Genomic DNA, 115,343 nt, shown 5'->3' with positions numbered 1-115,343 from the left:
CGTGCTCCCAGGCGTCGAAGACCAGGATCGGGATGCTTCCCTGGCCGATGTTGCCCTGGTGGTCATAGACCTGCTCCACGATGAGACGGCCGCTCAGCGGCTCGTACGCGAGGACGCCCCAGCCGGAACCCTGCGTGGTGGCGGACGCCTTGGAGAGCTGGGCCTTGAAGCGGTCGAAGGAGCCGAAGTTCTCGGTGACGGCCTCGGCGAACTCGCCCACGCCGTCCTTGTCCAGCGGCTCGCCGCCGCCGTCACCGCTCATGTTCTGCCAGTAGATGCTGTGCAGGATGTGGCCGGACAGATGGAAGGCGAGGTTCTTCTCGAGCCCGTTGATCGACCCCCACTGGTCCTTGGTGCGGGCCTCTTCGAGCTGCTCCAGCGTGTCATTGGCGCCCTTGACGTACGCGGCATGGTGCTTGTCGTGGTGCAGCTCGATGATCTCGCCGCTGATGATCGGTGCCAGCGCCGAGTAGTCGTACGGCAGCTCGGGAAGTGTGTACGTGGCCATGCCCAACGCCCTTCGAACGCTTATTGCGACATCCTTGCAACTGCACAATATCAACAGCAAGGGCGGAGAGGTCGTAAGCCCCGGACGCAGAAGGTCCCCGCAACGCTCGGCGTGCGGGGACCTCTTCTGCGGCAAGGCGCGGGACGGCTCAGGAGCGACGTTCCGCCGACGACCGCTGGCGCACATAGCCGACGACCGCCAGCACCGCGGCCAGGGCGCTGGTGAAGTAGAGCTGCGTCCGTGTGTCGGGCTCGCGCAGCATCAGCAGCAGCACGGCCACGACGCCCGCCAGCGCCAGCCATGTCAGATACGGGTAGGCCCACATGCGGACCGTCAGCTTCTCCGGCGACTCGCGCTCCAGGCGGCGACGCATGCGCAGTTGCGCGACCGCGATGAAGCCCCAGACCACCAGGACCGCGGCACCGACCATGTTGAGCAGCCACTTGAAGACGGTGTCGGGCCACCAGTAGCTCAGCAGCACCGCGAAGAAGCCGAAGACGGAGGAGGCGAGCACCGCGCGGCGGGGGACGCCGCCGCTGACCTTGCCGAGGGCGCGCGGGCCCTCGCCGCGGGAGACGAGGGAGTACGCCATGCGGGAGGCGCCGTAGATGTTGGCGTTCATCGCGGACAGCAGGGCGACGAGGACGACCACGTTCATGATCTGCCCGGCGGCCGGGATGTCCAGGAAGTCCAGGACGGCGACGTACGGACCCTCCTCCACCACGGACTTGTCGTCCCAGGGGATCAGCGTGACGATCACCAGCATCGAGCCCACGTAGAAGAGCGCGATCCGCCACATCGCCGTGCGCACGGCCTTGGCCACGCCCTCGCGCGGGTGCTCGGACTCGGCGGCGGCGATGGTGACCGTCTCCAGGCCGCCGTAGGCGAAGACGGAGGCGAGGAGGCCGACGACGAGGCCGTTCACGCCGTTGGGCAGGAAGCCGCCGTCACCGGTGAGGTTGGAGGTGCCGGGTGCGTCGCTGCCGGGCAGCACGCCGAGGATGGCCAGCGTGCCGAGTATGAGGAAGGTGGCGATCGCCGCGATCTTCAGGGCGGCGAACCAGAACTCGAACTCGCCGAAGTTGCTCACCGCGGCCAGGTTCGTACCGCAGAACATGGCCATGAAGAGGGCGACCCACATCCACGACTCGGTGCCGGGCAGCCAGCTCGTCATGATCTGCGCGGCGCCGATCGCCTCGGCCGCGATGCCGACGCACAGCAGGACCCAGAACATCCAGCCCGCGGTGAAGCCCGCCCAGGGCCCGATCGCACGCTCGGCGTGGACGGAGAAGGAGCCGGAGGCCGGGTTGGCCGCCGACATCTCGCCGAGCATCCGCATCACGAGCAGCACCAGCAGCCCGGACGCGGCGTAGGCGAGAACGATGGCGGGGCCGGCGGCGGCGATGCCGGCGCCCGAGCCGATGAAGAGGCCCGCGCCGATGACTCCGCCGAGGGCGATCATGGAAAGGTGTCGCTGCTTGAGGCCGTGCGAGAGCGGGGTGCCGCTCCGGGGGGACTCGCCGGTCGTGCCCTGTGGGGGTGTGGGCCCGACGGACGTGGGGGTCCGTTCCATTGGCGTGCCGTCCATTGGTTGAGGCGACAGAGAACCGCAACAGTTTGGTGGCCTGCACCGCTCAGTGACAAAAGGATCTCCGGATTCGACCGCTATCCGGACACCTTCCTGACCATCCGCACCGGCTCCGCAGCGGTGCGCCATGATGCTGCAACCGCCCGGTACGCAGGGCCCTTTGGTGGGACCCCACAGCGGAGCGCCGCCGACCGCGCCGCCTCGCCAATGCCGTTCCGCTCGTCGCCCCCTCGCGAGGAGCACGTGAGCAGCATCACGTGACCTGCCCGAACAGTCCCTACGAGGGCGGCCGTTCGGTATCCGTCCGTTCGCCGGAACCCGCCAAACCCGTGATCGCGCGTTTGTCGGCTGCTCACGGTGATCGAGCCCCGGCCTCTGGGTTAACGTCGCGGGTGCAACGGTCCCGTCCCTACTCACCCGCGGAGCCCACGAGATGAGCACTGCCGCCGCCACCAGCCGTACCGGTACGGTCCTCGCCGACCTGCTGCCGGCGACCACCGCCACCCGCGCCCGCGTCCGCGACGCGGCACTGGTCGTCGGCGGTGCCGCGCTCACCGGTCTCGCCGCCCAGATAGCCGTCCCCGTGCCCGGTTCCCCGGTGCCCGTCACGGGTCAGACGTTCGCCGCGCTGCTGGCGGGCGCCTCGCTCGGCGCGAGCCGCGGCTTCCTGTCCCTCGCGCTCTACACGCTCGCAGGAATGGCCGGAATGCCGTGGTTCGCGGGCGGTGCGGGCTCGGCCTCCTTCGGCTACGTCCTCGGGATGCTGCTGGCCGCCACCGTCGTGGGCGCGCTCGCCCGGCGCGGGGGCGACCGCGGCGTCCTGCGCACCGCGGGGACGATGGTGCTCGGCTCGGCGATCATCTACGCGGTGGGTGTGCCGTATCTGGCGCTCTCCGCCCACATGTCCCTCACCGAGGCGCTCTCCGCCGGCCTTGTCCCCTTCCTCATCGGGGACGCCGTCAAGGCCGCGCTCGCGATGGGCGCGCTGCCCGCCGCCTGGAAGCTCGCCGGCCGCGACTGAGCCCCCCGGGGCACGGCTCCCCGCAGACCTACGGGCCGGGGCCCGCATCCGACCGATCGGATGCGGGCCCCGGCCCGTTGCGGTGTCCGCGGCTTCTGCCGCCGAGCGGGGCGGCAGGCTGCGGCGTTGGGCGGACTAGGAGCGGGTGAGCGCCTCCGTGTCCGCGTCCTTGTCCTTCGCCTTCGCGCCGCCGCCGACGCGCTCGCGCACCAGGGCGATGCCCACGACGATCGCCGCGACCAGCAGGGAGAGCAGGACCTGCTCGCGCCCGGCGTCGTCCGTGAGCATGTAGACCAGCACGAACGAGATCATCGCGATCGTCGCCCAGGTCAGGTACGGGAAGAGCCACATCCGTACGGTCAGCTTCTCCGGCGTCTCGCGCTGGATGATTCCGCGCATCCTGAGCTGGGTGAAGCAGATGACCAGCCAGACGAAGAGGGCGACCGCACCGGAGGAGTTGAGCAGGAACTCGAAGACGGTGTCGGGCCACTTGTAGTTGAAGAAGACCGCGACGAAGCCGAAGATCACCGAGCCGATGATCGCGGCCTGCGGCACGCCCCTGGAGTTCGTCCGTGCGAAGGCCTTCGGCGCGTCACGGCGCTTCCCGAGCGAGAACGCCATGCGGGAGGCGGTGTAGAGGCCGGAGTTCAGGCAGGACAGCACGGCGGTCAGCACGATGACGTTCATGACCTGGCCGGCGTGCGGGATGCCGATCGATTCGAGCGCGGCGACGTACGAACCGTGGTCGGCGATGGCCTTGGAGTCCCAGGGCAGCAGCGTGACGACGACGAAGATCGAGCCCAGGTAGAAGACGGCGATCCGCCAGATCACGCTGTTGGTGGCCTTGGTGACGGCGCGCTGCGGGTCCTCGGACTCGCCCGCGGCGAGGGTGACGATCTCGCTGCCCATGAAGGAGAAGACGACCAGCAGGACACCGGTGAGGATCGCGCCGGGGCCGTTCGGCAGGAAGCCGTCGTGCGAGGTCAGATTGGAGAGCCCGGCCGAGTCGTTGTCCGAGCCGGGCAGGACGCCGAAGACCGCGAGGCCGCCGATGAGGATGAACGCGGCGATCGCGACGACCTTGATGCCCGCGAACCAGAACTCGAACTCGCCGTACGAGCTGACGGAGGCGAGGTTCGTCGCGGTGAGCACCACCATCACGATGAGCGCCCAGGCCCACTGCGGAACCGACGGCACCCACCCCTCCAGGATCACCGCACCGGCGGTGGCCTCGACCGCCAGCACCACGACCCAGAAGAACCAGTAGAGCCAGCCGATCGAGAAACCGGCCCAGCGGCCGAGCGCGCGGTCCGCGTACTCGGAGAAGGAGCCGGAGGTCGGGTGGGCCGCGGCCATCTCGCCCAGCATGCGCATGACGAAGACGACCATCACGCCGACGAGGGCGTACGACAGGAGGATGCCGGGGCCCGCGGCGGCGATACCGGACGCCGAGCCGACGAACAGGCCGGCGCCGATGACGCCGCCGATGGCGATCATGGAGAGGTGGCGGTTCTTGAGACCGGGCTTCAGACCGTCGGGGGAATTGCCGCCCTCGGGGGTACCCGAGGCGGCCGACGTCTTCGTGGCCGTGGGTTGCGCGCTCATGTGCAACGATCCTTTGGCTCTGGGGTTACGAGCTCCGCCAGTGAAACGCAGGGGAAGCTGGGGGAAAACCTTTGAATCCAGAACGTTATCTTTGAGCTTCCCTTGAGATTCCTAGATTTGTGACGCGGAACACCGGCGAGGCACCCGAGCGCGTCTGCCCAGTTCCTCTCGTGCCACACTCGGATCATGCGCGTCTATCTCGGCTCCGATCACGCCGGTTACGAACTCAAGAACCACCTCGTCGAGTGGCTGAAGGCCCAGGGTCACGACCCCGTCGACTGCGGCCCCCACATCTACGACGCCCAGGACGATTACCCGCCGTTCTGCCTCCGTGCCGCGGCGAAGACCGCCGCGGACCCCGGCAGCCTGGGCATCGTGATCGGCGGCTCCGGGAACGGCGAGCAGATCGCCGCCAACAAGGTCAAGGGCGTACGCGCCGTGCTGGCCTGGAGCGAGCAGACCGCGGCGCTCGGCCGCGAGCACAACGACGCCAATGTGATCAGCGTCGGCGGCCGCATGCACACCCAGGACGAGGCGACCAGGTTCGTCGAGATCTTCCTGACCACCCCGTACTCCGGCGAGGAGCGCCACACGCGCCGTATCGCCATGCTCACGGAGTACGAGAACACCGGCGAGCTGCCTCCCATCCCCGCTCACCACCCGCAGGAGGGCTAGCACCGGATGCCGGAGGGGCACACGATCCACCGGCTGGCCGCCGACCACCTCGGGAGGTTCGGCGGCCGGTCCGTGCGGGCCGGCAGTCCGCAGGGCAAGTTCGCGGACGGCGCCGCGCTCGTCGACGGCATGGAGCTGGCGGACACCGACGCCCACGGAAAGCATCTGTTCCTGGGGTTCGGGGCGGTCGGCTGGATCCACATCCACCTCGGCCTCTACGGCACCTTCCGCTTCGGCGACGGACCGGCTCCCGCGCCCGTGGGCGCCGTACGGCTGCGGCTCGCCACCACCGAGGCCTACGCCGATCTGCGCGGCCCCACGGCCTGCGAGCTGATCACGGACGGCGAGAAGCAGGCGATCCACGACCGGCTCGGCGACGACCCGCTGCGCGCGGCGGACGACGGGGCGCGCGCTTGGGCACGGATCGGGCGGAGCCGTACGTCGATCGCCGCGCTGCTCATGGACCAGAAGGCGGTCGCGGGCGTCGGCAACGTCTACCGCGCCGAGGTCCTCTTCCGGCATGGAATCGACCCGTACACGGCGGGCCGTGATCTGTCCGCGTCGGAGTGGGGTGCGATCTGGTCGGACCTGGTCGCCCTCATGCGGGACGGCGTACGGAACAACCGGATCGACACCGTCCGTCCCGAGCACATGCCCGAGGCGATGGGCCGCCCGCCGCGCGTCGACGACCACGGCGGTGAGGTGTACGTCTACCGGCGTGCCCACCAGCCCTGCCACATCTGTGGCGGCGAGGTCCGCACCGCCGACCTCGCCGCCCGCAATCTCTTCTGGTGCCCGGCGTGCCAGCCGCCCCGGCCGCCCCGGCCGCCCGGCACCGGGTGACGCCGCGGCGCGCGGGCCTGAACCCCGCGCGCCGCGCGAACACCGCTCGCCGCCCGTCCGTGCCCGTGCGTCCCGCGCGCAAAAAACCGCCCGCCCGTGCGTGAAGCCGTCCGTGGCCGCGCGCCAAGAACCGCCCGCCCGTGCGTGAAGGCGCCCGTACCTGCGTGAAGGCCGTGCTCAGAATCCGTGCGGCAGCCAGGGCGCGATGTCGCTCGCGAACGCCACCGACGCCTCCCGCAGCGCGCCCTGCCGCAGTTCCAACACCCGCCCGGCCGCCGCCAGTTCGGAGAGTGTGGTCCCGCCGAGATATGCGGCGCCCAACTCCCGTACGGACAGGGCCAGATCGGCCGGTTCCTCCGTACGCCGGCAGACGGATCCGTCCTTCGCGTCGGCGGTGAGCCGCCACCGCCCCTCGTTCCAGGGGCAGAACGGGTCCGTCACTTCCAGGACGACATCGGCCCGCGTCGCGTACGCCCGTGCCTCCAGCGCCGCGCCGACCTCCACCAGGCGTACATGCAGCGAGTCGCGGATCCCGATCCGGCAGCGGCGGATGTCGGACACCAGATGCAGCAGCGGGTCGTCGACGGGGCGGTTGCCGACCTTCACGGTCGACGTCAGATCGAGCCCGAACAGGAACTGCCACAGCGCGGCGTAGGCGGCCGGGTCCGGGGCACAGATGTCGCGCAGCACGACAACTCCCTTGGGGCCGGCCGCGTCCCAGTCCGGCTTGATCGCGTACCGCGCGTACCCCACGATCTCGCCGTCGTCCTCGGCCACCACGCACTGCAGCGCGGAAGCGCCCTGGCGGTCGGACTCCGGGTCCAGCAAGGGCCCCCGCTCCCAGCCGGGCAGCCGCGCCACCATGCCGGGACGCAGCGGCACCGAGGCCGCGTACACCGCCTCGCACGCCTCCGACACCGCGGCGGGTTCCGCCAGCCGCAGCCGCAGGGCGTCCGTCCCGGGCGGGACCGACAGCCGGATCCGGTCGGTGTCCACCTCGGCGGACATCTGCCGGGTCGCGATCCCGTAGCCGAAGCGGCCGTAGATCTCCGGTTCCGAGGCGGTCAGCACGGCGAGCGGCTCTCCCCAGGCCCGTACGTCGTCCAACTGCCGCCGCATCATGGAGCGCAGCACACCGCGGCGCCGGTGCGTCGGGGCCACGCTGACCATGGTGACGCCGGCCGCCGGGACGATCGCCCCGCCGGGCACCGTCAGACGGAAGCTGAACGAGCCGGCCGTGCCCACGCACGTCCCGCCGTCCCAGGCACCGACCGAGCGCTCGAGCTCGGTCAGCTCGCGCCACAGGGCCTTTTCCTCGGAGGCTTCACCGACCCAGCCGAAGGCGCGGGTGAGATTCCCGTACCACTCGTCCCACTCGGTGGATTGCAGCACGCGCAGCTCAGGCGCCACCTCTTTCGTCATAGGCCATCACTATCAGCGCATTCCTGGACGTGCGAACGCATTTTCCGTACGAATGTGCGTCACCCTGCGGCCGACAGTGCACAGCAGGGGCGCAGGTGGATAAGGTCCCGGTGCAATGGCACGCGTCGCGGGAGCAGAGACCCTGACGGCCCGGATGCGCATGAGGTGGCACCGGGTCCGGATCGGCGTGCGCCGCGCGGGCGTCGACTACTTCCGCGGCGACGGATCCGACTGGATGGCGCTCGCCGCGCTCGCGCTCACGATCCCGGGGATCGTTGCCGCGACCATCGCCGTACCCGACTGGTGCCCGCCCGCGGCGCTCGTTCTCCCCGTCGTCCTCGGCGGACTGCTGCTGCGGCCGGCGAGCCTGCTGCTGCTCTACAGCGGCTCGGCTGTGGGGCTGATCATCGAGGCGGCGATCCTCGGCCCGTACAGCGAAGGTTCCTCGCGCGTCACCCCTGGCACCATCCTGCTGGTCGGGGCGGTCGGTTTCGTCGGGCTGATCATCGCCCAGTTCCGCAGCAGGGTCGGCGTGCCGTGGAGGCGCGGCGGCACGATGCTCTTCGACCTGCGCGAGCGCATCCGTGTACAGAGCAAGCTGCCGAAGCTACCCAGCGGCTGGCACCGCGAGATGGCGCTGCGGCCCGCCGGCGGACAGTCCTTCTCCGGTGACTTCGTCGTCGCGGCCCGTACGAACGGCGGACGGACGCTCGAGGTCGTCCTCACCGACGTCTCCGGCAAGGGCATGGACGCGGCCTCGCGCGCCCTGCTGCTCTCCGGGGCCTTCGGCGGCCTGCTGGGCTCGCTGCCGCCGCACCAGTTCCTGCGCGCCGCCAACGGCTATCTGCTGCGCCAGGACTGGCAGGAGGGCTTCGCCACCTCCATCCACCTCGTCCTGGACCTGGACAGCGGCGACTACGAACTCCTCTCCGCCGGGCACCTGCCCGCCCTCCAGCGCAGCGCCGGTACGGGCACCTGGGAGGAGAAGGCCGCCGAGGGGCCGCTGCTCGGGGTGTACGACGGAGCGCAGTTCGACCCCATCAAGGGGAAGCTGCGCCCCGGTGATGTGCTCATGCTCTTCACCGACGGCCTCGTCGAGTCCCCGGACCGCGACCTGACGGAGGGCATGGACCGTCTCACGGGCGCCGCGGACCGCTACATCACGGCGGGCTTCCAGGGCGCCGCGTGGCACCTGATAGAGGCGGTGGCGAGGGACGTCAACGACGACCGGGCGCTGCTGCTGCTCTGCCGGGCGTAGAGGCCCGATCCCACGCAGCGGGACCCGGCCCCGCCCCTTCTCCGGCCACGGACGCCTCAGCGCCGCTCGGCCCGGGGGGTTCGGAGCACGGACACGGCCCCGGAGCCGGGCTCCGGGGCCGTGTCTGCGAGCGGTGTCCGTGCGGATCGCCGTGTCAGGCCGCCTTGGCCGTCTTCGTGCGGTCGCGCGCCAGCTCGGCGGCGTCCTTCTTGAAGGCCCACTCCATCCGGGGTTCCATCGCGAAACGGAACATCCGCTGTACGGGCCTGGTGCAGAGCACGGTGACCACCGCCGCGGCGATGAAGGTGACGGCGATGGCGCCGAGCGGCGTCTGCAGCCAGTCGTAGGTGTCGAACCAGCCCCAGAAGCGCGAGCCCTTGGCGAGGAAGCCGTGCAGCAGGTAGCCGTACAGCGTCCCGGCACCCAGCGCGGTGAACCACATGGTCCGCCGCGGGACCCAGGCGAAGAAGCAGGCGACGAGCACCATCGAGCACCCGAAGAGCGCGAGCGTCATCACCAGACCGCTCCACCACGGCGCGGCCAGCTCCTGGGCGCTGTCGCGGTGGTAGAACCAGGCCGAGGACATGCGCGGAGCCGCCCAGTACGCGACGAGGGTCGCGAAGGCCATGATCGGCAGGGAGAGGATCCTGACCTCGCGGCGCCGCATCATCTGGAAGTGCTCGGGCTTCATGACGAGGCCGACCACGAAGAACGGCAGGAACTGCAGCACCCGTTGGAGGTCGAGGTCGTCACCGATGTCCGGGGAGACCGAGGCCAGACCGGCGATGGCCAGCGCGAGCGCCACCGGCCAGCGCACCAGCTTCCACAGCGGGGTGGTCAGCCGCCACACGAACAGGGCCGCCAGGAACCAGGTCAGATACCAGGGGTCCAGCAGGCTGATCGGCTGCGTCGGGTCGTCGTCCGCCCAGCGCTTGAAGAAGGTGTACGCGATCTCGAAGAGGATGTACGGCACGACGATGCCGGTCACCAGCCGCTTGAGCCGGTCCGACCGCATGTCGAAACTGCGGGAGAAATAGCCGGAGATGATGATGAAGGCCGGCATGTGGAACCCGTAGACGACCATGTAGAGCGCCTCGGCGGCGCGGCTGCCGTCGGTGAGCGGCTCCCAGGCGTGACCGCAGGCCACCAGAACAATGGCCAGATACTTGGCGTTGTCGAAGAACGCGTCGCGCTGCTTCGCGGTACCGGGGCGTTGCGAGGTGTCCGGCTTGTCGCGTGCGGGTGGTGATGGGGCGGTTTCCTGCTTGATATCCGCCGGTTCCCTGGCCGGGGGGAGGGGCGTCCGCCGATAGCCGTGCGGGCTCAGTGAGTTGGTCACAGGCCCTCCCACCAGGAACTGGGGGAGACGATTCGCGACCTCACTGCACATGCGGGGGTCAGAGCAGCGTGGAACATCTGAGGCACGATAGCGCCGGGTGCGGAATCCGTAAAACCTTCCCGACTATGCCCGTCAAGTGCCCGTTCTATCAGGGATAGTCCTACTTAAAACGGTCAAATCACTCGACGGGCGGTCGGCGTCACGAGGCTGGAACAGTTGGCCGACGAAGTGTCACCGGGGAGCATTACTGGCCGTGTTGGTGGCACGATGGTGCAAGCGGGGGGTGGCCGGGCATGCTCCCCGGGCCGGTATGAGGATCCGGCCAAGCCGGTGTGGCGTTCCGACCGAGGGTGTGATCCGTTGTGGCCATTTCGCTGTCCGTGGTGGTTCTGTTGGCGATCGTCCTGGTGGTCATGGTCCGCTCAGGTTCGATCAAGGCTGGGCCCGCCATCGTGGCGGCACTGTTCGGGTTCTTCCTGGCGTCGACGGACATGGCTCCGTCGATCAACCGCTTCCTGAACTCCATATCGGAGACGATCAGCCAGATCAGTTTCTGACCGCGCGACGCCGCGTACGCAAGGATCCGCAGCCCCCGGTGCGCGGCAGATGTGTACGCGGCGTCACGCGGTGCCAGGACGCGTACATGACGGACGCCCGCCGCCGTGACGGACACGCAAAAGACCTCCGGCCCGGTCCGGCGCACTCCCCTCGGGAAGTGGACGCCGGGCCGGGCCGGAGGTCACTGAGCGGGCGACGGGAATCGAACCCGCGTAGCCAGTTTGGAAGACTGGGGCTCTACCATTGAGCTACGCCCGCGCGCGCCGGACGATCACATGGAGTCGGCGGCACGGACTGCATGTTAGCGGGTCCTGAGGGTCCCGCGCACACTTCGTCCCGCCCCTCGTAATGCGGCGGCCTCACCCTGGCTGGGCATGTACCCTACGTGTCGCACCAGCGGGGTGTGGCGCAGCTTGGTAGCGCGTCCGCTTTGGGAGCGGAAGGTCGTCGGTTCGAATCCGGCCACCCCGACCATCAAGATCACCTTGTGGGGCGCGTCCTGCTTGCGGTTACTATGCAAGCTACGTGCCCGTGTGTCTCTCTCCGGGTGCGATCCGCCGAACTCGGCAGTGCTGAGACGGCAGAACCCCAGAAATCAGCCCCCAAGGAGACCCAACCGTGAAGAGCGCCGTGGAGACCCTGAACCCGACCCGGGTTCGGCTCACTGTCGAGGTGCCCTTCGAGGAGCTCAAGCCCAGCCTCGACGCGGCTTACAAGAAGATCAACCAGCAGGTCACGGTGCCCGGTTTCCGCAAGGGCAAGGTGCCCGCGCGCGTCATCGACCAGCGCTTCGGTCGCGGTGCGGTCCTGGAAGAGGCCGTCAACGACGCGCTGCCGAAGTTCTACACCGAGGCGGTCAACGAGGGTGAGCTGAACCCGCTCGGCCAGCCCGAGGTCGACATCACCGAGCTCAAGGACAACGAGGTCCTCGCGTTCACCGCCGAGGTCGACATCCGCCCGGCCATCGAGATCCCGGACTACTCCGGTATCGCGGTCGAGGTGGACGCCGTCGAGGTCTCCGACGAGGACATCGAGAAGTCCGTCGAGCAGCTCCGCGAGCGCTTCGCCTCCACCAGCCCGGTCGAGCGCGCCGCCGCCGACGGCGACGTCGTGACGATCGACCTCGAGGCAAAGGTCGACGGCGAGGTCCTGGAGGACGGCGTCGCGCAGGGCGTCACCTACACCATCGGCTCCGGCGAGCTCCTCGACGGCATCGACGAGGCCCTCACCGGCGTCGAAGCCGGCGGCTCCACCACCTTCACCTCCGAGCTGAAGGGCGGCTCCGCCGCCGGCAAGGAGGCCGAGATCAAGGTCGACGTCACCACCGTCGCCGCCCGCGAGCTGCCCGAGCTGGACGACGAGTTCGCCCAGATGGCGAGCGAGTTCGACACCCTCGAGGAGCTGCGCGCGGACAGCCGCAAGCGCCTTGAGCAGATGAAGAAGTACGACCAGGCCACCCAGGCCCAGGAGAAGGTCCTGGACGCACTCATCGAGCTCGTCGAGGTGCCGATCCCCGAGAAGCTCCTCGAGGACGAGATCCGCACCCGCAAGCACAACCTCGAGAACCACCAGCTCGGTCAGATGGGCCTGGACCTCGAGGCGTACCTCAAGATCCAGGAGAAGACCGCCGAGGAGTTCGACGCCGAGCTGAAGGAGCAGGCGGAGAAGGGCATCAAGACCCAGTTCGTCCTCGACGAGCTGGTGAACAAGGAGCAGCTCAACGTCGGCCAGGAGGAGCTCACCGAGCACCTCATGCGCCGTGCCCAGTCCTCCGGCATGAGCCCCGACCAGTTCGCCCAGGCCGTGGTCGAGGGCGGCCAGGTACCGATGCTCGTGGGTGAGGTCGCCCGCGGCAAGGCCCTCGCGGTCGTCGTCGAAGCCGCCACCGTCAAGGACACCAACGGCGAGGTCGTGGACCTGGACGACGAGGACGAGACCGGCGAGACCGTCCAGGCCGGCGCCGAGGGCGAGAGCGGTGCCTCCGAGGAGGCCGCCGAGCCCGCCAAGGCTGCTGAGGCCGAGGAGGGCAAGACCGAGGCCTGAGCCTCGGTCGCCTGACCCCGTCGACGGGCCCGGACGCGTAGCCGCGTACCGGGCCCGTCGTACCTCCCCGCCCCACGCCTCACCGCCGCGCGGTCCGGCCGCCGGGACCCGCCCCGTACGGGGGGGCCTGCGCTCACAGCGAACAGTTCCCCATGCGGGATGGCCGCCGCCGACCAGCGCGTTAGGGTCCGTAGATATGAGGGCAGGGGAGTCCCCGCCCCCAGTAGAAGACGCTGACGGCGCGCTGCCGTCAAACAATCGAGCAGGTGGATACGTGACGAATCTGATGCCTTCCGCCGCCGGCGAGCCGACCATCGGTGGCCTCGGCGACCAGGTCTACAACCGACTGCTCAACGAGCGGATCATCTTCCTCGGCCAGCCGGTGGACGACGAGATCGCCAACAAGATCACGGCGCAGCTTCTCCTCCTTGCGGCGGACCCGGACAAGGACATTTTCCTCTACATCAACTCCCCGGGCGGCTCGATCACGGCCGGCATGGCGATCTACGACACGATGCAGTACATCAAGAACGACGTGGTCACCATCGCCATGGGCCTGGCCGCCTCCATGGGCCAGTTCCTGCTGAGTGCCGGGACGCGCGGCAAGCGCTTCGCGCTGCCGAACGCGGAGATCCTCATCCACCAGCCGTCCGCGGGCCTGGCGGGATCCGCCTCGGACATCAAGATCCACGCCGAGCAGCTTCTCCGTACCAAGAAGAAGATGGCGGAGCTCACGGCGTTCCACACCGGTCAGACCGTCGAGCAGGTCACCCACGACTCCGACCGTGACCGCTGGTTCTCCGCCGAGGACGCCAAGGAGTACGGCCTGGTCGACGCGGTCATGGCCACGGCGACCGGCGTTCCGGGCGGGGGCGGCACCGGCGCATGAGCGCCTGCTTCGCAACCGCAGCCGACCCCAGCCCACTGATCGCCTCCAGGATGTGAACACCCAGATGAACAACTTCCCCGGTAGTGGCCTGTTCCAGGGCCCGGTCGCCGAGTCCCGCTACGTCGTTCCGCGCTTCGTCGAGCGGACCTCCCAGGGTGTGCGCGAGTACGACCCGTACGCGAAGCTCTTCGAGGAGCGCGTGATCTTCCTGGGCGTCCAGATCGACGACGCCTCCGCCAACGACGTCATGGCCCAGCTTCTGTGCCTGGAGTCGATGGATCCCGACCGGGACATCTCCGTCTACATCAACTCGCCCGGCGGCTCCTTCACCGCGCTCACGGCCATCTACGACACGATGCAGTTCGTGAAGCCCGACATCCAGACGGTCTGCATGGGCCAGGCGGCGTCCGCCGCGGCCGTGCTGCTCGCCGCCGGTACACCCGGCAAGCGGATGGCGCTGCCCAACGCCCGCATCCTGATCCACCAGCCGTACAGCGAGACCGGGCGCGGCCAGGTGTCCGACCTGGAGATCGCGGCGAACGAGATCCTGCGGATGCGTTCGCAGCTCGAGGAGATGCTGGCGAAGCACTCGACGACGCCGATCGAGAAGATCCGCGACGACATCGAGCGCGACAAGATCCTCACGGCCGAGGAGTCGCTCGCGTACGGTCTGGTCGACCAGATCGTCTCCACCCGCAAGAGCTCGGTCGGACTCGGCGGCTGACGCCGCACTGTCGACAAATCCCCTTGGGTCCGGTCACGGTCAAGTGAACCGGCCCAAGGGGGGCCCGCACGGGGGGTTCGGCAAGGTACCGTCGATAGGCAAGCACCCGGGTCTGCGCAAGCGATGCAGATCCCAGGCGAAGGGGAAGCACCTCGTGGCACGCATCGGTGATGGCGGCGACCTGCTCAAGTGCTCGTTCTGCGGGAAGAGCCAGAAGCAGGTGAAGAAGCTCATCGCAGGGCCCGGTGTGTACATCTGCGACGAGTGCATCGACCTCTGCAACGAGATCATCGAGGAGGAGCTCGCCGAGACCTCCGAAGTGCGGTGGGAGGAACTCCCCAAGCCGCGCGAGATCTCCGAGTTCCTCGAGGGGTACGTCGTCGGCCAGGAGGCCGCCAAGAAGGCGCTTTCGGTGGCTGTCTACAACCACTACAAGCGCGTACAGGCGGGCGAGAACGGCCAGAACGGCCGGGACGACGGCATCGAGCTGGCGAAGTCCAACATCCTGCTGCTCGGCCCCACGGGCTCCGGCAAGACCCTGCTCGCCCAGACGCTCGCCCGGATGCTCAACGTCCCGTTCGCGATTGCCGATGCGACGGCCCTGACGGAAGCGGGCTACGTCGGCGAGGATGTCGAGAACATCCTTCTCAAACTCATCCAGGCCGCCGACTATGATGTCAAAAAGGCCGAAACGGGCATCATCTACATCGACGAGATCGACAAGGTCGCCCGGAAGAGTGAGAATCCGTCGATCACACGCGATGTCTCCGGCGAAGGCGTCCAGCAGGCCCTCCTCAAGATCCTTGAGGGCACGACCGCTTCGGTCCCCCCGCAGGGCGGCCGCAAGCATCCGCACCAGGAGTTCATCCAGATCGACACGACGAACGTGCTGTTCATCGTCGGCGGTGCCTTCGCCGGTCTGGAGAAGATCATCGAGTCGCGAGCCGGCGCCAAGGGCATCGGCTTCGGCGCAACCATCCGCTCCAAGCGCGAAGTCGACTCCTCGGACCACTTCCGCGAGGTCATGCCGGAGGACCTGGTGAAGTTCGGGATGATCCCGGAGTTCATCGGCCGCCTCCCGGTCATCACCTCCGTCCACAATCTCGACCGCGAGGCGCTCCTCCAGATCCTGGTCGAGCCGCGCAACGCGCTCGTCAAGCAGTACCAGCGCCTCTTCGAACTCGACGGCGTGGAGCTGGACTTCGACCGCCCCGCGCTGGAGGCCATCGCCGACCAGGCGATCCTGCGCGGCACGGGCGCGCGCGGCCTGCGCGCCATCATGGAAGAGGTCCTCATGTCGGTGATGTACGAGGTGCCGTCCCGCAACGACGTCGCCCGCGTCGTCGTCACCGAGGACGTCGTCCACTCCAACGTCAACCCGACGCTGGTCCCGCGCGAGCCCCGCGCGATCGGCAAGGGCGAGCGCCACGAGAAGAGCGCGTAGCGCGCACCGCAGACGCAACGTAAGGGGCGCCCGGCAACTGCCGGGCGCCCCTTACACGTTGTGGACTCGGCGTACTACTTCTTGACGCGCACGTCGTTGCGGAACTTCGCCGTGGTCTCCGCCCACTCCTCGACGGAGGGCGGATTCAGGGAGCTCGGGTCGGTGGTTCCCGGCTTCGGGCCCCAGAGCACGATCGCGGCAGTGCTGTCGTCGCCCCAGGCACAGGCCGGCAGCTTGACGATGCCGAAGCTGATCTCGCTGCACTTCATGACGTCACCGTCGAAGCCGGAAGGCTTCTGCTCCTTCGGAGAGGCGCCCCGGGAGGCGCCCTGAAGGATTGCGTCCACGGCCTCTTCGGGGTCGGTGACATTGCCGTATCCGCCGGCGAAGGAAATCACGGAGTCGTCGCCGGCATACCCGGCATTGGCGGTCTTGCCGTCCTCGATGCCGCTGCCGCTGCCGGTCTGGGGGGTGACACCCTGCTTCTGCGTCAGAGCGTCGTTCTCCTTGTACTCGCCCCCGAGCACCGTGGCCGGGGTGTCCAGCTTGTAGTCGCCTCCACCGCCGCCCAGCATCGCGATGGCGCCGACGACTATGACCGCGAGAGCGACCACACCCGCGACGATGCCGATGATCTTGCCCTTGTTGCTGGCCGGCGGCGGGGGCGGGGGAGTGCCCCAACCCATCTGCGGCTGCTGGCCGTACGGGCCCGGCTGCTGCGGCTGGCCCTGCGGGTAGCCGTAGGCGGGCTGCTGCGGAGGCACCGCGCCGCCCTGCTGCGGGTAGCCGTAGCCGGGCTGGCCCGGGGGCTGCTGCGGCGGCTGTCCGTACGGGCCCGGCTGCTGGGGCGGCTGACCGGGCTGACCGCCGTACGGTCCGGGCTGCTGAGGCGGCTGACCGCCGTACGGGCCCGGCTGGTTGTGGCTCATGGAGTTCCTCTCGGGTGCGTGGGTGTCGCTAGTTCTTGAGCGGGACGCGGGCGTCGCTACGGACCTTGGCGGTGGTCTCCGCGGCCTCGCCGATGTCGGCCTTGCCTGCGATCGCGGCCAGCGGGTCCATCAGCATGACGCCGCCCACGGTGCTGGAGTCGCCCCAGATGCACATGGGGAGCGTTGCCGACTTCACGGGAGCGCTGGAGTCGTTGTTGGTGAACCGGAAGTTCTGGCACTTCATCACGGCGCCGTCGATGCCCTCGGGCTCGACCTCCTCCGGGCTGCCCACGGGCTCGGCCTCGCCGTCCTCGTCCGCGGACTTGGTCAGCACGACGAACATCGCGTCGACGACCTGCTCGGGGTCCTCGATCTTGCCCCAGAGACCGGTCAGCAGCATCTGCTTCTTCGATGCCGTGGCGTACTCGGCCTGGACGGGGTGCGCGTCGGTGACGCCCGGGATCTCCTTGAGGTCGTCCGCGTCGCCGGAGCCGATGCTGGAGTCGTCCCTGCCATTGCCCTGGCGGTCGAAGTCCGTCGCCACGGTGGCGGGCGTCGTCAGCTTGTGCGGCCCGTCCTCCGCGGAGGCCCCGCCCGCGAGGAAGAAGATCCCGAGCCCCACGGCGCCGATGGCCGCGGCCGCGCCGATGATGATGCCGACCTTCTTGCCGCTGCCGCCGCCCGGCGGAGGCACGGGCGGCATCGGGTAGGGCTGCTGCCCGTAGGGTCCCGGCTGCTGCCCGTACGGGCCTTGCTGCTGTCCGTACGGGCCCGGCTGCGGGGGCTGTCCGTAGGGGCCGGGCTGCTGAGGCGGGCCGCCGTACGGGCCCGGTTGGCCCTGCCCGGGGTAGCCGTAGCCCTGCTGGGGCGGGACCTGGCCCGGGCCCGGCTGGGGCGGGTATCCGTAGCCGGGCTGCCCTGCCGCACCGCCCTGACCGTAGGGGTGGGGTGCGCCGCCCCCATAGGGCCCTGGCTGTGGTGGCGGCTGGTGGTGACTCATTGCATCCCCTCGTTGACAAGACAGTTGGGCCACATCCTCCCGGACGCCTTATGCGGGCTTTACCTCGGGGCCGCAACAGGTTCGAAACTGTTGCGGACACCTGCGGCCCGATGGTTCATGCCGGGCCCCCGGCTCGGGCGGCGGTTCGTACGGGCTCGGGAAGCGGTACGTGCGGGCCCGGGAAGCGGTTCGTAACCGCCCCGACGCGGCCCTTACACTGGCCGTCGTGACCGACAACACCCAGCGCCCCGACGACGGGGCCAACAGCGCACGCCCAGCAGATCTGCCGACTCAGTACGCACCGGCCGAGGTAGAGGGGCAGCTGTACGACCGCTGGGTAGAGCGCGGGTATTTCGAGGCGGACGCCAAGAGCGACAAAGAGCCGTACACGATCGTCATCCCGCCGCCCAACGTCACCGGCTCTCTCCACCTCGGCCACGCCTTCGAGCACACGCTGATCGACGCCCTCACCCGCCGCAAGCGGATGCAGGGTTACGAGACGCTGTGGCAGCCCGGCATGGACCACGCCGGCATCGCGACGCAGAACGTCGTGGAGCGCGAGCTCGCCAAGGAGAGCAAGTCCCGGCACGACCTGGGCCGTGAGGCGTTCGTCGAGCGGGTGTGGAAGTGGAAGGCCGAGTCCGGCGGCCAGATCTCCGGCCAGATGAAGCGCCTCGGCGACGGCGTCGCCTGGTCCCGCGAGCGCTTCACCATGGACGAGGGTCTCTCCCAGGCCGTCCAGACCATCTTCAAGCGGCTCTACGACGACGAGTTGATCTACCGCGCCGAGCGCATCATCAACTGGTGCCCGCGCTGCCTGACCGCCATCTCCGACATCGAGGTGGAGTACCAGGACGACGACGGCGAGCTGGTCTCGATCCGCTACGGCGAGGGCGACTCCTCGATCGTCGTGGCGACCACCCGCGCCGAGACGATGCTCGGCGACACGGCCGTCGCGGTCCACCCCGACGACGAGCGCTACCGGCACCTCGTCGGCACCGAGATCGAACTCCCGCTCACCGGACGCCGTATCCCGGTCGTCGCCGACGAGCATGTCGACCCGGAGTTCGGCACCGGCGCCGTGAAGGTGACGCCGGCCCACGACCCGAACGACTTCGAGATCGGCCGCCGCCACGACCTGCCGAACCTCGCGGTCATGGACGAGCACGCGGTCATCACCGTGCACGGCCCGTTCCAGGGGCTCGACCGCCTGGAGGCTCGGTCCACCATCGTGGCCGCGCTGCGCGCGGAGGGCCGCATCGTCGCGGAGAAGCGCCCGTACACGCACTCGGTCGGGCACTGCTCGCGCTGCAAGACCACCATCGAGCCGCGGCTGTCGATGCAGTGGTGGGTCAAGGTCGGCCCGCTCGCGAAGGCCGCGGGCGACGCGGTCCGCGACGGCCGGGTGGACATCCACCCCAAGGAGATGGAGTCCCGCTACTTCGGCTGGGTCGACAACCTCCACGACTGGTGCATCTCGCGCCAGCTCTGGTGGGGCCACCGCATCCCGGTCTGGTACGGGCCCGAGGGCGAGGTCGTCTGCGTCGGCCCGGACGAGGAGCCGCCGAGCGGCGAGGGCTGGCACCAGGACAGTGATGTCCTCGACACCTGGTTCTCCTCCGGCCTGTGGCCCTTCTCCACGCTCGGCTGGCCGGCGCGGACCGAGAGCCTCGAGAAGTTCTATCCGAACGCGGTCCTGGTGACCGGCTACGACATCCTCTTCTTCTGGGTCGCCAGGATGATGATGTTCGGGCTGTACGCGATGGACGGCACCCCGCCGTTCCGCACCATCGCCCTGCACGGCATGGTCCGCGACCAGTTCGGCAAGAAGATGTCCAAGTCCTTTGGCAACGCGGTCAATCCGCTGGACTGGATGGACACGTACGGCTCCGACGCCGTCCGTTTCACCCTCGCCCGCGGTGCCAACCCGGGTGTCGACGTGCCGATCGGCGAGGACTGGGTCCAGGCGTCCCGCAACTTCGCCAACAAGATCTGGAACGCGACCCGCTTCGCGCTCATGAACGGTGCGACGATCGAGGGCGGCCTCCCCGCCCCCGATGAACTGCGCGCCGAGGACCGCTGGATCCTGTCCCGGCTGAACAGCGTCGTTGCCGAAGTCGACGCGTACTACGACGACTACCAGTTCTCCAAGCTCAGCGAGGCGCTGTTCCACTTCGCCTGGGACGAGGTCTTCGACTGGTACGTCGAGCTGTCCAAGACCACGTTCGCCAAGGGCGGTCCGGAGGCGGATGCCTCCCGGCGCGTGCTGGGCGAGGTCCTGGACGTCACGCTGCGACTGCTGCACCCCGTGGTGCCGTTCGTCACCGAGGCGCTGTGGACCACGCTCACCGGCCAGGAGTCGGTCGTCATCGCCGACTGGCCGAAGGACAGCGGATTCCGCGACCGTGCGGCCGAGCAGGAGATCGAGACGGTCCAGCAGGTCGTCACCGAGGTCCGCCGGTTCCGCGCCGACCAGGGCCTCCAGCCCGGCCAGAAGGTCCCGGCCCGCCTGGACCTGGCCGCGAGCCCGGCGCTCGCCGCACACGAGGACGCGATCCGCCAGCTCCTGCGCCTCCAGCCGGAGGGCGAGGGCTTCACGCCCACCGCCACCCTGCCGGTGGGCGGGGCCACCGTCGCCCTCGACCTCTCCGGCGCCATCGACGTCGAGGCCGAGCGGAAGCGGCTCGCCAAGGATCTCGCGGCGGCGGAGAAGGAACTGGCGCAGACCACGGCGAAGCTGGGCAACGAGGCGTTCCTTGCGAAGGCCCCCGACAACGTCGTGGAGAAGATCCGCGGACGGCAGGCGACCGCCACCGCCGACATCGAGCGGATCTCCGCCCAGATCGCCGGCCTGCCGCAAGCCTGACCCGAGCCTCGCACTCCCCGTCCGCCCTCCATGGGGGCGGGCGGGGCGATACGCCCGGTGGGCGGGCGCCGCCGGAATCGGGGCGGCGGAATCCCCCGCGGTCCGCGGACGTCGTGCCGCGGGAACGGGCCCCCGGTCCCGGGGCCGCCCCTGCTGCCCGGAGCCCCCGGACCCGCTCCGTAGACTGGGGCGCGTGAGCGACTTCCCTCCGCACGACGACCCCGACGGCACCTCCGACCCCCTCGATCGCTTCGACGAGATCGTGGAGGAGGAGACCGGCCGCGACCCCGACCTCGCGGTGATCGAAGCCGGCAGCCGGACCCTGCGGACACAGGCCGGACTGCCCCAGGGCGACGCCGTTCCCGCCCGCCCCTCCGACCCCGAGGTGGACCGGGAGCTGCGCGAGGTCGAGACGGAACTCGCGACCCGCTGGGGGGAGACCAAACTCGACCCGTCGGTGACGCGGATCGAGGCCCTGATGGACGTCCTCGGGGAGCCGCAGCGCGCCTACCCGTCCATCCACATCACCGGCACCAACGGCAAGACCAGCACGGCCCGCATGATCGAGGCCCTGCTCGCATCCTTCGAACTCCGCACCGGCCGCTACACCAGCCCGCACGTCCAGTCCGTCACCGAACGGATCAGCCTGGACGGCGCGCCGGTCTCCGCGGAGCGGTTCATCGAGACCTACCGCGACGTCCAGCCGTACGTGGAGATGGTCGACTCCGCCCAGGAGTACCGGCTCTCCTTCTTCGAGGTGCTGACCGGCATGGCGTACGCGGCCTTCGCCGATGCGCCGGTCGACGTGGCGGTCGTCGAGGTCGGCATGGGCGGCACCTGGGACGCCACGAACGTGATCGACGCCCAGGTGGCCGTGGTGACCCCCATCTCGCTGGACCACACCGACCGGCTCGGCGCAACACCCGGCGACATCGCCGGGGAGAAGGCGGGCATCGTCAAGGACGGCTCGACCGTGATCCTCGCCCAGCAGCCGGTCGACGCGGCACAGGTGATGCTCAAGCGCGCGGCCGAGAAGGACGCCACCATCGCCCGCGAGGGCATGGAGTTCGGCGTCACCTCCCGCGAGGTCGCCGTCGGCGGCCAGTTGCTGACGCTGCGCGGACTGGGCGGCGAGTACCCGGACCTCTTCCTGCCGCTGCACGGTGCGCACATGGCGCACAACGCGGTGGTGGCGCTGGCCGCGGTCGAGGCGTTCTTCGGCATCGGCGCGGAGCACGACCGGACGCTCGACATCGACACCGTCCGCACCGCCTTCGCGTCCGTCGCGTCACCGGGTCGCCTCGAGGTCGTACGGAAGAGCCCGCCGGTCCTCCTCGACGCCGCGCACAACCCGGGAGGGGCGCAGGCGGCGGTCGCGGCGATCGGCGAGGCGTTCGGCTTCAGCCGGCTCGTCGGTGTGGTCGGCATGAGCGGCGACAAGGACGTGAAGGGTTTCCTGGAGGCCTTCGAGCCGCTGTTCGCCGAGGTCGTGGTGACGCGGAACTCCAGCCACCGGGCGATGGACGTGGACGAGCTGGCCGCGCTCGCTGTCGAGGTCTTCGGCGAGGAGCGGGTGCAGGTCGAGCCGCGGCTGGACGACGCCCTGGAAGTAGCGGTCACGCTCGCCGAGGAGGAGGGCGAGTTCTCCGGCGGAGGCGTTCTGGTGACCGGTTCGGTGATCACGGTCGGCGAGGCCCGGCTGCTGCTCGGGAGGGCCTGAGATGCGAACCCTGTGCGCGTCCACCCTGATCGGTGAATTCTTCGTCATCGGTTTCGCGGGCCTGGTGGCCATGCAGACCACGGAACTGTCGCCGGCCGCGGTCTGGGGCGTCAGCGGCACCGCGATGCTGGTCAGCCTGCTGCTGTGCGGCATGCTGTCCCGCCCCGGCGCCGTGCCGATCGGCTGGACGCTGCAGATCGGGCTGATCGCGGCCGGATTCGTCGTACCTGTGATGTTCTTCCTCGGTGTGCTTTTCGGGGGCCTGTGGTGGGCCTCGGTCCATTTCGGCCGGAAGGTCGACGAGGCGAAGGCCCGGTTCGCGATTCAGGCCGAAGGTGGGGCGGGACCGGGAGCGGACACTGCGTGACGGTGCGTCCGTTCACCCATGTAGCCTCTTCGCACCCGCACATTGCCGTAACTCATCGGCGTACCCAGAAGGAGCTCGCACCGTGAGCCAGCGCACGCTCGTCCTGCTCAAGCCCGACGCCGTACGACGCGGTCTGATCGGTGAGATCATCGGCCGTATCGAGAAGAAGGCCGACTGGCGGATCAGTGCCCTGGAGATGCGCCGGCTGGACCGCTCCCTGCTGGAGCAGCATTACGGCGAGCACGTCGGCAAGCCGTTCTACGAGCCGCTGGTGGAGTTCATGTCCTCCGGTCCGGTCGTCGCGCTGGTCGTCGAGGGCGAGCGGGTGATCGAGGGCCTGCGGACGCTGACCGGGCCGACGGACCCGATCGCAGCAGCTCCCGGAAGCATTCGCGGCGATTTCGGCACCATCGTGCGGGAGAACCTCATCCACGCGTCCGACTCGGCCGAGTCGGCCGAGCGCGAGCTGAAGCTGTTTTTTCCCACGGTTGGCTGAAGCCAGTATTTTCCCGACTTTCCCCTGACGGGACGTCAGGCGTTTCCACCTTGTGACCTGGGGCGACCGAATTTCTGCGGTCGCCCCTTGGCATATGCTGGGCATATCGGGGAACCTGTCACTCCGACACGACGTCACCAATACGGGGGTAGGCGCGTGTTCCGCCGACAATGGCGGAGTAGCCCTCGCAGCGCGTTCGATCCCGGCGTGACTACGATGGACTCACGCCACTTTCAAGCGTTCACCTCGCCGACCTACACACACTCGCTCCAGCTGGGAAGGCCAGACGTATCCTCATGGGGAACAATATGTCGTTCATCGGCCGTGACATGGCTGTCGACCTCGGCACCGCCAACACGCTGGTGTACGTCAGGGGTCGCGGGATCGTCCTCAACGAGCCGTCCGTCGTCGCCATCAACACGAACACCGGCGGCATCCTGGCGGTCGGCGCGGAAGCGAAGAAGATGATCGGCCGCACCCCCGGCAACATCGTCGCGGTCCGACCTCTCAAGGACGGCGTCATCGCCGACTTCGAGATCACCGAGCGGATGCTCCGGTATTTCATTCTGAAGATCCATAAACGGCGTTATCTCGCCCGCCCCAGGGTCGTCGTGTGTGTTCCCTCCGGGATCACAGGTGTCGAGCGCCGCGCCGTCATCGAGGCGTCGACGCAGGCCGGTGCGCGCCAGGTGCACATCATCGAGGAGCCGATGGCCGCCGCGATCGGCTCCGGCCTCCCGGTCCACGAAGCGACCGGAAACATGGTGGTGGACATCGGCGGCGGTACCACCGAGGTCGCCGTGATCTCGCTGGGCGGCATCGTTACCGCGCAGTCGATCCGCGTCGCGGGCGACGAGCTGGACAACGCGATCATCCAGCACATCAAGAAGGAGTACAGCCTCCTCCTCGGTGAGCGGAGCGCGGAGAACATCAAGATCACGATCGGCTCGGCCTTCGACAGCGACGAGGACGAGCACACCGAGATCCGCGGCCGCGACCTGGTCAGCGGCCTCCCGAAGACCGTGGTCATCTCCAGCGGCGAGATCCGCAAGGCCATGGAAGAGCCGCTCAACGCCATTGTCGACGCGGTGAAGACCACGCTCGACAAATGCCCGCCCGAGCTCTCCGGCGACGTGATGGACCGCGGCATCGTGCTCACCGGCGGCGGTGCGCTGCTGCGCGGGCTCGACGAGCGGCTGCGCCGCGAGACCGGCATGCCCATCCACATCGCCGAGGACCCGCTGGACTCCGTCGCCCTCGGTTCCGGCAAGTGCGTGGAGGAGTTCGAGGCGCTTCAGCAGGTGCTGGACGCCCAGCCCCGTAGATGACGGAGCGACGGCGTTTTCTTCCCACCTTCGAGTGAGGAAGTCCCATGCGCGGGTGACGCCTTCCGCGGTGCACCGTTCGCAGAGCAGAAGAATGCAGCGTCCATATCGCAGACATGTGCTGTTGATTCCCGGACAATGCAGGACACCCGCAACACCCGCATTCGACGAGGAAGGCACGGCCGCCGCACGTGAGGGACACACGAGAGAGCCGGTTGCTCCTGGTGCTGCTGATCGTCATCGCGTTCGCCCTGATCACGGTGGACATCCGCGGCGGCGAGAACTCCCCGCTCGACAGCGCGCGGCGTGCCGCGGCCTCGGCCTTCGGGCCCGTGGAGAACGGCGTGGCCTCAGCGGTGAACCCGGTCGGCAACGCCATCGGCGCGGTACGCGACTCCGGTGGGCGGCACAGCAGGATCGCCGAACTGGAGCGTGAGAACGCCGCTCTGAAGGCGAAGCTGGGCAGCGACGACCGGACCAAGGGCCGCGCCGGCGAGCTGGACAAGATGCTGAAGACCGCCGGCGCCGGCCGTTACGGCATCAAGGGCGCCGAGGTCATCGCCATAGGAGCCGCGCAGGGCTTCTCGTGGACCGTCACCATCGACGCGGGCACCGACGACGGCATCGCGCGCGACATGACCGTGCTCAACGGTGACGGCTTGGTCGGGCGGGTCACCACCGTCTCCGCGTCCACCGCGACCGTCCTGCTCGCCAACGACCCCGACTTCACCGTCGGCACGCGTATGGAGAAGTCCGCCGAACTGGGCTTCGCCACCGGCCAGGGCGACCGCCCGCTGCGCGTCCAACTCCTCAACGGCAAGGCCAAGGTGAAGAAGGGCGACCGTATGGTCACCTTCGGATCCCGCGCCGACAGACCGTTCGTACCCGGCGTGCCGGTGGGCGAGGTCGTCCGTGTCGACCCGTCGAACGGCGACCTCACCCGCACCCTGCAGGTCCGCCCGTTCGTCGGCTTCACCAAGCTCGACATCGTCGGGATCGTCGTGCAGCCGCCGCGCAAGGACCCGCGTGACGCCGTGCTGCCGCCCCCGCCCAAGGCCAAGCCGACGCCAACCGTGACTGTCACCGCCAGTCCGTCGGCCGGAGGATCCGCCGACCCCTCGGGCGCGGCGAGCCCCTCGGTGGACGCCGGCGGAGCCACACCCGCGGGACGCGGAGACGCGCCCGAGCCGAGCCCGACCAGGAGCTGATCATGCGTCTCAACAGGATCCTGCTCTCCACCTCGCTCGTGGTCGTCGCGCTCGTCGTCCAGGTGTCGGTCCTGGCGCGGCTGCACCTCCCGGGCGCCGTGCCCGACCTCATGCTGCTCGTCGTCCTCGCCCTGGCCCTGGTCTACGGGCACACCGCCGGCTGCGTCATCGGCTTCGGCGCCGGACTGCTCTGCGACCTCGCGCCGCCCGCCGACCACGCGGTGGGCCGGTACGCGCTCGTGCTCTGCGTCATCGGCTATCTCGCCGGCCTCGCCAAGTCCGATACCGGACGGGTCCGTTCGGCCACCGGCCCGCTGCTGGTCGTCGTCGGCGCCGCCATCGGCACCACGCTGATGTACGCGGGCGTCGGCGCTCTCGTCGGCGACACCGCCGCCCGCCAGGTGGGCGTCACCAATCTCATCCTGACCGCCTCGCTCTACGACCTGCTGCTGGCCCCCTTCGTGGTGCCCGGAGTCATGTGGCTGGCGAGGAGAGCCGAGAACGACCCCATGAACGAGACCACGAGCGGTCCCACCGGAGGCAGCGACCACGCCCTGCGGAGCTTCGCGACCGCCGACAGCCTGCTGGGAACCCGTTCGGGCCGCGGCGGCATGCTCGGGCTCGGCAAGCCCTACCGGTCGCGCCAGCGGACCGGACGCATCAAGCCGGCGCGCCTCAAGGGGGTCAAGCGACTGTGAGCGAGGCAGTCACGACGGGGACGCCGGGCCGGGCGGCGCCGCTGCCGGCTGTATCCCGCGCAGAGCAGCCGGAGGGGGCAAGGTGAGCAACATCCCGGAGACCGGACGGACCTCGCGGGTCACGATCCGGCTGATCGCCATCCAGATCCTGGTCTTCTCCCTGCTGTTCACCCTCGGCGGCCGCCTCTGGTACCTCCAGGTCCGCAATGGCGACGAGTACGCGCAGGAGGCACGGAGCAACCACGTCCAGCAGGTCGTCCAGCCCGCGGTCCGCGGCTCCATCCTCGACGCCCGCGGCGTGCCGCTCGCCGACAACGAGACCCGCCTGGTCGTCTCCGCGAACCGCACCGACCTGCTGAAGATGAAGGACGACGGCGATGCCGTCCTCGGCAAGCTCGCCGACGTCCTCGACATGTCGCCGAAGGACGTGGCCCAGAAGGTCAGGCTCTGCGACTCCAAGACCCCGCAGCCCTGCTGGAACGGCTCGCCGTACCAGCCGATCCCCATCACCGACGAGGCCACCACCCAGCAGGCCCTGCAGATCCGGGAGCGCGCCGAGGACTTCCCCGGCATCAGCGCGGAGCCCATGGCCGTACGCCGCTACCCCTCGCCGGTGAAGGCCAACACCGCCCAGGTGCTCGGCTATCTCTCGCCCGTCACCGACGAGGAGATCGAGAAGGCCAAGGACACCGACTCCCCGTTCCTGCGCTCCGACCAGATCGGCCGCTCCGGACTCGAGCGGGCCTACGACAAGTACCTCCGCGGCAACGCCGGCGTCACCCGCTACGAGGTGGACAACCTCGGGCGCGTCATCGGCACCACCAAGAGCGACAAGGGCCAGCCCGGTTCGTCCGTCGTCACCAGCATCGACTCCCGCGTCCAGTCGCTGGCGGAGAAGGAGCTGGACAAGGCGATGAAGGAGGCGCGCAAGCAGGTCGACCGCAACACCGGCCGCCCGTACGAGGCGGACGCCGGCGCGGTCGTCGTCATGGAGGCGAAGACCGGGCGCGTCGTGGGCATGGCCTCCAACCCCGACTACGACCCCAACGCCTGGGTCGGCGGCATCGACGCCAAGGACTACAAGCGGCTCACCAGCAAGGCGTCCAACTACCCGCTGCTCAACCGCGCCATCCAGGGCCAGGCCGCCCCCGGCTCGATCTTCAAGGTCGTCTCCACCGCGGCCTCGCTCAACGCGGGCTACGAGTTCAACGGCGGCTACCCCTGCACCAGCGCGTACAGCATCGGCGGCCAGGTCTTCAAGAACTTCGAGTCGCAGAGCCACGGCGCGATCAGCCTCGGCCGGGCACTCGAGGTCTCCTGCGACACCGTCTTCTACCGGCTGGCGCACGAGCAGTGGCAGAAGGACGGCGGGCTCAAGCCGAAGCAGAGCGCCAAGGACTGGTTCTACAAGACCGCCCACAAGTTCGGCCTCGGCGCCGAGACCGGCATCGACCTCCCCAACGAGGTCAAGGGCCGCGTCCCGGACCGCCAGTGGAAGAAGGACTTCTGGAAGGCCAACAAGGACGCCTGGTGCGAGCAGGCCAAGAAGGGCAAGGACAAGAAGGACTTCGAGACCGTCTTCGCCCGGGAGAGCTGCCTCGAAGGCTTCAAGCTCCACGCGTACGACTCGATCAACTACTCCATCGGCCAGGGTGACACCCTCGTCACCCCGATCCAGATGGCGACCATCTACTCCGCCATCGCCAACGGCGGCACGCTCTACGACCCGACCGTCGGCAAGGCCGTCATCAGTCCCGACGGCAAGGACGTCCAGCACATCAAGCCGAAGTCGCACGGCAAGCTGCCGGTCTCGAAGACGAACCTGGCGCAGATGGACAACGCGCTGGCGGGCGTCGCCACCCGCGGCACCGCGGCCTGGCGGTTCGGCGGCTGGCCCCAGGACAAGATCGAGATGCATGCCAAGACCGGTACGGCCGAGGTCTACGGCAAGCAGACCACGTCCTGGTTCGCCACCTACACCAAGGACTACGCGATCGTGATGACGATCTCCCAGGGCGGCACCGGCTCCGGCGCCTCCGGTCCCGCGGTGCGCAACATCTACAACGGCCTCTACGGAGTCGACGAGAAGGGCGGCATCGACAAGAAGCGCGCCCTGCTCTCCAAGCCCCAGGCCGACCTGCCGAAGATCGAGAAGGACGGCACGATCGAGGCCAAGCCCGCCAAGCCGTACGAGCCTCCGAAGCCCTCGGAGTCGGCGTCCACGGTCGAGCTGGCGGCGGCCCTGACCAGGCGGAGGGGCTAGTGGACGGTGCGAACGGCGGCTTCTGGATCAGCCGTTACCGGCCCGAACTCGGCCTGTGGGGCAAGATCACCGCACGCGATTCCATGGTCCGCCGCATGGACTGGGCGATGCTCGGCTCCGCATTGACGCTCTCCGCCCTCGGCTGCCTGCTGGTCTGGTCGGCGACGCGCAACCGCACCGAGCTCAACCAGGGCGACCCGTACTACTTCCTCTTCAGGAATGTGCTGAACACCGGCATCGGGATCGCCCTCATGATCGGCACGATCTGGCTCGGACACCGCACGCTGCGCGGCGCCGTACCCGTGCTGTACGGCATTTCCGTCCTGCTCACCGCCGCGGTCCTGACCCCGCTCGGCTCGACCATCAACGGCTCGCACGCCTGGATCCAGATCGGTGGCGGCTTCTCCCTCCAGCCCTCCGAATTCGCCAAGATCACGATCATCCTCGGGATGGCGATGCTGCTGGCGGCCAGGGTGGACGCGGGAGACCGGGCGCATCCCGATCACCGTACGGTCGTCCAGGCGCTCGCCCTGGCCGCGCTGCCCATCGGGATCATCATGCTGATGCCGGACCTCGGCTCGGTGATGGTCATCGTGGTGATCGTGCTCGGCATCCTGCTGGCCTCGGGCGCCTCCAACCGCTGGGTCATCGGACTGGTGGCCATCGGCGCCAGCGGTGCCATCGCGGTCTGGCAGTTCGGACTGCTCGACGACTACCAGCTCAACCGCTTCGCCGCCTTCGCCAACCCCGAGCTCGACCCGGCGGGCGTCGGCTACAACACCAACCAGGCGCGGATCGCGATCGGTTCGGGCGGTCTGACCGGCACGGGCCTCTTCAACGGCCACCAGACCACCGGCCAGTTCGTGCCCGAGCAGCAGACCGACTTCATCTTCACCGTCGCGGGGGAGGAGCTGGGCTTCCTCGGCGCGGGCCTGATCATCGTGCTGCTGGGCATCGTCCTGTGGCGCGCCTGCCGTATCGCCCGCGACACCTCCGAGCTGTACGGCACGGTGGTGGCTGCCGGGATCATCGCCTGGTTCGCGTTCCAGGCGTTCGAGAACATCGGCATGACGCTCGGCATCATGCCGGTCGCGGGCCTCCCGCTGCCCTTCGTCTCGTACGGCGGCACCTCCATGTTCGCCGTCTGGATCGCCATCGGGCTGCTGCAGTCGATCAAGATGCAGCGGCCGGTCTCGGCCTAGGCGGACCCGTGCGGGATGTCGCGCTCCGGGCTGGGCCGGTAGATTCAATTCATGGCGGAACAGTCGCGCGAGATCGAGCGTAAGTACGACGCCCCCGAGAGCGGACTTCCCGACCTGACCGGTGTCCCAGGCGTGGCCGCCGTGGTCGACAGAGGCGTGACCAGCCTCGATGCCACCTACTACGACACCGAGGACGAGCGGCTCGCCGCGGCCGCCATCACCCTGCGCCGCCGCACGGGCGGCGGCGACGAGGGCTGGCACCTCAAACTGCCGGTCGATACGGATGTCCGCGAGGAGATCCGCGCCCCGCTCTCCGCCCGCCTGCCGAAGGAGCTGGCCGGGCTCGTACGGTCCCGGGTCCGGCACGCCCCGCTCCTGCCCATCGTCCGGTTGCGGTCCGAGCGCGATGTGCACCACGTCGTCGACGCCGAGGGACGGCTGCTCGCGGAGGTGAGCACCGACCAGGTCACCGCGGAGCGGCTGAGCGGCGAGGAGGGGGCCGTGCCCCGGACCGCCGACTGGACCGAGGTCGAGGTCGAACTGGCCGAGGGTGCCGGCCGGAAGCTGCTCGACGCGATCGAACGGGTCCTGACGCATGCCGGAATGCGGCGCGCCACCGGCCCCTCCAAGCTCGCGCGGGCGCTGGCGGAGACGCGAACGCCCGGCGCGGAGGACGAGGAGGAGACGCAGGGGAGGGCCGGGAAGGCGGGCAAGAGGAAGTCACCCAAGGCCAAGAGGGGGAAGGCCAAGGCCGGCAAGGGCACGAGGGACGCCAGGGCCGCGACCGCCGATGCCGCCAAGGGCAAGGCGCCCGTCGCCGGGAAAACGGCCGGCGACCATGTCCTCCAGTACCTCCGCGCCCAGCTCGATGTCATCGTCGAGCTCGACCCCGCCGTGCGCCGTGACCAGCACGACTCCGTCCACCGCATGCGCGTCGCCACCCGCCGCCTGCGCAGCACCTTCAAGTCGTTCCGCACGATCCTCGACCGCGACGTCACCGACCCCGTCAGCGACGAGCTGAAATGGCTCGCCGCCGAGCTGGGCGTCGACCGGGACCGCGAGGTCCTCACCGCCCGCCTCTACGAGCGGCTGACCGAACTCCCGCGGCCGCTGATCACGGGACCCGTCCGCGCCCGGCTCCGCACCTGGTCCAACGCCCGCCGCCGCGGATCGCGCCGCCATGTCATCGCCACCCTCGACAGCGACCGCTATCTCGACCTCCTCGACACCCTCGACGCGCTGCTCGCCGAACCCCCGCTGCGCCGCGCCGCCGGCCGGGCCGCCCGCGTCGTGCTGCCGCGCGCCGTACTCCGCGACTTCGACCGTCTCGCCCGGCGCGTGAACGTCGCCCTGGCCACGCCCCGCGGCCACGACCGGGACGTCGCCGTGCACGAGGCCCGCAAGGCGGCCAAGCGCCTGCGCTACGCCGCCGAGGCCGCCCGGCCCGCGCTCGGCAAGCCCGCGAAGCGCCTCGTACGGCACATGAAGGCGCTCCAGGACGCCCTCGGCGACCACCAGGACAGCGTGGTCGCGCGTACCGCGCTGCGCGAGCTCGCCGTCGAGGCGCAGAAGGCCCACGAGAGCTCCTTCACCTTCGGGGTGCTGTACGGGCACGAGGAGGCGCAGGCGGACGCACGCGAGGCCGAGCTGCCCCGCGCCTGGCGCGAGGCGTCTCGGAAGAAGCTGCTGGCGGCGCTGCGGAGCTGAGCGTGCGGCCCGGGGCGACCGGGCGTCCGGGCCGAGCCGCGGAGCCGATCATGCGCCCGCCGGGCGCGCTCCGTGCGCACGGTACGCTGGATGGTCACCCCCGCCCGCTCACGAGAGACACAGTGATGCCTGTCGAGTCGGTCTTCCCACGCCTGGAAGCGCTTCTCCCGCACGTCCAGAAGCCCATCCAGTACGTCGGAGGAGAGCTCAACTCCACCGTCAAGGACTGGGACGCCTGCGATGTGCGCTGGGCGCTCATGTATCCCGACGCGTACGAGGTCGGGCTGCCCAACCAGGGCGTCATGATCCTTTACGAGGTGCTCAACGAGCGCGAGGGCGTCCTCGCGGAGCGGACGTACAGCGTCTGGCCGGACCTCGAGGCGCTCATGCGCGAGCACGGTCTCCCGCAGTTCACCGTGGACGCCCACCGCCCCGTCAGCGCCTTCGACGTACTCGGTGTCTCCTTTGCGACGGAGCTCGGCTACACCAATCTGCTGACCACTCTCGATCTCTCCGGCATCCCCATGGAGGCCAAGGACCGTACCGAGGACCACCCGGTCGTGATGGCCGGAGGCCACGCCGCCTTCAACCCCGAGCCGATCGCGGACTTCATCGACTGCGCCGTCATCGGCGACGGCGAGCAGGCCGTCCTCGAGGTCACCGAGATCATCCGGACCTGGAAGGGCGAGGGCCGCCCGGGCGGCCGCGACGAACTGCTCTTCCGCCTCGCGCGGACCGGCAGCGTCTACGTCCCGAAGTTCTACGACGTGGAGTACCTCGCCGACGGCCGGATCTCCCGTGTCGTACCGAACCGGTCCGGCGTGCCGTGGCGCGTCTCCAAGCACACCGTCATGGACCTCGACGAGTGGCCCTACCCCAAGCAGCCGCTCGTCCCGCTCGCCGAGACCGTGCACGAGCGGATGTCCGTGGAGATCTTCCGCGGCTGCACCCGCGGCTGCCGCTTCTGCCAGGCGGGCATGATCACCCGCCCGGTGCGCGAGCGCAGCATCACGGGCATCGGCGACATGGTCGACAAGGGCCTGAAGAGCACCGGCTTCGAGGAGGTCGGCCTCCTCTCGCTCTCCTCCGCGGACCATACGGAGATCGGCGACGTCGCGAAGGGTCTGGCCGACCGGTACCAGGAGGACAAGATCGGCCTGTCCCTCCCCTCGACGCGGGTGGACGCCTTCAACATCGACCTGGCCAACGAGCTGACCCGCAACGGCCGCAGATCCGGCCTCACCTTCGCCCCCGAGGGCGGATCCGAGCGCATCCGCAAGGTCATCAACAAGATGGTCTCGGAGGAGGACCTGATCCGGACCGTCGCCACCGCGTACGGCAACGGCTGGCGCCAGGTGAAGCTGTACTTCATGTGCGGTCTGCCGACCGAGACCGACGACGATGTGCTGCAGATCGGCGACATGGCGGTGAACGTCATCGCCAAGGGCCGTGAGGTCTCCGGCAAGAACGACATCCGCTGCACGGTCTCCATCGGCGGCTTCGTGCCCAAGCCGCACACGCCGTTCCAGTGGGCGCCGCAGCTCTCCGCGGAGGGCACCGACGCGCGCCTGGAGAAGCTCCGCGACAAGATCCGCGGTGACAAGAAGTACGGCCGCTCCATCGGCTTCCGCTACCACGACGGCAAGCCCGGAATCGTCGAGGGCCTCCTCTCGCGCGGCGACCGGCGCGTCGGCGCCGTCATCCGGGCGGTGTACGAGGACGGCGGCCGCTTCGACGGCTGGCGCGAGTACTTCTCGTACGACCGCTGGATGGAGTGCGCCGGGAAGACGCTGCCGGCGTACGGCGTGGACGTCGACTGGTACACGACCCGCGAGCGCGCCTACGAGGAGGTCCTGCCCTGGGACCACCTGGACTCGGGCCTGGACAAGGACTGGCTCTGGGAGGACTGGCAGGACGCGCTCGACGAGACCGAGGTCGAGGACTGCCGCTGGACGCCCTGCTTCGACTGCGGCGTCTGTCCTCAGCTCGACCTCGACATCCAGATCGGCCCGACGGGCAAGAAGCTCCTTCCCCTGACGGTCGTGAAGTAGCACCGCAGAGCCTGATCGGCCCGGTCGCCCGCACGGGGCGGCCGGGGCCGCTGTGCAACCGTGTTCCGTCACCATGCGTGTGCGTGAGTGACGGAACATCACGGGGAGCTGGGGGAACGGCATGGACGACCGGCCGGTGTCACTGGTCAAGCACGGTGAGAGTGCCGTGGCCGAACGACCGCCGGAGCGTCTGCCCGACCGGGCGGCACCGGCCGAGGGCTGCCTGACCGTCGCCATCCGTATGCCGGTGCGGATCATCGCCCTGATCGTCGTCGTCCCCGTACGCCTCGTCTGGGACGCGCTCGTCGCCTGCGGCAAGGCACTGGAGCGTACGGTGCTGCGGCCTCTCGGGCGGGCACTGGCCTGGCTGTGGCGCACACTCGTCGTCGCCCCGTGCCACGCGGTGGGCCGGGCGCTGGCCTGGATGTGGCGGACGCTGATCGTCGTCCCGTTCACCGCGATCGGCCGCGCCCTGGCCTGGACGGGCCGGACCCTGGTCGTGACGCGCTCGCCTGGCTCTGGCGGCGGCTGATAGCTCCGGCGGGCCGCGGTCTGGGCAGTGGCCTGGTCTGGCTCGCGAAGGCACTGTTCGTGTGGCCGTGGGCCGCCCTCCACCGGTACGTCCTCGCGCCCGCCGGCCGTGCTGCCGGCACCGCACTCGTCTGGCTGGGCCGCCATCTCGTCGCGATCCCGGCCGCCGCACTGTACGCCCAGGTGCTCACGCCCCTCGGCCATGGCCTCACCTGGCTCGGCCGCACGCTGCGCGCGGGAGCGGCAGCCGTGGTGCGCGGCACGGGCATCGCCCTTGTCGCGCTCGGCCGCTACGCGATCGTGGTGCCGGCCGTCGCGCTCCACCGGTATGTGCTCACTCCGCTCGGCGGCGCCCTGGTGTGGCTGGGCCGGACGCTGGTCGTCGTGCCGCTCGCCGCCCTCTGGCGCTGGGTCCTGCGGCCCGTCGGGCACGGCTTCGCCGTAGTCGGCCGGGAGATCGGCGAGGCGCTGGGGCACGCCTGGCGGGCGGCGGCGTACATCTCCCGCGCCATCTGGCGCTGCCTCGCGACGCTCTTCCGGTGGATCTTCGTCGAGCCCGTCCGCTGGGCGTACCGCGCGGTGCTGACACCCGTCGGTCATGCCGTGCGCGACCATCTCTGGCGCCCGGTCGGCCGCGTCCTACGGGAGGCCGGCCAGGGGGTGCGCCAGGCTCTTGCGGCCGCGCGGCAGAGCGTGCGGCAGGCCCGCGACGAGGCCTCCCGGCTGTTGTTCGGCAAACCCCGCCGGGAACCCCTGCCCGCCCGGGCACGTACTCTAGGCAGTAGTACGACCGTTCCGACGAAGGACTGAACGACACTGGGCAAGCGACAGCCCGAAGGCCCTCCGCCCGCACCCGCGGTGCAGCGCATCCGACTGCGCTACACCAAGCGCGGCCGCCTCCGGTTCACCAGTCACCGCGACTTCCAGCGCGCTTTCGAGCGGGCCCTGCGCCGCGCCGAGGTCCCCATGGCCTATTCGGCGGGCTTCACCCCGCATCCCAAGGTGTCGTACGCCAATGCCGCACCCACCGGCACGGGCAGCGAGGGCGAGTATCTGGAGATCGCCCTCACCGAGGCGCGCGACCCCGAGAAGCTGCGATTGCTGCTCGACGAGTCGCTGCCCGACGGCCTCGACATCACCGAGGCCGTCGAGGCACGGACGAGCGGCCTGGCCGATCGTCTGGAGGCGTCGGTCTGGGAGCTGCGGCTCGACGGGGTCGGATTCCCGGAGGCCGAGAGGGCCGTCGCGAGCTTCCTCGCCGCGGAGACCGTCCAGGTCGAGCGGCGCACGAAAAACGGAATGCGCACCTTCGACGCCCGCACCGCGGTTGTCGCTCTCGAGGCCGCCGAAGGGGCGGCTGATAGGCCCGAGGAGGGGGCCTGTGCGATACTGCGGCTGGTTGTCCGGCATTCGACACCTGCCGTACGACCTGACGACGTCCTGTCCGGCCTCCGAGCCACGGCCGACCTGGCGCCGCCGGTCCCCGCTGCGGTGACCAGGCTGGCGCAGGGGCCGCTCGATGCGGAGTCCGGCTCGGTGACCGACCCGCTCGCCCCCGACCGCGAGGCAGTCACGGCCGCCCCACCCACGGCCGCCGGACCGACCGCCGCGACGGGAGCACCGCCCTTTAGCGAGGGAGCGCCGGAAGGTTCCGCGTAGGACCCGTCGACGCGCCGCCGATGCACCAGGGAGCCACCCGGGTCCGGCCGGCGCACCGAGACAGCAGACTTTCGCCGGTGCCGGCCACACGGCCCCGGCGAGTGAGACTTAGCTCCCGTGTGGCGCCCGCGCCCCGGGCCGCGGCACCGCGTACATCGCGCGGGCCGCGGACGGAACCGGTGCGGCGCCCGGGAGCGTGACGGGAGAACCGCCCGCATGCTCGAGCCGATCGAGCCCACGGAGGCGCTGAACAGCGTCGCCGGGGCCAGCTCAGAGAACACCAGTCCCAGCGATCACCTGCCGCCGCGTCGCAGGCGTCGTGCCGCGTCCCGGCCGGCCGGCCCGCCCGGCGCCGCGACGGCGGACGACACCGCGTCGGCCATACCGGCCACGGGTTTCGCGGCCGAGGCCACGAAGGAGACGGCGGTGTCCGCCGCCGCATCCGAATCGTCCGGTGACGCGCCCGTACAGGCGCCTGTACAGGCGGCCGGGGAGCGCGCAGTGACAGCCGGCATGACGGACCCGCTCGCCGAGGGCGAGGGGGAAGCCGCCGAGGAGACGGAGGCGGCAGCAGCGCAGGCCGTCGGCGATTCCGTGAGCGAAAGCGTCGCTGCCGCGGAGGAGACGAAGCCGGCCCGTACGCGCCGTCGTGCGACGCGCAAGGCGACGGCTCCTGCCGGTCCGCCGCAGGCCCAGGACACCGACCCGTCCGCCGCTGCGGTGACCACCGCGCCGGTGGCCGCCTCGGCCGGTTCCGAGGCGCCGGAGCCCGCGACCGTGACGGCCGGCGACGCCGGCGCGTCCGGTGGCGAGGACGCCGCCGAGGCGAAGCCGGCCCGATCGCGCCGTCGTGCGACGCGCAAGGTCACCGCTGCCGCGGGTACGCCGCAGCCCCAGGAGGACGCCTCCGCAGGAGCCGCGCCCGACGCAGCGCCGACGGCCGAGGCCCCGGCGTCCGGGGAGAGCACCGCCCCCGCGGAGTCCGCCGCGCCCGCCGAGGACGCGAAGCCCGCGCGGACCCGCCGCCGCGCCACCCGCAAGTCCGCGGAGGCGCCCGCGGAGCAGCAGGCCCCCGCGGCCGATGCCGCCGCGACGCCCGCCGCTCAGAGCGCGGAAGCCGCTCCGGCCGGGGAGGACGAGGCGCCCCGCGCCCGTACGCGCCGCAGGTCGCGCAAGGCTGCCGCCGAGGCCGAGCCGCAGCCGTCCGCGACCACCGACGAGAGCGCTACCGCGGAACCCGCCGACAAGACCGCCGGGACTCCGGAGCCCGAGGCTGCCGTGAGGTCCGGGGCGAAGCGCCGTCGGCAGCCCCCCAGCGCCGTCTTCCAGGCACCCGTTTTCACCGAGCCGATGTTCCAGACCCCGGAGCGTGCCGCGGCCGCCGCCGCGGAGGCCTCCGAGGAGCGGGACGAGGACGAGACGGCGGAGGAGGCGAAGCCCGCGGCGTCCAGCGGTTCCCGCCGGCGCCGCCGCCGGGGCGGAGGGGACGAGGAGCAGCCCGCCGCCGAGAAGGCCGAGTCCCCGCAGTCCGCCGAGGAGTCCTCGGGCGCCGAGGACGAGGGCGAGGGCGGCGACTCCGCCGACGAGTCGGGCGACCGCCCGGCACGTCGCCGCCGTCGCGGTGGCCGTCGCCGTCGCCGTGGCGAGACCGCCGAGGGCGCGGCCACGGACTCCGCCGACGACCAGGGCGAGGACGAGGGCGACGAGTCCGAGGAGCGCGAGTCCGAGGAGAACGAGTCCTCCGGCGGCTCGAGCAGCAGCAGCCGTCGCCGCCGCCGTCGCCGCCGTCGCAGCGGTGACGGCCCCGAGTCCGGCGAGAGCGGTTCCGAGGACGACCCGGAGCGTACGGTCGTCAAGATCCGTGAGCCGCGCCCGAAGTCCGAGCCGGCCGACGAGGTGCAGTCCATCAAGGGCTCGACCCGGCTGGAGGCGAAGAAGCAGCGCCGCCGCGAGGGCCGCGAGCAGGGCCGCCGCCGTGTGCCGATCATCACCGAGGCCGAGTTCTTGGCCCGCCGGGAGGCCGTCGAGCGTGTGATGGTGGTGCGCCAGCAGGGCGACCGCACCCAGATCGGTGTGCTGGAGGACGACGTCCTCGTCGAGCACTTCGTGAACAAGGAGCAGGCCACCAGCTACGTCGGCAACGTCTACCTGGGCAAGGTCCAGAACGTCCTGCCGTCCATGGAGGCCGCGTTCGTCGACATCGGCAAGGGGCGGAACGCCGTCCTGTACGCCGGTGAGGTCAACTTCGAGGCGCTGGGCATGGCCAACGGCCCGCGCCGTATCGAGACCGCGCTGAAGTCCGGCCAGTCCGTCCTCGTCCAGGTCACCAAGGACCCGATCGGTCACAAGGGCGCCCGGCTCACCAGCCAGGTCTCCCTGCCCGGCCGCTACCTGGTCTACGTGCCCGAGGGCTCGATGACCGGTATCAGCCGCAAGCTCCCCGACACCGAGCGCGCCCGCCTGAAGCAGATCCTGAAGAAGATCGTCCCCGAGGACGCGGGCGTCATCGTCCGTACCGCCGCGGAGGGCGCCAGCGAGGACGAGCTGCGGCGGGACGTCGAGCGTCTGCAGGCGCAGTGGGAGGAGATCCAGAAGAAGTCGAAGAACGGCAACGCGCCGACGCTTCTCTACGGCGAACCGGACATGACCGTCCGGGTTGTCCGCGACATCTTCAACGAGGACTTCTCCAAGGTCATCGTCAGCGGTGACGAGGCCTGGGAGACCATCCACGGGTACGTCTCGCACGTCGCGCCCGACCTCACCGAGCGCCTCCAGAAGTGGACGTCGGATGTCGACGTCTTCGCCTCGAACCGGATCGACGAGCAGCTCATGAAGGCGCTGGACCGCAAGGTCTGGCTGCCGAGCGGCGGTTCGCTGGTGATCGACCGGACCGAGGCGATGATCGTCATCGACGTCAACACCGGGAAGTTCACCGGTCAGGGCGGCAACCTCGAGGAGACGGTCACCAGGAACAACCTGGAGGCGGCAGAGGAGATCGTGCGCCAGCTCCGGCTGCGCGACCTCGGCGGCATCATCGTCATCGACTTCATCGACATGGTGCTGGAGTCCAACCGGGACCTGGTGCTGCGGCGCCTGCTGGAGTGCCTGGGCCGGGACCGTACGAAGCACCAGGTCGCCGAGGTCACCTCGCTGGGCCTGGTCCAGATGACCCGTAAGCGCGTCGGCCAGGGGCTGCTGGAGTCGTTCTCCGAGACCTGTGTGCACTGCAACGGGCGCGGCGTCATCGTCCACGTCGACCAGCCGACCTCGGCCGGTGGCGGGGGCGGCGGCAAGCGCAAGAAGAAGGGCAAGGGCGGTGGCCAGCCCGAGCCGACTCCGGCCCACGCGCATGTGCACGAGCCGGAGGTCATCGAGGCCGAGGCCGAGACATCGCCCGAGGCCGTGGCGGACGCCCGCCCGGACGTCTCCGAGCCGAAGGCGCTTCCCGAGCCGGCCTTCGAGCCGGACGAGGAGCTGTTCAGCAGCGCCGAGGAGGCGGAGGCCGCCGCGGGCCGCGGCCGCCGGCGCCGCCGGGCCACCCGCAAGGTGTCCGCGCCGGCCGGGCCGCCGAAGGCCGCCGAGGACGCCGCCGTGGTCGTCGCGCCGACGGCGCCGCACCGCGAGACGCGCGAGGACGAGGCGCAGAGCCCCGAGCCGGTCGCGGAGGCGGCCGAGCCCGCGCCCCCGCGCGCCCGTCGCCGGGCGACGCGCAAGGCCACGTCCCCGGCCGGGCCGCCGAAGGCCGCCGAGGGCGAGGCGTCCGCCGGTGAGCCGGAGCAGGCAGCCCCGGGCTCGGCGCCCGAGGCCGCGGCCGCGGCCGAGGTGACGGAGGCGGGTGCCGAGGCACCGGCCAAGAAGACCGCCCGTAAGTCGGCCACCAAGAAGGCACCGGCCAAGAAGGCGGCCGCCAAGAAGACCGCGGCGAAGAAGACCACGGCCAAGAAGGCGACGTCGAAGAAGGCGACGACCAAGAAGGCCACGAAGAAGACGGTGGCGGCGGACCAGTCCGCGCCGGCCGTCTCCGCCCCGGCCGACGAGTAGTCACGACCCCGGGCCGTTCCCTTGTGGAGCGGCCCGGGGCCGGTTTGACCGCCTGGTCAAGGCCCCGTAACCTTGACCGTCGGCGTTTGTACGCCAACCCCTGAGCAAATCCCTCCCGGTTCGCCGGGAGAGGCCGCTCGTCCTTCCGGATAACACGGGCTTTCCCGGCCCGTGTGAGCGGCTGGCGTCATGGGTCCCGTTCAACGAGCAGAGAGTGAGTTCCGCGTGTACGCGATCGTGCGCAGCGGTGGCCGCCAGCACAAGGTGGCTGTCGGCGACATCGTCGAGGTTGACAGGATTTCCACCGGCAAGGTGGGCGACACGGTCGAGCTCTCGACCCTGCTCGTAGTCGACGGCGAGGCCGTGACCAGCGACCCGTGGGTGCTGGCCGGGATCAAGGTGCAGGCCGAGGTCGTGGATCACCACAAGGGTGCCAAGATCGACATCCTGCGTTACAAGAACAAGACCGGATACCGTCGTCGTCAGGGCCACCGTCAGCAGTACACGGCCCTGAAGATCACCGGCATCCCCGCGGCTGCGAAGTAAGGGACTGAGGAGAGATGGCACACAAGAAGGGCGCATCGTCCACTCGGAACGGTCGCGACTCCAATGCCCAGCGGCTCGGCGTGAAGCGCTTCGGCGGTCAGGTCGTCAACGCGGGTGAGATCCTGGTCCGCCAGCGCGGCACCCACTTCCACCCGGGCTCCGGCGTGGGCCGTGGTGGCGACGACACGCTGTTCGCCCTCGCCGCCGGTGCGGTCGAGTTCGGCACCGCACGTGGTCGCAAGGTCGTGAACATCGTCCCGGTCGCCGAGTAATTCGGCCCCGGCACGACACAGAGCACCTTTCCGAGGGCGGACCCCTTTTCCCTGCGTGGGGAAGCGGGTCCGCCCTCGGCGCGTTGACACAAGTGCCGGGTCCACCGGCACCGCACGGCATCACGACATTCCCGTACGCCTGGCCGTTCCGACGGGACCGGCGTACGCCATATCCCGTACGTCAGATCCGTACGTACGACGTCACTGGAGGCAACCGCATGACCACCTTCGTGGACCGCGTCGAGCTGCATGTCGCCGCGGGTAACGGGGGCCATGGCTGCGCCTCCGTGCACCGGGAGAAGTTCAAGCCGCTGGGCGGCCCCGACGGCGGCAACGGCGGCCGCGGCGGCGATGTGACCCTGGTCGTCGACCAGTCCGTCACCACACTGCTCGACTACCACCACAGCCCGCACCGCAAGGCCACCAACGGCAAGCCCGGCGAGGGCGGCAACCGCTCGGGCAAGGACGGCACGGACCTCGTCCTCCCCGTCCCGGACGGCACCGTCGTCCTCGACAAGCAGGGCAACGTCGTCGCCGACCTGGTCGGCCAGGGCACGCGCTTCGTCGCCGCCCAGGGCGGCCGCGGCGGCCTGGGCAATGCCGCACTCGCCTCGGCCCGCCGCAAGGCGCCCGGCTTCGCGCTGCTGGGCGAGCCCGGCCACTCCGGTGACGTCGTCCTGGAGCTGAAGACCGTCGCCGACGTGGCACTCGTCGGCTATCCGAGCGCGGGCAAGTCCTCGCTGATCTCGGTGCTCTCGGCAGCCAAGCCGAAGATCGCGGACTATCCCTTCACCACGCTCGTCCCCAACCTCGGTGTGGTGACGGCCGGTTCGACCGTCTACACCATCGCGGACGTGCCCGGCCTGATCCCGGGCGCCAGCCAGGGCAAGGGCCTGGGCCTGGAGTTCCTGCGCCACGTCGAGCGCTGCTCGGTGCTCGTGCACGTCCTGGACTGCGCGGCGCTGGAGTCCGAGCGCGACCCGGTCACCGACCTCGACGTGATCGAGGCCGAGCTGGCGGAGTACGGCGGTCTGGGCGACCGGCCGCGGATCGTCGCGCTCAACAAGACCGACATCCCCGACGGCAAGGACCTCGCGGACATCATCCGCCCCGATCTCGAGGCCCGCGGCTTCCAGGTATTCGACGTGTCCGCGGTCTCCCATGCCGGGCTGAAGGAGCTGTCCTTCGGCCTCGCCAAGATCATTGCCGATGCGCGGGCGGCCAAGCCGGTGGACGAGGCGACCAGGATCGTCATCCGCCCCAAGGCCGTGGACGACGCGGGCTTCACGGTCACCGAGGAGAACGGCTTCTACCGGGTGCTCGGCGAGAAGCCCGAACGCTGGGTCCGCCAGACCGACTTCGCCAACGACGAGGCCGTGGGCTACCTCGCCGACCGGCTCAACCGCCTCGGAGTCGAGGAGGAGTTGATGAAGGCCGGCGCCCGTCCCGGCGACGAGGTCGTCATCGGAGGCGAGGACGACGCGGTCGTCTTCGACTGGGAGCCGACCATGGCGACCGGCGCGGCGATGCTCGGCCGCCGTGGCGAGGACCACCGCATGGAGTCCCCGCGCCCGGCCACACAGCGCCGCCGCGACCGCCAGGCGGAGCGCGACGAGGCGCAGGAGGAGTACGAGGGCTTCGACCCCTTCGCGTAGGAGCACGGGGCCCGGACGCACCTCCGGGCCCCCGCAGCACTGAGGCCCGGGAACGACACCAGTCGTTCCCGGGCCTCAAGCGTTCTCCTGCCGGCGTGCTCAACGCCCGTCCGCGGCTGCCCGGTGGGTCGGCACCCGCTCCGGACATGCGGCCCGGCGGGCGGCGCTACGCGGTGACCGAGTCCTCCGCGCCGGTCGCCTCGGCCTCGGCGTCCTCCTCGATGCCCTCGACCTCACGCTGCGCAGGCAGCTCGGTCGCCAGCCGCGCCGTCATCCGCGCCCGGCGCTCGTCCGCCTTGACGGCCAGCTCCAGCGACGCCGCGTCGAAGCGTGCCAGCGACGGCGGGTCGGAGGGGCCGAGCAGGTGCTCCTTCAGCTCGGCGCGGGCGGCGACGAGCGTGTCCTTCTCAGGATTGCGCACGGCCTCCAGCAGCGCCGGGATGCCCTTCGCCTTCGGCCCGAGGATCGTGGCCGCCCGTACGGTCGGGAAGCCGGCCTTGAAGTCCTCCTCGCGGAGCCCGCTGGTGTTCGCCACCGCGTACGGCTTCTCACTCGAGAGGTAGTCGGAGACCACGCTGGAGACATCGCTGATCAGCAGATCGGCCTGGTTGAAGCAGGTGTAGATCGCGGGGCGGGCCGCGGTGATGATCTGGTGCTCCCACTCCGGGAAGGAGGCCCAGTAGGCGGTCTCCCAGGCCGCGGTGGCCTCGGCGACGGCGGCGGCGCGGCCGGTGTCGGGGGAGCCCTGGAGCTTCATCCGCTCGATCTCGTCCGCGGAGGCCCGGAAGGCGGTGCTGGTGAGGCGGTCCAACTCGGCGGTGCGGCGGGCCAGTTCGGCTGCTGCCTCGGGGCCGGGACGCGTCCCCGAGCGGCGCGCGTTCGCCTCGGTGATCATCGCCTGGATGCGCTCGTTGGCGCGGCCCGCGCGCGGGTCGACGGAACCGGTCATCGGGTGCGGCTTGTAGAGCAGGCGCACCTTGGGGTCGTCGAGCAGTTCGCGGACGATGTTCTCGCCGGCCAGGATGACCGAGGTGTTGCCCGGGTCGTTGGTCCAGCCCTCCCAGGTGGGGGCATAGAGCACGGTGGTGTACGGCGAGGTCGGCGAGCCCACGTACGGCCGGATCGGGGCGAGCTGCGGCCGGCCGACCTCCACGACGTCCTTGTCCTCGACGCCGATGTCGGCGAGCTGGTAGCGCTCGCGCGCGGCGGGACCTGCCACCCACACCTCGTCGTACGCCTTCGCGTACGGGTTGCAGCTCGACAGCTTGTCGCTCTCGCCGTGGTTGATGAAGGCGTGCTTGATCGAGGGGATGCGCAGCACCTGCGAGGTCTTGCCGGAGTTCGCCGGGTGCAGCAGGACCTTGAGCGTCGAGTGCTCCAGGTTCATCAGATGCGCGACCTTCGGGATGCAGACGATCGGCACGTCCGTCGCGTCGATCTTCTGCACCATGAACCGCTCGCGCAGCACGATGAGCGGCCTGCCCTCCAGCGAGGCGACCGTCGAGAGCCACATGTTGGCCTGGTACGCGGAGGTGGTGCCGCCGGAGAAGTACATGCCGACGGTCGGCCGGTAGTCGGCGAGCCATGCGTCCAGCCACTCCAGCGCCGCCCGCTCGTTCGCGGGCCGCTTCCCCGGCAGCAGCCAGGTGCCCAGGTACACGGTGCCGAAGACACTGAGCGCCAGGGCGAGGCCGAGGCCGATACCGCCGTAGAGGGCGTCCTTGGTGGCGGCCGTCACCATCAGGCCCGCCGTGGCCGGCACGGAGAAGGTCAGCAGCCGGTGACCCGGGCGTCGCGCCAGGATGCGCGGCGGCGCGGTGTGCAGACGCAGGGCGGAAGTGTCGATGTTCCGGGTGGCGATCGGCAGCGTGCGGGTGCGGCGGACCAGCACCGCGACCGCCTGGCAGGCGAAGTGCACCAGGTAGAAGGACAGAAGGGCGATCGTGAGCGGCGACTGCTCGTGCAGCGGGTTGATGCCCTCGATCCGCAGCAGCCCCACGAGGATCAGCATGTCGCGCAGGAGCTGCCGTACGGTGACGTCGAACCGGATTCTGCCCAGCAGCGACAGCAGGCCGGGCTGCTTGTGCTGCAGATAGAGATCGAGGCCGAGACCCACCGCGGAGGCGGCGGCGAAAGTCGGCACGTTGGGCAGCAGTGCCCCCGCGAGCTGGGCCGTGAAGGCCGCGAACATCGTGAACAGCGCGACGAGCTGCACGATGCGACGGGGGGCGAGTCCGGCAGATGGCACTGGCTGGGCTCCTGGTGGAGGCGATCGGATGGGGGAGGACCGGCAGGCGGCCGCCTCACGCCGGTGCCGCACGGGGGCGACGGCGGCGAGAATGACCCCTGACCGTATTGCGTACGCGTCCCGCATGACAATCTGCCGTGACCGCATTCACCATGAATGGGACCAAAGCCACTGAACCAAATGGCCGATTGTGGCCTCCGCCACTTCGGTACCGGCGAGTTCTTTGCGCCATGCCTCGGCCCGTCCCTTTCGCGCGCGTCCCGGTCCGGCGTGTGCCCTTGCCCCGGCCGTCCGCCGATCGGGACGGAACGCCGCCGCCCGCGCCCGCTGACGTAGATTGCGAGGCGGAGAGCACGATCGATCAGTGGGGACGCAAGGGTGTCTGGGGCAGCAGGGTCAGCAGGGGTGCGGGACGGGGTCGCGGGCGCGCGCAGGGTCGTGGTCAAGGTCGGCTCGTCGTCCCTGACCACCGCGGCGGGCGGCCTCGACGCCGACCGCGTGGACGCGCTGGTCGACGTCCTGTCCGCCGCTCGCGGCGGCGGTGAGCGGGAGGTCGTCCTCGTCTCCTCCGGTGCCATCGCCGCCGGGCTCGCCCCGCTCGGACTGCGGCGCAGGCCCCGGGACCTGGCCCGGCAGCAGGCCGCGGCGAGCGTCGGCCAGGGCCTGCTGGTGGCCCGTTACACCGCCTCCTTCGCCCGACACGGCGTCCGTGTCGGGCAGGTGCTGCTGACCACCGACGACACCAGCCGCCGGGCCCACTACCGCAACGCCTACCGGACCCTGGACAAGCTCCTGGCGATGGGCGCCGTGCCGGTCGTCAACGAGAACGACACCGTCGCCACGGACGAGATCCGGTTCGGCGACAACGACCGGCTGGCGGCACTCGTCGCCCATCTCGTCCGGGCCGACCTGCTGGTACTGCTGTCCGACATCGACGGCCTCTACGACGGCGACCCCACGAGCCCGGGCACCACCCGCATCCCCGAGGTCGCCGGCCCCCAGGACCTCGACGGCGTCTCCATCGGCAGCGCGGGCAAGGCGGGCGTGGGCACCGGCGGCATGGTCACCAAGGTCGAGGCGGCCCGTATCGCCGCCGCGGCCGGCGTCCCGGTCGTCCTCACCTCCGCCACGCACGCGGCCGACGCGCTCGCGGGCCGTACCACCGGCACGTACTTCCACCCCACCGGCCGGCGCTCCGCCGACCGGCTGCTGTGGCTCGCCCACGCCTCGACACCGCGCGGTTCGCTGACCCTGGACGACGGCGCCGTCCGCGCCGTGGTCGAGAGGCGCACCTCCCTGCTGCCGGCCGGAATCGCCGCCGTGGAGGGGGACTTCAGCGCCGGCGACCCGATCGAGCTGCGCGATGCGGAGGGGCGCGCGGTCGCCCGCGGACTCGTCAATTTCGACGCAAAAGAGATCCCCCTTCTCCTCGGCCGGTCGACGCGCGATCTCGCCCGCGAGCTGGGCCCGGCGTACGAACGCGAGGTCGTGCACCGTGACGATCTGGTCGTCCTCAAGCACTGACGAACACCATCGGCGGAGGTTCGGTGAAAAGTCCGGCCATTCCACGGTGACCTTCCGGAAAACCGCCCGAAGCGACGCACAGGGCTGGTCAACTTTGATGCACGGACAGTGCATCGCGCCGCGTTCGCCCATGGACGACGGCATCAAACTGGCTTCGCCCGCCGACGAGCGGAGCGCCGAGCAAGGCAGGAGGCGGCCCGTGAGACGAGGGCGCCCAGAAACGTTGCCCCGAGCCGGGGGCGATCCCGCGGCCGCGAGCCGGGGCACCCGCAGCCATGCCCGAAGGGCTGCGGGGGAGGGGCGGGCACTCACCAGCGTCGGCGGGGAGGAGCGCGCCGAGCGGCCCGGGCCGTCGGGCCGTGCCGCCGCCGGGCGTGAGCCGGAGGGCGACGGCCGCGAGGCGTCCCGGCTGTGGCACGTCACGCTCAGCGTCTCCGGGGGCGAGGCGCCCCTGCGGGAGGTCAGGCGGTCACTGGAGCAGCTCGCCCACGACCACCCGTTCCTGCTGACCAGCCGCTACGCAGGCGACCACGCCGAGATCCGCTACTGGGAGGAGGCGCGGGACCTGCACGACGCGGCGGCCGTCGCGCTCCGCCTCTGGGGCGAGCACCGTTCCACGGCGGGCCTGCCGCCCTGGGAGATCGTCGGTCTCGAGGTCATCGACCGTGAGACCTACCACCAGCGCGTGGCGGAGGGCTACGGACCGCCTCCGGCCGCGCAGGTGGGGGTCCATCCGTACTGACATCCGCCTCCGCCTGTCCGTACTGACGTCCGCCCCGTCCGTGCGTACCCGCCGGCCCCCCGTGGCGGACACCGCCGTCCAGCAGGCCGTTTCCCCGCCGCAGCGGCCCGTACGGCGTCTCGCAGTGCGGGACATCCGGCGGCTTCCGTCGTCCGGCTCAGTACGCTGCTAGGCATGAGCAGCAGCGACTTCCCCTCGCCCCTGGCCGACCCCACGCCGAAGTCTCCCGTCATCCACGCGGCCTACCGGGCCCGTGCGGCGGCGCAGACGCTGGCGACCCTGCCCCGGGCGGTCAAGGACGATGCACTGCTGGCGATGGCCGACGCACTCGAGGTGCGGACGAAGGAGATCGTCGAGGCCAACGCCGAGGACGTCGAGCGCGCCCGTGCCGCCGGCACCAGCGCGTCGATCGTCGACCGGCTGACCCTGACCCCCGAGCGGGTACGGGCCATCGCCTCGGACGTACGGGACGTGGTGGCCCTCCCCGACCCCGTCGGCGAGATCGTCCGCGGCTCCACCCTCCCCAACGGCATCGACCTGCGCCAGGTCCGCGTGCCGCTGGGCGTCATCGGGATCATCTACGAGGCCCGGCCCAACGTCACGGTGGACGCCGCCGCGCTGTGCCTGAAGTCGGGCAACGCGGTGCTGCTCCGCGGCTCCTCCTCGGCCTACGCCTCCAACAAGGCCCTGGTCACCGTCCTGCGCGACGCCGTCGGCGGCGCCGGACTGCCCGCGGACGCCGTCCAGCTCGTCCCGGGCGAGAGCCGCGACTCCGTACGCGAACTGATGCGCGCCCGCGGCATGGTCGACGTGCTGATCCCGCGCGGCGGTGCGGCCCTCATCCAGACCGTGGTCGAGGAGTCCATCGTCCCGGTCATCGAGACCGGCACCGGCAACTGCCACGTCTACGTCGACGCCCAGACCGACCTGTCCATGGCCGTGGACATCCTCATCAACTCCAAGGCGCAGCGCCCCAGCGTCTGCAACGCCGCCGAGACCCTCCTCGTCCACCAGGACATCGCGGCCGAGTTCCTGCCGCGGGCACTCGAGGCACTGGCCGATGCCGGAGTGACCGTGCACGGCGACGAGCGCGTGCTGGAGGCCGCCGAGAAGTCCGGCACGCGGGCCACCGTGGTCCCGGCGACGCTGGAGGACTGGGAGACCGAGTACCTCTCGTACGACATCGCCGCGGCCGTCGTGGACGACCTGGAGGCGGCGGTCGCGCACATCCGGCTGTGGAGTTCGGGCCACACCGAGGCGATCGTCACCACCTCCCAGTCCGCGGCCCGCCGGTTCACCCAGTTGGTCGATTCCACGACGGTCGCCGTCAACGCCTCGACGCGCTTCACCGACGGCGGTCAGTTCGGCTTCGGCGCCGAGATCGGCATCTCGACGCAGAAGCTGCACGCGCGGGGCCCGATGGGCCTGCCGGAGCTGACTTCCACCAAGTACGTGGTGACGGGGGACGGTCACACTCGGTGACCTAGGGGTCTGCCTGGATTTCGCCCTCGGCCTGCCCAAAAGGTCCCCACGGCCGTACTCTGGACGGGTGCCGGACGACGTGGGGGGCAGGCCGTTCCCGGACGGCGACGAGCCCGACAGCCACAGCCACGGGGCAGCGGACGAAGAGTTCGCCACCGTGGTGTTCGACGAGGACTTCGTCAGGGCGGCACGGATCCATGAGCCCACCGCCGTCGAGCGCATGCTGGCCGCTGCGCAGGCCCGTGCCGAGGCGGAGGCCATGCGGGCCCGGTCGGGCTCGGGAGCCCCGGACGAGGAGTTCTACGACGACGGGTACGACCCCGACGACCCCGACGCGGACTTCGACCGGCTCGACGCGTTCGACCACGACCCCGACGACGGCTACGGCCCGTACGGCCGCTACGGCGGCGCCCTCGGCCCGTACCGCAGCCATGCCCGCTGGCATCGCCCCGTGGCCTGGGTGCTGGCCGTCGTGATGGGCATAGGCATGGTCGCGCTCGCGTTCGCCGCCGTTTACCGTGGGACTGCGGGCAGCCGGCAGGAGCCGGCGCCCCCGCCCGCCACCAGCGGGGTGGACGGTCCGCAGACGGGGCAGCTCACCGGCCAGCCCGGCGCACTCCCCGAGACGGAAGCGGAATCCGCCGCACCGACCGCGACCGCAGTGCCGCGTGCCCAGTGACGGGCCGTTGAGCATCCGTCAGAAGTTGTCGTACGGCCCCGCGTTTACCTGAATGCCTTCCGACCTACTCTGAAGGTATGGCCGGGCCTGGAGAGCCACCTGAGGGGACACCCGAGGGCGTTCCGGGAGGTGGAGAGGACGAGTACCGATCCGTCGTCTTCGACGAGTCGTTCGTCCGTGCTGCCCGGCTGCAGGAGTTCTCCGCCCAGGAGCGCCTGGACGACCACGCCCCCGCCGTGCGCAGCCGGCGCCCGTGGGCGCGGGCGCGGGGATCGAGGCAGGCGCTGGTCCTGGTCATCCTCATCGCCCTCGCCTTTGCCACGGCGATCTACATGGGCGTGCGCCACCCCTACCAGCAGCAGGCCCTGCGCAGTGCCGAACCTCTGCGCACCACCGTGATACCGCTCGCACCGCGCGGCGCCGTGCCCGGCGGAGCGCCCGCGGACCTCTTCCGCCGCAGTCCGGCCGCCACGTTCCGGTCCGGGGCCGAGGGAGTCACTCTTCCGGCGGCCCGGGCCAGCAGAAGCTTCTCCGAGAGCCAGGTGCTGGCCGCCCTCGACGCTGCCAAGGAGTACGTGGTGCGGTCCGCACTCGACCCGGATGTGCTGACCGGTGGTGCCGTGCGCTCCGTGCGGGTGCTCATCGACCCGGCCCAGCTCGCCCAGTTCGACCGCAGCGTGGAGCGTCCGGCAGCCGACGGGAGGCACGCGGCCACCGGCTGGCTGATCCGCCTCGACGCCGCCAAAGTCGTCCTGGCCGACCCGAAGATCCGGGTTCACGGCACCCTGAGCGTGCGGGAGACGAGCCCGGACCAGCTCGAGGTCACCGGGGACCACACCATCGTCTACGCGGTGCATGCCGCGAAGAACGGCGGGAAGCGGGCCTCCGTGGACGCCTCGCTGTTCACCGTGCGCCGTGAGGTGCGGCTGCGGTTCGACCGCGACGACCTGAGGGACCATCGGGTCGAGGTCGTCCAGAGCTATCTCCAGGCGGGCCCGCTGGCGTGCTCCTCCGACACCGCGGGGCGGCTGAGCCCGCTGCTGGCAGGGGAGAGCGCCAAGGCGGACAGCCCGGCGGACACGGACCCGTACGCGCCGGGTCGCCCGACGGCGGCGGTGTGCGGGGTGCTGACGCCGAAGTGACCGCGGCCGCTCCCGGTAGGTGCTCCTGTGGTGCCCGGACCGTGCGGGCCTCGACGTCGGCCGGACGGAAACGCGGCGTCCCCCCGGCCCGCCGGGAAATGGCGGGCCGGGGGGACGGGGTTTCGCTCAACGAGCCGCTCAACGAGCCTGTGCCCAGGGCCTGTTCGTACGACCCTGGGGACTGCCGCCGCTAGGACTTGTCCGTGCCGGAGGGGCCGGATCCGCCGCCCGCGTCACCGCCGGGCTGCGTGCCGTTGCCGTCCGCCGAGCCCTCGCCGGGCCCACCGGAACCGCCGGGCGGGCGGGCGCCGGTGAAGGCGTCCCGCAGCTTCCCGCCGAGGTCCCCCGCACCGCCCGCGATGTCCCGTACGAGCCCCATCAGGGGGTCCTTGCTGTTGCGCACATGGTCCGCGTAGTGGTTCGCGTGGTCCTTGAAGGAGTCGGAGACCGAGGCGTCCTGGTCGGTGTCCCGGCGCGGGTAGTGGCCATCCATGATCCGCTGGTAGTCGCGGCCGGCCGCCCACTTGCGCAGCTCCGCGGCGCGCACGGTGGTGAACGGGTGGCTGCGCGGCAGCACGTTCATGATCTTCAGTACGGAGTCGCGCAGATCGCCGCCCGCCTCGTACTCCTCGGCCTGCTTCAGGAACGCGTCCACGTTCATCTCGTGCAGATGGTGGCCGCCCGCGAGCTTCATCAGGCCGCGCATCGACGCCTGGAGGTCCTGGCCGACCAGGAGCCCCGCGCGGTCGGCCGACAGCTCCGACTTCCGGAACCACTCGCGCAGCGCCGTCACGATCGCCATCACCGCTATGTTGCCGAGCGGGATCCAGGCGACCTTGAGGGCGAAGTTGGTCAGGAACAGCAGAATCGTGCGGTAGACGGAGTGTCCGGACAGTGCGTGGCCCACCTCGTGGCCGACGACCGCCCGCATCTCCTCCTCGTCCAGCAGCTCAACGAGCCCGGTGGTGACCACGATGATCGGCTCGTCCAGACCGATGCACATGGCGTTCGGCTTCGGGTCCTGCGTCACGTACATCGGCGGGACCTTCTCCAGGTCCAGGATGTAGCAGGCGTCCCGCAGCATGGTGTTGAGGTGAACGAACTGCTGGTCCCCCACGCGTACCGAGTCGGAGAGGTACAGCAGTCGCAGGCTGCGCTCCGGCAGCAGACCGCTGAGCGCCTTGAAGACGGTGTCGAATCCGCTCAGCTTGCGCAGTGCGACCAGTGCGGACCGGTCCGCGGGGTGTTCGTAGGCGCGGGAGGAGATCCCCGGAAAGCGCCTGCGGTTGCGGCTCGGTGCGCGCTCCTGGCTGTGTTCGGTCATGCGTGGCCCCCTTGTCGGCCTTCGTCGTGGCCCGTCCCCCAGTAGACCCCCACCCTAGGCCCAAAGCTGCCGATCTCCCGCTTACGATGAGGGCGCTACGTACGCGCTCGCGCGTCCCGTGTCCGATGACGAACTGGATAGGCCTGCCGACGATGAGTCTTCTTCAGCCCGCCCACTCCCTGGTCACGCTCGCCTCCGAGGGCGGCGAGCACGGCGGGAACCACGAGAGCCTCAGCCCGTACCTCACGGGTGGCGGCGCGCTGTTCTTCCTGCTGCTCCTGCTCTGGATCACCACGCGCTTCAACCGGGACCGCTGAGTCGTAGGCTCTGCGCATGGGCGACCAGGAGGGGCGGCTGTGAGCGGTCCGGCGAAACGGCGACTCGGTGTCATGGGCGGAACGTTCGACCCCGTCCACCACGGCCACCTGGTCGCCGCCAGCGAGGTGGCCGCGCGGTTCCACCTCGACGAAGTGGTCTTCGTGCCCACCGGTCAGCCCTGGCAGAAGAGCCATCAGGAGGTGTCCCCCGCCGAGGACCGCTACCTGATGACGGTGATCGCGACGGCGTCCAACCCCCAGTTCTCGGTCAGTCGCATCGACATCGACCGGGCCGGCAGGACGTACACCATCGACACCCTGCGTGAGCTGCACGACCTGAACCCGGACACCGATCTCTTCTTCATCACCGGTGCCGACGCTCTCGCCCAGATCCTCACCTGGCGGGACGCCGACGAACTGTTCTCGCTGGCGCACTTCATCGGTGCGACCAGGCCCGGGCACACACTCAACGACCCCGGTCTGCCGGACGGCGGGGTGTCCCTGGTGGAGGTGCCGGCCCTCGCCATCTCTTCGACGGGCTGCCGGGCGAGGGTGGCGGGCGGAGACCCCATCTGGTATCTGGTGCCGGACGGGGTGGTGCGCTACATCAACAAGCGCGGGCTGTACCGGGACGCCGGTTAGCCGAGCGTGGCGAACAGCCCGAGCACGGGAAGGGGCACCGGTGAACGACGCACACTCCGGGCGGCAGCACGCCGAGGGTGAGCCCGAGTACGGCCAGGACCCCTACGGGCAGCAGTACTACGACCCGTACGCCCAGCAGCAGCAACAGCCGCAGACGGATCAGGGTTACGCCTACGATCCGTACACGCAGCAGTACTACGACCCGTATGCGCAGCCGCAGCAACCGCAGCAGGGATACGGGTATCCCTACGCGCAGCCTCAGCAGATGCCCCAGCAGTCGGCGCAGCAGGTCGACGAGCAGCAGTGGATCCCGCAGCAGCAACAGCCGTACGACGCCTACGGCCGGCCGCAGGCCCCACCGCAGCAGCAGGCCCCGCCCCCGCCCCCTCCCCGGGCACCGGAACCGCAGCACACCGGTCAGATGCCCCGCGTCCCGGCCCAGGCGCGGCCGGGTGACCAGGGACCGGGCGACCGGGGACCGGGTCAGCGAGGGCCGGGCCGGCGAGGGCCGGGTCAGCCCACCGACTACCGCACGGAGCAGTTCTCGTTCATCGAGGAGGAGGACGAGGACTCCGAGGACGTCATCGACTGGCTGAAGTTCGCCGAGACCCGCTCCGAGCGGCGCGACGAGCGCAAGCGCAAGGGCCGTAACCGCCTCGTCGCGCTCGTCGTGGTCACCGTCCTCGCGCTCGCCGGTGGCGTCGGCTATCTCTGGTACGCGGGCAAGCTGCCCGCACTGCCGGGGTCCGATCCCGGAGCGCAGGCCGCGAGCGGACCGCAGAAGCGCGACGTGATCGTCGTCCATCTGCGGAACACCAGGGGCGGCGGCAGTTCCACGGCGCTGCTCGTGGACAACGAGACCACCGAGAAGGGCACCACCGTCCTGCTGCCGAACTCCATGGCGCTGGCCACGGACGACGGCGGCAGCACCACGCTCGGCAAATCCGTGGTGGACGAGGGCACCACGCCCACCCGGGACGCTCTCGACTCCCTCCTCGGTTCGGACATCAAGGGAAGCTGGCGGCTCGACACCCCGTACCTGGAGCTCCTGGTCGAGTCGATCGGCGGTATCGAGGTCGACACCGACACCACCGTGCCCTCCGCGAACAAGGGCGAGGCTCCCTTGGTCAAGCGGGGCCAGGACCAGACGCTCTCGGGGCAGGCGGCCGTCGCCTACGCCACGCACCTGGGGCGCGGTGAGCAACAGGCGCAGCAGCTCAAGCGGTTCGGCCAGGTCATGCAGGCGGTGCTCCGCAAGGTCCCGAGCAGCGAGGACGCCGCGACCTCCACGGTCCAGTCGCTCAACCAGATCCCGGATCCCTCGCTCACCGAGAGCCAGCTCGGCGCCTCCCTGGCGCAGCTCGCCGAGCAGGCCAAGGGCGGCGCGTACGCGACGGCGCTGCTACCGGTCCAGGCCGACGGCACGCTCAGCGAGAAGGTCTCGCAGAGCGTGGTCAAGGACGTCCTGGGCGGGACGGTCAAGAACGCCGACCCGGACGCGGCACCGCGGATCAGTGTGCGGAACGCCAGCGGCGACGCCCAGGCCACGAACAGCGCCCAGGTCACGCTGGTCAACGGTGGCTACACCTTCGTGGACGGCGGACGCGCGGGCGCGGCCCTGGCGGCCTCGCGGGTGACATACGCGGACGCGGCGCAGGCGGAGAAGGCCAGGGAGGTCGCCAAGACGCTGGGCCTGCCGGGCAGTGCGGTCAAGAAGGGCAAGGGCGCGTCCAACGCGGACGTGACCGTCGTCCTCGGCCGCGACTACGACGCGGGTTAGGGACGCGGGCCGGGGCCGGGCCGGAGCACGGAGCAGTCGAGGCGCTCACGGACCGGGCCCCCGTCCGGGCTCACGGACCGGCCGGGGCAGAGCGGCCCTGACCCGGCCGGTCGAGCAAGGGCGGCCGGAGGAAGGACGGTCAGGGGCTGTCGGCGGGGCGTGAGACCCTTGAGGGGTACCCGATCCCGACCGGAAAGCTGCCTCGTGACCGCCACTGACCGCTCCATCGAGCTGATCAACGTCGCCGCCCAGGCGGCCGCGGACAAGCTCGCGCACGACATCATCGCGTACGACGTCAGCGACGTACTGTCGATCACCGATGCCTTCCTGCTGGCCTCGGCGCCCAGCGACCGCCAGGTCAAATCGATCGTCGACGAGGTCGAGGAGCGGCTGCACAAGGAGCTGGGCGCCAAGCCGGTGCGCCGCGAGGGCGACCGTGAGGCCCGCTGGGTCCTGCTCGACTACGTCGACATCGTGGTGCACGTGCAGCACAGCGAGGAGCGCGTGTTCTACGCGCTGGAGCGCCTGTGGAAGGACTGCCCGCAGATGGAGCTGCCCCAGGACGCCACCGACACCCAGGGCCGGGCGGAGGACCACGCGAAGCGGCAGGAGGCCGCCGACGATCTGAACGGAGACCTCCGCTGAACGGCTCGAAGGGCCGCGGCCGCCGCGTGGTGCTGTGGCGGCACGGCCAGACCGCCTGGAACCTGGAGCGCAGGTTCCAGGGCTCCACGGACATCGAACTCACCGAGACCGGTGTCGCCCAGGCGCGCCGCGCCGCCCGTCTGCTGGCCGGTCTGAAGCCGGACGCGATCGTCTCCTCCGACCTCAAGCGGGCGGCCACCACGGCTGCCGAGCTTGCCGCGATCACGCGCCTGGACGTCATGCACCACGAGGGCCTGCGCGAGACCTACGCCGGCAACTGGCAGGGCCTCACGCACGAGGAGATCGTCGAGAAGTACGGCGAGCAGTACGCGGCGTGGAAGCGCGGCGAGCCCGTACGGCGCGGCGGTGGCGAGCTGGAGACCGAGGTCGCCGAGCGCGCGGCACCGGTCGTCGAGAGCCATGTGAACAAGCTGCCCGACGGCGGCACACTCGTCGTCGTCAGCCACGGCGGCACGATCCGTACCACCATCGGCAAGCTGCTCGGGCTGGAGCCGCGGAGCTGGGAGGCGCTCGGCGGCCTCTCCAACTGCTCCTGGTCCGTGCTGGGTGAGGGCATGCGCGGCTGGCGGCTGATGGACCACAACGCGGGTTCGCTGCCGGAGCCCGTGCTCGGCGACGACGACTGAGGCCGGCGCGATTCGTCGGCCCACGGCCCCTGCGGTACCTCCGTCGATGACGTCGACGACCGCCACGGCGGGCCGCGGCGGCGGCGAGGAACGGATTTCCATTTCCGGCCGGTCACCGGTTAAGCTTCTTCTCGTTCGCGGCGCTCCGGCGCCAAGAAGAGCGGGGCTATAGCTCAGTTGGTAGAGCGCTTGCATGGCATGCAAGAGGTCAGGAGTTCAATTCTCCTTAGCTCCACAGTCGTGAAGATCCCGTCCCTGTCAGGGGCGGGATCTTTTGTCTACCCCTCAAGCCTCCGTTCACCCTTGGACTCACCGTCCACGTCGGCGAGTTGACGGCTTCGGGCAGGTCATGGGACGCGTGCACGCCCTCGACCTGCCGTGACGGTGCTCCACCTCCTGTGCGGGAGAGGCGAAGTGCCGCGCCGAGATGAGCCGGGCCGCTGACCCGGGCGCCGTCCTCGTGGCAGAATCAAACGGCCGGAAGGGGAGGAGCACGCATGCCGACGAGCATTCTCGAGGAGGCCGACGATCTTCTCGATATTGCCGAGGCGACCCTTCTTGAGTGCCCGTCCTGCGGTTCGGTCCATGTTGCGCAGGTTCTTGGCGACAACGGCGGCATTTCGTACGTCTGCACGGCCTGCGGCCACAGCTGGAGCTGACTGATGGGGGCACACAGGCGGAAGTGCGATTGGTGCGGCAAGGGCACGCCCATCGTCCGCGACATGGAGCCCCTCAACCCCGACTACCAGTACTGGTGCGAGGAGTGCGCGCGGGCGCTGATCATAAAGGGCGACCCCATCGAGACGTACCGGGAGCTCGAGGGCGAGCCGATCTACGGGCGTCTGCTCGACGAGCACTGCACGCTCAAGCGCTTCTACTCCTTCGTCACGGCCTGACGGCGGGACGCGTCACAACGGCCCTCAGGGGTCCGCTGCCGCCTCGCCCGCACCTGCCGCGCGCCGGGTGCCCCTGCCCGTACGTGCGTCAGGTCCCGTGCCCGTAGTTCGCCTCAGGCGCCGCCTGCCCGGGCCCCGGACTGCCCCGCGGGACCGCGTGGATACGGATTTGGCGGAAGGCCGGGGGAGCCGTGTAAAGTTGGCGGAGCCGCCGCGGGGAACCGGGCGGAGCAGACCTGGGGCTATAGCTCAGTTGGTAGAGCGCTTGCATGGCATGCAAGAGGTCAGGAGTTCAATTCTCCTTAGCTCCACAGGAACGAGAGCGGGCCGTCCGACCGGACGGCCCGCTTCTTCATGTGCCCCTCCGCAACCGGACGCCGGTTCCCGAGGGGGCTCCTGTGACGCCGCTCACGAACCGCGGCCCCGGTTCCCGTACGCACGGGAACCGGGGCCGCCGGCCGGTGATCGCGGATCAGCCGCGGCCGCGGGGCAGCGCCCTCCTGGGAGGCGCCGTCTGCTCCGCGGGCGCCGCCTCGAGCCGGAGCGCCAGCGCGGGGCAGCGTCGTACGGCGCGCTGCGCGCTTCCCCGCAGGTGCATGGGGACGGCCGCGTCCGCCAGCGCCGGGTAGCCGTCGGGGCCGAGCCGGATGAGCTCCGGCACCAGCTCCGCGCACACCCCGTGGCCCTCGCACAGAGTCCAGTCCACCGCCAGCTTCTCGCCGCTGGGGATGCCCTCCTCCTCGTAGCCGGGGACGGGCAGCGGCAGCACGCCGTGCGTCGGCCGTCCGCAGCCGCCGCCCAGCACGTGCGCGGCGAGGTCGTCGGTGAAGACCTGCAGCGCGGACTGGATGAAGCGCACGGAGCCGTCGGGGTGCTTGCAGGCCCCGCGGCCGCGCACGGCCTGGGTGACCTGCCGTACGGCCTCCAGGGCGGTCGGGCCGCCGCCGCCCAGGACCTCGGAGAGCCCGGCGGCCGCCGCGGGCAGACCCAGCTTGCAGGGCCCGCACTGACCGGCGGTCTCGGCGGCCAGCCAGTTCACGATGCGCAGCGACTCACCGAGCGGGCACGTTTCTGGACCGATGGGCAGCAGTGCGCCCGCGCCGAGCGCCCCGCCCGCCGTGGCCAGGGCCTTCCGGGAGATGATCGCGCCCTGCGCGGTCATGCCGTCCATCCAGTTGCCGTGGTAGCCGCCGGAGAGGACGGCCTGGGGCATCGGAGGCGCCCCGCACAGCTCCATCACGTAGCGCAGCGGTACCCCGACGGGCACCTCGAGGACGGTCGGGCGGGCCACGGAACCGGAGACGGTGAGCATGACGGTGCCCGGCTCGTCGGTCAGCCCGGTGTTGCAGTAGCGGTTGGGTCCCAGCCGCGCGGCGATGGCGAGTTGGGCGTATGTCTCCGCGTTCGACAGCAATGTCGGGGCGCCGGCCACACCCGCGTCCGAGGCCCGTACCTTGCGGCCGGGCGGCAGCGACGGGCCGCCGTTGACGGCGCGGACCACGGCCGACGCCTCACCGGAGACCATGCGCTCGGGCGTCCTGACGACCCGCGCGCGCAGCCCCCTGCCACGCCGGTCGCTCAGGCCACGCTCTGCGAGTGCCTCGCGCATCGACGCCTCGGTCGAGTCGCGCGTCACCGCGATGACGAGCTGGCGGGCGCCCAGGGCCTCGGCGGCCAGCAGGGCACCGTCCAGGATCAGGTGCGGGGCGCGGCACAGCATCACCGTGTCCTTACGGCAGGCGGGTTCGCCCTCACTGCCGTTGACGACGACCACGGGGCGTACGCCGCGCCGGATCGCACTCTTGGCGACGGCCCGCAGCTTCTTGGCGAACGGGAAACCCGCGCCGCCGCGCCCGTTGAGCGAGATGGCCTCGGCCAGCTCCGCGAGCCGCTCGCCGACCATCGGCTCCAGGGCCCCGTGCACCTTCAGGTGCATGGGGAGATCGAGACGGTGGACCAGGTCGAAACCGCTGGTCAACTGGGGCAGGCCGACGACCCGGACATCCGGAACGTCGGGTAGGGGTGCGTTCATGGCCGGTCTCCTGCGTGCTCATTCCACGGCTCACCGGGTGGCGGGGGGTACGGCGGTCCTGACCGCCGTCGGGAGACCGGGTCCGGTCCGGCCTGGGGCCTGAAGTGCTCCGCGGGAGGCGGCGGGGAAGGCGCGGGCCAGCGCTCCGCCTGCGGTTCGGCTGCAGCGGTCCCTGGCCAGGGCTCGGACGCGTCGTCGAACGGGTATCCCCTGGGCTGGCCCGGTGTCGCGTACGCCCCCATGGTGGGCAGCGGATCCGACGCCGGGACGGAACCGGGCCCGTAGAAGGAGCCGGGCTCGTAGGGCGAGGTCTGCTCGGGCATGCCGCTCAGCGGCGTGGGCGTCGGGAAGCTTCCGGTGTCCGTGACGCCGGGGAAGCCGCCGGTGTCCGATACCCCCGGGAAACCTCCGGTGTCCGAGACGCCGGGGAAGCTCCCGGTGTCCGAGATGCGGGGGAAGCTTCCGGTGTCCGAGACGCCGGGGAAGCTCCCGGTGTCCGAGACGCCGGGGAAGCTCCCGGTGTCCGAGATGCGGGGGAAGCTTCCGGTGTCCGAGATCCTCGGGAAGCCTCCCGTGTCGGCGGGCCTGGGGAAGGAACCGGTGTCGGACGGCCGGGGGAAGGCGCCCGTGTCCGTCAGACCCTGCTCGGAGACCGGCGACAGCGGTCCCGTGTCGAAGAGAGGCCCCGACACGGTCGTGGGCGCCTCGGAGAAGCCCGGCGGCTGTGCCGGAGGCAGGGAGGACAGAGGCCGCGTCGGCGGCGCAGCGAAGGAGTCCATGGGCGGGGACGTGGAGGAGACCGCGCGGTATGCCGCGGATATGCCCGCCCCCCGGCTCGCGGATATCGGTGGGGGACGCGTCGAGTCGAGGCGCAGTGGCGGCTGGCCGGCCGTGGGATCGGTCCGTTGGCCGGGCACCCTCCGTGCTCCGGGGAGCGGAGCGACACCCGGGTCCCGCGCGGGCGGGGGCGCGTCCCGGCCGGCCAGGGCCTCCGGGCGGGTGAACGACATCAGCAGCCGCGCGATGCGCCGGCGCTGGGGCGGCGGAAGCAACCGGATGACCAGGGCGGCGCCCACGGCGAGCAGCATCAGGGAGTACATGGTGAGGACCCATCCGGCGGCCGGTCGCCCCCCTTTGAGTCCGTGCACCAGGGCCGCGCCCCACGCGGGGTAGGCCAGAGCGTGGAACGAGCGCCAGCGACCCGCCGCCTGCCCCGGGTTGGCGAAGGCGCTGCGGGCCGCGCCCGTGGCGCCGGCGATCACCATCAGGTACGCCGCGAGAGAACCGAGACCGATCAGGACGCCCGTGCCGTGCAGACCGAGTCCGAACGGGACCAGGACGCCGAGCATGCCGACGTGGCCCACGGCCACCTTGGTCGTGATGTGCACGATCAGGAACGCAAGCGAGGAGATGCCGAGCACACGGTGGATGGCCTGGGCGAGCAGCCGTTGCCGCGGCTCGAGCAGGACACGGTCGGTGGCTATCAGTCCCCATATGACCGCCGAGGTCAGTGACACCAGCGTGAGGACGCCACTGGTGAAGTCCAGCGCGAGACGGAACGCGTCGCCGGTCGCAAGTGCAAGCACGGGGATGAGAACGATGACCGCGACGGATCCGGAGATCAGGGCCGGCCGTGGCACGTTCGTCGGTGGTCGGATCTTGCGATGAGGGTTCATGCGGACGACTCCAGTGGTGCGGGGAGAGGGGTCCCGGCACCGCATGCTAAGTCCGCACGGGAACGTCGTCGTAGCCCTTTCGTTATTTGCTCGAATGTCAATTGCAGACGGTCCGCGCTCCCGCGGAGGGCTCAGGAGCCCTGCAAACAACGCCATTTGGGGACTAATCGTCCAGGCGGAATCGGACAGTCTGTGAGAAAACTGTGATGACCCGTTGCCCTTCGAATGCAAAGCGGCGGCCCCCTCCGGAGGGCGCTCGATGTGACGTGGATCTCGTTTTGATTCGCCTCACCCGAGGGTGCGATGGCGCCGTCGGCACAGCCGCGATACGGGCCCGCGCGGACCGGTGATCGCAACGGTTGCTGTCCGCAAGTGGACGGTGGCTCTGTGCGGCCCGAGCACCCCCTGCGGTACCCTGAGCCCATGCGTGCCGTACGCCTTCTGCTTAGCGGGCCGCGCTGATCAGTCCCGGCCGGTGGACATCCCGGCCGGAGTCGGCGCGGCGTCCCCTCCTGTGTGAGGGGATTTTTCGTTTCCGAAACGGCTGGCAGAGACGATCGATGGAGCCTTAAGGATCATGAGCGAGACGAATTCCTCCCCTGCCCCGGGCACGGGAGGTACCCCCGCCGAGGTAGCCGCGCCGCACCGCTACACCGCCGCCATGGCCGCCGACATCGAGGCACGCTGGCAGGACTTCTGGGACGCCGAGGGCACGTACGAGGCGCCGAATCCCAGCGGTGACCTGTCGGGCGACGCGGAGCGTGCCGCGCTGCCCAAGACCTACATCATGGACATGTTCCCGTACCCCTCGGGCGCGGGACTGCACGTCGGTCACCCCCTGGGCTACATCGCCACCGATGTCTACGCCCGCTTCCAGCGGATGACCGGGCACAACGTCCTGCACACCCTGGGCTTCGACGCCTTCGGCCTGCCCGCCGAGCAGTACGCCGTACAGACCGGCACGCACCCGCGGGTCTCCACCGAGGCCAACATCGAGAACATGAAGGTGCAGTTGCGCCGGCTGGGCCTGGGCCACGACAGGCGCCGGTCGTTCGCGACGATCGACCCGGACTACTACCGCTGGACCCAGTGGATCTTCCTGCAGATCTTCAACTCCTGGTACGACGAGGAGGAGAAGAAGGCCCGGCCCATCGAGACCCTGGTCGAGCAGTTCGCCTCCGGTCGCCGCGCGACCCCCGGGAGCACCACCCGGGCCGGAGGCTCTGGGGGACACCGCACCTGGGCCGAGCTGACCGCCGCCGAGCGCGCGGACGTCCTGGGCGAGTACCGCCTGGCGTACGCCTCCGACTCGCCCGTCAACTGGTGTCCCGGGCTGGGCACCGTGCTGGCCAACGAGGAGGTCACGGCCGAAGGCCGGTCCGAGCGCGGCAACTTCCCCGTTTTCAAGGCCAAGCTGCGCCAGTGGAACATGCGCATCACCGCCTACGCGGACCGGCTGCTGGACGACCTGGACGCGCTGGACTGGCCCGAGGCCATCAAGCTGCAGCAGCGCAACTGGATCGGCCGCTCCGAGGGAGCCCGTATCGACTTCCCCGTCGGTGACCAGGGTGCGATCACGGTCTTCACGACCCGTCAGGACACCCTGTTCGGCGCCACGTACATGGTGCTGGCGCCCGAGCACGACCTGGTGGACGCGATCGTCCCCGCGGCCTGGCCCGAGGGCACCCACGACGTGTGGACCGGCGGCCACGCCACCCCGACCGAGGCGGTCGCCGAGTACCGGAAGCAGGCCGCGGCCAAGTCCGACCTCGAGCGGCAGGCCGAGGTCAAGGACAAGACCGGCGTCTTCACCGGCGCCTACGCGACCAACCCGGTCAGCGGCGAGCGGGTCCCGGTCTTCATCGCCGACTACGTCCTGATGGGTTACGGCACCGGCGCCATCATGGCCGTTCCGGCGCACGACGTCCGGGACTTCGCCTTCGCGCGCTCCTTCGAGCTGCCCATGCGCTGCGTCGTCGAGCCCTCGGACGACCGGGGAACCGACCCCTCCACGTGGGACGACGCCTTCGTCTCGTACGACGCGAAGATCGTGAACTCGACCGGCACCGGCGTCTCGCTGGACGGCCTGGGCGTGGTAGACGCCAAGGCGAGGATGACCGACTGGCTGTCGGCGCAGGGCATCGGCGAGGGCACGGTCAACTTCCGCCTGCGCGACTGGCTGTTCAGCCGGCAGCGCTACTGGGGAGAGCCCTTCCCGATCGTCTATGACGAGGACGGCACGGCCCATGCCCTGCCCGACTCGATGCTGCCGGTCGAACTGCCCGAGGTCGACGACTACGCGCCCCGCACCTTCGACCCGGACGACGCCGACACCTCTCCCGAGACCCCGCTGTCCCGCAACGCGGACTGGGTCCATGTGGAGCTGGACCTGGGCGACGGCCCGAAGAGGTACCGCCGCGAGACCAACACCATGCCCAACTGGGCCGGTTCGTGCTGGTACGAACTGCGTTACCTGGACCCCAGGAACAGCGAGCAGGTCGTCGACCCGGCCGTCGAGGCGTACTGGATGGGCCCGGGCGAAGGCCGGCCCGCCGGCGGCGTGGACCTGTACGTGGGCGGAGCCGAGCATGCCGTCCTGCACCTGCTGTACGCCCGCTTCTGGCACAAGGTGCTGTACGACCTGGGCCACATCTCCTCGTTCGAGCCGTTCCACAAGCTGTTCAACCAGGGCATGATCCAGGCCTACGTCTACCGCGACAGCCGCGGTGTCGCCGTCCCGGCGGCCGAGGTGGAGGAGCGCGACGGCGCCTACTACTTCCAGGGCGAGCAGGTCTCCCGTCTGCTGGGCAAGATGGGCAAGTCCCTGAAGAACGCCGTCACTCCGGACGAGATCTGCGCCGAATACGGCGCAGACACCCTGCGCCTGTACGAGATGGCCATGGGACCGCTGGACGTCTCCCGGCCGTGGGACACCCGCGCGGTGGTCGGCCAGTACCGGCTGCTGCAGCGGCTGTGGCGCAACGTGGTGGACGAGAACACGGGCGAGGTCACCGTCGCCGACACCGAGCCCGACGAGGACACGCTGCGCGCCCTGCACAAGGCGATCGACGGGGTCCGGCAGGACATGGAGAACCTGCGCTTCAACACCGCCATCGCCAAGGTGACCGAGCTGAACAACCACCTGACGAAGGCGGGCGGCCCGGTCCCGCGGCAGGTCGCCGAGAAGCTGGTGCTGCTGGCCGCCCCGCTGGCGCCGCACATCGCCGAGGAACTGTGGCACCGGCTGGGGCACGCCACGTCGGTCGTGTACCAGCCCCTGCCGGTCGCCGACCCGGCGTACGTCGTGGACGAGACCGTGACCTGCGTGGTGCAGATCAAGGGCAAGGTCAGGGCGCGGCTGGAAGTGGCGCCGTCGATCGGCGACGAGGAGCTGGAGACGCTGGCGCTGGGCGACGCGACGGTGCAGTCGGCGCTGGGCGGCGCGGGCATCCGCAAGGTGATCGTGAGGGCGCCGAAGCTGGTGAACATCGTCCCTGCGTGAGACCGGCTCGGGTTCCTGGGTGAGGCCGGCTGTCGTCCCTCGTGAGGCGGACTGTGGTCCTTCGTGAGGCGGCTTGCGGAGTTGTGCGAGGCCGCTGTCGTTCCTCCGGGAGGCGGCTTGTGCTCCTGCGCGAGGCGGCAGTCGTCCCTGATGAGGCGCGGGTGTTCCTGCCCGTGGCGGCTGTCGCGTGAGGCGGTTGTGGGTCCGGCGTCGGCTGGGCACGCCGCCGGGCCCCCGGGGCACGCGTGCGGTCGTGTCCCCGGAGCGCGGCAGGCTCACCAGGGGGCCCGGACGGGTCATGCGTACGGGCTGCCGGTGCGCCGCAGGGCGCCCGGCTGAGGGCATTCCCCTACGGGCCGGTTGGGGGTTCCGCAGGAACCCTCGACCGGCTCTGGCCGTTTAGGCTGGAGACACGACGTCGTCACGGCCACGACCGGCCGGCTCCCCGCCCATGAGGGGGCCGCGCCCCGGCTGCGACCGTCACCGTAGCGCCGGCCCGCCACCGTCACCGCGAAGGAGCGACCGCCCATGGACGCAGCGATCCTCATCCTCGCGTTGCTCTTCCTCGCCTTCGTGGCGCTCGGAACCTACGCGACGGTGAAGGCCGTGGGGGCGGCGAAGCGGGGCGTGGACCGTACGGTCGCGCAGGCCCGCCGCACCGTCGAGGACACGACGCTCAGGGCGCGTCAGATCGCCCAGCCCGGCCCCCAGGGACAGCTTGCCGAACTGCGCCTGTCGCTGCGTACGTCGATGCGGGCCACCCAGGACGTCCTGCGCGCCGGACGGCATGAGGACGCGTCGCTGGCCGAAGCCGAGGCCCTCTTCGCGCGGCTCAGCGCGCACGGGCGCGAACTGGACGACGAGCTCAAGCGACTGGAGCACGAGCCGGACCGGGCCACGCTGGCCGCCCGGCTGCCGGACCTGCGCGAGCGGACGCAGCAGATCATCGGCCACGCGGACTCGCTGCGCTGGGCGGCCCAGGACCGGGCGCGTCGGTTCTCGGAGGACGACCTCACCACGCTCGGCACCCAGATCGACATCGAGGCGGGGGCACTGCGGCACTGGAAGCCCGCGCCGTCAGCGACGTCGACGCCGTCCGCGGCCTCGACGGCTTCAGGGCCTTCCGCCCCGTCCGCGTCAACGGAGAGCGGGTCGTCAGCGGCGGCCGAGTCGTCATCCGCCACCGCCTCTGCGCCCGCTCCGACGCCGACCTGGCCGGATGTCTCGCAGCCGGGTGCCGCGTCGCAGGAGCCGCCGCCCGCCATCACCGCGCGGGATCCCCGGGCACGGTCCCCGTACCCCTGGGAGAAGGCCGCCCGGCGGCCGGAGAGCACGACCTGAGCGGGTCTCCCGGCCGGATGAACCGAGAGCCATGCAACTGGAGCCGTGCGACCGCAGAGTCGAGCAGGCGGCGCGGCAGTGGGCGAGTCGACCGGGGGCGTGAGAGTGGACGGTAGCGCGGGCCCGGACTGTCGGCCGTCGGCCCGCCCGGATAACCTCCCAGTCATGTCCCGGCTTGTCGCTATCGTCACCGATTCCACGGCGTACCTGCCCCAGCAGGCGATGGAGCGGCACGGCATCACGGCGGTACCGCTGACGGTGGTGCTGGGCAACCGGGCATTGGAGGAGGGCACGGAGGTCTCGGCACGGTCCGTGGCGCAGGCGCTGCAGCGCCGCACCCCGGTGACGACCTCCAGGCCGAGCCCGGCGACATTCGCCGAGTTCTACCGTGCCGCCGCGGATGCGGGCGCGGAGGGGATCGTGTCGCTGCATCTGTCGGCGGAGATCTCCGGGACGTACGACGCGGCCGTGCTCGCCGCGAAGGACGCGCCCGTACCCGTACGCGTGGTGGACACCGGCATGGTCGCCATGGCGCTCGGCTTCTGCGCCCTGGCGGCGGCGGAGACCGCGGAGGCGGGCGGCACGCTGGACGAGGCCGTGGCGGCGGCCGAGAAGCGCGCCGAGGGGACCTCCGCGTACTTCTACGTCGACACGCTCGACTATCTGCGGCGGGGTGGGCGGATCGGCGCGGCACAGGCCCTGCTGGGCTCCGCTCTGGCGGTGAAGCCGCTGCTTCAGCTCGACGGCGGGCGGATCGAGTTGCTGGAGAAGGTCCGCACGGCCTCGAAGGCCATCGCGCGTCTCGAAGAACTCGTCGTCGAACGGGCGGGCAATACGCCGGTGGACCTCGCGGTGCACCATCTCGCCGCGCCCGAGCGCGCCGACCAGCTCGCCTCCCGGCTGCGCGCCCGTGTGCCCGGCCTGGAGGAGTTGCATGTCAGCGAGGTGGGCGCGGTGATCGGCGCGCACACCGGTCCAGGGCTGCTGGGCGCTGTGCTCTCGCCGAAGGGCTGAGCGGGGCGCGTCGGGAAGGCCTGGCAGCAGGTCTTGGGCGCCGGGAAGGTCCATCGGCTCCGTTCGCACCCGGGCGCCGGGAAGGCCCGGCGCGCCCGGGAAGGCCCGGCGCGCCCGGGAAGGCCTGGCGCCGTGAGGTTCGGTGTCGCCTTCGGCCACCGAGGGTCACCCGTGAGGGTGGTCGCCCGTGAGGGTGGCGGAGTTTTCCACAACTCGTGGACTGTCCACAGAAATTGGTGCTGCTCAGCGAGTGCCGCGGATCGTGCTTACGGTCGGTTGCCATGGAGATGCGAGCACGCAGCGTAACGAGTGGACCTGGCAGGGCACCGGACTCCGATCAGCGCGCCCGCCGACGTCACGGGGCGCGTCGGCACGGCGCGCGCGGTATCGGCGGCCGTAGCCCCGGTGCGCATCGGGCAGGGGCGCACCGGGCCGATCGCGCAGGGGCGCAGCGCGGTCGGCGCCGTGCGGGCGTGGCCGGGAGTGCCGCGATGACCGAGGCCCCGGGCTCTGTGGGCCTGCGCGCCCGCGCCGAGGCCCTCTTCGGCCCACCGGGCGCGACCACCCCGCCCCCGTTTCCACCGCAGGCGGTGAGTGCTTCCGAGGAGCGCGCAGGGTCCGGCAATACGCCGGTTCCCTCCGTTCGCCCGGACGCGTGGGTTCTCCCGCGCGGTGCTGTGCAATTGAGGCCGAAACGGGCGCAGTCGTCTGCGGAAAAGCAGGCGGCTCGGCCGCCAACTCCGGTAGCTGCTGACCGGATGCCGAGGCGCCCGGTCCCGAGCTGGGCGCGAGAGGAAGCCGAGAAAGAGCTCTCGGGCGGAGCGTGGCAACAAACGGAGCCGCGGGGACCAGTCAGCGCGCTGTGGGGAGTTGGGCATCAGGCACCGGACGGTGGGGAGCGGGTAGTGGAGAGGCCCGTCTCCGGGGCCACACGGAGGGACGCGGATCTTCAGGTCCCTGATGGCGCGGGGAGTCAGGATCCGGACCACCGGGGGGCTGTGCCGGATCCGTCGGATGCCGTTCGGGAGAACGCGGGCCCGGGAGCGCGGGAGGCCGTGCTGGAGGACGTAGGCCACGCCGGGGCACCCGTAGGGAAGTCCGGTACGCGCGGAGCGGGCTCCGGGCAGCGGGATGCCGTGCGGGCGGGCCGGAGAAGGCCTTCTCCCGATGGCTCGGCTTACTCGCGGAGGGACGGGACGCCACCCCCGCGGTGGACTGCGACACCCTTCTCAGCGGCTTTCGTGGCGGAGGCCGTCGGGCCGACCGCTGGACCGTGGGTCCCGAGCTGGTCCGCATCGCGAGCGTCGTCTCCCGTACGGATGGGTGCGGTGGGCGCGATCCCGGCCCAAGCCGCTCCGGAACATGCGGAGTTGAACGAGTCGGCGGTGGCGACGCTCGACTCCATGCGAGCCGGAGGGAATGCTGTTCGGATTGCCGGGGGGAACGGTGCGACGGCGGGACGGATCGCTCCGGCGGAGGCGGAGCGGGGGCCGTCGCGTACAGGGTCCGAGGTGCCCCGCTCGGCGGAGGCCGAGACCGGAGTGGCGGGCCCCGTGGAGGCCGAGCTCATGGAGAGCCGCCGAGCGAGCGGCGGGCCGGCGAAGCCCGACCTGGGTAACGCGCCCACGATCGAGATGACACTCAACCGCTTACCGGCACCGCCACCGGGGTCGCGGACGAGGCGGGAAGCCGGCGTCGAACAGACACGGCCGTGGTCGTCGGCGGCGGAGCGGGACGCCGTCCACACATGGCGGCAGATGACCCCTCCCGTACGGCCGGAGCCCTCGCGACAGGAGCGGCTCCGCGCGGCCGCGCTCGGGCAGGTAACGGGACGTCCGGACACGGGTCCGGACCCGGAGCCTGAGCCGAAGGAGCGAGCCGGGTCGGGCGGCGGGTCGACCCGGCAGGACCCCGGCATTTCGGACGGTCCGTCCGCAGGGACGCTGCCCCGGCACCTGCGGTGGCATCTGGCCCTGCGCGAACGGCTGCCGTTGTGGGTGCAGTTGAGGTGCGGCATCGAACCGCGGACGCTGGCCGCGCTCGCCGTGGTCCTCGTGCTGGCGGGAGGCCTGGCCGCGTATCACTACTGGACCGGCCGGCCCCAGACAGTACGGGCACCGGCGGCGGAGCCTCCTCACCGTCATGCGCCGGCCCCGGGCTCCATCGCCCCCGGGCCTTCTCCCGCGGCTTCGGGTGCGGGCGGCGCTCGACGCGTCGTGATCGATGTCGCGGGCAAGGTCCGCAACCCCGGGATCTTCCGGCTGCCGACCGGCTCGCGGGTCGCCGACGCCCTTGAAGCGGCCGGCGGTGTACGGCCGGGCACGGACACCCGGGCGCTGAACCGGGCGCGTGTCCTCAACGACGGCGAGCAGATCGTGGTGGGCGGACCGCCCGGCGCGGGGGCCGCCGGACCGGGCAGCGGCACCCCGGGCGCTGGCGGCGCCTCCGGCCCCGGCGGCGGGAACGCGAGCCCGATCAGTCTGAACTCCGCCACCGCGGAACAGCTCGACGCGCTGCCGGGCGTCGGTCCGGTGCTGGCCCGGCACATCCTCGAATACCGCGAGCAGAACGGTGGATTCACTTCCGTCGCTCAGCTCCGGGAAGTGAACGGCATCGGTGACGCCCGCTTCGCCGATCTCCAACCCCTCGTCCAGCCATGACGTCGACACGAGCAGGGGCGCACGCGGACTCGGGGCACCGCCTGGGTGTCTCCGCCCCGCAACAGGAGGGACCGGCGGACCTCCGCCTCGTCCCGCCGGCCCTCGCCGCCTGGGCAGCCGCCGCGTTCGCCGTCACCGCACCTGCCGACTGGGCCGCCGCGGGAGCCACGGCCTGCGTGGCAGCGGCGCTGTGCGTGGTGCTCGGCGGAGCGGTGGTCCGACGAGCCTCTCTCCGTCGCGGCGTCCGTACGACGTCCGTCGCCGCATCGGCACTGCTCTGCGCCGCGGCGGCGGCCTTCTCCGGGACGTTGCACGCAGCGGATCTCCAGCGTGGTCCGCTGCCGGGCCTCGCCCGCGACCACGCGTATGTCACGGCCGACGTGACCCTGACCGGTGATCCCCGGCTCACCCGCCCGCGCGTGCACGGAGCGCAGCGTGCCCCCCGCGCAGTCGTGCTGAAGGCCGACGCGGAGCGTGTGACGGCCCCGGACGGCTCGGTCACGGAGTCCCGCACACCCGTGCTCGTCATCGTCCAGCCACCGGCCTCCTCGTCCCCATCAGGCGCCGGAGGGAGGGGCGTTGACGTCCGGGCGGTGCCCGGCGCATCAGGTCACCCCGGTCCGGTACCGCGCCGTGACGGCAGCGGGAGCAGCCCGGCCGCGCAGGAGGGGGATCCCGCTCCTGCCGGGAGGAACGATGCACCCTCCCCGGCCCTCACCGGTCCCGGCGGTGGCCGGGCCGACCCGGGCCCACCCGGCACTCCCGAACAGGCGCGAGAGGCGTCGCCGCGGGCGCGGTGGCTCGCTCTGCTGCCGTCGACGCGCCTGCGTGTCCGTGCCAAGGCGGCGACACCGCTGTCGGGCGGTGGCGGGGAACCCGTCGCGGTCGTCCTGCGCGTCGCCGAGAGCGAACGCTCGGCACCGCACGTGATCGAAGGCCCGAGCGCGGTGCAGCGCGTCGCCGGGGGTCTGCGCAGCGGGCTGCGGGAAGCGACCGACGAGCTCACCTCCGACGCCCGGGCACTGCTGCCGGGACTGGTCATCGGTGACACCAGCAGAATGCCGCCCGATCTCGAAGAGTCCTTTCACGCAACCGACTTGGTCCATCTGACCGCCGTCAGTGGAGCCAACTTCTCGATCCTGCTCGCGCTGCTCATCGGGCCTCCCCACCTCGCCATCCGCGCCGAACGCCGCGGCCTGGCCCCACTGTTCGGCGCGTCGCTGCGCACCACAGCGCTGCTCGGCGGACTGCTCACCCTCGCGTTCGTGGTGGTCTGCCGCCCCGAGCCGAGCGTTCTGCGAGCCGCTGCCTGCGGGCTGGTGGCGCTGCTCGCGATCGCCACCGGCCGCCGCAGATCGCTGCTCCCCGCACTGTCCGCGGCGGTCCTGCTGCTCGTGCTCTACGACCCGTGGCTCGCCTGTTCCTACGGCTTTCTGTTCTCCGTCCTGGCCACGGGCGCGCTGCTGACCATCGCGCCGCGCTGGAGCGTGGCACTCCAGCGGCGCCGGGTACCGCCCAGGCTTGCCGAGGTGCTGGCGGCTGCCGCGGCCGCACAGGCGGTCTGCGCTCCCGTCGCCGCCATGCTGGCGGCGCGCGTCAGCCTTGTGGCCGTGCCGTGCAACCTCCTGGCCGAACTGGCCGTGGCGCCCGCCACCGTCCTCGGTTTCGCCGCACTGGCTCTCGCTCCGGTCGCGTTGCCACTGGCCAAGAGCCTTGCGTGGCTGGGCGGCTGGCCGGCGGAGTGGATCGCCGCGGTGGCTCGTACGGGTGCCGCACTCCCCGGCGCCGAACTGGACTGGCCCGGTGGCTGGGTCGGCGGGCTGCTGCTCGCCGCGGTCACGACCGTCGTCGTGCTCGCCGCGCCCCGGCTTCTGCGCCACCCGTGGCTCTCCGGGGCCTGCGTACTGGTGCTGTTGCTGGCCATTGCCCGTCCCGCGCCGCTCCCGCGACTGATCACGGGCTGGCCGCCGCCCGGATGGCGCTTTGCGGTGTGCGATGTGGGGCAGGGGGACGCTCTGGTCCTGGCCGCGGGCGAGGGGACTGCTGTCGTGGTGGACGCAGGTCCCGACCCCCGGCTCGCCGACCGCTGCCTCCGGGCTCTGGCCGTTACTCGGATCCCGCTGGTCGTGCTGACGCACTTCCATGCCGATCATGTGGCGGGCCTGCCCGGGGTGTTGCGGGGCCGCGCCGTCGGTGCCATCGAGACCACGACGCTGGGGGAGCCCGTGGACCAGGCCCGGTTCGTACGGCGTGTGGCGGCCGAGGCCCGTGTGCCGATGGTCCCCACGGCGTCCGGGGAGCGGCGTCTCGGCCCGCTCCGCTGGCGCGTCCTGTGGCCACCGGCAGGTCCCTCCGCGCATCACGCCGGGTCGGCCGGTGCGCCCGCGCCCCCGTCGTCGGCGTTCCCGGTACCCCCGCTGCACGGTCCGAACGATGCGAGCGTGACGCTTCTGGTCCGCACGGCCGGGCTGACCCTGCTCCTGCTCGGCGACCTCGAACCCCCGGCCCAGCAAGGGCTGTTGACTGCCGAACCCGACCTACCGCCCGTCGACGTCCTCAAGGTCGCCCACCATGGCTCCGCCTACCAGGACCCGCAACTCCTGCGCCGGGTCCGCCCCCGCCTTGCCGTGATCTCGGCCGGACGGGACAACCCGTACGGGCACCCCTCCCCGCGTACCGTCACTGCGCTCCGGCAGCACGGCGCCACGGTGCTGAGCACCGACACCGTCGGCGCGATCGCCGTGACCGGTGGACCGTCGTCCGGTCTGGCCGCCGCGGTGAGGGGCGGCCGAGGTGGTGCCGCGGGCACGGACTCCGGTCCCCGGCCGTCCGTGCCCGTCCGCTGCCGACGGGGGGCGCCAGGCCTGGTCCGCCGACAACTGGGCCGCCTGCGCCGCCGCTGCTTCGGCGCGAGCACTGTCCTGAGAGTCCCAGGTGGACGGTGGACCAAAGACCGATGGCATGCGCGCTTCTTCTGCGCGATAAAGGGGGCATGGATTCCGCACAGACCGACGCGTACCTCCAGAGGATCGGCGCGTCGCGCCCCGCCCGGGCCGATGGTGAGGCGCTGCGTGAGCTGCAACTGCACCACCTGCGTTCCGTCCCGTTCGAGAACCTCTCCATCCACCTCGGTGAGGAGATCGTCCTTGAGGAGACCCCGCTCGTCGACAAGGTCGTGCGAGCCCGTCGCGGAGGTTTCTGCTACGAGCTGAACGGCGCGTTCGCCGCGCTCCTCACCAGCCTCGGCTGGTCGGTGACGCTTCTCGCTGCCCGGGTCTTCACCGAGCCCGGACGCGTCGGCCCGCCGTACGACCACATGGCGTTGCGCGTCGAGAACCCGGACGGAGGTGAACCCTGGCTCGCGGACGTCGGATTCGGCGACCACAGCCACCATCCGCTCCGGTTCGCCGACCGCGCGGACCAGGCCGATCCCCGCGGTACCTTCCGCATCGTCGAGGCACCGGAGGGCGATCTGGATGTTCTCAAGGACGGTGAGCCGCAGTTCCGTCTCGACTCGCGTCCGCGCAGACTGGGCGACTTCGAGGCGACCTGCTGGTGGCACCGCACGTCACCGAAGTCCCACTTCACCCGCTCCCTCGTCTGCTCCCGGCTCACCGAGGACGGCGGCCGGATCACGCTGAGCGGCCGCAACCTGGTCACCACCACGGAGGACGGTCGCCGGCAGGAGGAGCTGAAGACCGACGACGACGTTCTGTCCGCCTACCGCTCCCACTTCGGCATCGGGCTCCACCACGTCCCGGAGGTGCGAGAGCCACTGAGCCCGGCCTCCGGACGGTAGCGGTAGCGGTCACTCCTCCTCGAGCCAGCCCTCGTACTCCTCGGCGAAGGCGGCGAGCGCGGCAGCGTCCAGCTTTCCGGCCGGGTCGTCGACGACCACGAGCCACTGGGCATCCTCGGCGTCGTCCTCACCGGCCAGAGCGTCGCGAACGAACTGCGGTTCGCCGCTCGGCGCGAAGCGGCTGACGATCTCCTCGGCGGCGTCCTCCGCCGTGTCGCGGTCGGGGAACACGAGAACGTGGTGGTGCAGGGGTGAGGGGTCGCCGGAGGAGGCGGGGGAGTGGTCCGTCTCGGGAGGACGGGACGCGGCGCTGCTCATCCGCCCATTGTGCGGGACGGGATCTGGTCGCCCGATACCTGCCCGCCCCCTGGATGCGGCTCTTCCAAGGCGGCGGCCCACCACGGGGCGCAGGTTCTCCACCGGGCGGCACCTGGGCAGGCGGTGCTCCGTCGCGGGCGGTGCCTCATCCCGTGGTGCCTCGCTCCGGTGGTGCCGTATCCCGTGGTGCCTCGCTCCGGTGGTGCCCTATCCCCCCAGGGCGCCTCGGCCCGGTGGCCGCCCTTCGCGAGCGGTGCCCCACCCTGTGGCGTCCCTCATCACATGCCGTCCGTGCCTCTCCCATATCCGGAACCTCTTCCGCGGAGGGGGCCCGCTCCGCGGCCATGTCCCTGTGAACCCGGCTTCTTCAGCCCGGCAGAGTCACCGCCGACCCCTGCCCGGGTGGAGCGACGGCGCCCCGGGACGCGGGCTGCCGGGGTGAGCGCCCGCGCCCCGGGACGCGGGCGCTCCACAGGCCCGTCCACCCGACGAACCGCTCCCCGCGACTCGTCCGGGCTGGGGCTGTCAGCGGCCCGTGGGATGCTGTGTCCCGATGGCCAGGAAGACTGCGACTCAGAACGACGACCCCCTCGCCCCCATCACGCTTGCCGTGGGCCAGGAGGATCTCCTCCTCGACCGTGCCGTGCAGCAGGTCGTCGCGGCGGCCCGCGCGGCCGACGCGGACACCGATGTGCGCGAACTCATGCCCGACGCACTGCGACCGGGCACGCTCGCCGAGCTGACGAGCCCGTCGCTGTTCGCCGAGCGCAAGGTCGTCGTGGTGCGCGACGCGCAGGACGTCTCCGCGGACGCCATCAAGGACGTGAAGGGCTACCTCGCCGCTCCGGCCGAGGAGATCACCCTCGTCCTGCTGCACGCGGGCGGCGCCAAGGGCAAGGGGCTCCTGGACGCCGCACGCAAAGCGGGAGCCCGCGAGGTCGCGTGCCCGAAGATGACCAAGCCTGCGGACCGACTGGCTTTCGTGCGCTCGGAGTTCCGCGCCGCGGGACGTTCCGCGACGCCCGAGGCCTGCCAGGCGCTGGTCGATGCGATCGGCAGCGATCTGCGCGAACTCGCCAGTGCCTGTTCGCAGTTGGCCGCCGACGTCGAGGGAACCATCGACGAGGCCGTCGTCGCCCGGTACTACACCGGCCGTGCCGAGGCGTCCAGTTTCACCGTCGCCGACCGGGCGGTGGAGGGCAGGACCGCCGAGGCGCTCGAGGCGCTCCGCTGGTCGCTGTCCACTGGCGTCGCACCCGTACTGATCACCAGCGCGCTCGCCCAGGGCGTACGGGCGATCGGCAAGCTCGCGTCCGCGCCCCGCGGCATGCGGCCCGGCGATCTCGCCCGCGAGCTGGGCATGCCGCCCTGGAAGATCGACCGTGTGCGACAGCAGATGCGGGGCTGGTCGGCGGATGGCGTCTCGGTCGCGCTGAGGGCGGTGGCCGAAGCCGACGGTGCGGTCAAGGGCGGCGGGGACGACCCCGAATACGCCCTGGAGAAGGCCGTGGTGACGATCGCGCGCGCCGCACGCCCCTCACGCCCCCGCTGACCGGAGGCGCACCAGGCACACCACTGTGCCGCACCAGGCACACCACTGGGCCGCTTGGCGGTGACGCGGGCGATTCGGGTCTCCGGAGGCCGGGAGTTCGGGAAGGGCGACGGTGCGGGCCCGCGGAACAGCCCTGCGAAACGCGGCCCGTTCCCCGAACTCGACCGGTCCCCACGCGCCCCGACCCCGACTGCTCCGCACGTGCCCGGCCCCGACCGGTCCCCACGCGCCCCCCCGGCCCGACCGGTCTCCGCACGTGCCCTGCCCCGACCGGTCCCCACGCGCCCCCCCGGCCCGACCGGTCTCCCCACACGCCCTGGCCCCGACCGATTCCGACACGCCCTCGGACTCAGCCGGTCTCCTCCCGCCCGCCCGGACTCAGCCGCTCAGCTTCCTCAACGTCGCCTTTGTGTCCTGCTTCAGCATGTCCTCGATCTCCGAGATGTCCGGCTCCGAATCCCCGCTGTCGCTGGACGAGACGTAGTTGCTGAAGCTCATCTGGAAGGTCATCCAGCCGTCGCGCACCGCGAGATACGCCGACGAGCCCGTCTCCCGCGGCTTCTCGGGCGTCACCAGGTACGCCACGTCGCCGATGCCGGGGACCTTGCGCACCGAGAAGGTGTTCCCGCTGCCGCCTCGCTGGTCGAAACTCTCGTACTGCGCCTCGAAGTTGGCCGAGGGGTCGGTGGCCTTGTAGAGCCACATTTCGACCGTCACGGTGGCGCTCGAGTAGCGGGCGCCGGACGGCGCGAGCGACGTCGTGCACCACATGGCGTCGAGCGCCTTGTGCGTGGCCGCGTCGTTCTTCGGGGACGACTTCTCCTCCGGGTACTCCTCTTTGAAGGCCGAAAGATCGGTGTCCGGGCAGATGTCCTCGCGGTAGGTGTAGCCGGCGAGGTCGGGGCTTCCGCCTCCCTGGCCCGGGAAGCCTCCGGTCGCGAAGACGACGGCCGCCCACACCGCGGAGGCGACGACCGCCCCGCCCAGCGCCCATAGCCAGCCGCGGCCCGCGGCGGAGGAGGGGGCGGGCGGCACGGGCGGCCCGAACCCGTAACCCCCGGGCTGCGGCGGCACGTACGGCCCGGGAAGGCCGGGCGGCTGCGGCTGATGCGTGTGAGACGGCTGTGGCTGAGGAGGCTGCGGTGGGTACGCATGTGGCGGCTGCGGATGGGACTGACCGCCGTACGGCTGCGCGGCATACGGATTCGACTGATCCCCCGGTATCGACATGCCGTGAAGATAGCGGACCTGTCCGCATACGACAGCGGCGCGTGCTCCACTCCCCGCGCCCCGCCCGTCCCCCACTGACCCCAACGCCGAACCCGGGGCGGAACCCGGCAGTGAATCCGACATCGGCCACACCGACCCCCGGTGCCGCGGGACGGTACCCGCGCACACCGAAGGCCCGGTGCTGTCCTGGGGAAGGAACAGGCACCGGGCCTTCGGCAATGAATTGGAGTGCGCCGCACCCGCGTGGCGAACGCAGGCCGCGTGCGGCGCGAAGGTTGCCGTCCGGAGCGGTTGAGAGGGTCCGCTGGATCCGGGTCGGCAGGGTCGGGGCTCTGGAGCCCCTGGGGCCGGAGCCCCGTACATCACGTCACTGTTGAGGTGTGTGAGGCAGGTGTTGCGAGTGTCAGCTGTTACAGGTGTCAGCCCTGGAGGGTCGCGACCCGCTGAGCCAGAGCAGCCTTCTTGTTGGCGGCCTGGTTCTTGTGGATCACGCCCTTGCTGACGGCCTTGTCGAGCTTGCGGGTCGCCTCGCGAGCGGCCACGGTGGCCTTCTCGGCGTCGCCGGCCTCGACGGCCTCACGGGTCTTGCGGATCGCGGTCTTGAGCGAGGACTTGACGGCCTTGTTGCGCAGGCGCGCCTTCTCGTTCGTCTTGTTCCGCTTGATCTGGGACTTGATGTTCGCCACGAAAGAGCCTTTGCAGGTTCGTCTGATTTCCTGAGCTTACTGAGCAGCGCCTCGGCTTGAGAGGGCACGAGGCACAGTGGACCAGGCTACCAGCAGCCCCGAAGGCCTCCCAAACCCGTCGCTCACCTGAGGGCGTGGGACTATGGAGGCTACGTATCGATCCGACCAGAGGCGGCAGACGCCTCAAGAAACAGGACCCTGCGTGCCCGCGACCCCTAGTAATGTGCCGGAGCCGAGCCGTACCGACCCGGCGCGCATCCGTAACTTCTGCATCATCGCGCACATCGACCACGGCAAGTCCACGCTTGCCGACCGCATGCTGCAGCTCACCGGCGTCGTCGAGCAGCGGCAGATGCGCGCCCAGTATCTCGACCGGATGGACATCGAGCGCGAGCGCGGCATCACGATCAAGTCCCAGGCGGTGAGGCTGCCGTGGGCGCCGACCGCGGGGGAGGGTGCGGGCACCACTCACATCCTCAACATGATCGACACCCCGGGCCACGTGGACTTCACCTATGAGGTCTCGCGCTCGCTCGCGGCCTGCGAGGGCACGCTCCTCCTGGTGGACGCGGCTCAGGGCATCGAGGCGCAGACCCTCGCCAACCTCTACCTGGCGATGGAGAACGACCTCGCGATCATCCCCGTGCTGAACAAGATCGACCTGCCGGCCGCCCAGCCGGAGAAGTTCTCCGAGGAGCTGGCGCATCTCATCGGCTGCGAGCCGGAGGATGTGCTCAGAGTCTCGGCGAAGACCGGTGACGGCGTCCCGGAGCTGCTCAACAAGGTGGTGGAGACGGTCCCGGCCCCGGTCGGCGTCAAGGACTCCCCGGCCCGCGCGATGATCTTCGACTCGGTCTACGACTCGTACCGCGGCGTCGTCACCTACGTCCGTGTCGTCGACGGACAGCTCAACAGGCGTGAGCGGATCAGGATGATGTCGACCGGCGCCTCGCACGAGCTGCTGGAGATCGGCACCAACTCGCCGGAGATGACCCCGGCCGACGGCCTCGGCGTCGGCGAGGTGGGCTATCTGATCACCGGTGTGAAGGACGTCCGGCAGTCCAAGGTGGGTGACACCATCACCCAGCTCAGCAAGGGCGCCGTGGAGCCGCTCGGCGGCTACAAGGACCCGAAGCCCATGGTCTTCTCGGGCCTCTATCCGCTGGACGGCTCCGACTACCCCGAGCTCCGTGAGGCCCTGGACAAGCTCCAGCTCAACGACGCCGCGCTGGTCTACGAGCCGGAGACCTCCGCCGCGCTCGGCTTCGGCTTCCGCGTCGGCTTCCTCGGCCTGCTGCACCTGGACGTGATCCGGGAGCGGCTGGAGCGCGAGTTCGGGCTCGACCTGATCGCCACCGCCCCCAACGTGGTCTACCGCGTCGACATGGAGGACGGCACCGAGCACACGGTCACCAACCCGAGCGAGTTCCCCACCGGCAAGATCGCCGAGGTGCACGAGCCGGTCGTCCGCGCCACTCTCCTGGCCCCCAGCGAGTTCATCGGCGCGATCATGGAGCTGTGCCAGAACCGGCGCGGCTCGCTGCTGGGGATGGACTACCTCTCCGAGGACCGCGTCGAGCTGCGCTACACCCTCCCGCTGGCCGAGATCGTCTTCGACTTCTTCGACCAGCTCAAGTCCAAGACCCGTGGCTACGCCTCGCTCGACTACGAGCCCACCGGCGAACAGACCGCCGAGCTGGTCAAGGTCGACATCCTGCTGCACGGCGACAAGGTCGACGCCTTCTCGGCGATCACGCACAAGGACAAGGCGTACGCGTACGGCGTGCGACTCGTGGCCAAGCTGCGCGAGCTGATCCCGCGGCAGAACTTCGAGGTGCCCATCCAGGCGGCCATCGGCAGCCGTGTGATCGCCCGGGAAACCGTCCGTGCCATCCGCAAGGACGTCCTCGCCAAGTGCTACGGCGGTGACATCTCCCGTAAGCGGAAGCTGCTGGAGAAGCAGAAGGAGGGCAAGAAGCGGATGAAGATGGTCGGCAACGTGGAGGTCCCGCAGGAGGCTTTCATCGCGGTGCTGTCCTCGGATTCCGAGGGCGGCGAGGCCAAGGCGAAGAAGTAGCCGAGGCCTCCGCCGAGAAGGAGAGGCCGCGGCCCGCCGAGGAGCTGCCACCGTTGTAAAGGCGCCCGCCCCCGAACACCCGGGGGCGGGCGCCTTCGTGTGGCATACGGGTGAATGCCGGGCCTTCCGGTTTCTCGCGGCAGAAACGTGCCGTTACGCACTGCGGCAGCGGTGATCCGGGCGGCCCAGGCCGGACCCGGGCGGGCACGATGGTCGTGCCCGCGCAGACACCGCTCGGGAAGGGATGCTCAAGTGAAGTACACGAAGGCTGCCGCCGTGGTTGTCGGCTCCGTCATGGCCCTCGGAACCGGATCCGCCGCCGTCGCCGACGACGGGCCCCCGGCCTCCGCCAGGACTCCGATGGGCCAGACGGCGCTGCTCAAGGACCAGCCGCTGGGTGATGTGAAGAACCCGGCGGAGAAGCCGCTCAACGGCCTTCTCTCCGTCATCACCACCCCGCTGCAGGGCGGCCAGCGGATGGATCCGCGCATGGTGGACAACGACATCCGCAAGTCCGTCCTCGAGCAGGTCGGGCAGGGCCACGACGCGGCTGCCAACCCGTCCACCGGAATGATGGGCGGAAGCCAGTTCGCCGGCGGTCAGGGCGGTCAGGGTCAGGGCGGTCTGGGCGGTCTGGGCGGGAACGGCGGGCTGCTCGGCGGTCTGCCCGTGGCCGGCTGAGCCTGGTCCTCCTCTGGCGGCACCGTGCGATGCGTGCGAGCGGGTCCGGACATGTCGATCCGGGCCCGCTTCTCCATGTTCGTTATCCATGACTGGCAGATGACGGATTCGTGCCGTCCACTGGGTGAAACGCACGTCAACGAGTGTGCAGTCCCCCCTTACGCAAAGGCGGAACGCGCCCTACGCTGATGGCTGCTCGAAGGTTACTCGCCAGTTAAACAACTGGCGGATCGAACCGCTCCCACTCACAGCACTTGCCGCGGGGCACGGAGGATGTCGTGAGCGACACACAGACCCTTATCGATAACCGGCCGCCCTCCGTGGCGACGCTCTTCCTGGAGCGGGTCGAGGCCACACCGGAGCGGGAGGCATTTCGCTACCCCGTGCCGCCCGCCTCGGGCGACGGCCCGGACGACTGGCGCTCACTCACCTGGAAGCAGTCCGCGGATCGCGTCCTGTCCATCGCCGCCGGCCTGATCGACGTCGGTGTACGCCCCGAGGAGCGGGTGGCCATCGCGTCCGCCACCTGCCTGGACTGGATCCTCGCCGACCTCGGCGTTCTGTGCGCGGGTGCCGCGACCACGACCGTCTACCCGTCCACCAACGCCGAGGAGACCGCGTACATCCTGGCGGACTCCGGCAGCCGGGTCATGATCGCCGAGAATGCCGAGCAGCTCGTCAAGGCCCGCGAGCAGCGCGCCCAGCTCCCGGATCTGGCGCATGTCGTCGTGATGAACGAGGCCGACGCGCTGACCGCCCCGGGCGACCCCGAGGACTGGGTGCTCTCCCTCGCCGAGCTCGAACGGCGCGGCGCGGCCTACCTGGAGCTGAACCCGGACGTCGTCCGCAAGCGGATCGACGCGATCACCGCCGACCAGCTCGCCACGCTGATCTACACCTCCGGTACCACCGGGCGCCCCAAGGGCGTACGGCTGCCGCACGACAACTGGGCGTACATGGCCCGGGCCATCGAGTCCACCGGCCTGGTCACCGGTGAGGACGTGCAGTACCTGTGGCTGCCGCTGGCGCACGTCTTCGGCAAGGTCCTGACCTCGGGCCAGATCGCGGTCGGCCACGTCACCGCCGTCGACGGCCGCATCGACAAGATCATCGAGAACCTCCCGGTGGTCAGGCCGACCTACATGGCGGCCGTGCCCCGCATCTTCGAGAAGGTCTACAACGGCGTCGTGGCCAAGGCCCGTGCGGGCGGCCCGGCCAAGTACAAGATCTTCATGTGGGCAGCGGGTGTCGCCCGCGACTACGCGAAGGTCTCCCAGGACAACCTGCGCCGCACGGGCAGCAGGACGGCGCCCCTCGGCCTCACCGTCAAGCACGCCGTCGCCGACAAGCTCGTCTACGCCAAGCTGCGCGAGGCGTTCGGCGGCCGGCTGCGTGCCGCGGTCTCCGGCTCCGCCGCGCTCGCCCCCGACATCGGCTTCTTCTTCTCCGGCGCCGGCATCAACATCCTGGAGGGCTACGGCCTCACCGAGTCCAGCGCCGCCAGCTTCGTCAACCCGGGGGAGACCTACCGCACCGGTACGGTCGGCAGGCCGCTGCCCGGTACCGAGGTCCGGATCGCCGACGACGGCGAGATCCTGCTCCGCGGCCCCGGCATCATGGAGGGCTACCACGGCCTGCCGGACCGGACGGCCGAGGTGCTGGAGTCCGACGGCTGGTTCCACACCGGCGACATCGGCGAGCTGTCCTCGGACGGCTTCCTGCGGATCACCGACCGCAAGAAGGACCTGATCAAGACCTCGGGCGGCAAGTACATCGCGCCGGCGGAGGTCGAGGGCCAGTTCAAGGCCGTCTGCCCGTTCGTCTCCAACATCCTGGTCCACGGCGCCGACCGGAACTTCTGCACGGCGCTCATCGCGCTCGACGAGCCCTCGATCACGGCGTGGGGCGCCGACCACGGCATGGCGGGCAAGCCGTACGCGGACGTGGTCACCTCCAAGCAGGTCGAGGAGATGATCGGCGGCTACGTCAGCCGCCTGAACGAGGGTCTGCAGCGCTGGCAGACGATCAAGAAGTTCCGGATCCTGCCGCGCGACCTCGATATCGAGCACGGCGAGCTCACTCCCAGCCTCAAGCTCAAGAGGCCTGTCGTGGAGCGGGAGTTCAAGCATCTGATCGACGAGATGTACGACGGTACGCGCGAGGCGTAGGGCCTGTCCTACGGGTCGCCTTAGGGCCCGCGGCGCCTTGCAGGGCTCCCCCGGAGCTTTTCCTGGGAGGTGCCCTCAGCACCAAGCGCCGCGGGCTGACCCGAGCCGATCCAACGACACGGCTCGACCACCTCAGGCGCGGACGGAAGCGAGCCCCGGGCGTTCCCGCCCGGGGCTCGCCCGTTCCCCGGGACGGGCCGCGCCCCCGGCCGGGACGGGGCCCTCCTTCGGCAGTGGACAATGGGGGCATGCCCTCCGCACTGCCCGACGGCGAGCCCGTGCCCCATGACGGGGCGCTGCCCGGCCCTGCCCTCGACGGGGCGGCCGGCCGGCCGCTCGGCTTCTACCTGCACGTGCCGTACTGCGCGACCCGCTGCGGCTACTGCGACTTCAACACCTACACCGCGAGCGAGCTGCGCGGCTCCGGTGGCGCCCTGGCTTCGCGCGAGAACTACGCGGACACACTCGCCGAGGAGGTCCGGCTCGCCCGCAAGGTGCTCGGCGACGACCCTCGGCCTGTCGAGACCGTCTTCGTGGGCGGCGGCACGCCGACCCTCCTCCCCGCCGCCGATCTCGGCCGGATGCTCGCCGCGATCCGGGACGAGTTCGGCCTCGCGGACGGCGCCGAGATCACCACCGAGGCCAATCCGGAGTCCGTGGACCCGCGCTACCTCGCCGAGCTACGGGAGTCGGGCTTCAACCGCGTCTCGTTCGGCATGCAGAGCGCCCGCCGCCACGTCCTCCAGGTCCTGGACCGTACGCACACCCCCGGGCGCCCCGAGGCGTGTGTCGCCGAGGCGCGCGCGGCGGGGTTCGGCCATGTGAACCTCGACCTGATCTACGGGACGCCGGGGGAGAGCGACGAGGACTGGCGCGCCTCGCTGGACGCCGCGATCGGCGCCGGCCCCGACCACGTGTCCGCGTACGCGCTGATCGTCGAGGAGGGCACGCAGCTCGCCCGGCGCATCCGGCGCGGCGAGGTGCCGATGACCGACGACGACGTGCACGCCGACCGCTACCTCATCGCCGAGGAGACGCTGTCGGCCGCCGGGTTCGACTGGTACGAGGTCTCGAACTGGGCCACGTCGCAGGCGGGCCGCTGCCGCCACAACGAGCTGTACTGGACCGGCGCCGACTGGTGGGGTGCCGGTCCGGGGGCCCACAGCCACGTCGGCGGCGTGCGCTGGTGGAACGTCAAACACCCCGGCGCGTACGCCCAGGCCCTGAGCGAGGGCCGCTCCCCGGGCGCGGGCCGCGAGGTGCTGGCCGACGAGGACCGCAGGGTCGAGCGCATCCTGCTGGAGATCCGCCTCAAGGACGGCTGCTCGCTCGACCTCCTCGCTTCCGCGGGCGCGCGGGCGGCCGGGCGCGCGCTGACGGACGGCCTGCTGGAGCCGGGCCCGTACGAGGACGGCCGCGCGGTGCTGACCCTGCGCGGGCGCCTGCTCGCCGACGCCGTCGTGCGCGACCTGGTCGACTGAGGGCTGGCCGGGAGCTGCACGGGCCGGGACGAACCCCCGACCGTCTCGAACACGCCGAGACAAACGCCCCCTTCCGTGCCCGCCGGGGCGAACGCCGCGGCCCGTTCTCGTACGCGCGATGCATCCCCCGGCCGGAGGAGTCCGGCCGTCGCCGGGATGCCGGGGCAGGTGAGGTCGCGGAGAATCCTGTGATGTGAGCGACATGAGGGGCTCTTCGGGTCCTCAGCCACCGCCGTCATCGTCCGAACCGGCGCACCCGGCCGCGGCGGAGGCACCGCGCGAGTCCGTGGCGCTGGCGGCCATGATGTTCGCGGTGGCAATGACCTTCATCGACCAGACCATCGTTTCCATCGCCGCGCCGGACATCATCAGGGAACTGAACCTCTCCGCCTCGGGCATGCAGTGGGTCGTCAACGCCTATCTGCTCACCCTCGCGGCCTTCTTCGCCCTCGGCGGCCGGCTCTCCGACGTCTTCGGCCACAAGCGGCTCATGCTCATCGGCACACTCGTGTTCGTCGTGTCCTCCGCGCTGTGCGGCGCCGTGCCCTCCGGGGATGGCGCCCAGGTGTGGCTGATCAGCTTCCGCGCCACCCAGGGCATCGGTGCGGCGTTCATGTTCCCGGCCGCGCTCGCCGTGGTCGTCGCCGTGTTCCCCGTGGAGAGGCGCGGCCGGGCGCTCGCGCTCTTCTTCGGGGTATCCGGCGCGCTGACGGCCGTGGGCCCGCTGCTCGGCGGCTGGCTGACCACCTGGACCTGGCGCGCGATCTTCTGGGTCAACGTCCCGGTCGCGATCATCGCCATCGCGCTGACGTTCGCCGCCCGCATCCGGAACGAGCAGCGCCGCGAGCCCGTCGACTGGGCGGGCGCGGCGCTCGTCGTCATCGGGATGGGCCTGAGCGTCCTGGGGTTGCAGCAGGCCACCGCGTGGGGCTGGAGCAGCGCCGCCACCTGGGTGTGCATCCTGGGCGGCCTGGTGGTCCTGGCACTGTTCGTGGGCTACGAGCTGAGGTGCCGCTATCCGCTCGTCAAACTGCGCGTGTTCGCCGACCGGGCCTTCTCCGTCGATATCGCCGTGCTGTTCTTCTCGATGATGGCGTTCGTCCCGGTGTTCTTCTTCACCTCGGTCTACGCCCAGGTCTCGCTCAGTTCATCGCCCAACCAGGCCGCGCTCTTCCTGCTCTACTTCTTCGCCGGGTTCGCCATCGCCTCCCAGTGGGGCGGCCGCATCCTCGACAAGAAGGGCGCCAAGCCGGCCATCCGGCTGGGCACCGCGCTCGGCGCCGTCGGCTTCGCCCTCTGGGCCAACAAGCTCACCGACCTCTCCCTGCACGACCAGTGGCCGTACGCCGCGCTCGCCGGCGCCGGGATCGGCTTCCTGCTCGCCCCCGCCTCCACCGATGCCGTCAACCGCTCGATCGGCGCCTCGTACGGCGAGGTCACCGGCATCACGCAGACGGTGCGCAACTACGCGGCCAGCATCGGCCTGGCGGTCTTCGGCACGGTGCTGACGCACACCATGACCAATCGCGTCGTGGAGAGCCTGGAGGCCCGGGGCGTTTCGGAGGGGGCGGCGCATGCGGGCGCCCGGGACATCGCCGAGGCGATCTCCGGCAACGCGGACAACCGGCAGCCGTCCGGCGACAGCCCGCTCGCCCGGCTCGGCAGCGACGCCCTGAGCGATATCCGTATGGACTTCGCGGAGGCCAACCAGGTCGTCTACTACTGCATGGCGGGTGCGCTGGCCATCGCGTTCCTCTGCTCCGGCTTCCACCCCGGTACGCGTGTCACGGGTGAGAGCGAGGAGGCGCCGCAGACCGGTAGCGGGCCGGGCGGCGACTCCGCCGCTACGGAGCGGTGACGAAGTCGATCAGTTCCTCGACCCGTCCCAGCAGCGTCGGTTCGAGGTCTTTGTAGCTGCGGACCGATCCCAGGATGCGCTGCCATGCGGCACCGGTGTTCTCCGGCCAGCCGAGCGCGCGGCACACGCCCGTCTTCCAGTCCTGGCCGCGCGGCACGGCGGGCCAGCCCGGGATGCCCACCGATGAGGGCTTCACCGCCTCCCAGACGTCGATGTACGGGTGGCCCACCACCAGGACGTCGTCGCCGGTGACCTCCGCGGCGATCCGGGACTCCTTGGACCCGGGCACCAGATGGTCGACCAGCACGCCGAGACGGGCGTCCGGGCCCGGCGCGAAGCCGTCGACGATCGCCGGAAGGTCGTCCACGCCCTCCAAGTACTCGACGACCACTCCCTCGATGCGCAGATCGTCGCCCCAGACGCGTTCGACGAGTTCGGCGTCGTGCCGCCCTTCGACATAGATCCGCCCGGCGCGCGCGACGCGCGCCCGCGCGCCCGGGACGGCGACCGAACCCGACGCCGTGCGGGACGGGGGACGCGGCGCCGTCACCGACGGCCGGACGAGCGTGACGACCTTGCCCTCCAGCAGGAAGCCGCGGGGCGTCATGGGGAACACGCGCTGCTTGCGGAAGCGGTCCTCCAGGGTGACGGTCGGGCCCTCGGCCGTCTTCTCCCAGCGCACCACCGCGCCGCAGAAGCCGGTCGTGACCTCCTCGACCACCATGTCCGTCTCCACCGGCACCTCGGGTGCGGGGTTCTGCTTCTTCCATGGCGGGGTGAGGTCGGGCCCGTAACTTCTGCTGCGCATCCGACCGACCTTACGGATCCCCGCCCTCGTGCGCCTACGACACGCCGAACCGGGCCGCCAGGTCGTCGCGCTGCGCCCGCAGGAAGCCCGCGTCGACCACCGCTCCGTGCCCGGGCACGTACAGCGCGTCCTCGCCGCCGAGGTCCAGCAGCCGGTCCAGGGCTGCGGGCCACTGGGTGGGGATGGCGTCGGGGCCGGCCTGCGGCTCGCCCGACTCCTCCACCAGGTCGCCGCAGAAGACGACGCTGGGCCCGCCCCCGAGCCCGGGGACGAGCACCGCCAGGTCGTGGCCGCTGTGTCCGGGGCCGACGTTGACCAGGACCACATCCCGTCCGTCGCCGAGGGGGACCGTCATCTCCCCGCTGACCAGATGGTCCGGCCGCAGCAGCATCTCGGCGGCCTCGGTGGCGGTCTCCCCGTCGACCCCATGCCGTACGGCGTCGTCGCGCAGGGCCTGCCGCGCCCGCCGGCCGCCCAGCATCAGGTCCATCCGGATCGCGCCGTAGACCTGCGTGCCCGCGAAGGCCGCGGCGCCCAGGACGTGGTCGAAGTGCGGGTGCGTGAGTGCGAGATGCGTCACCCGGCGTCCCAGCATCTCCTCCGCCTGCTGCCGGAGCTGGGCGCCCTCGCGGAGCGTGGCGCCCGCGTCGACCATCAGCACGGCGGAAGGTCCGTGGACCAGACCGGCCGTCGCGTCCCAGCCCGGCAGGCGGCGGCGGGCGACGCCCGGTGCGAGCTGCTCCCAGCCCGCCTCTTCCCAAGTGCGGTTCATGCGACGACGCTAGTCCCAGCCAGGTAGCGTTGCTCGCTGCCGAGTTCACCGGACCGCGGGCGCGGGACGGGGGCTCCGGGCGAGCGGGCCGCCCTTGCCCTGGTCATACCACCGCGCCGTACACTGGCTCGGGGGAAGCTGGCACTCAGAGACAGTGAGTGCCAAGCCCAGGGCCGAGGAACAGATGCTGGAGGTGTGCGCATGCTCAGCGAACGCAGACTCGAAGTGCTGCGCGCCATCGTCCAGGACTACGTGGGCACGGAGGAGCCCGTCGGTTCCAAGGCGCTCACGGAGCGACACGGCCTCGGTGTCTCCCCGGCCACCGTCCGTAACGACATGGCGGTGCTGGAGGACGAGGGGTTCATCGCTCAGCCGCACACCAGCGCCGGCCGCATCCCGACGGACAAGGGCTACCGCCTCTTCGTCGACAAGCTCGCGGGCGTCAAGCCGCTGTCGCAGGCCGAGCGCCGCGCCATCCAGAACTTCCTGGACGGCGCCGTCGACCTCGACGACGTGGTCGGACGTACGGTCCGGCTGCTGGCGCAGCTCACCCGGCAGGTCGCCGTGGTGCAGTACCCGTCGCTCACGCGCTCGACCATCCGGCACGTGGAGCTGCTGTCACTGGCTCCCGCCCGGCTGATGCTGGTGCTGATCACGGACACCGGCCGTGTCGAGCAGCGCATGGTCGACCTGCCCGCGCCTTTCGGTGAGACCTCCCTCGCCGATCTGCGGGCGCGGCTCAACAGCCGGGTCGGCAGCAGGCGTTTCGCGGATGTGCCCCAACTCGTGCAGGATCTGCCGGAATCCTTCGAGGCCGAGGACAAGCCCGCGGTCTCCACGGTCCTGGCGACGCTGCTCGAGACCCTGGTGGAGGAGACCGAGGAGCGGCTGGTGATCGGCGGCACCGCCAATCTCACCCGCTTCGGGCACGACTTCCCCTTGACCATCCGGCCGGTGCTGGAGGCCCTGGAGGAGCAGGTGGTGCTCCTCAAGCTCCTCGGCGAGGCCAAGGACCCTGGCATGACCGTACGAATCGGGCATGAGAACGCCCATGAGGGGCTGACTTCCACATCGGTCGTCGCGGTCGGCTACGGTTCGGGCGACGAGGCAGTCGCCAAACTCGGCGTGGTCGGACCGACCCGCATGGACTACCCCGGAACGATGGGAGCGGTACGCGCAGTGGCACGTTACGTCGGACAGATCCTGGCGGAGTCGTAAGTGGCCACGGATTACTACGCCGTCCTCGGAGTGCGCCGCGACGCAGGGCAGGACGAGATCAAGAAGGCGTTCCGTCGCCTCGCCCGTGAGCTGCACCCGGACGTCAATCCGGATCCGAAGACCCAGGAGCGGTTCAAGGAGATCAACGCCGCTTACGAGGTGCTCTCCGATCCGCAGAAGAAGCAGGTCTACGACCTCGGTGGTGACCCGCTCTCGGGCGCTGCCGCGGGCGGCGCGGGCGGCTTCGGCGCGGGCTTCGGCAACTTCTCCGACATCATGGACGCCTTCTTCGGCACCGCCTCCCAGCGCGGTCCGAGGTCGCGCACGCGGCGAGGCCAGGACGCCATGATCCGGCTCGACATCGAGCTGGACGAGGCGGCCTTCGGCACCACGAAGGACATCCAGGTCGACACCGCCATCGTGTGCACCACGTGCTCCGGTGAGGGCGCGGCACCCGGCACCTCCGCGCAGACCTGCGACATGTGCCGCGGACGCGGCGAGGTCTCGCAGGTGACGCGGTCCTTCCTCGGCCAGGTCATGACCTCGCGGCCGTGCCCGCAGTGTCAGGGCTTCGGCACGGTCGTGCCCAACCCCTGCCCGGAGTGCGCGGGCGACGGGCGCATCCGCTCCCGCCGCACCCTCACCGTCAAGATCCCGGCGGGCGTGGACAACGGCACCCGCATCCAGCTGGCGGGCGAGGGCGAGGTCGGCCCGGGCGGCGGCCCGGCGGGCGATCTGTACGTCGAGATCCACGAGATGCCGCACCCGGTGTTCCAGCGGCGCGGGGACGACCTGCACTGCACGGTCACCATCCCGATGACGGCGGCGGCTCTCGGCACCCAGGTGCCGCTGGAGACGCTCGACGGGCTGGAGGAGGTCGACATCCGGCCGGGCACGCAGTCCGGGCAGTCGGTCCCGCTCCACCAGCGCGGCATCACGCATCTGCGCGGCGGCGGGCGCGGTGACCTGATCGTCCACGTCGAGGTCCAGACGCCTTCGAAGCTCGATCCGCAGCAGGAGGATCTGCTGCGGCAGCTCTCGAAACTGCGCGGGGAGGAGCGGCCTTCGGGCCACTTTCAGCCGGGGCAGCAGGGGCTCTTCTCCCGCCTGAAGGATGCCTTCAACGGCCGCTGACCGATGGTGCCCGCGTTCCGGGGTCGGTGCCCGCTGACCCCGGCAGCCGGGGCATGGCACCGCGTGACACCATACGGCCATGCCCTCCGTGTTCTCCGATCTGTCGCCGTACCCGATCGTGCAGGCCCCCATGGCCGGCGGGGCGTCCTGCCCCGAGCTCGCCGCCGCCGTGTGCGATGCGGGCGGCCTCGGGTTCCTCGCCGCCGGGTACAAGACGCCGGAGGCGATGTATCAGGAGATCAAGCGGCTCCGCGGGCTGACTGAGCGCCCCTTCGGGGTGAACGTCTTCATGCCGCAGCCCTCCCTGGCGGACGCCGGCGCGCTCGAGGTCTACCGCGAGCAGCTCGCGGGTGAGTCGTCCTGGTACGAGACGCCGCTCGGCGACACCGACGGCAGCCTGGACGACGCGTACGAGGCCAAGCTCGCGATCCTGCTCGACGATCCCGTCCCCGTCGTCTCCTTCACCTTCGGCTGCCCCTCGCGCGCGGCCCTGGAGGCGTTCGCCAAGACGGGCACGCTCACGGTCGTCACCGTCACCAGCCCCGCCGAGGCGCAGGCGGCCCAGTGGGCAGGTGCCGACGGCGTCTGCGTCCAGGGCATCGAGGCCGGAGGCCACCAGAGCACCCACCACGACGACCCCCAGGCCGACGGCACCTCGTCCGGGGTCGGTCTGCTGACGCTCATCGCGCAGGTCAGCGAGGCGGTGCAGTTGCCGATCGTCGCTGCGGGCGGGCTGATGCGGGGCTGCCAGATCGCGGGCGCCCTGGCCGCCGGCGCGGACGCGGCCCAGCTCGGCACCGCCTTCCTCGTCGCCCCCGAGTCGGGTGCCAATGCCCTGCACAAGCGGGCCATGACCGATCCGCTGTTCCCCCGTACCGAGCTGACCCGGGCCTTCTCGGGACGCCCGGCCCGCGGTCTGGTCAACCGGTTCGTCCGGGAGCACGGGCGGTACGCCCCGGCCGCGTACCCGCAGGTGCACTACATGACCGCGGGGCTGCGCAAGGCCGCCGCCACGGCGGGCGACCCGCAGGGGATGGCGCTCTGGGCGGGGCAGGGCCACCGGCTGGCGCGTCAGCTTCCGGCAGGGGAGCTGATCGAGGTGCTGGTCGCCGAACTGGAGTCGGCGCGCGAGTCGTTGGTGACCGGAGCCCGGTCGTGACGGCACCGGTCTTCCTCGCCGACCGCGACCTGCTGCACCGCCTCCGGCAGGAGGGCGCCACGACCGTCACCCTGGGCGGGCCCGAGGGGCGCCACGCGGTGTCCGTACGGCGGTTGCGCGCGGGTGAGGAGATCGTGCTGACGGACGGGGCGGGTACCGGCGCGTACGGCACGGTGGCCGCTGTCGAGGGCAAGGACCGGTTGGAGGTCGCCGTTTCCGCGTGGCGCGAGGAGCCCGAGCCGCGGCTTCGTATCACCGTCGTGCAGGCGCTGCCCAAGGGAGACCGGGGCGAACTCGCCGTCGAGACCATGACGGAGACGGGCGCCGACGTGATCGTGCCCTGGGCGGCGGCGCGTTGCGTCACCCAGTGGCGGGGCGAGCGCGGGACGAAGGCGCTGACCAAGTGGCGGACCACCGCCCGCGAGGCGGGCAAGCAGGCCCGCCGTCTCCGCTTCCCCGAGGTGACCGAGCCGATGACGACGTCTCGGGTCGCCGGGCTGCTCGCCGGCGCGGCGTTCGCGGCCGTGCTCCACGAGGAGGGCGGCGAGCCGCTGGCCACCGCCGAACTCCCCGCCCAGGGAGACATCGTGCTCGTCGTCGGCCCGGAGGGCGGCGTCTCGCCGGAGGAGCTGGCCGCGTTCGGGGAGGCGGGAGCGAAGCCGTACCGGCTCGGCCCGACCGTGCTGCGCACCTCCACGGCGGGCACCGCGGCGACGGCCCTGCTGCTGGGCCGTACGGGGCGCTGGTCCTGAGCCGGACCGCCGCCGTCCGGTAGGGCACGGGGCGTCATCTCGCCCCGCCCGTACCGATTTCCGGTCAACGACTACCGGAAAGTGCTGGTAGGGCCCCTGGCACCTGATTAGTGTGGCGGGCGTGACGCAGCCTTCGACGCCCTCTTCGCCGCAGCCCTCGTATCTCCGCCACCCGCATCTGCACGGCGAGTTGATCACCTTCACCGCCGAGGACGACGTCTGGGCCGCGCCCCTGGACGGGGGGCGCGCCTGGCGGGTCAGCGCCGACAACATGCCGGTCTCGTCTCCGCGCATCTCCCCGGACGGCGAGCACGTCGCCTGGACCTCCACCCGCGACGGGGCGCCCGAGGTGCACGTCGCCCCGGTCGACGGGGGCCCCGCCAAGCGCCTCACCCACTGGGGCAGTTGGAAGACGGCCGTGCGCGGCTGGACGCCGGACGGCGAGGTGCTGGCGATCAGCACGTACGGGCAGGCTTCCCTGCGCCGTACGTGGGCCAGGGCGCTTCCGCTGGACGGCAGCCCCGCGCGCACGCTCCCGTACGGCCCGGTCGGCGACGTGGCGTACGGCCCGCGCGGCGCCGTCCTGCTGCTGTCGGCCACCATGGGCCGGGAGGCCGCGGCGTGGAAGCGCTACCGCGGCGGCACGGCCGGCAGGTTGTGGATCGACCGGGACGGGACGGGCGAGTTCGAACGGCTCCACGCGGACCTCGACGGGAACATGGAGTTCCCGCTCCGGGTGGGCGACCGGGTCGCGTTCCTCTCCGACCACGAGGGCACCGGCGCCCTCCACTCCTCGCTCCCCGACGGCTCGGACCTGCGCCGGCACACGCCGCTCGACCACTTCTACGCTCGCCACGCCGCCACCGACGGCACGCGCGTCATCTACTCCTCCGGCGGCGAACTGTGGCTGCTGGACGACCTGGAGAGCGCGGAGCCGCGGCGGCTGACCGTCCGTCTCGGCGGCCAGCGCACCGACCTCCAGCCGTTCCCGGCGCGGGCCGCCGCCTACCTGGGCGACGCCCGCCCCGACCGCACGGGCCGGGGCAGCGCCGTCGAGGTGCGCGGCAGCATCCACTGGGTCACGCACCGCGAGGGCCCGGCCCGCGCGCTCGCGGCGACGCCGGGCGTACGGGCACGGCTGCCCCGCGTCTTCCGGGCGGGCGGCGGCACCGAGGAGCACGTCGTCTGGGTCACGGACGCGGAGGGCGAGGACGCCCTGGAGTTCGCGCCCTCCGCCGGGGCGGCACCCGGGGCGGCCCCCCGCCGCATCGGGGCAGGGCAGTTCGGCCGCGTCCTCGACCTCGCCATGGCGCCCGACGGCAGTCGCGCGGCCGTCGCTTCCCACGACGGGCGCGTCCTGCTCGTCGAGCGCGAGTCGGGGGAGGTGCGCGAGGTCGCCCGCAGTGAGTTCGGCGACGCCGACGGCCTGGTCTTCTCACCCGACTCCGGCTGGCTCGCCTGGTCGCACCCGGGCCCCGGCCCGCTCAGGCAGCTCAAGATCGCCAACGCGACGGACCTGTCCGTCGCCGAGGCCACCCCGCTGCGCTTCAACGACTTCTCGCCCGCCTTCACCGCCGACGGCAAGCACCTGGCGTTCCTCTCCGAGCGGGCCTTCGACCCGGTCTACGACGCGCACGTCTTCGACCTCGCCTTCGTCGGCGCCTGCCGCCCGCACCTGATCACGCTGGCCGCGGCCACCCCGTCGCCCTTCGGCCCGCAGCGCCACGGGCGCCCCCGCGAGGACGACAAGCCGGACCACGACGGAGGCGACCAGGACCAGGAGCAGACGCCGCCCGCCACCCGTATCGACCTCGACGGCCTCGCCGACCGCATCGTGCCCTTCCCGGTCGAGGCCGGCCGCTACTCCATGCTCCGCTCCGCGGAGGACGGCGTGCTGTGGCTCCGCCACCCGATGAGCGGTGTCCTCGGTTCCGCCCTGGCCACGCCCGAGGACGACGGGCCGACCACCGGGCTCGTCCGCTATGACCTCGCCCAGCGGCGCCTGGAGGAACTGGCCGGTGACGTCGACGACTTCGCGGTCAGCGGCGACGGCAAGCGGGTGCTGATCTCCGCCGACGGCAAGCTCCGCGCCGTACCGGCGGACGCCAAGTCCTCGGACGACGAGGACAGCGACACCAGCACCACGGTCGACCTCTCCCGGATCCGGCTGACGGTCGACCCGGCCGCCGAGTGGCGGCAGATGTACGACGAGGCCGGGCGCCTCATGCGCGACAACTTCTGGCGCCCGGACCTGGGCGGCACGGACTGGGACGCGGTCCTGGACCGCTACCGCCCCGCGCTCGACCGCGTGGCCACCCACGACGACCTGGTGGACCTGCTGTGGGAGGTCCAGGGCGAACTGGGCACCTCCCACGCGTACGTCACCCCGCCCGGCGGATGGGGCGACCCCGCGCACCGGCAGGGGCTGCTCGGCGCCGACCTCGCCCGCGACGACGACGGCGCGTGGCGGATCGAGCGCATCCTGCCGTCCGAGACCTCCGACCCGGGCGCCCGCTCCCCGCTGGCCGCGCCGGGCGTGGCCGTACGGGCCGGGGACGCGATCCTGGCCGTCGACGGCCACCGGGTCGACCCCGTGACCGGGCCCGGGCCGCTGCTCGTCGGTGCGGCGGGCAAGCCCGTCGAGCTCACCGTCGCGCCGTCCGGCGGGGGCGACCCGCGGCACGTCGTGGTCGTCCCGGTCGCGGACGAGGAGCCGCTGCGCTACCACGCGTGGGTCGCGGGGCGGCGGGCGTATGTGCACGAGCAGTCCGGCGGGCGGCTCGGCTATCTGCACGTCCCCGACATGCAGGCGCCCGGCTGGGCCCAGATCCACCGCGATCTGCGGGTCGAAGTCGCCCGCGAGGGGCTGGTGGTGGACGTCCGCGAGAACCGGGGCGGCCACACCTCCCAGCTCGTCGTGGAGAAGCTGGCCCGCCGCATCGTCGGCTGGGACCTGCCGCGCGACATGCAGCCCGTGAGCTACCCGCAGGACGCGCCGCGCGGGCCGGTCGTCGCCGTCGCCAACCAGTTCTCCGGATCCGACGGCGACATCGTCAACGCGGCCATCAAGGCCCTGGGCATCGGCCCGGTGGTCGGCGAGCGCACCTGGGGAGGCGTGATCGGCATCGACCGGCGCTACACGCTGGTCGACGGCACGGAGGTCACCCAGCCCAAGTACGCCTTCTGGCTGGAGGGTTACGGCTGGGGTGTGGAGAACCACGGCGTCGACCCGGACGTGGAGGTCGTCCACGCGCCCCAGGACTCGGCGGCGGGCCGTGACCCGCAGCTCGACGAGGCGATCCGCATCGCACTGGCGGCGCTCTCGGAGAACCCGGCGAAGCTTCCGCCGCAGCTTCCGCAACTCCCTTAGCACTCGGGAGAGTTGCCGGGATGGGGGCGGCCTGCGGAGGCCGCCCTCGTACGGAGCCTGTCCGCGGAGTCCGCCCGCGCGTGGGAGTGCTGAGCCGGGTGCCCTCCCGGGAGCTTCCGGCCGGGGGGCTGCCGCGGGGGCCTGCCGCTCCGGCGGCGGCGGACGGGCTGGGCCGCCGACGCCGATGCCTCCCGCCCGAGGAGCGCGGCGAACCCTGCGACGGCCGCGCGCGCTACGAGGACGGCCGGGGTGAGCCCCTCGGCCCTCGGATCCCGGTCCCTGGCCGCCTGTCGCTTGTCTCCTGCGCCTCGACCATCGGGCAACCTGCCAGGGCCCGGAGGTGATGGTGTTCGCCTGCGCTCCCTCGCCGACCCCCGGTCTGCCACCACGGTTCGCCACCGTGCCCCCTGGTACGGGCGGGCCGCTCCGGGGCCCGGGAGCGCCGAGGCGCTCGCCGTACGAGGCGGCGAGAGGGCGTCGAGCCGCCGGAGTGGCACCGGTATGCCGCTGCCTGCTGCCCCTTGAGGCGGAGGGCCTGGATATCCGGCCCTTCCCGAGTCCCCGACTCTCCGTTGCTGCTTCGGGAGCGCGCTCATGGTGAGAAAGGTGATGACCAGCGACGGGAGTCCCGGTCGCCCTTTGTCGAGCGCCCGCGCCGACAGACAGGGCACGGTGGGAAATTGAGTAGTGGGCGGTCGAGCCTGATCCCGCCCCTCGAAACGTGGCGCTCCGAAGATGAGCCGTGCGCTGCTGCCGCCTCGGGGCGGGGTACGAGAAGTGCCGGGGCCCGGACCGGTCACAGCCGGGGCGGGGGGCGCCGACCGTGTGCTCGCGGGGCGCCGACGGTGTGGCCGCGGGGGGCGCCGACCGTGTGCTCGCGGGGCGCCGACCGTGTGCCCTGGGCCGTCGAAGCACGGACGACCTGGCGTTCTGGCTGTCGTAGTCCCTCCGTAGGGTGGTGTCATGGCCGAGGAGACACCGCTCATCCGCAGTCTGCGTTCCGCTGTCGACGCCACTCCCGACGATGTGCCCCTGCGCCTGCATCTGGCCGAGTTGCTGCTCGACGCCGGGCACGCGGACGACGCCGTGGCCCAGATCGCGGCCGCGCTCCAGCGTGCCCCCGGCGATGCGCAGGCGCGGGCGTTGATGGCGCGGGCGATGGGCGGCGGCCCGGCGGCCACGACCGGTACCGGCCCCGCGCCGGCCACCGGCGACGGCCCCGCTCCGTCGGCCACCGGCCGGGCGCCCTCCGCCGGTACGCCCTCCGCCGGTACGCCCTCCACCGGCGCGCCCTCCGCCGGTGCTCCGCAGCACCCCCAAGTCCCCGGCCACCAGGGCGGTTTCGACTGGCAGGCGGCAGAGCGCGAGGTCGGCGACGTCGTACCGCCGCGTTTCGTCGAGTCCACCGGGGCCGATGACGGCGCCGGGGACGACGGCGGAGACGACGATGTACCGCGCCTGGAGCGGCCGCTCGCCGAAGGTCCGGCCGATCCCGGCGGCGCCTCGTCCTGGGACGTCGAGGCGGCCGGCGCCCTGCGCCTCGACGACGTCGGCGGCATGCACGAGGTCAAGGAGCGCCTGGAGGCCGCCTTCCTCGCGCCCATGCGCAACCCCGAACTGCGCAAGCTGTACGGCAAGAGCCTGCGCGGCGGCCTGCTGCTCTACGGACCTCCCGGCTGCGGAAAGACGTTCATCGCCCGCGCCGTCGCGGGTGAACTGGGCGCGCGGTTCCTGTCCGTGTCCCTCAGCGACGTTCTCGACATGTGGATCGGCGCCTCGGAGCGCAATCTGCACGACATCTTCCGGACCGCCCGTTCCTCCTCGCCCTGCGTCCTGTTCCTCGACGAGATCGACGCCCTCGGTGCCAAGCGCAGCCGGATGCACCACAGCGGCCTGCGCAACACCGTCAACCAGCTCCTCACCGAACTGGACGGTGTGAACGGCGACAACGAGGGTGTGTTCGTCCTCGCCGCCACCAACCACCCCTGGGACGTGGACACCGCCCTGCGCCGCCCCGGCCGCTTCGACCGCACCCTGCTCGTCCTGCCGCCCGACGAACCCGCGCGCGAGGCGATACTCCGCTACCACCTGCGCGAACGGCCCGTCGCGGGCATCGATGTGGGCAAGCTCGTCCGCCGTACCGACGGCTTCTCCGGTGCGGACCTCGCGCACCTCTGTGAATCCGCCTCCGAGCGCGCGCTGCTGGACTCGGTCAGGACCGGCGAGGCCCGCATGATCGGCATGTCGGACCTGCTGGAGGCGGCGAAGCAGCTCCGGCCGTCCACGGACGCGTGGTTCGCCTCCGCCCGCAATGTCGCGATGTTCAGCAACGAGGGCGGCATGTACGACGATCTGCTCGCCTATCTCAAGCGCAAGAGGAAGCTGTGACGGGGGCTGCTGTGACGGCGCCTGCCGTGACGCGCCCCGGGCCCGCCGGAAGGAACCGGCACCGGTGACCGCGGCCGTGGAGACCCTGCGCCGCGCCCAGGCCCTCGCCGACGTCGGGCGGTACGCGCAGGCTGCCGGGCTCCTCGTCCAATACCTCGCCGCCGACCCCGGCAGCGCCCCCGCCTGGGCCGAGCTGGCCCGCTGCCGTTCCCTCCTCGACGACAACGAGGGCGCGTTGCACGCGGCCGACCAGTCGCTGGCCGCCGACCCGTCGCAGGCCCGAGCCTGGCAGACGCGCGCCGCCGCGCTGGCCGATCTCGGCCGCTACCAGGAGTCGCTGGCCTCCGCGCAGGAGGCCGTGCGCGCCGAACCCGGCTACTGGGGCGGCCACTTGGTCCTCGCGAGCACCCTGCTGCGCCAGGGGCGCAACTCCGAGGCGTACGAGGTCTCCCGCCATGTCGTCCACCTGGAGCCGGAGGAGTCCCGCGCGCACTACATGGTCGGCATCAGCGCCCAGATGCTGCGCAACTACCCCGTGGCGGAACAGGCCTACCGCGAGGCCCTGCGCCTGGACCCGGAGAACACCTCCGCCCGGAACAACCTCTCCGTGCTCCACATGAACCGGCGGCTCGGCAACCGCAGCCGCTGGAGCCTGGCGCTGGAGGGCTTCGCCGATGTCGCCGCCGTCGACCTCGAGGACCGCACCGCCCGCTACAACCTTGAGGTCATGGTCTTCGGCGCGGTCGCCAGGACCCGGTGGATCGCGGCGCTCGGTCTGGTTGCCGGGGTGATCGGCGCCGCGGTGTCCGGGGCGGGTGAGGGCTTCCCGCCGCAGCCCGGTGCGCTCGCCCCCCGCCTGGTCGCTCTCGCGGTCATCGTGGCGCTCTGGTCCGCCTGGGCGGGGCGCGTGCGGTCCCGCGTCCCGGAACGGCTGCGGCGCCCGCTGGTCGCGCTGGGCCGGCGAAGCGTGCCCGTCACCGTCCTGGCCTGCGTCGTCGCGTTCATGGCCCTGGTCTCGGTGCTGATCGTGGCCGTCCCGTGGACCGACGCCGCCTTCCTCGGCGCGACCGTCGCGCCCTCCATCTGGCTCGTGATCCTGGCGTACTGGGGCTCCCGGGCGGCGCTGCGGCGGCGCAGGCCCAAGGATTGAAGCAGGGCAGGTACGGGCCGCTAGCATGCGGTCCGTAACGATCGACTGTGATGATCCGCAGCAAAGGGCCGCCCGTACGGGGCGGTGCGAGGATCGGCGCGAAGGAGGCCCGGGCCATGGCCGGAGAGCGGCAGGACGACTGCCTGTTCTGCAAGATCGTCGCGGGGGAGGTCCCGGCGGACGTGGTGCGCGAGACCGACACGACGCTCGCTTTCCGCGACATAAACCCCCAGGCGCCCACGCACGTCCTCGTCGTCCCCAAGGCCCACTACCGGGATGCCGCCTCCCTGGCGGCAGCCGATGCCCGAGTGACGGCGGACGTGCTGCGCGAGGCGGGCGAGGTCGCGGCCCAGGACAGGGTCGACGGGACGGGCTACCGCATCGTGTTCAACACGGGCACCGGCGCGGGCCAGACCGTATGGCATGCGCACGCGCACGTCCTGGGCGGACGCGGCTTCAACTGGCCCCCGGGATAAGGCGGAAGGCCGGGATGTCCGCCCGCGAACTCGTCGTTCTCGGCACCGCGAGCCAGGTGCCCACCCGGCATCGCAACCACAACGGCTATCTGCTGCGCTGGGACGGCGAGGGCCTCCTCTTCGACCCCGGCGAGGGCACCCAGCGGCAGATGCTGCTCGCGGGCGTCGCAGCCCACGACATCAACCGGATCTGCATCACGCACTTCCACGGGGACCACTCCCTGGGCGTGGCCGGGGTGATCCAGCGCATCAACCTGGACCGTGTGCCGCACCCGGTGACCGCGCACTACCCGGCCAGTGGCGAGCGGTTCTTCGGGCGGCTGCGGTACTCCACGGCGTACCACGAGAAGGCCCGGATCGTGGAGCGTCCCGTCGGTGGTGAGGCCGAAGTGCTCGCCGAGGGGCCGCCGTTCACGCTCGAGGCCCGCCTGCTCTCGCACCCGGTGGAGGCGTACGGCTACCGCCTCACCGAGCCGGACGGCCACCGCATGCTGCCGGAGCGGCTCGCCGCGTACGGGATCGGCGGGGCCGACATCGGACGTCTGCAGCGCGAGGGCGCCCTTGAGGTGCCGGGCCACGGCACGGTCACTCTCGCGGAGGTCGGTGAGGTGCGGCGGGGACAGCGCTTCGCGTTCGTGATGGACACGCGGATGTGCGAGGGCGTGCACGCGCTGGCCGAGGGCTGCGACATGCTCGTCATCGAGTCCACGTTCCTCGACGAGGCCGTGGGCATCGCGGAGGAGCACGGGCACCTGACGGCAGGTCAGGCGGGCCGGGTGGCCGCGGAGTCGGGCGTACGGCATCTGGTACTCACCCACTTCTCGCAGCGGTACGCGGAGCCGGCGGACTTCGAACGGGAGGCCCGGGCGGCCGGGTTCGACGGCGAACTCACCATCGCCCGGGACCTGGACCGCATCGCGTTCCCGAAACGGGTCTGAACGCACTTCTCGATGCGCGCCGGACGGGCGCGCGGCCGGTGTGGCGGGGTGCCGCGCGGGGGAGCGCGGGGGAGCGCGGGGCGCGGCGGCTCTCGCGGTGCGGTGGAAGCTGCGGCCGGTGGCTCTCGCGGGGCGGTGGAAGCTGCGGCCGGTGGCTCTCGTGAGGCCGCGGTGGTGCGGTCTGCGTGGTTGGGGTGGGGTTTGTTGTCCGGGTTCCGGCCCGGTGGTGGGTGTTTGAGCATCCGGGCGGGCGGGGTCCCGGCTGGGCCGGGTGTCCGGGGGTGCGGTCGTCGTGGGGTTGCTCGGTTGAGCCGGTCCCGGAGGTCCGTCGTCGAAATGCTTGACCGGAGGCAAGCAATTCCCAGCGGGTGTCGGGAAAGCGCAGACCCCCGAGGGCCTGCGGGAAACCCGCAGTGTGGCCGGCCCTGCCGCGGAGGCAGAACTCGGCCCCGCCCCCGCCGCTCCGTTGCTCGCTCTTTGCGCCGCAGGCGCGAGACGAGGCCGGGAGCCGGTGTAGCCGTTGTGTATCCGTGGTGGTGGGGCGGTCTGCCTGGTTCGGGTGGGGTTGTTGCCGGGGTGGCGGCCCGGTGGTGGGCGGTTGAGCATCGGGGCGGGCCCGGGGCGTGGCTGGGCCGGGCGCCCGCGGGTGCGGCCGCCGTCCGGTTGCGCAACAGACCGACCACGGTGTCCCGCCCGGGCCATCGTTGCGCCAGTCCCGGGAACTCGTCGTCGAAATGCTTGACCGCAGGCAAGCAATCCCACAACGAGTACCGCCGAAGAGCGCAGGACCCCCGAGCGCCTGCCGGAACCCGCAGTCACCGGCCCTGCCGCGGACGCGGACCTCAGCCGGACCCCCCGCCACCCCGATGCTCGCTCTTTGCGCCGCAGGCGCGAGACGAGACCGAGTGCCGGAGGAGCCGATGGACATCCGTGGGTGGTGGGACGGCCTACCTGCTTCGTGCGGGGGTCGTTGCCCGAATAGCGGCCCGGTGATGGGCGGTTGAGCACTCAGGCGGCCGAGGGCCTGGCCGGGCCATGTGCCGGAAGTGCGGCCGCCGTCCGGTACCGCAACAGACCGCCCACGGTGTCCCGCCCGAGCCATCGATTGCGCCAGTCCCGTAGACCCGTCGTCGAAATGCTTGACCGCAGGCAAGCAATCCCACAACGAGTACCGCCGAAAAGCGCAGGACCCCCGAGCGCCTGCCGGAACCCGCAGTGTCACCGGCCTTGCCGCGGACGCGGACCTCGGCCGCGCCCCCTGCCGCCCCGTTGCTCGTTCTTTGCGCCGCAGGCGCGAGACGAGAGGGAAGGTCGAAGTACGGGGGAGTCCGGCCGGGCATACGGGGACCCGCCGTGTCACCGGCCTTGCCGCGGACGCGGACCTCGGCCGCGTCCCCTGCCGCCCCGTTGCTCGTTCTTGCGCCGCAGGCGCGAGACGAGAGGGAAGGTCGAAGTACGGGGGAGTCCAGCCGGGCATGCGGGGACCCGCCGTGTCACCGGGCCTTGCCGCGGACGCGGACCTCGGCCGCGCCTCCCGCCGCCCCGTTGCTCCTTCTTTGCGCCGCAGGCGCGAGACGAGACCGGGAGCCGGTCGAGCCGGTCGAGCCGTTGAGTATCCGTGGTGGTGGTGCGATCTGCCTGCTTCGTGCCGGGGGGCCCGGGTGTCGGCCCGGTGGTGGGTGTTTGGGCATCCGGGCGGGCAAGGGCCTGGCTGGGCCAGGTGCCCCGAGAGGCGGCCGTCGTCCGGTTGCGCGACAGACCGACCATGGCGTCCACCCGGGGCATCAGTTGAGCCGGTCTCGGGAACTCGTTGTCGAAATGCTTGACCGTAGGCAAGCAACTCCACAACGAATGCCGCGCCCGCACAGCCCGCCGGGCGCCTGCCGGAACCCCGACGTGTCACCGGCCCCTGCCGCGGATGCGGCAGCGGCGCACCCCCTGCCGCGGATGCGGCAGCGGCACACCCCCTGCCGCGGACGCGGCAGCGGCACACCCCCTGCCGCGGACGCGGCCTCGGCCCGCCCCCTGCCCCGATGTTCGCTCGCGGCGCCGGGCCTGAGGGGCGGACGGGGGGCGAGGTGACTCGCCGGGCGCGGCCTGACGAGCCGTCGTAGGGTGGAAGAGTGCGCCCTGCAAGGGCGCTGCCGCACAGGCGGGGAGCGCGGGTTCACCATGAGGCCGACCGTCCGCAGCAGCATGCCGGCCGCGGCGCTCGTGGCGCTGCTGGCCGTCCTCGGCGCCGGTTCCACCGGGCACGCGGACCCGCCGGAGCCCGCGGCCGCCACAACCGAGGCCCGGACCCATGCCGGTCCCACGAACATCGCCTACGACGTCTCGCTCCGCAGCGACACCACCGGCGCGCGCTGGAACGGGCGGGAACGCGTGACGTTCACCAACGCCACGGGCACGCCCCTGCGCGAGGTGTATCTGCGCCTGTGGGGCAACGCCTGGGACGGCTGCGACCACCCGACTCCCGTACGTGTCACGCGCGTCGAGGGCGGTGCCTCCCGTGGCCTCACCGCCGGCTGCACCGCCCTCCGCATCGATCTGCCCGGCTCTCTCGCCCACGGAGAGCGCGCCACGGTCGCCTTCGACGTGGCGATCGACGCGCCCCGCCGCACCGAACGCTTCGGCCGGGACGGCCCGTACACCTTCCTCGGCAACGCCCTGCCCGTGCTGGCCGTGCGCGACGCACAGGGCTGGCGTCTCGATCGCGATGTCGGATTCGGCGAGAGCTACTACACGCTGGCCGCGGATTTCCGGGTCCGTCTCGACCACCCACCGGACCTGAAGGTGCCCGCCACGGGAACCGCCGTCACCGGGCCCGGTGACGCCGGAGACGGGAAGGACGGTGACGCCCGGTCCGTCACCACCGCAACCGCGCACCGGGTGCGCGACTTCGCCTGGGCCGCCGGCCCCTTCGTCACGGCAACGACCCAGTCCCCGGGCGGAGTCCGGATCACCACCTTCCGGCCCGCGGCCACCCCGGCCTCCGTCGCCACGGCGTCGGGCAGTGCCGCCGCCAATGCCGTGGATGAGTTCGGCGCGCGCTTCGGCCGCTATCCCTACGGCGAGGCGGACCTGGTCCTGCACGACGGTTTCGGGACGACCTCGGGCGACATGGAGTACCCCGGCCTCGTTCTGCTCAACTCCCGTGCGGCAGGCGGCGCGACGGTCCACGAGATGGCCCACCAGTGGTGGTACGGCATCGTCGGCAACGACCAGTTCGACTCCCCGTGGCTCGACGAGGCGTTCGCCGTCTACGCCGAGGACCTCTTCCGCGGTGACCACCGCCCCGGGTGCCGTCCCGCCACCGGCGCGACCCTCTCCATGGGCCATTGGTCCGGGCACGAGGACACCTGGAAAGCCGCTGTCTACCAGGGCGGTTCCTGCATGCTGCACGACCTGGAGCGGGAGATCGGCGGACCGGCCATGGCCCGGCTCCTGAGGGACTACGCACGCGACCACTGGTACGGGGTGTCGACCGCCGCCTCCTTCCGGCACGCCGCACAGGCCGTCACCGACCGGGACCTCGGCCCGTTCTGGCGGGAACACGGCATCCGCTGACCGGATCCGGGTGGCCCGCCGTGACCGACGGCGTACCGTACGGAGCGCACTTGGCCGGATCCGCGCAGCCGGATCCATACTCTGGTCAGACGGTGCGAGCTGCATCGATCGTCGTCCGGCGAGGAGTGGGGCGTGACGCGAAGCGAGGAGAACCGGCCGCTCCGCCCGTGCGGTGCGCAGGCCCGGTCCGCGTGGGACGGCGGGTCGGGAGGGACCCGCGCCGCGCCCGGTGACCCGGAGGGCGGCACCCCGGCGGCCCAGGGCCACCCGGTGGACCCGCTCGCCGCGCTCCGCACCCCCGGCGATCCGCCCGTCGACGTCTACCTCACCGGAACCGTCTTCCTGGACATCATCTTCACCGGGCTCGACAGCGCGCCCGTGCGCGGCACCGAGTCCTGGGCACGCGGCATGGGCTCCAGCCCCGGCGGCATCGCCAACATGGCCACCGCTCTCGCCCGCCTCGGCCTGCGCACCTCGCTCGCCGCCGCCTTCGGCGACGACGTCTACGGCGACTACTGCTGGGACAGCCTCGAGAACGGCGAGGGCATCGACCTGACGCCGTCGCACCGGGTTGCCGACTGGCACTCCCCGGTCACCGTGTCCATGGCGTACGAGGGCGAGCGCACGATGGTCTCCCACGGGCACGAGGCACCGCCGCCCGATCCGGTCCCCGGCTGCCCGCCCCGCTCCCGCGCCTGCGTCGCCGCGCTGGCCCCGGGGCGCCAGGAGGACTGGATCGCGGCGTCCGCCCGTGACGGCAGCCGGATCTTCGCCGATGTCGGCTGGGACGACACGGGCCGTTGGGAACTGGCCGCGCTCGCCGACCTCGAGCAATGCGAGGCGTTCCTGCCCAACGCCGAGGAAGCGATGCGCTACACGCGCACGGTGAGCCCGCGCGCCGCCGCCCGCGCGCTCGCCGAGAAGGTGCCATTGGCCGTGGTGACGCTGGGTTCCGACGGCGCGTACGCGGTGGACGGCGGAACCGGTGAGACCGCGTCCGTCCCCGCCATCCAGGTCGAGGCGCTCGACACCACGGGCGCCGGGGACGTCTTCGTCGCGGGCTTCGTCACGGGCACGCTCGCGGGCTGGCCGCTCGCCGACCGGCTTGCCTTCGCGGGTCTGATCGCGGCGCTGTCCGTCCAGGAGTTCGGCGGATCGCTCTCCGCCCCCGGCTGGATGGAGATCGCCGCCTGGTGGCAGCACGTGAAGTCCCACGACGACCGTGCGGCCGCGCTGCGCCACTACGGGTTCCTCGACGATCTGCTGCCCTCCGCGGCCCGACCCCTGCCGCTGCGCCGCGCCGTCCCCACGGTCGGGTTCCGCCGGCGCTGACGGGGTGCACCCGGGGACCGCCCGCGGGGCGGGCGCGACGACCGGCCGGGGCAGGCGCCGGAGAACCCCGGGGACGGGCGCCAGGTCGCTGCTGGGAAACTGCGGGAGGACGGGGGAGGACCGGCCGAGAACGGCGGTGAAAAGGGGTCGGGGGTTGTCGGTGCTCCGTCGTAGGCTTGGAGCACAGGGCCGTACGGGACTGCGTACGGCGCATCGAGCACAGAAGGCGGGGTCAGCAGGCCAGAGAGCCGGCCCATGACTCAGACACCTACACGTTCGCAGGCAACCGCCCACTTCACCGTCTCGCCCAAGCACCCCATGGTGATGGTTCTGGGGTCCGGGGACTCCCTTCTGCGCGTGATCGAGCAGGAGTTCCCGTCGACCGACATCCATGTGCGCGGCAACGAGATCAGCGTGACCGGGGACTCCAAGGAAGTCGCGCTCGTCCAGCGCCTGTTCGACGAGATGATGCTGGTGCTCCGCACCGGGCAGCCCATGTCGGAGGACGCGGTGGAGCGGTCGATCGCGATGCTCCGCGAGGAGGAAGGCGCGGGCGGCGCCGCTGCCGAGACCCCCTCCGAAGTGCTCACACAGAACATCCTCTCCAGCCGCGGCCGCACGATCCGCCCGAAGACGCTCAACCAGAAGCGCTACGTCGACGCGATCGACAGGCACACGGTCGTCTTCGGCATCGGCCCGGCGGGCACCGGCAAGACCTATCTGGCCATGGCCAAGGCGGTCCAGGCGCTGCAGTCCAAGCAGGTCAACCGGATCATCCTGACCCGGCCCGCGGTCGAGGCGGGCGAACGGCTCGGCTTCCTGCCCGGCACGCTCTACGAGAAGATCGACCCGTATCTGCGCCCGCTGTACGACGCGCTGCACGACATGCTGGACCCCGACTCGATCCCGCGGCTGATGGCCGCCGGGACGATCGAGGTGGCGCCGCTGGCGTATATGCGCGGCCGGACGCTCAACGACGCGTTCATCATCCTCGACGAGGCGCAGAACACGAACCCCGAGCAGATGAAGATGTTCCTCACCCGGCTCGGCTTCGAATCCAAGATCGTCATTACCGGCGACGTCACCCAGGTCGACCTTCCCGGCGGTACCAAGAGCGGCCTGCGCCAGGTGCGGGAGATCCTCGACGGGGTGGACGATGTGCACTTCTCCCTCCTCAACAGCAGCGATGTGGTCCGCCACAAGCTCGTCGGCCGTATCGTCGACGCATACGAGCAGTACGACAGCCGCAACGGGCAGTGACTCCGAAAGAAGCCAGAACCCACCCTCATGTCGATCGACGTCAACAACGAGTCCGGCACGGACATCGACGAGCAGGCGATCCTGGATGTCGCCCGCTACGCCCTTGCCCGGATGCGCATCCACCCGCTGTCCGAGCTGTCGGTGATCGTCGTCGACGCCGCCGCCATGGAGCAGCTCCACATCCAGTGGATGGACCTGCCGGGGCCCACCGATGTCATGTCCTTCCCGATGGACGAGCTGCGTCCGCCCGCGAAGGACGACGAGGAGCCCCCGCAGGGCCTCCTCGGCGACATCGTGCTCTGCCCCGAGGTCGCCAGGCAGCAGGGCGAGGAAGCGCCTACGCAGCACTCCATGGACGAGGAGCTCCAGCTCCTCACCGTCCACGGCGTGCTGCACCTGCTCGGCTACGACCACGAGGAGTCCGGCGAGCGGACCGAGATGTTCGGGCTGCAGAAGGCGATCATCGACGGCTGGCGCACCGAGCGCGGTCTCGAAGGCCCTTCCCCGGCACCCACCACACGATGACGGGACGGACGACACGATGACCGGTCAGTTCATCGCGGTGGCCGTCCTGCTGGTCGTGATCGCCTGGCTCGCCGCCTGCGCCGAGGCGGGCCTGGCCCGCACGACCCGCTTCCGCGCCGAGGAGGCCGTACGCGCCGGGCGGCGCGGCAGCGCGGGACTCCTCGCGGTCGCAGAGGACCCCACCCGCTATCTCAACGTCGCTCTGCTGGTGCGCGTCGCCTGCGAGATGGGCGCCGGCGTCCTGGTGACGTACGTCTGCCTGCAGGGGTTCGACCGGACCTGGGAGGCGCTGGCCGTCGCGCTCGGCGTGATGGTCCTCGTCTCCTACGTCGCCGTCGGCGTCTCGCCGCGCACCATCGGCCGCCAGCACCCGCTCAACACCGCCACCGCCGCGGCCTACGTCCTGCTGCCGCTCGCCCGCATCATGGGCCCGATCCCGCAGCTGCTGATCCTCCTCGGCAACGCCTTCACCCCCGGCAAGGGTTTCCGCAAGGGCCCCTTCGCCTCGGAGGCCGAACTGCGCGCCATGGTCGACCTCGCCGAGTCCGAGCAGCTCATCGAGGACGACGAACGCCGCATGGTGCACTCGGTCTTCGAGCTGGGCGACACCCTCGTCCGCGAGGTGATGGTGCCGCGCACCGACCTCATCGTGATCGAGCGTGCCAAGACCGTACGCCAGGCCCTCACGCTCGCCCTGCGCTCCGGCTTCTCCCGCATCCCGGTGACCGGCGAGAGCGAGGACGACATCGTCGGCATCGTCTATCTGAAGGACCTGGTCCGAAAGACGCACATCAACCGCGACGCCGAGAGCGACCCCGTCTCCACCGCGATGCGGCCCGCCGCCTTCGTACCCGACACCAAGAACGCGGGCGATCTGCTGCGCGAGATGCAGAAGGAGCGCAACCACGTCGCGGTCGTCATCGACGAGTACGGCGGTACGGCCGGCATCGTCACCATCGAGGACATCCTCGAGGAGATCGTCGGCGAGATCACCGACGAGTACGACCGCGAGCTGCCGCCGGTCGAAGAGCTCGGCGAGGACCGCTACCGCGTCACCGCCCGCCTCGACATCGGCGACCTCGGCGACCTGTACGGCCTGGAGCTCGACGACGAGGACGTGGAGACCGTCGGCGGGCTGCTGGCCAAGTCCCTGGGCCGGGTGCCCATCGCCGGCGCGACGGGGGAAGTCGATCTGTCCGAGGACGCGTCCGATCCGGAGCTCAAGGCGCTGCGGCTGACCGCGGAGGCCGCCGCCGGGCGAAGGAACCGGATCATCACGGTCCTGGTCGAGCCGGTCCGCTCCACCGTCGCGGGCGAGGACGGCGACTCCGGCGGGGACGGCAAGGGCTAGCGGCGCCGCCCGGATCCGGGGCTGCCGGGTCCTGGATCTGTGGGGTCCGATGCTGTGGGGTCCGGATCCGTGGCGTCCGGTTCCGTGGGGTTCGGTTGCGTGGAGCCCGGGCTCGCGGATTCCGGGCCTGCGGGTCCCGGGCCTGCGGGTCCCGGGCCTGCGGGTTCCAGGCCCACGGATTCCGCTGCGAACGTCCAGACCAGCACCGTCTGATCCGGCTCGGCCGCCCCGCCGACCGACGCATAGGTGGCCAGGGCGGCGGTGTTGTCGCCGTCGGTGGCCACCCACATCCCGTAACAGCCGCGCTCGCGGGCGAGATCGGCCAGCGCGGCGGTCAGCGCGCGGCCGATGCCACGGCGCCGGTACGGCTCGTCCACGGCCAGCTCGTAGAGGAACATCTCGGTCCCCTTGTCGGGGTGCGTCGTCTCGACCCCGGTGACCATGCCCGCGGGCACGCCGTCCACGTACGCGACGAAGAGGTGGTGGCCGGGTTCCGCGAGGAAGCGCTCGGTCGCCCTCTGCTGCGGCGGCCCGTCGAAGAGATGGCCTGCCGCCAGCACGTCGTCCGGCCGGGTCACACGACGGATTTCGCTGCGGGGCGCCATGCGAGCGAGCGTAGCCAGCCAGCCAGCCAGCCAGCCAGCCAGCCAGCCAGCCAGCCAGCCAGCCAGCCGCGCCCCGGCCCCGCAGCAGCGCCGCGGCGGGGCGATAGGGGAGGTCGGCGGGGCAGGACGAGGCCGTCGCATATCGGCCACGAGCGGCTCTCTATGATCGGCTCCATGAGCGACAGCGACGCCCTGACCCACGAGGACCGCAAGATCATCACCCTGGCTCGTTCCGCGCGGGCCCGGAACGCCGTACCCGAGGGCGCGGCCGTACGGGACGAGACCGGTCGCACCTATGTCGCCGGGACCGTCGGCCTCCCGTCGCTGACGCTCAGCGCGCTGCAGACCGCCGTGGCCATGGCGGTCGCCAGCGGGGCCCGGTCCCTCGAGGCGGCGGCCGTGGTCACCGACGCGGAGGCCGTACGGGACGAGGACCGCGCGGCCGTACGGGACCTGGGCGGCGCCGGGACCCCCGTCCTGCTCGCGGGCCCCGACGGCACGCTGCGGGCCACCGTCACCGCCGGCTGAGCCCCGCCCCTCCCGCGGACGCCCGCTGGACACAACTCACCTACGAGCACGCCCCGTTCGAGCCTGTCGGCGTCAGTGCCCCACCCGGTCACGCAAGGGGCGCCGGCGCCCCCGGCCCCCATGTCTCCCCGACCGGCGACCGGAGGTGGCGAGGCGCCGCGGCGGGTGCTGCGGGGCGGAGCGGGCCGGACGGCTCACGTGGTCGGCCGGGCTCCCTCCATCGGGGAGAATGGGGCCCATGACTGCACCTTCCTCCACCGGCCAGGACCACCACCGCGCGGGCTTCGCGTGCTTCGTCGGCCGCCCCAACGCGGGCAAGTCGACCCTGACCAACGCGCTGGTGGGGACGAAGGTGGCGATCACCTCCACGCGGCCGCAGACCACCCGCCACACCGTCCGCGGCATCGTGCACCGTCCCGACGCACAGCTCGTCCTGGTCGACACCCCCGGCCTGCACAAGCCCCGTACGCTGCTCGGCGAGCGCCTCAACGACGTCGTGCGGACCACCTGGGCCGAGGTCGACGTGATCGGCTTCTGCCTGCCCGCGGACCAGAAGCTCGGCCCCGGCGACCGCTTCATCGTGGGCGAGCTCGCCGGGATCAAGAAGACGCCCAAGGTCGCCGTCGTCACCAAGACCGACCTGGTGGACTCCAAGCAACTCGCCGAGCAGCTCCTCGCCGTCGACCGGCTCGGCAAGGAACTGGGCTTCGAGTGGGCCGAGATCGTCCCGGTCTCGGCCGTGGCGGAGTCCCAGCTCGGGCTGCTCGCCGATCTCCTGGTGCCGCTGCTGCCCGAGGGGCCCGAGCTGTACCCCGAAGGCCACCTCACCGATGAGCCGGAGCAGGTGATGGTCGCCGAGCTGATCCGCGAGGCCGCTCTGGAGGGCGTACGGGACGAGCTGCCGCACTCGATCGCGGTCGTCGTCGAGGAGATGCTGCCGCGACCCGACCGTCCCGCCGACCGGCCGATGCTGGACGTCCACGCCAACATCTACATCGAGCGGCCGAGCCAGAAGGGCATCGTCATCGGCCCGAAGGGGGCCCGGCTGAAGGCGGTCGGCAGCACCTCGCGCAAGCACATCGAGGCGCTGCTCGGGACCCCGGTCTTCCTCGACCTCCATGTGAAGGTGGCCAAGGACTGGCAGCGGGACCCCAAGCAGCTCCGCAGGCTCGGCTTCTAGGGGCCCGTCCGCGCGTCCGCCCGGCCGCCCGCGCGGACGCCGTAGCGCCCTACGCGCCTTCCTTCAGTACGCGCATGATCAGCGCGCGCTGTGCCTCGCCGAGGCGGGGGTCCGCGCAGTAGACCGTGCGCTCCCCGACAGTGACCTGGTAGCTGAAGCCGTCCGGCACACCCGCCGGCGGCGTGTCCCGGCCCTCGGCGAGCGCCCGCTCGGCCAAAGCCTGCCAGTCCTGCGCGTCGGGCCGTCCCGTGGTGTCCACCTCGGCGTGACGGGGGATGCCCGTGAACCCCCCGGTGCGCTTCACCTGAATTCGCATGGGTCCATCTGTACCCCCTTTCCGGGCCTGAGGGCTGTCCAGTCGTCCCGGGCGGGCGCCGCGCCTTGTCCCGGGCGGGCGCCGCGCCTTGTCCCCGGCGGGCGCGCGCCGAGGACAGCACTCAGCTCCCGGACTTCTCGGATTCCTTCCCCTCCGCCGTCGGCACACCGACCTCTTCCCACGCCTTCACCAGCGCCTCCTGCTCGTCACCGTCGCCGTAGCGCTCCCGGGCGGCGGCGACGGTGAGCCGCGCGAAGTCGGCGAAGTCGGCGTCGGAGGCCAGATCGCCGCCGGTCAGCACGTCGTACCAGATCTGCCCGGCACGCTCCCAGGCGTGTCCGCCCAGGCTCTTGGCGGCGAGGTAGAAGGCGTGGTTCGGGATGCCGGAGTTGATGTGCACCCCGCCGTTGTCGCTGCCGGTGCGGACGTAGTCGTCCATCGTGGCGGGCTGCGGGTCCTTGCCGAGCACGTCGTCGTCGTACGCCGTACCCGGAGCCTTCATGGAGCGCAGCGCCTCCCCGCTGACGCGCGGGGCGAGCAGTCCGGCGCCGATCAGCCAGTCGGCGTCGGCGGCGGTCTGGCCGAGCGCGTACTGCTTGATGAGTGAGCCGAAGACGTCGGACACCGACTCGTTGAGCGCGCCGGACTGGCCGAAGTACTCGAGGTTGGCGGTGTATTGCGTGACGCCGTGGGTCAGCTCGTGCCCGATCACGTCCACCGGGATGGTGAAGTCGAGGAAGACCTCGCCGTCACCGTCCCCGAAGACCATCCGCTCGCCGTCCCAGAAGGCGTTGCCGTAGTCCTCGCCGTAGTGGACGGTCGCGTCCAGCGGCAGGCCGGAGCCGTCGATGGAGGTACGGGAGTACGCCTTGAGGAACAGCTCGAAGGTCGCGCCGAGGCCGGCGTAGGCGCGGTTGACGGTCGCGTCCTGCACGGGGTCCTCGCCCTCGCTGCGCACCTCGCGGCCCGGCAGGTCCTCGCGTCGCCCGGCATCGCTGATCGTGCGGTGCGGGCGGTCGTCGGGGCCGCGACGGTCGGTCACGGCCGTCAGGCCCGCGACCGTGGTCAGCCGGCGGCGGGTGCGCTGGGCGGCGTCCCGCTCGAGGGTGCGGCGGGCGGGACCTGCGACGGCCGCTTCCCCGGACCGGGCGAGCCGGTCGAGGAGGTGCGGCGGCACGATCGTGCAGAAGACGGGATGTACGGGGTGAACGGTCATGCAGCGCAATGTGGCACAGAGTTCATGAACTGTCACCGGCTGCAACCGGAGTTAGTGAAATGGAGTGATCGGTAATGCTTTGCCCGCTGCCGCTTCGGCGTCTTGCATACTGAAACGGACTCGGTGTCCCTGCGCAGGCTCGGTTAAGCTTCTGCGCATCATGCGTTTCGGGCTGCTTCTCCTTAGCTGCCGCGGCGAGGGCCTGTAGTCGAAGGCCGACCCCCTCCCCGCGGAGTCCGGTGTTGCCCACCGCCGTCACGTCGGCCGTCGAAGCACCATTCGACAGGAGCCCAGCCCCCATGACGACCTCCCCGCATTCCGCGTCCGGGAATTCCGTAGGCCGCCCCACTCCGGTCACGGCCGCGACCGTGACCCAGAAGCCCTCCGGCATGCCGGTCCACAAGTACGGGCCCTACGAGGCCGTGGACATCCCGGACCGCACCTGGCCCGACCGCCGCATCACGCAGGCCCCGCGATGGCTCTCCACCGACCTGCGGGACGGCAACCAGGCGCTGATCGACCCGATGTCGCCAGCCCGTAAGCGCGCGATGTTCGATCTCCTGGTACGGATGGGCTACAAGGAGATCGAGGTCGGCTTCCCCTCCTCGGGGCAGACGGACTTCGACTTCGTCCGCTCGATCATCGAGGAGGACGCGATCCCGGAGGACGTGACGATCTCCGTCCTCACCCAGGCCCGTGAAGAGCTGATCGAGCGCACCGTCGAATCGCTGAAGGGTGCGCACCGGGCCACCGTTCACCTCTACAACGCCACCGCCCCGACCTTCCGCCGCGTCGTCTTCCGCGGCACCCGCGAGCAGGTCAAGGCCATCGCCACCGACGGCACCCGGCTGGTGATGGAGTACGCCGAGAAGCTGCTCGACGACCGTACGGCCTTCGGCTACCAGTACAGCCCGGAGATCTTCACCGACACCGAGCTGGACTTCGCCCTGGAGGTCTGCGAGGGCGTCATGGACGTCTGGCAGCCCGAGCCCGGCCGCGAGATCATCCTCAACCTGCCCGCCACCGTGGAGCGTTCGACGCCGAGCACGCACGCCGACCGCTTCGAGTGGATGTCGCGCCACCTGTCGCGGCGCGAGCACGTCTGCTTGTCGGTGCACCCGCACAACGACCGCGGCACGGCCGTCGCCGCCGCCGAACTGGCCGTCATGGCGGGCGCGGACCGCATCGAGGGCTGCCTGTTCGGCCAGGGCGAGAGGACCGGCAACGTCGACCTGGTCACGCTGGGGATGAACCTGTTCTCCCAGGGCATCGACCCGCAGATCGACTTCTCGGAGATCGACGAGATCCGTCGCACCGCCGAGTACTGCAACCAGATGACCATCCACCCGCGCCACCCCTACGCGGGCGACCTGGTCTACACGTCCTTCTCCGGCTCCCACCAGGACGCCATCAAGAAGGGCTTCGAGGTGATGGACGCGACCGCGGCCGAACAGGGCGTGACGGTCGACGACATCGAGTGGGCCGTGCCGTACCTGCCGATCGATCCGAAGGACGTCGGCCGGTCCTACGAGGCCGTGATCCGCGTCAACTCGCAGTCCGGCAAGGGCGGAGTGGCCTACGTCCTGAAGAACGACCACAAGCTGGACCTGCCGCGCCGGATGCAGATCGAGTTCTCGAAGATCATCCAGGCGAAGACCCATGCGGAGGGCGGCGAGATCACGCCGCAGGAGATCTGGGCGGTCTTCCAGGACGAATACCTGCCCAATCCGGACAATCCGTGGGGCCGGCTCCAGTTGCGTGCCGGGCAGGCGACGACCGACAAGGACGGCATCGACACCCTCACCGTCGAGGCCGTCGTCAACGGCGAGGACACCGTCCTGAACGGCACGGGCAACGGCCCGATCTCGGCGTTCTTCGACGCCCTGGCCCACGTCGGCGTCGACGCCCGGCTCCTGGACTACCAGGAGCACACGATGAGCGAGGGCGCGAGCGCCCAGGCCGCCTCGTACATCGAGTGCGCCATCGACGGAAAGGTGCTGTGGGGGATCGGTATCGACCCCAACACCACCCGTGCGTCGCTCAAGGCCGTGGTCTCCGCGGTCAACCGCGCGGCCCGCGCCTGACCGCGTACGCCGCGTCCGGTCGTGTCCGCAGCGCGGGTCCGGTCGTGCCCGCCGCGTCCGACGGCGTACGCCGCATCCGGTCGTGGAGGCCGCATCGGGTCGCCGACGCCGTAGGCGCCTGAGCGTGTGTGGCCGGCCGTGTGCCGGAAAACACCCGCGGGCACGCCTGAACGTGCCGGCGCGCGCCTGACCTGCTGCGCCCGCCCCGCGCACCTCGCGCGGGGCGGGCGCCGCGGCCACCGTTTCCCGCCATCCCTCCGTGCGAGGTGCTGACGTCACCTCGGCGATGTGGTTAACATCACCTCCAACACGGCGCCGTTGCCGAAGAGTCACCGAGTCGCGGCGGTCTGTGGCGATCGGGATTCGGGAACTCTTGGGCCTATGCGGAGAAGGTGCGCTTATGCAGCGCGTGTGGGGTGTGCGCACGACCTGGCACACGGTCGGAGACGGTGAGTTCTTCTGTCCCGATTGCGGCGGCGACCGCAACTACCGCCGCCGGACGGGCCGCCGTCGCCTCGCTGTGCTCGGCATGCCGCTTCTTCCGCGCGGATCCGCGGCCCCGGTCGTCGAATGCTCCTCGTGCCGCACCCGGTTCGGCGCGGACGTGCTCGACCACCCCACCACCCACCGCTTCTCGGTCATGCTCCGCGACGCGGTGCACACCGTGGCCCTCGCCGTGCTCGCGGCGGGCGGAGCGGAGGACCCCACGGTCCGTGAGGCGGCGGTGGACGCGGTCCGCGGCGCCGGCTTCGAGGACTGCACGGGCGAGCAGCTCCTCACCCTCGTCGAGGCGCTGGCGGCCGACACCGGCCGGCTCCCGGACCGGTACGAGGACGGCGGCGACGGAGGCACCGCCCTCGCCATCGAACTCCACGAGGCCCTCGAACCCCTGGCCCCGCATCTCGCCCCCGCCGGTCGCGAGGGCATCCTGCTGCAGGGCGCTCGTATCGCCCTTGCCGACGGCCCGTACAACCCGGCCGAGCGCGAAGCCCTGGCCGCCGTCGGCCGCGCCCTGCTGATCGGCGAACAGGACACCGAGCGGCTGCTTGCGGCCGCGGCGCGCATGCCGTCCTGACGGCGCCGGCCCGCTCTGCCCTTCCGCCGTATGACTCCTTCCCCGCCGCACCCGGGCCGCGGATGCGCCGTACCTTCCGCGGACGCTGTCGCCCGCGAGGGTTCCGTGTGAGCCCCTTGGGCCCCTCCCTGGCCCTCCGTACGGGACAATGGCCGCATGAGTCTGTTCCGCGACGACGGCATCGTGCTGCGCACCCAGAAGCTGGGTGAGGCGGACCGGATCATCACGCTGCTCACCCGCGGCCACGGACGCGTCCGGGCCGTCGCCCGCGGAGTCCGGCGCACCAAGTCGAAGTTCGGGGCGCGGCTGGAGCCGTTCTCCCATGTCGATGTGCAGTTCTTCTCGCGCGGCAGCGAACTCGTCGGCCGCGGGCTGCCGCTGTGCACGCAGAGCGAGATCATCGCTCCGTACGGTGCTCGCATCGTCACCGACTACGCCCGGTACACCGCCGGCACCGCCATGCTCGAGACCGCGGAGCGGTTCACCGACCACGAGGGCGAGCCCGCCGTGCAGCAGTACCTGCTGCTGGTCGGGGGCCTGCGGACACTCGCCGCCGGCGAGCACGCCCCGCATCTCGTGCTCGACGCGTTCCTGCTGCGCTCCCTCGCCGTCGGTGGATACGCGCCGAGCTTCGACGCCTGCGCGCGCTGCGGCATACCGGGGCCCAACCGGTTCTTCTCGGTCGCCGCGGGAGGCGTCGTGTGCGCGGACTGCCGCGTGCCGGGAAGCGTCGTACCCTCGGCGGAGTCGCTGACCCTGCTCGGTGCGCTGCTGACCGGCGACTGGGAGACGGCGGACGCGTGCGAGGCGCGCCATGTACGGGAGGGCAGCGGGCTCGTGGCGGCGTACCTGCACTGGCACTTGGAGCGGGGTCTGCGGTCGCTCCGGTACGTAGAGAAGACGTAGGAAGCGCAGAGAACCACAGATATGGGAGACGTGAACCGCATGGCACGACGCGGGATTCTGGGCCGTACCCGCCGCACCTACCAGGCGCCCGAGCCGCACCCGTCCGGTGCGCGCCCGCCGAAGATCCCCGGCGAGTTGGTCCCCAACCACGTGGCGTGCGTCATGGACGGCAACGGCCGCTGGGCGAAGGAGCGCGGCCTGCCGCGCACCGAGGGGCACCGGGTGGGCGAGTCCGTCGTCCTCGACGTCCTCAAGGGCTGCCTGGAGATGGGGGTCAAGAACCTCTCGCTGTACGCCTTCTCCACCGAGAACTGGAAGCGCTCGCCCGACGAGGTGCGCTTCCTGATGAACTTCAACCGCGACGTCATCCGCCGCCGCCGCGACGAGATGGACGCGCTGGGCATCCGCATCCGCTGGGTCGGCCGGATGCCGAAGCTGTGGAAGTCGGTCGTCCAGGAGCTCCAGGTCGCCCAGGAGCAGACCAAGGACAACGACGCGATGACGCTGTACTTCTGCGTCAACTACGGCGGCCGCGCGGAGATCGCCGACGCGGCGGCGAAGCTGGCGGCCGATGTGAAGGCCGGAAAGCTGGATCCGTCCAAGGTCAATGAGAAGACGTTCGCGAAATATCTGTACT

At 71.2% G+C, this 115,343-nt stretch carries 90 protein-coding genes and 4 tRNA genes (2 of these 94 running past the window's edge); 74 read left to right on the top strand and 20 right to left on the bottom strand.

Going from position 1 to position 115,343, the window contains the following annotated elements; all coding sequences use genetic code 11:
* A protein-coding gene (locus ACGFNH_RS03905) for a superoxide dismutase (protein ID WP_393651360.1) crosses the window boundary here: on the bottom strand, positions 1-508 show its 5' portion. It extends 134 nt beyond the left edge of the window; only the first 508 of its 642 coding nucleotides appear in the window; the start codon lies at positions 506-508; its stop codon lies off the left edge, out of view.
* Positions 509-656: 148 nt separating this feature from the next.
* Positions 657-2,081, bottom strand: coding sequence for an amino acid permease (locus ACGFNH_RS03900; protein WP_393651359.1), 1,425 nt, complete (start codon positions 2,079-2,081; stop codon positions 657-659).
* Positions 2,082-2,529: 448 nt separating this feature from the next.
* Between ACGFNH_RS03900 and ACGFNH_RS03895 the strand changes: the two genes are divergently transcribed.
* A complete protein-coding gene (locus ACGFNH_RS03895; RefSeq protein WP_393651358.1) occupies positions 2,530-3,117 on the top strand; it encodes a biotin transporter BioY in 588 nt (195 codons plus the stop codon).
* A gap of 135 nt (positions 3,118-3,252) precedes the next feature.
* On the opposite strand, the gene ACGFNH_RS03890 is transcribed toward ACGFNH_RS03895, so the two are convergent.
* Positions 3,253-4,722 (bottom strand): amino acid permease, encoded by a 1,470-nt coding sequence (locus ACGFNH_RS03890; protein WP_393651357.1) that lies wholly within the window; start codon positions 4,720-4,722, stop codon positions 3,253-3,255.
* Between the two features lie 186 nt (positions 4,723-4,908).
* On the opposite strand from ACGFNH_RS03890, the gene ACGFNH_RS03885 reads away from it, so the two are divergent.
* Both ACGFNH_RS03885 and ACGFNH_RS03880 read left to right on the top strand, forming a co-directional pair.
* Positions 4,909-5,397, top strand: coding sequence for a ribose-5-phosphate isomerase (locus ACGFNH_RS03885; RefSeq protein WP_393651356.1), 489 nt, complete (start codon positions 4,909-4,911; stop codon positions 5,395-5,397).
* Positions 5,398-5,403: 6 nt separating this feature from the next.
* Positions 5,404-6,240: an Fpg/Nei family DNA glycosylase gene (locus tag ACGFNH_RS03880; RefSeq protein WP_393651355.1), complete on the top strand. Its 837-nt coding sequence runs from the start codon at positions 5,404-5,406 to the stop codon at positions 6,238-6,240.
* Between the two features lie 177 nt (positions 6,241-6,417).
* Here ACGFNH_RS03880 and ACGFNH_RS03875 read toward each other — a convergent pair whose 3' ends face one another.
* The gene (locus ACGFNH_RS03875; protein WP_393651354.1) at positions 6,418-7,662 is read right to left on the bottom strand and encodes a GNAT family N-acetyltransferase; all 1,245 of its coding nucleotides are present in this window, start codon (positions 7,660-7,662) and stop codon (positions 6,418-6,420) included.
* Positions 7,663-7,777: 115 nt separating this feature from the next.
* On the opposite strand from ACGFNH_RS03875, the gene ACGFNH_RS03870 reads away from it, so the two are divergent.
* Entirely contained in the window at positions 7,778-8,920 is a 1,143-nt protein-coding gene (locus ACGFNH_RS03870; protein ID WP_393651353.1) for a PP2C family protein-serine/threonine phosphatase, read from the top strand.
* Positions 8,921-9,074: 154 nt separating this feature from the next.
* Here the strand turns inward: ACGFNH_RS03870 and ACGFNH_RS03865 are convergent, their stop codons facing one another.
* Complete coding sequence (locus tag ACGFNH_RS03865) at positions 9,075-10,259, bottom strand: acyltransferase family protein (RefSeq protein WP_393651352.1); 1,185 nt, start codon at positions 10,257-10,259, stop codon at positions 9,075-9,077.
* Between the two features lie 362 nt (positions 10,260-10,621).
* Between ACGFNH_RS03865 and ACGFNH_RS03860 the strand changes: the two genes are divergently transcribed.
* Entirely contained in the window at positions 10,622-10,816 is a 195-nt protein-coding gene (locus ACGFNH_RS03860; protein ID WP_393651351.1) for a hypothetical protein, read from the top strand.
* Positions 10,817-11,004: 188 nt separating this feature from the next.
* On the opposite strand, the gene ACGFNH_RS03855 is transcribed toward ACGFNH_RS03860, so the two are convergent.
* Positions 11,005-11,075, bottom strand: a tRNA-Gly gene (locus ACGFNH_RS03855).
* A gap of 139 nt (positions 11,076-11,214) precedes the next feature.
* Between ACGFNH_RS03855 and ACGFNH_RS03850 the strand changes: the two genes are divergently transcribed.
* The 5 genes from ACGFNH_RS03850 (at position 11,215) to clpX (ending at position 15,917) form a co-directional block, all read left to right on the top strand.
* A tRNA-Pro gene (locus tag ACGFNH_RS03850) sits at positions 11,215-11,291 on the top strand.
* 144 nt (positions 11,292-11,435) lie between these two features.
* The gene (gene tig, locus ACGFNH_RS03845) at positions 11,436-12,860 is read left to right on the top strand and encodes a trigger factor (protein ID WP_393651350.1); all 1,425 of its coding nucleotides are present in this window, start codon (positions 11,436-11,438) and stop codon (positions 12,858-12,860) included.
* Between the two features lie 286 nt (positions 12,861-13,146).
* On the top strand, positions 13,147-13,749 hold the full coding sequence (locus ACGFNH_RS03840; RefSeq protein WP_393651503.1) for an ATP-dependent Clp protease proteolytic subunit: 603 nt from the start codon (positions 13,147-13,149) through the stop codon (positions 13,747-13,749).
* Positions 13,750-13,813: 64 nt separating this feature from the next.
* Positions 13,814-14,473, top strand: coding sequence for an ATP-dependent Clp protease proteolytic subunit (locus tag ACGFNH_RS03835; protein WP_393651502.1), 660 nt, complete (start codon positions 13,814-13,816; stop codon positions 14,471-14,473).
* Between the two features lie 154 nt (positions 14,474-14,627).
* Complete coding sequence (clpX, locus tag ACGFNH_RS03830) at positions 14,628-15,917, top strand: ATP-dependent Clp protease ATP-binding subunit ClpX (protein WP_393651349.1); 1,290 nt, start codon at positions 14,628-14,630, stop codon at positions 15,915-15,917.
* Positions 15,918-15,991: 74 nt separating this feature from the next.
* Here the strand turns inward: clpX and ACGFNH_RS03825 are convergent, their stop codons facing one another.
* Together ACGFNH_RS03825 and ACGFNH_RS03820 are read right to left on the bottom strand one after the other, a co-directional pair.
* Positions 15,992-16,846, bottom strand: coding sequence for a hypothetical protein (locus ACGFNH_RS03825; RefSeq protein ID WP_393651348.1), 855 nt, complete (start codon positions 16,844-16,846; stop codon positions 15,992-15,994).
* Positions 16,847-16,874: 28 nt separating this feature from the next.
* Entirely contained in the window at positions 16,875-17,846 is a 972-nt protein-coding gene (locus tag ACGFNH_RS03820) for a hypothetical protein (protein WP_393651347.1), read from the bottom strand.
* 226 nt (positions 17,847-18,072) lie between these two features.
* Here ACGFNH_RS03820 and ACGFNH_RS03815 point away from each other — a divergent pair, with 226 nt between their 5' ends.
* From ACGFNH_RS03815 to obgE, 18 genes are all read left to right on the top strand, one after another.
* Positions 18,073-20,712, top strand: a complete 2,640-nt coding sequence (locus tag ACGFNH_RS03815) for a valine--tRNA ligase (protein WP_393651346.1) — start codon at positions 18,073-18,075, stop codon at positions 20,710-20,712.
* Between the two features lie 193 nt (positions 20,713-20,905).
* A complete protein-coding gene (locus tag ACGFNH_RS03810) occupies positions 20,906-22,432 on the top strand; it encodes a bifunctional folylpolyglutamate synthase/dihydrofolate synthase (RefSeq protein WP_393651345.1) in 1,527 nt (508 codons plus the stop codon).
* Position 22,433: 1 nt separating this feature from the next.
* A complete protein-coding gene (locus tag ACGFNH_RS03805) occupies positions 22,434-22,799 on the top strand; it encodes a DUF4233 domain-containing protein (RefSeq protein ID WP_393651344.1) in 366 nt (121 codons plus the stop codon).
* Positions 22,800-22,881: 82 nt separating this feature from the next.
* Complete coding sequence (ndk, locus tag ACGFNH_RS03800) at positions 22,882-23,295, top strand: nucleoside-diphosphate kinase (RefSeq protein WP_393651343.1); 414 nt, start codon at positions 22,882-22,884, stop codon at positions 23,293-23,295.
* Between the two features lie 308 nt (positions 23,296-23,603).
* Entirely contained in the window at positions 23,604-24,623 is a 1,020-nt protein-coding gene (locus ACGFNH_RS03795; protein WP_393651501.1) for a rod shape-determining protein, read from the top strand.
* A gap of 188 nt (positions 24,624-24,811) precedes the next feature.
* Positions 24,812-25,828, top strand: a complete 1,017-nt coding sequence (gene mreC, locus ACGFNH_RS03790) for a rod shape-determining protein MreC (RefSeq protein ID WP_393651342.1) — start codon at positions 24,812-24,814, stop codon at positions 25,826-25,828.
* 2 nt (positions 25,829-25,830) lie between these two features.
* Positions 25,831-26,526: a rod shape-determining protein MreD gene (gene mreD, locus ACGFNH_RS03785; protein WP_393651341.1), complete on the top strand. Its 696-nt coding sequence runs from the start codon at positions 25,831-25,833 to the stop codon at positions 26,524-26,526.
* 82 nt (positions 26,527-26,608) lie between these two features.
* Positions 26,609-28,789, top strand: coding sequence for a penicillin-binding protein 2 (gene mrdA / locus ACGFNH_RS03780; protein WP_393651340.1), 2,181 nt, complete (start codon positions 26,609-26,611; stop codon positions 28,787-28,789).
* A complete protein-coding gene (gene rodA / locus ACGFNH_RS03775) occupies positions 28,789-29,991 on the top strand; it encodes a rod shape-determining protein RodA (RefSeq protein WP_393651339.1) in 1,203 nt (400 codons plus the stop codon). The genes mrdA and rodA overlap by 1 nt, the downstream gene beginning before the upstream one ends.
* Before the next feature lie 51 nt (positions 29,992-30,042).
* The gene (locus ACGFNH_RS03770; protein WP_393651338.1) at positions 30,043-31,698 is read left to right on the top strand and encodes a CHAD domain-containing protein; all 1,656 of its coding nucleotides are present in this window, start codon (positions 30,043-30,045) and stop codon (positions 31,696-31,698) included.
* A 125-nt stretch (positions 31,699-31,823) separates the two neighbouring features.
* Entirely contained in the window at positions 31,824-33,749 is a 1,926-nt protein-coding gene (locus ACGFNH_RS03765; protein WP_393651337.1) for a TIGR03960 family B12-binding radical SAM protein, read from the top strand.
* Between the two features lie 121 nt (positions 33,750-33,870).
* On the top strand, positions 33,871-34,281 hold the full coding sequence (locus tag ACGFNH_RS03760; RefSeq protein WP_393651336.1) for a hypothetical protein: 411 nt from the start codon (positions 33,871-33,873) through the stop codon (positions 34,279-34,281).
* Positions 34,282-34,340: 59 nt separating this feature from the next.
* A complete protein-coding gene (locus ACGFNH_RS03755) occupies positions 34,341-35,090 on the top strand; it encodes a hypothetical protein (RefSeq protein WP_393651335.1) in 750 nt (249 codons plus the stop codon).
* Between the two features lie 48 nt (positions 35,091-35,138).
* Positions 35,139-35,939: a TIGR03936 family radical SAM-associated protein gene (locus tag ACGFNH_RS03750; protein ID WP_393651334.1), complete on the top strand. Its 801-nt coding sequence runs from the start codon at positions 35,139-35,141 to the stop codon at positions 35,937-35,939.
* Positions 35,940-36,155: 216 nt separating this feature from the next.
* Positions 36,156-39,980 (top strand): ribonuclease E/G, encoded by a 3,825-nt coding sequence (locus tag ACGFNH_RS03745; RefSeq protein WP_393651333.1) that lies wholly within the window; start codon positions 36,156-36,158, stop codon positions 39,978-39,980.
* A 225-nt stretch (positions 39,981-40,205) separates the two neighbouring features.
* Positions 40,206-40,526 (top strand): 50S ribosomal protein L21, encoded by a 321-nt coding sequence (gene rplU, locus ACGFNH_RS03740; protein ID WP_393651332.1) that lies wholly within the window; start codon positions 40,206-40,208, stop codon positions 40,524-40,526.
* A 14-nt stretch (positions 40,527-40,540) separates the two neighbouring features.
* Positions 40,541-40,798, top strand: a complete 258-nt coding sequence (gene rpmA / locus ACGFNH_RS03735; RefSeq protein WP_393651331.1) for a 50S ribosomal protein L27 — start codon at positions 40,541-40,543, stop codon at positions 40,796-40,798.
* A gap of 218 nt (positions 40,799-41,016) precedes the next feature.
* The gene (obgE, locus tag ACGFNH_RS03730; protein WP_393651330.1) at positions 41,017-42,453 is read left to right on the top strand and encodes a GTPase ObgE; all 1,437 of its coding nucleotides are present in this window, start codon (positions 41,017-41,019) and stop codon (positions 42,451-42,453) included.
* A 166-nt stretch (positions 42,454-42,619) separates the two neighbouring features.
* On the opposite strand, the gene ACGFNH_RS03725 is transcribed toward obgE, so the two are convergent.
* Complete coding sequence (locus ACGFNH_RS03725; RefSeq protein ID WP_393651329.1) at positions 42,620-44,701, bottom strand: hypothetical protein; 2,082 nt, start codon at positions 44,699-44,701, stop codon at positions 42,620-42,622.
* Between the two features lie 405 nt (positions 44,702-45,106).
* Between ACGFNH_RS03725 and proB the strand changes: the two genes are divergently transcribed.
* The 5 genes from proB to ACGFNH_RS03700 all read left to right on the top strand — a co-directional run bounded on the left by proB (position 45,107) and on the right by ACGFNH_RS03700 (position 50,270).
* Positions 45,107-46,225, top strand: coding sequence for a glutamate 5-kinase (gene proB, locus ACGFNH_RS03720; protein ID WP_393651328.1), 1,119 nt, complete (start codon positions 45,107-45,109; stop codon positions 46,223-46,225).
* Positions 46,226-46,424: 199 nt separating this feature from the next.
* The gene (locus ACGFNH_RS03715; protein ID WP_393651327.1) at positions 46,425-46,967 is read left to right on the top strand and encodes a hypothetical protein; all 543 of its coding nucleotides are present in this window, start codon (positions 46,425-46,427) and stop codon (positions 46,965-46,967) included.
* Positions 46,968-47,141: 174 nt separating this feature from the next.
* Positions 47,142-48,449, top strand: a complete 1,308-nt coding sequence (locus tag ACGFNH_RS03710; RefSeq protein WP_393651326.1) for a glutamate-5-semialdehyde dehydrogenase — start codon at positions 47,142-47,144, stop codon at positions 48,447-48,449.
* A gap of 67 nt (positions 48,450-48,516) precedes the next feature.
* Positions 48,517-49,128: a hypothetical protein gene (locus tag ACGFNH_RS03705; RefSeq protein ID WP_393651325.1), complete on the top strand. Its 612-nt coding sequence runs from the start codon at positions 48,517-48,519 to the stop codon at positions 49,126-49,128.
* A gap of 77 nt (positions 49,129-49,205) precedes the next feature.
* Positions 49,206-50,270 (top strand): hypothetical protein, encoded by a 1,065-nt coding sequence (locus ACGFNH_RS03700; RefSeq protein ID WP_393651324.1) that lies wholly within the window; start codon positions 49,206-49,208, stop codon positions 50,268-50,270.
* 190 nt (positions 50,271-50,460) lie between these two features.
* Here the strand turns inward: ACGFNH_RS03700 and ACGFNH_RS03695 are convergent, their stop codons facing one another.
* Positions 50,461-51,594 (bottom strand): M48 family metallopeptidase, encoded by a 1,134-nt coding sequence (locus ACGFNH_RS03695; RefSeq protein WP_393651323.1) that lies wholly within the window; start codon positions 51,592-51,594, stop codon positions 50,461-50,463.
* A 152-nt stretch (positions 51,595-51,746) separates the two neighbouring features.
* Here ACGFNH_RS03695 and ACGFNH_RS03690 point away from each other — a divergent pair, with 152 nt between their 5' ends.
* From ACGFNH_RS03690 to ACGFNH_RS03650, 9 genes are all read left to right on the top strand, one after another.
* The gene (locus tag ACGFNH_RS03690) at positions 51,747-51,911 is read left to right on the top strand and encodes a hypothetical protein (protein WP_393651322.1); all 165 of its coding nucleotides are present in this window, start codon (positions 51,747-51,749) and stop codon (positions 51,909-51,911) included.
* Between the two features lie 72 nt (positions 51,912-51,983).
* Positions 51,984-52,553 (top strand): nicotinate-nucleotide adenylyltransferase, encoded by a 570-nt coding sequence (nadD, locus tag ACGFNH_RS03685; protein ID WP_393651500.1) that lies wholly within the window; start codon positions 51,984-51,986, stop codon positions 52,551-52,553.
* Between the two features lie 40 nt (positions 52,554-52,593).
* Positions 52,594-54,333, top strand: a complete 1,740-nt coding sequence (locus ACGFNH_RS03680) for an LCP family protein (protein WP_393651321.1) — start codon at positions 52,594-52,596, stop codon at positions 54,331-54,333.
* Positions 54,334-54,537: 204 nt separating this feature from the next.
* Complete coding sequence (gene rsfS, locus ACGFNH_RS03675) at positions 54,538-54,978, top strand: ribosome silencing factor (RefSeq protein ID WP_393651320.1); 441 nt, start codon at positions 54,538-54,540, stop codon at positions 54,976-54,978.
* Positions 54,975-55,625 carry a histidine phosphatase family protein gene (locus ACGFNH_RS03670; protein WP_393651499.1) on the top strand — a complete coding sequence of 217 codons (651 nt, stop codon included), beginning with the start codon at positions 54,975-54,977 and terminating at the stop codon, positions 55,623-55,625. Before rsfS ends, ACGFNH_RS03670 begins: the two co-directional genes overlap by 4 nt.
* Positions 55,626-55,787: 162 nt before the next feature.
* Positions 55,788-55,860 (top strand) — tRNA-Ala (locus ACGFNH_RS03665).
* Positions 55,861-56,122: 262 nt separating this feature from the next.
* Positions 56,123-56,284 carry a hypothetical protein gene (locus ACGFNH_RS03660; protein ID WP_393651319.1) on the top strand — a complete coding sequence of 54 codons (162 nt, stop codon included), beginning with the start codon at positions 56,123-56,125 and terminating at the stop codon, positions 56,282-56,284.
* Between the two features lie 3 nt (positions 56,285-56,287).
* Entirely contained in the window at positions 56,288-56,521 is a 234-nt protein-coding gene (locus ACGFNH_RS03655; protein ID WP_365266402.1) for a hypothetical protein, read from the top strand.
* 238 nt (positions 56,522-56,759) lie between these two features.
* Positions 56,760-56,832: transfer RNA gene (locus ACGFNH_RS03650), tRNA-Ala, on the top strand.
* 161 nt (positions 56,833-56,993) lie between these two features.
* Here ACGFNH_RS03650 and ACGFNH_RS03645 read toward each other — a convergent pair.
* Together ACGFNH_RS03645 and ACGFNH_RS03640 are read right to left on the bottom strand one after the other, a co-directional pair.
* Complete coding sequence (locus ACGFNH_RS03645) at positions 56,994-58,553, bottom strand: NADH-ubiquinone oxidoreductase-F iron-sulfur binding region domain-containing protein (protein ID WP_393651318.1); 1,560 nt, start codon at positions 58,551-58,553, stop codon at positions 56,994-56,996.
* Entirely contained in the window at positions 58,550-60,229 is a 1,680-nt protein-coding gene (locus tag ACGFNH_RS03640; protein WP_393651317.1) for a hypothetical protein, read from the bottom strand. Before ACGFNH_RS03640 ends, ACGFNH_RS03645 begins: the two co-directional genes overlap by 4 nt.
* A 577-nt stretch (positions 60,230-60,806) precedes the next feature.
* Between ACGFNH_RS03640 and leuS the strand changes: the two genes are divergently transcribed.
* From leuS to ACGFNH_RS03610, 6 genes are all read left to right on the top strand, one after another.
* A complete protein-coding gene (gene leuS, locus ACGFNH_RS03635; RefSeq protein WP_393651316.1) occupies positions 60,807-63,731 on the top strand; it encodes a leucine--tRNA ligase in 2,925 nt (974 codons plus the stop codon).
* A gap of 528 nt (positions 63,732-64,259) precedes the next feature.
* Complete coding sequence (locus ACGFNH_RS03630; protein ID WP_393651315.1) at positions 64,260-65,072, top strand: hypothetical protein; 813 nt, start codon at positions 64,260-64,262, stop codon at positions 65,070-65,072.
* Positions 65,073-65,237: 165 nt separating this feature from the next.
* Positions 65,238-66,086 (top strand): DegV family protein, encoded by an 849-nt coding sequence (locus tag ACGFNH_RS03625; protein WP_393651314.1) that lies wholly within the window; start codon positions 65,238-65,240, stop codon positions 66,084-66,086.
* Positions 66,087-67,843: 1,757 nt separating this feature from the next.
* Positions 67,844-68,746, top strand: coding sequence for a helix-hairpin-helix domain-containing protein (locus ACGFNH_RS03620; RefSeq protein ID WP_393651313.1), 903 nt, complete (start codon positions 67,844-67,846; stop codon positions 68,744-68,746).
* Positions 68,743-71,958, top strand: coding sequence for a ComEC/Rec2 family competence protein (locus ACGFNH_RS03615; protein WP_393651312.1), 3,216 nt, complete (start codon positions 68,743-68,745; stop codon positions 71,956-71,958). The genes ACGFNH_RS03620 and ACGFNH_RS03615 overlap by 4 nt, the downstream gene beginning before the upstream one ends.
* Positions 71,868-72,545 carry an arylamine N-acetyltransferase gene (locus tag ACGFNH_RS03610; RefSeq protein ID WP_393651498.1) on the top strand — a complete coding sequence of 226 codons (678 nt, stop codon included), beginning with the start codon at positions 71,868-71,870 and terminating at the stop codon, positions 72,543-72,545. Before ACGFNH_RS03615 ends, ACGFNH_RS03610 begins: the two co-directional genes overlap by 91 nt.
* Before the next feature lie 9 nt (positions 72,546-72,554).
* Here the strand turns inward: ACGFNH_RS03610 and ACGFNH_RS03605 are convergent, their stop codons facing one another.
* Entirely contained in the window at positions 72,555-72,863 is a 309-nt protein-coding gene (locus ACGFNH_RS03605) for a hypothetical protein (RefSeq protein ID WP_393651311.1), read from the bottom strand.
* A 553-nt stretch (positions 72,864-73,416) separates the two neighbouring features.
* Between ACGFNH_RS03605 and holA the strand changes: the two genes are divergently transcribed.
* Positions 73,417-74,415 (top strand): DNA polymerase III subunit delta, encoded by a 999-nt coding sequence (gene holA, locus ACGFNH_RS03600; RefSeq protein WP_393651310.1) that lies wholly within the window; start codon positions 73,417-73,419, stop codon positions 74,413-74,415.
* 378 nt (positions 74,416-74,793) lie between these two features.
* Here holA and ACGFNH_RS03595 read toward each other — a convergent pair whose 3' ends face one another.
* Positions 74,794-75,450 (bottom strand): hypothetical protein, encoded by a 657-nt coding sequence (locus tag ACGFNH_RS03595; RefSeq protein WP_393651309.1) that lies wholly within the window; start codon positions 75,448-75,450, stop codon positions 74,794-74,796.
* Between the two features lie 614 nt (positions 75,451-76,064).
* Entirely contained in the window at positions 76,065-76,331 is a 267-nt protein-coding gene (gene rpsT / locus ACGFNH_RS03590) for a 30S ribosomal protein S20 (RefSeq protein ID WP_393651308.1), read from the bottom strand.
* 202 nt (positions 76,332-76,533) lie between these two features.
* Between rpsT and lepA the strand changes: the two genes are divergently transcribed.
* From lepA to ACGFNH_RS03565, 5 genes are all read left to right on the top strand, one after another.
* Positions 76,534-78,408, top strand: coding sequence for a translation elongation factor 4 (gene lepA / locus ACGFNH_RS03585; RefSeq protein WP_393651307.1), 1,875 nt, complete (start codon positions 76,534-76,536; stop codon positions 78,406-78,408).
* Between the two features lie 252 nt (positions 78,409-78,660).
* Positions 78,661-79,089 (top strand): hypothetical protein, encoded by a 429-nt coding sequence (locus ACGFNH_RS03580; protein WP_393651306.1) that lies wholly within the window; start codon positions 78,661-78,663, stop codon positions 79,087-79,089.
* Between the two features lie 278 nt (positions 79,090-79,367).
* Positions 79,368-81,257, top strand: coding sequence for an AMP-dependent synthetase/ligase (locus tag ACGFNH_RS03575; protein WP_393651305.1), 1,890 nt, complete (start codon positions 79,368-79,370; stop codon positions 81,255-81,257).
* 248 nt (positions 81,258-81,505) lie between these two features.
* Positions 81,506-82,738: a radical SAM family heme chaperone HemW gene (gene hemW, locus ACGFNH_RS03570; protein WP_393651304.1), complete on the top strand. Its 1,233-nt coding sequence runs from the start codon at positions 81,506-81,508 to the stop codon at positions 82,736-82,738.
* Positions 82,739-82,940: 202 nt separating this feature from the next.
* Positions 82,941-84,596, top strand: coding sequence for an MFS transporter (locus ACGFNH_RS03565; RefSeq protein WP_393651497.1), 1,656 nt, complete (start codon positions 82,941-82,943; stop codon positions 84,594-84,596).
* Here the strand turns inward: ACGFNH_RS03565 and ACGFNH_RS03560 are convergent.
* Together ACGFNH_RS03560 and ACGFNH_RS03555 are read right to left on the bottom strand one after the other, a co-directional pair.
* A complete protein-coding gene (locus ACGFNH_RS03560; protein ID WP_393651303.1) occupies positions 84,583-85,404 on the bottom strand; it encodes a DUF3097 domain-containing protein in 822 nt (273 codons plus the stop codon). The genes ACGFNH_RS03565 and ACGFNH_RS03560 overlap by 14 nt on opposite strands.
* A gap of 34 nt (positions 85,405-85,438) precedes the next feature.
* Positions 85,439-86,176 carry an MBL fold metallo-hydrolase gene (locus ACGFNH_RS03555; protein WP_393651302.1) on the bottom strand — a complete coding sequence of 246 codons (738 nt, stop codon included), beginning with the start codon at positions 86,174-86,176 and terminating at the stop codon, positions 85,439-85,441.
* A 201-nt stretch (positions 86,177-86,377) separates the two neighbouring features.
* On the opposite strand from ACGFNH_RS03555, the gene hrcA reads away from it, so the two are divergent.
* From hrcA to ACGFNH_RS03485, 14 genes are all read left to right on the top strand, one after another.
* Positions 86,378-87,394 carry a heat-inducible transcriptional repressor HrcA gene (hrcA, locus tag ACGFNH_RS03550; protein WP_393651301.1) on the top strand — a complete coding sequence of 339 codons (1,017 nt, stop codon included), beginning with the start codon at positions 86,378-86,380 and terminating at the stop codon, positions 87,392-87,394.
* On the top strand, positions 87,395-88,528 hold the full coding sequence (gene dnaJ / locus ACGFNH_RS03545) for a molecular chaperone DnaJ (protein ID WP_393651300.1): 1,134 nt from the start codon (positions 87,395-87,397) through the stop codon (positions 88,526-88,528).
* Positions 88,529-88,607: 79 nt separating this feature from the next.
* Positions 88,608-89,687, top strand: a complete 1,080-nt coding sequence (locus ACGFNH_RS03540; protein ID WP_393651299.1) for a nitronate monooxygenase — start codon at positions 88,608-88,610, stop codon at positions 89,685-89,687.
* Positions 89,684-90,439, top strand: coding sequence for a 16S rRNA (uracil(1498)-N(3))-methyltransferase (locus ACGFNH_RS03535; RefSeq protein WP_393651298.1), 756 nt, complete (start codon positions 89,684-89,686; stop codon positions 90,437-90,439). The genes ACGFNH_RS03540 and ACGFNH_RS03535 overlap by 4 nt, the downstream gene beginning before the upstream one ends.
* Positions 90,440-90,551: 112 nt before the next feature.
* Entirely contained in the window at positions 90,552-93,809 is a 3,258-nt protein-coding gene (locus tag ACGFNH_RS03530; protein ID WP_393651297.1) for a S41 family peptidase, read from the top strand.
* Between the two features lie 963 nt (positions 93,810-94,772).
* The gene (locus ACGFNH_RS03525) at positions 94,773-96,197 is read left to right on the top strand and encodes a tetratricopeptide repeat protein (RefSeq protein ID WP_393651296.1); all 1,425 of its coding nucleotides are present in this window, start codon (positions 94,773-94,775) and stop codon (positions 96,195-96,197) included.
* A 64-nt stretch (positions 96,198-96,261) separates the two neighbouring features.
* A complete protein-coding gene (locus tag ACGFNH_RS03520) occupies positions 96,262-97,347 on the top strand; it encodes a tetratricopeptide repeat protein (RefSeq protein ID WP_393651295.1) in 1,086 nt (361 codons plus the stop codon).
* A gap of 116 nt (positions 97,348-97,463) precedes the next feature.
* Complete coding sequence (locus tag ACGFNH_RS03515; protein WP_393651496.1) at positions 97,464-97,823, top strand: histidine triad nucleotide-binding protein; 360 nt, start codon at positions 97,464-97,466, stop codon at positions 97,821-97,823.
* Between the two features lie 14 nt (positions 97,824-97,837).
* A complete protein-coding gene (locus ACGFNH_RS03510; RefSeq protein WP_393651294.1) occupies positions 97,838-98,761 on the top strand; it encodes a ribonuclease Z in 924 nt (307 codons plus the stop codon).
* A gap of 2,172 nt (positions 98,762-100,933) precedes the next feature.
* Positions 100,934-102,328 (top strand): M1 family metallopeptidase, encoded by a 1,395-nt coding sequence (locus ACGFNH_RS03505; protein WP_393651293.1) that lies wholly within the window; start codon positions 100,934-100,936, stop codon positions 102,326-102,328.
* A gap of 270 nt (positions 102,329-102,598) precedes the next feature.
* Positions 102,599-103,660, top strand: coding sequence for a carbohydrate kinase family protein (locus ACGFNH_RS03500; protein WP_393651495.1), 1,062 nt, complete (start codon positions 102,599-102,601; stop codon positions 103,658-103,660).
* A gap of 255 nt (positions 103,661-103,915) precedes the next feature.
* Positions 103,916-104,920, top strand: coding sequence for a PhoH family protein (locus ACGFNH_RS03495; protein ID WP_393651292.1), 1,005 nt, complete (start codon positions 103,916-103,918; stop codon positions 104,918-104,920).
* A gap of 27 nt (positions 104,921-104,947) precedes the next feature.
* Positions 104,948-105,445, top strand: coding sequence for an rRNA maturation RNase YbeY (gene ybeY / locus ACGFNH_RS03490; RefSeq protein ID WP_393651291.1), 498 nt, complete (start codon positions 104,948-104,950; stop codon positions 105,443-105,445).
* 16 nt (positions 105,446-105,461) lie between these two features.
* The gene (locus ACGFNH_RS03485) at positions 105,462-106,796 is read left to right on the top strand and encodes a hemolysin family protein (RefSeq protein WP_393651290.1); all 1,335 of its coding nucleotides are present in this window, start codon (positions 105,462-105,464) and stop codon (positions 106,794-106,796) included.
* On the opposite strand, the gene ACGFNH_RS03480 is transcribed toward ACGFNH_RS03485, so the two are convergent.
* The gene (locus ACGFNH_RS03480; protein WP_393651289.1) at positions 106,793-107,401 is read right to left on the bottom strand and encodes a GNAT family N-acetyltransferase; all 609 of its coding nucleotides are present in this window, start codon (positions 107,399-107,401) and stop codon (positions 106,793-106,795) included. The genes ACGFNH_RS03485 and ACGFNH_RS03480 overlap by 4 nt on opposite strands.
* A 174-nt stretch (positions 107,402-107,575) precedes the next feature.
* Between ACGFNH_RS03480 and ACGFNH_RS03475 the strand changes: the two genes are divergently transcribed.
* A complete protein-coding gene (locus ACGFNH_RS03475; RefSeq protein WP_393651288.1) occupies positions 107,576-107,929 on the top strand; it encodes a cytidine deaminase in 354 nt (117 codons plus the stop codon).
* A gap of 238 nt (positions 107,930-108,167) precedes the next feature.
* Positions 108,168-109,109: a GTPase Era gene (gene era / locus ACGFNH_RS03470; RefSeq protein ID WP_393651287.1), complete on the top strand. Its 942-nt coding sequence runs from the start codon at positions 108,168-108,170 to the stop codon at positions 109,107-109,109.
* Between the two features lie 49 nt (positions 109,110-109,158).
* On the opposite strand, the gene ACGFNH_RS03465 is transcribed toward era, so the two are convergent.
* Both ACGFNH_RS03465 and ACGFNH_RS03460 read right to left on the bottom strand, forming a co-directional pair.
* Complete coding sequence (locus tag ACGFNH_RS03465; protein ID WP_393651286.1) at positions 109,159-109,425, bottom strand: protealysin inhibitor emfourin; 267 nt, start codon at positions 109,423-109,425, stop codon at positions 109,159-109,161.
* A 121-nt stretch (positions 109,426-109,546) separates the two neighbouring features.
* Positions 109,547-110,641 (bottom strand): M4 family metallopeptidase, encoded by a 1,095-nt coding sequence (locus tag ACGFNH_RS03460; protein WP_393651285.1) that lies wholly within the window; start codon positions 110,639-110,641, stop codon positions 109,547-109,549.
* Between the two features lie 299 nt (positions 110,642-110,940).
* On the opposite strand from ACGFNH_RS03460, the gene leuA reads away from it, so the two are divergent.
* The 4 genes from leuA to ACGFNH_RS03440 all read left to right on the top strand — a co-directional run.
* Entirely contained in the window at positions 110,941-112,725 is a 1,785-nt protein-coding gene (gene leuA, locus ACGFNH_RS03455) for a 2-isopropylmalate synthase (protein ID WP_393651284.1), read from the top strand.
* 400 nt (positions 112,726-113,125) lie between these two features.
* Entirely contained in the window at positions 113,126-113,800 is a 675-nt protein-coding gene (locus tag ACGFNH_RS03450) for a TerB family tellurite resistance protein (protein WP_393651283.1), read from the top strand.
* A gap of 156 nt (positions 113,801-113,956) precedes the next feature.
* Positions 113,957-114,706 carry a DNA repair protein RecO gene (recO, locus tag ACGFNH_RS03445; RefSeq protein ID WP_393651282.1) on the top strand — a complete coding sequence of 250 codons (750 nt, stop codon included), beginning with the start codon at positions 113,957-113,959 and terminating at the stop codon, positions 114,704-114,706.
* A 39-nt stretch (positions 114,707-114,745) separates the two neighbouring features.
* On the top strand, positions 114,746-115,343 hold the 5' portion of the coding sequence (locus ACGFNH_RS03440; RefSeq protein WP_393651281.1) for an isoprenyl transferase. The gene runs 239 nt beyond the window's last position; the window shows 598 of its 837 coding nt (coding positions 1-598); it begins with the start codon at positions 114,746-114,748; its stop codon lies off the right edge, out of view.

This window comes from Streptomyces sp. NPDC048639 (assembly GCF_043199075.1).
Classification (GTDB): domain Bacteria; phylum Actinomycetota; class Actinomycetes; order Streptomycetales; family Streptomycetaceae; genus Streptomyces.
The sequence above is the reverse complement of the archived record's forward strand: the minus strand, read 5'-3'. Positions and strand labels throughout refer to the sequence as shown.

Coding starts and splice junctions, on each gene's coding strand:
- ACGFNH_RS03825 (WP_393651348.1), bottom strand. CDS start 16,846: ATGAGCCACAACCAGCCGGGCCCGTACGGCGGTCAGCCGCCTCAGCAG.
- ACGFNH_RS03645 (WP_393651318.1), bottom strand. CDS start 58,553: ATGAACGCACCCCTACCCGACGTTCCGGATGTCCGGGTCGTCGGCCTG.
- ACGFNH_RS03655 (WP_365266402.1), top strand. CDS start 56,288: ATGGGGGCACACAGGCGGAAGTGCGATTGGTGCGGCAAGGGCACGCCC.
- ACGFNH_RS03505 (WP_393651293.1), top strand. CDS start 100,934: ATGAGGCCGACCGTCCGCAGCAGCATGCCGGCCGCGGCGCTCGTGGCG.
- nadD (WP_393651500.1), top strand. CDS start 51,984: ATGGGCGGAACGTTCGACCCCGTCCACCACGGCCACCTGGTCGCCGCC.
- ACGFNH_RS03565 (WP_393651497.1), top strand. CDS start 82,941: ATGAGGGGCTCTTCGGGTCCTCAGCCACCGCCGTCATCGTCCGAACCG.
- ACGFNH_RS03710 (WP_393651326.1), top strand. CDS start 47,142: ATGAGCAGCAGCGACTTCCCCTCGCCCCTGGCCGACCCCACGCCGAAG.
- ACGFNH_RS03485 (WP_393651290.1), top strand. CDS start 105,462: ATGACCGGTCAGTTCATCGCGGTGGCCGTCCTGCTGGTCGTGATCGCC.
- ACGFNH_RS03525 (WP_393651296.1), top strand. CDS start 94,773: ATGGCCGAGGAGACACCGCTCATCCGCAGTCTGCGTTCCGCTGTCGAC.
- leuS (WP_393651316.1), top strand. CDS start 60,807: ATGAGCGAGACGAATTCCTCCCCTGCCCCGGGCACGGGAGGTACCCCC.
- ACGFNH_RS03460 (WP_393651285.1), bottom strand. CDS start 110,641: ATGACCGTTCACCCCGTACATCCCGTCTTCTGCACGATCGTGCCGCCG.
- ACGFNH_RS03840 (WP_393651503.1), top strand. CDS start 13,147: ATGCCTTCCGCCGCCGGCGAGCCGACCATCGGTGGCCTCGGCGACCAG.
- ACGFNH_RS03895 (WP_393651358.1), top strand. CDS start 2,530: ATGAGCACTGCCGCCGCCACCAGCCGTACCGGTACGGTCCTCGCCGAC.
- ACGFNH_RS03820 (WP_393651347.1), bottom strand. CDS start 17,846: ATGAGTCACCACCAGCCGCCACCACAGCCAGGGCCCTATGGGGGCGGC.
- ACGFNH_RS03630 (WP_393651315.1), top strand. CDS start 64,260: ATGGACGCAGCGATCCTCATCCTCGCGTTGCTCTTCCTCGCCTTCGTG.
- ACGFNH_RS03625 (WP_393651314.1), top strand. CDS start 65,238: ATGTCCCGGCTTGTCGCTATCGTCACCGATTCCACGGCGTACCTGCCC.
- ACGFNH_RS03745 (WP_393651333.1), top strand. CDS start 36,156: ATGCTCGAGCCGATCGAGCCCACGGAGGCGCTGAACAGCGTCGCCGGG.
- ACGFNH_RS03465 (WP_393651286.1), bottom strand. CDS start 109,425: ATGCGAATTCAGGTGAAGCGCACCGGGGGGTTCACGGGCATCCCCCGT.
- ACGFNH_RS03615 (WP_393651312.1), top strand. CDS start 68,743: ATGACGTCGACACGAGCAGGGGCGCACGCGGACTCGGGGCACCGCCTG.
- ACGFNH_RS03495 (WP_393651292.1), top strand. CDS start 103,916: ATGACTCAGACACCTACACGTTCGCAGGCAACCGCCCACTTCACCGTC.
- ACGFNH_RS03880 (WP_393651355.1), top strand. CDS start 5,404: ATGCCGGAGGGGCACACGATCCACCGGCTGGCCGCCGACCACCTCGGG.
- holA (WP_393651310.1), top strand. CDS start 73,417: ATGGCCAGGAAGACTGCGACTCAGAACGACGACCCCCTCGCCCCCATC.
- ACGFNH_RS03900 (WP_393651359.1), bottom strand. CDS start 2,081: ATGGAACGGACCCCCACGTCCGTCGGGCCCACACCCCCACAGGGCACG.
- mreD (WP_393651341.1), top strand. CDS start 25,831: ATGCGTCTCAACAGGATCCTGCTCTCCACCTCGCTCGTGGTCGTCGCG.
- ACGFNH_RS03695 (WP_393651323.1), bottom strand. CDS start 51,594: ATGACCGAACACAGCCAGGAGCGCGCACCGAGCCGCAACCGCAGGCGC.
- ybeY (WP_393651291.1), top strand. CDS start 104,948: ATGTCGATCGACGTCAACAACGAGTCCGGCACGGACATCGACGAGCAG.
- rpmA (WP_393651331.1), top strand. CDS start 40,541: ATGGCACACAAGAAGGGCGCATCGTCCACTCGGAACGGTCGCGACTCC.
- ACGFNH_RS03510 (WP_393651294.1), top strand. CDS start 97,838: ATGTCCGCCCGCGAACTCGTCGTTCTCGGCACCGCGAGCCAGGTGCCC.
- ACGFNH_RS03890 (WP_393651357.1), bottom strand. CDS start 4,722: ATGAGCGCGCAACCCACGGCCACGAAGACGTCGGCCGCCTCGGGTACC.
- ACGFNH_RS03450 (WP_393651283.1), top strand. CDS start 113,126: ATGCAGCGCGTGTGGGGTGTGCGCACGACCTGGCACACGGTCGGAGAC.
- era (WP_393651287.1), top strand. CDS start 108,168: ATGACTGCACCTTCCTCCACCGGCCAGGACCACCACCGCGCGGGCTTC.
- ACGFNH_RS03700 (WP_393651324.1), top strand. CDS start 49,206: ATGGCCGGGCCTGGAGAGCCACCTGAGGGGACACCCGAGGGCGTTCCG.
- obgE (WP_393651330.1), top strand. CDS start 41,017: ATGACCACCTTCGTGGACCGCGTCGAGCTGCATGTCGCCGCGGGTAAC.
- ACGFNH_RS03540 (WP_393651299.1), top strand. CDS start 88,608: ATGCCCTCCGTGTTCTCCGATCTGTCGCCGTACCCGATCGTGCAGGCC.
- ACGFNH_RS03480 (WP_393651289.1), bottom strand. CDS start 107,401: ATGGCGCCCCGCAGCGAAATCCGTCGTGTGACCCGGCCGGACGACGTG.
- ACGFNH_RS03760 (WP_393651336.1), top strand. CDS start 33,871: ATGGACGACCGGCCGGTGTCACTGGTCAAGCACGGTGAGAGTGCCGTG.
- ACGFNH_RS03605 (WP_393651311.1), bottom strand. CDS start 72,863: ATGAGCAGCGCCGCGTCCCGTCCTCCCGAGACGGACCACTCCCCCGCC.
- hemW (WP_393651304.1), top strand. CDS start 81,506: ATGCCCTCCGCACTGCCCGACGGCGAGCCCGTGCCCCATGACGGGGCG.
- ACGFNH_RS03870 (WP_393651353.1), top strand. CDS start 7,778: ATGGCACGCGTCGCGGGAGCAGAGACCCTGACGGCCCGGATGCGCATG.
- ACGFNH_RS03555 (WP_393651302.1), bottom strand. CDS start 86,176: ATGAACCGCACTTGGGAAGAGGCGGGCTGGGAGCAGCTCGCACCGGGC.
- leuA (WP_393651284.1), top strand. CDS start 110,941: ATGACGACCTCCCCGCATTCCGCGTCCGGGAATTCCGTAGGCCGCCCC.
- ACGFNH_RS03885 (WP_393651356.1), top strand. CDS start 4,909: ATGCGCGTCTATCTCGGCTCCGATCACGCCGGTTACGAACTCAAGAAC.
- recO (WP_393651282.1), top strand. CDS start 113,957: ATGAGTCTGTTCCGCGACGACGGCATCGTGCTGCGCACCCAGAAGCTG.
- ACGFNH_RS03515 (WP_393651496.1), top strand. CDS start 97,464: ATGGCCGGAGAGCGGCAGGACGACTGCCTGTTCTGCAAGATCGTCGCG.
- ACGFNH_RS03475 (WP_393651288.1), top strand. CDS start 107,576: ATGAGCGACAGCGACGCCCTGACCCACGAGGACCGCAAGATCATCACC.
- ACGFNH_RS03620 (WP_393651313.1), top strand. CDS start 67,844: ATGACCCCTCCCGTACGGCCGGAGCCCTCGCGACAGGAGCGGCTCCGC.
- ACGFNH_RS03770 (WP_393651338.1), top strand. CDS start 30,043: ATGGCGGAACAGTCGCGCGAGATCGAGCGTAAGTACGACGCCCCCGAG.
- ACGFNH_RS03690 (WP_393651322.1), top strand. CDS start 51,747: ATGAGTCTTCTTCAGCCCGCCCACTCCCTGGTCACGCTCGCCTCCGAG.
- ACGFNH_RS03640 (WP_393651317.1), bottom strand. CDS start 60,229: ATGAACCCTCATCGCAAGATCCGACCACCGACGAACGTGCCACGGCCG.
- ACGFNH_RS03795 (WP_393651501.1), top strand. CDS start 23,604: ATGTCGTTCATCGGCCGTGACATGGCTGTCGACCTCGGCACCGCCAAC.
- ACGFNH_RS03660 (WP_393651319.1), top strand. CDS start 56,123: ATGCCGACGAGCATTCTCGAGGAGGCCGACGATCTTCTCGATATTGCC.
- ACGFNH_RS03765 (WP_393651337.1), top strand. CDS start 31,824: ATGCCTGTCGAGTCGGTCTTCCCACGCCTGGAAGCGCTTCTCCCGCAC.
- hrcA (WP_393651301.1), top strand. CDS start 86,378: ATGCTCAGCGAACGCAGACTCGAAGTGCTGCGCGCCATCGTCCAGGAC.
- ACGFNH_RS03560 (WP_393651303.1), bottom strand. CDS start 85,404: ATGCGCAGCAGAAGTTACGGGCCCGACCTCACCCCGCCATGGAAGAAG.
- ACGFNH_RS03805 (WP_393651344.1), top strand. CDS start 22,434: ATGCGAACCCTGTGCGCGTCCACCCTGATCGGTGAATTCTTCGTCATC.
- ACGFNH_RS03875 (WP_393651354.1), bottom strand. CDS start 7,662: ATGACGAAAGAGGTGGCGCCTGAGCTGCGCGTGCTGCAATCCACCGAG.
- ACGFNH_RS03835 (WP_393651502.1), top strand. CDS start 13,814: ATGAACAACTTCCCCGGTAGTGGCCTGTTCCAGGGCCCGGTCGCCGAG.